Here is a 115,343-nt window from a genome sequence, read left to right on the forward strand (position 1 = left end):
GAAACGAACGAAAGAGCCAAAGAAATTGCGGCAGCTTTTAAAGATGCGCCAAACTGTTTATACTTAGGACGCGGTTATAATTTCCCTGTGGCTTTAGAAGGCGCATTGAAATTAAAAGAGATATCTTATATTCATGCTGAAGGATATCCAGCGGCAGAAATGAAACACGGTCCGATTGCGCTAATTGACGAGCAAATGCCTGTTATCGTTATCGCTCCAAAACAAGGACATTATGATAAAATTGTAAGTAACATTCAGGAAATCAAATCGAGAAGCGGAAAAATTATCGCTGTAGTTACCAAAGGTGATACCCAAGTTCGTGAATTAGCAGATTATGTTATAGAAATTCCGGAAACTTCTGATGCATTGTCTCCATTAATTACCACAATTCCTTTACAGCTTTTATCTTATCATATTGCTGTAATGAGAGGCTGCAATGTTGATCAGCCCCGCAATCTTGCAAAGTCAGTTACGGTAGAGTAATTTTCATATAGACACTAAAATTAAAGCGAGATTTTCATCTCGCTTTTTTATTATCACATTTTTTTCTTCTTGATGCAATTTTTAAGATTAATTCAGTTTTTTTCTTAAAATTATTATGTATGCATACTATTTTTCATTCTTAGCATTTCTTTCTTGATTTTAATTTAATAAAAACACATATTGAATACCTAAAATAAAGCATATATTTATGATAAATATTAATTTTTTTTAACGTTTTTTTATTAATATTAAAATTATTTGTATTTTGGCTATACGAACTAACAAAAAAACTACCAATGAGAGCATATTTACTAATTATGTTGTTTATCAGTGGATTATCTTTTTCACAAAGTACCATTACCGGAACTGTTACAGACAACAACAAACAATCAATTCCCGGAGCCAATATTAATGTCGTTGGAAGTTCAACCGGAGTCTCAACAGACTTTGATGGGACATTTAAATTAAACACGCCATCAAAACCTCCTTTTACTATTAAAATATCTGCTGTAGGTTTCGAAACAAAAACCGTTAATATTACATCATCAAATCAAAATGTAAAGATAGTTTTGAATGAGGAAGAAACTAAACTTGACGAAATAGTTGTTTCAGCCTCCCGAACTCCAGAACGCATCTTAGAATCTCCAGTAACTATTGAAAGAATGGGTATTCAGGATATTAAAAAAACCGCCTCTCCTTCTTTTTATGATGGTCTTGAAAATCTAAAAGAGGTCCAGATGAATACAAGTAGTATGACTTTTAAATCCGTTAATACAAGGGGATTTGCTACAGTAGCCAATACACGTTTCCTACAGTTGGTTGACGGAATGGACAACTCATCACCACTTCTAAATTTCGTTTTAGGCAATATGATTGGGGTATCTGAGATTGACGTCCAAAGCGTCGAACTTTTGCCTGGCGCTTCATCTGCACTATATGGTGCAAATGCTTTTAACGGAATTTTGTTTATGAATAGTAAAAGTCCATTTACCAATCAGGGAGTTTCTGCTTATTTTAAATACGGAACGACATCTCAGGAGGCGGCTGGAACAAATAGCTACTATGATTTGGGAATACGATTTGCACACGCTTTTAATAAATATTTTGCCGCCAAAGCAAATTTCACCTATATGGAAGCCACAGATTGGTATGCAACAGATTATAATGACAAAACAATAGCAGGCATAGACAGAACAAACCCAAATTATGACGGTATAAACGTTTATGGAGATGAAGCCACCACAAATATTAAAGGGGTAGGGCAAAAATTAGCAGCATTGGGCATAATACCTGCCGGAGCAGTTAATCTTTTGCCCAACAGCAATGTGAGCAGAACAGGATACAATGAAACAGACCTTACAAACAATAAAGCCGGAAACACTAAAATCGATTTTTCTTTTCACGGGAGACCTTTTGGGGACGAAAGATTAGAAATTATCTGGCAAAGTAAATTTGGTTTCGGAAATGCAGTATATCAAGGAGCCAATAGATATTATTTAAATGATTTTTTTATGCAGCAGCATAAATTAGAATTTAAAGGAAAGAATTTCTTCCTAAGAGGATATATGACTACAGAAGATGGCGGACACTCTTATGACATGGTTTTTACCGGAATCAATGTAAACAGAAAATGGAAAGATGATAATACCTGGTTTGGACAGTATGCAGGTGCATACATACAGGGAACTTTAGGAGGCATGACTCCACAACAAGCTCACGCAGCTGCAAGAGCAACTGCTGATACCGGACGTTTTTTACCCGGAACTCCGGAATTCCAAAATGCTTTCAAGCAGGTAATAGCTGATGAAAGTGTGCTTACAGGATCTAAATTAGTAGACAACTCCAAAATTTATCATTCAGATGCAAATTATAATTTCAAAGATATTATAAAATTTGCCGAAATTCAGGTAGGCGGATCTTACAGATTATACGAATTAAATTCTCATGGAAGAATCTACACTGATGCAAACGGACCAATCAGTTATAACGAATATGGCATTTACAGCCAATTAACAAAAAGATTCCTTGATGACAGATTAAAGTTTACAGGATCTATTCGTTATGATAAATCTAAAAACTTTGAAGGAAATTACTCCCCAAGATTATCTTTTGTCTATTCAGGAGGAGAAAAGAAAAATCACAATTTTAGAGCTTCTTTTCAAACAGGTTTCAGAAACCCTACAACGCAGGATCAATACATAGGATTTAATATTGGTAGAGCAGTATTAATAGGCTCCGCTCCGGATAACCTGACTAGGTTTAGCGAAACATTTACACTGAGCGCAGAAGGCCAAAGCTATAACGGCAGCCCAACCAAAATTATGACAGGAGAAAACGCATATAATAACTCCTATCTTGCAAGTTCAGTTGAAGCCTTTAGCGCATTAGCAGGAACTAATCCTGTTGCCGCTGCAGCTTTGCTAAAGAAAACAAGAGCAAATTATGTTAAACCTGAACAGGTAAAAGCTTTTGAATTAGGATACCGCTCTGTTTTTGAAGATATTTCAATAGATCTTAACGGATATTATAACATTTACAACGATTTTATCGGAAATCTGAATGTTGTTTCTACTTATTACGGAACTGCACAGGACAATCCAAACTTACCAGTTACACCTCCGATTACTGATCCAGGAGCACAATCGATACGAGCACTTCAAAACGGGGAGTTCAGAGCTTATCAGATATATACAAATTCAGATGTAGAAATTCATTCGCTTGGATTTGGAGTAGGGCTTTCAAAAAAGATAATAGCTGATTTTGAATTGGGATTAAATTATAACTATGCCCAATTTGATTTTGACCAATCAAAAGACCCAAGCTTCGAAGCTGGTTTCAATACTCCTAAACACAGATTTAAAGCTTCAATCGGAAATCAGAAATTATTTGAAAATTTTGGTTTTAATGTGAGTGCAAGATGGAATAGCGAATACGAGTGGCAATCCACTTTTGCTGACGGCACTATAGAGTCAGCAACTGTAATCGATGCACAAATAAATTATGCAATACCTAAATTAAAATCCACATTCAAATTAGGAGCTTCAAATATTGGAGGAAAGGAATATACACAAGTAATTGGTGCAGGATCAATAGGCCAGCAATATTTTGCTTCCTGGACTATTAATCCATAATTAAAATTTACAAAATCAACACATTACTTACTTGTTCAAAACTTTGACAGGCAATAATTTAAAATATTATAGATTATGATAAAAAATTTCAAATGGCTGCTATTGGTTTCTTTAGCTTTTGCAGCTTGTAACAGTGATGACGAAACCGTAAAGGAAAATAACTCAGTTGATGGTCTACCCTTAACTTCTGGTTCGGCAGATTTCTCAAAATATGTCGCTTTAGGAGATTCTTTTGCGGCAGGTTTTAGTGACAATGCTCTTTTCATCAAAGGTCAGGAAGGAGCATATCCGAATATTATAGCGCAACAATTTGCTTTAGTTGGAGGTGGAGAATTTAAGACGCCTTATGCAAATGATAATATAGGTGGACTGTTATTAGGCGGTAATATAATCACCGCACCACGTTTGTATTTTGACACTACTACCAGCACTCCTGTTTCTGTTACAGGCGCACCAACAACAGAAGTTACGGCACATTTGTCCGGAACATTCAACAATTTAGGAGTTCCTGGTGCTAAAAGCTTTCATCTGCTGGCGCCAGGTTATGGTAATGTGGCAGGAATCACTTCGGGAACAGCAAATCCTTATTTTGCTCGTTTTGCTTCAAGTGCAACCACTACAGTCCTAGCAGATGCGTTAAGTCAAAACCCCACTTTCTTCTCTTTATGGATTGGAGGAAATGATGAATTAGGATATGCAACTGCTGGTGGAGATCCAACGGTAAACCCTTTAACTCCTGCCGCAACTTTTGATACAGCGTATAAAGGCTTAGTCGCACAGCTTGTTGCCGGCGGTAGAAAAGGAGTTGTAGCTAATTTACCAATTATTACAACTCTACCTCATTTTCATGTTATTGCCTACAATCAACTTACACAGGCTAATTTAAGTTCCGGGGGAGTTAGCTTGGTTAATACTTTGAATACACAACTGTACGGACCACTACATAACGCTTTGGTCTTTTTAGGACAAGGAAGCAGAATTAATCTTTTGACTACAACAGGAAATAATCAATTATTAATTGTAGACGAAACTTTACCTGATCTTTCAGCAAATTTAAAGACAGTTTTAATGGGTGGAGGATTAGATGCTACTACTGCTACAGTAATGGGACAGATTTTTGGAAGAGCCAGACAGGCACTCCCTACAGATTTAATTTGCTTAGGCGCTTCTTCCAGAATTGGAAAAGTACCAACTGTAGCGGCTGACGGAATTGCTTCGCCTTCTCCATTATTATCACAACTGGGAGTTACTTTTCCTTTGCCAGACAGATATGTCTTACTTCCTACTGAAGTGGCAGAAATTGGAGTTGCTACGGCAGCTTACAATGCGACTATAAAGGCTGCTGCAGAAGCAAATGGTTTGGCGATTGTTGATGCAGAATCAATTATGGCTGATTTAAACAAACCTAATGGGATTTCAATGAATAACTTTACATTAAACGCAACATTTGTTACAGGTGGTATGTTTTCTCTAGACGGAATTCATCCTACTCCAAGAGGATATGCTTTTATTGCGAATAAGTTCATTGAAGCAATCAATATAAAATACGGTTCAAATTTAAAAGGTGTAGATATAGGCAACTACCAGGTTCTATTTCCAAAAATATTATAATAAAGCCAATTTTTTTTAGTAGAAAAAGCCACTCATTAATAATGCAGTGGTTTTTTTATTAATGCTTAATTTTATATTATTAGATATTCGAATCACCATTTTTAATAGTATAACAAAAAACTAAGTATTTTTATAAAAAAATTATTGATTTTATATTTTAAAAAATTATCTTTGCGCTCTGAAAAAAGAGGTATTTTCGATAAACCTAAATAGCTATTTAATAAACACATAAGTAATGTCAAAAGTAATAGGAAAAGTTGCTCAAATCATTGGACCAGTAGTTGACGTAGTTTTCAACGGTAAAGATGTTGAACTTCCAAAAATTTATGATTCGTTAGAAGTCACTAAAAAAGATGGAACATTATTAGTTCTAGAAGTACAATCTCACATTGGAGAAAACACTGTTCGTACAATCTCTATGGACTCTACAGACGGTTTGTCAAGAGGGTATGAAGTAGTTGGAACAGGAAATCCAATCCAAATGCCAATCGGTCCGGATGTATACGGAAGATTATTTAATGTTGTTGGAGATGCCATTGATGGTTTAGGTGAATTGCCTAAAACTGGAGAAAACGGTCTGCCTATTCACAGACAAGCTCCTAAATTTGAAGATTTATCAACTTCATCTGAAGTTTTATTTACAGGTATCAAAGTAATCGATTTGATCGAGCCTTATGCAAAAGGAGGTAAAATTGGATTGTTCGGTGGTGCTGGTGTTGGTAAAACAGTATTGATTCAGGAGTTGATCAACAATATCGCAAAAGGTCACGGTGGACTTTCAGTATTCGCTGGAGTAGGTGAAAGAACACGTGAAGGAAATGACTTGCTTCGTGAGATGTTAGAGTCAGGAATTATTAAATACGGTGATGATTTCATGCACTCTATGGAAAATGGAGGATGGGATTTATCTAAAGTAGATATGCCAGGAATGAGAGAGTCTAAAGCTACTTTCGTTTTCGGACAAATGAATGAGCCACCTGGAGCTCGTGCACGTGTGGCACTTTCAGGATTGTCTATCGCTGAATATTTCCGTGATGGAGCTGGATCAGACCAAGGAAAAGATGTATTATTCTTCGTTGATAATATCTTCCGTTTTACACAAGCAGGTTCTGAGGTATCAGCACTTTTAGGACGTATGCCTTCTGCAGTAGGTTACCAGCCAACATTAGCAACTGAGATGGGTGCTATGCAAGAGCGTATTACATCTACAAACAAAGGATCTATTACATCTGTACAGGCGGTTTACGTTCCTGCGGATGACTTAACTGACCCGGCGCCGGCTACAACTTTCGCGCACTTAGATGCAACAACTGTATTGTCTCGTAAAATTGCTGAGTTAGGTATTTATCCTGCGGTTGACCCGTTAGATTCTACTTCAAGAATTTTAACTCCACACATATTAGGTGATGAGCACTACAACTGTGCACAAAGAGTAAAAGAGATTCTTCAAAAATACAAACAATTACAAGATATCATCGCAATCTTAGGTATGGAGGAGTTGTCTGAAGAAGATAAACTTTCTGTATCAAGAGCTCGTCGTGTACAACGTTTCTTGTCTCAGCCATTCCACGTAGCAGAGCAATTTACAGGTATCCCAGGAGTATTAGTAGATATTAAAGATACTATCAAAGGATTTAACATGATTATCGATGGTGAGTTAGATCACCTTCCAGAAGCTGCTTTCAACTTGAAAGGTTCTATTCAAGATGCAATCGAAGCTGGAGAGAAAATGTTAGCTGAAGCATAATCAGGCAAAGCCTGATCAACATCAAAATAAAATTCCAAATTCCAAAATTGGGATTTGGAATTTTTTTATAATTTGAAATTTTTAAAAAACAGTTATGATTTTAGAAATAGTATCACCAGAAGCAAAATTATTTTCAGGAGAAGTAACATCTGTTACATTGCCTGGAGTTGACGGAAGCTTTCAAATATTGAATCATCACGCTCCTGTAGTTTCTATTCTAGAAAAAGGAACTATTAAAATTGTGGCTTCAAGCTTCAGTTTTTCTAAAGAAGTTGCGGGTAAATTCACGAAAGTAAATGACCAGACTTATACTTTGGAAATTAATTCGGGAACTATTGAGATGAAAGACAATAAAATTATTGTTTTAGCAGACTAAGACAATTTAAAATAATTTTAAAAAGCCAAACTTAATGTTTGGCTTTTTTTGTTGTCTTCTGTTTTTATTCTTTTATATATTCCATGATATCTCCTGGTTGGCATTCTAATATTTCGCAGATGGTTTCTAATGTTGAAATACGAATTGCTTTTGCTTTTCCTGTTTTTAATATAGAAAGATTAGCTGTTGTAATTCCAATTTTTTCTGCCAGTTCGTTTGAGCGCATTTTGCGTTTAGCGAGCATTACGTCTAAGTTGATGATAATTGGCATATTAAATAGTTAATTCGTTTTCTTCTTCTAGTGATCTTCCTCTTTCAATCAGTCTGGTTAGCAGCACCAAAATACTTCCTAAAAATAAGGCATAAAATTCTATATCTATAGTTGGATTAAATGTCACTCTGATATTTTGGAAATAAGTATTCTGCAAAGATGCTAAAACTTGTGGTTCGATCAATATATAATCAAATAAATTAGCGTCAAGGAAGCTGTAAATTATAGGGATTAACTGCGAGAACAGAAAAACATATCCTAATCCTTTAATGTAAGTTGAAAGAGGTTTTGAAAAATAAATTTCTTTAGCCAGTTCTCTTAAAATTAGCGCCAGAAAAATCATTTTTAGAATCAAAACAATACTGTTTAAATGTTCTCTTATTGCTAGCATGACGTTGGTAAAAGATTCGTTAGTCAATATTTTTAAATAAGCAGAATCTCCTTGAGGAGCATATCTTATGAATTTAAACCTTTTGGCTTGTTTGTGCAGATAATTTCCACTTCCATCAGCACCTACTGAAATACGATAATTGCTTTCAGAGCCAACATTGTAGACGTTTATAGCTTTTACTATTTTGTGATCCTTTAAATATGTGCTGTTGATTTGAGGATAAGAGTCCCCTGCATATACCCCAAAACCTCCTTGACTTTTTCTTATAGAATCAGGAATTTGCAAAGTGAGTGTGGCAGGTACATAATAGCCTTCGGAAGTTTTGCTTCCCATTGTATATGTTGAGTTACCGCTTTTTACCACATATTGCCCATCTTTTCCAAAAAATTTTCCAGAAACAGCTGTTAGAAAAAAAAGACTGTAAACAATAATACCAAATACTACAGCAAAGTAAAGGAACGATGCAAAATGCTTGACTGGATTCATAATAATTTATATTTTAATTTATTGCAAACTTATAATTAATTATCGAAAAACAATAATTAATTATTAAAAAACGATTTTTATCTTGTTTACATACAATATTAAAAAGAATTGATTCATAATGTTTATTGGCAATTTGGACTTTGCATCATTAGAATTTAATTGATTAAAAGTATTATTGTGTATCTTTATATTATTAGAATCTCTTTATAAAATATTGATCGTTTTATAAAAGCTCAGTAAGCTTTTATTCTTTCACTTTATCACAATGATAAAGTGAAATTATTTATGTCAAATTTTATAAAGAAAATATGAAAAATATAAAAAAAGTTGCCGTATTAGGCGGAGGCGGCAGAACTGGAAAATATCTTGTAAACCAGTTGTTAGAAAAAGGAATTAACGTAAAAGTTCTTTTAAGAAACCCGGAAACCTTTACAATTCAAAATTCAAAAGTCGAAATTATTGAGGGTGATGCCATCAACGAAAGCACTATAAGATCTTTACTTGAAGATTGTGGCGCCGTACTTAGTACAATTGGACAACGGCCAGGCGAACCCATGGTTGCAAGTAATGCAACTAAAAATATCCTCAAAAACATGAATGATTTTGATATTCAGCGATATGTCTTGCTGGCAGGTATTAATGTCGATACACCATTTGATAAAAAGGGAGAAAAAACGATAGCTGCGACTAACTGGATGAAAGCCAACTATCCTGAAATTCAGCAAGACCGTCAACTTACCTACGATTTATTAACTGAAAGTGATGTTAACTGGACATTGGTTCGTGTCCCGTTTATTGAATTTACTGATACCAGCTCCGAAATTATTGTAAATCTTGAAGACTGTCCGGGAGATAAAATCAGCTCTTTTGACATTGCTGGCTTTATGGTTCAGGAAATGATTGAGGAAAAATTCGTTAGAAAATCACCTTTTATAACGAATTTTTAAAAACCAGATTTGCAACAGCGGGTGATTAATCCCGCTGTTGTTTTAATCTAAGTTCAATTTCATAACTTTGCTTTTATGAAATTACCTGAAAATCTTATTCAAAAGCTTGAAACCCGAAAACAAAACAACGCGTTAAGACAATTACCGAGTTTTAATAACCGTGTTGATTTTTCTTCAAATGATTATATCGGATTTTCAAGGTCTGAAACCATTTTCAAACAGGCGCATCATTATTTGATTGAAAATGATATAATTCAGAATGGAGCTACAGGTTCGCGACTACTTTCCGGAAATCATTATCTATATCAAATTACAGAGACACATATAAAAGAATTTCATGAAGCAGAATCAGCTTTAATTTTCAATTCGGGCTATGATGCAAACGTTGGTTTTTTTAGCGCTGTACCGCAGCGAAATGATGTTATTTTATATGATGAATTAAGTCATGCTTCAATTCGCGATGGAATTTCGATGTCAAATGCTAAATCTTACAAATTCGGCCATAATGATTTTGAAGATTTAGAGCGGTTAATTTTAAAATTTCCTGAGACAAATATTTATATTGTTACTGAAACTGTTTTTTCAATGGATGGCGACTGTCCAAACCTGGAAGAATTAGTACAACTTACAGAAAAATACAATTGTTATCTGATAGTTGACGAAGCACACTCTCTTGGTGTTTTTGGAGATAAAGGAGAAGGCTTAATACAATCACTAAATTTGCACAACAGAATTTTTGCCCGAATAATGACTTTCGGAAAAGGGCTAGGATGTCATGGAGCAGTAGTTTTAGGAAATTCAGAACTTAAAGAATATTTAGTAAACTTCGCCAGAAGTTTCATTTATACAACAGGATTATCTCCTCATTCGGTTGCTACAATTTTAATCGCATACCAGCAATTAGAAATTGAAAAACACACGATTGAAAAATTACGGCAAAACATCATTTTCTTTAATCAACAGAAAAATCTTTTGGGCTTAAAACCGATGTTTGTCCGAAGCAAATCAGCAATTCAATCCGCTATTATTCCGGGCAATGAAAATGTGAAACACATAGCCCAACAGCTACAGGACAAAGGATTTGATGTTAAAGCTATTTTATCTCCAACTGTTCCGGAAGGCCAGGAAAGACTTCGTTTTTGTATTCACAGCTTTAATAGTGAAGAAGAAATCAGTGAAGTTTTAGAATTTATGAGAGATTTGATTTTTTAATTATTCCACAGAAATTAACCCAGGTTTTCATAAATAATCGCAAAAAAATTCGCTAATCTTTGTACACTCCCTGTTGTGTACCTCTGTGACATTATATTTTTTCCTCTCTAAGCTACTGGATTCTCTCAGTTTTAGAAAAAAGTTTAATTTTTTTTGTAACGTTTTAAATGTTTGGTCACTTACGAGCCGCAACCAAATAAATCAAAACTATTATGAAATCGCAATCTTCTTTCTCGAAACAAAATATTTACAAATGTATCTTAGCCGCATTAGCTGGATTTTTATTCGCTTTGCTATTCAAGATCTTAGTAAAACTTATTAGTGTCGCTTTTTTAGTTATTATGGGATGTTTGGCACTTGGAACTATAGCTTCGTGGCAACGGAACAATTACAACAAATAATCAAAAGAGTTTCAATCATCAAATCAATCAAAAATTATCATCAATCAATTATCAATTTTAAATCAATCAAAACATGAAAAATTTAATCAAATCAACAATAGCAGTAGTACTATTTATTTTTAGCGGAACAATACATGCGCAAAAAAAAGCTCCTAAATTAGAAAACTCATTATTATGGGAAGTTTCAGGAAATGGATTATCAAAACCTTCTTATTTATACGGAACAATTCATATGATTTGCTCCTCCGATTATTTTCTTTCAGATAAGACAAAAAAAGCATTCGAAGCTTCAGAGAAATTAGTTTTAGAAATTGATATGTCTAATCCTAAAGAAATGACTGATCTGCAGCAAATGGCAATGGGAAAAGAACCTCTTAGCAAAACTCTAAGTCCGGAGAATTTATCAAAATTAGATCATGTCTTAAAAAGCAATGGGATGACGGTTCAGCAGTTAGACAATTTTAAATTATTTACAATTATGAGTCTGATATCTATGAAATCTTTCGGATGTAACGATTTGAAATTTTATGAAATGAATTTTATAGAAACTGCAAAACAACGAAAACTTCCAATTATTGGACTTGAAACAGTAAATTCGCAAATGGAGGCATTCGCTAAAAGCTATACAGATACAGAAATGATTGATGCATTAAAAGAATCCAGTAGAGAAGAAACCGCTAAACTTGTATCTCAATACAAACAGGAAAATATAACGGCTATATATGATGCATTTGCTACGAATAAGTCTATGAGTAAAAAAACAAAAGAAATTATTCTTGACAACAGAAATGAAAACTGGATAAAACAACTACCTGGTTTAATGGAAAAAGAAAGTTTATTTATCGCAGTAGGATCAGCTCATTTAGCAGGAGAATCTGGAATTATCAATTTACTAAAAAAAGCAGGATATATCGTAAAACCAGTAATGAAATAGTACTATTTTGAAAGAGAAAGAACAAGAATTTTTAAAACGGATAGAAAGTCATAAAGGAATTCTCTACAAAGTCTCGAAGATGTATATGGATAATTATGATGATCAGCAGGACTTGTTTCAGGAGATTGTCTGCCAGCTATGGAAATCATATGATACTTTTCGGAATGAAAGCCAATTTTCGACCTGGATGTACAGAGTCGCGGTAAATACAGCAATTGTTTTTCTTAGAAAAGAAAAGCGAAAGGTAGATAAATACGAAATAGCTTCAGAAAATATTAAGGACGAAGAAGGAGATTCACACATCAAAGAAAGTCAGCTGGATCATTTTTATAAAGCAGTTCAAAAACTCGAAAAAATAGATAAAGCCATTATTTTTTATCAGCTGGAGGGATTCTCTCATAAAGAAATAGGTGAAAATCTTGGGATTTCTGAAGGGAATGCCAGGGTAAAATTAAACAGGGCAAAAGAAAAATTAAAAGAAATAATTAAAAATCAGGGATATGGATTTTAACGATATACAAAACGCATGGAATAACGAAAAGACAGAAAATGTCGTTCTTCCGGATAATTTAGAAAAAATACAATCAGCAAATACACCTTTGGATAAGATTCGGAAAAATCTTAAAAACGAACTTATAATGCAGTCAGTCGCTGTATTATTAATCGGATTCACACCTTCTTCTTATAATTTTCCAGAAAAGTGGATTATGCCGTTTTACTTGTTCTTCAGCATATTTGTTGCAGTCTGTGTATACTATCTGGTAAAATTGTATGTTTTTTACAAAAGACTAAACAAGATCACTTTAAAAACAAAAGACAGTCTATATGAAACCTATTTTGACATAAGGCTTAATATGGAATTGTACAAAACATTCGGGTTTGCGCTGACACCTTTTATTGTTTTGTTTTTAATTGGTTTTTTATACAATCATTTTTCAAAAACGCCTGGTTTTGAAATAAGCAATTTTAGTAATTCACAGATGATTAGTGTTTTTGTACCAGTTGTATTTTCAATCTTATTCATGGGATTGTCTTTAGAATGGTGGGTGCAGTACTTTTATGGAAAACATGCCAAAGAGATTAGAAAAGTAATCGACGAATTAAAAGAAGAATAAATAACAAGCCCATCGTAACTGATGGGCTTGTTATTTTTATTGGTATTTTTGTAGAGAATTTTACACAGAGATTCACAAAGAAAAAGCAAAGATTCACAAAATTTTTATTCTTTGCGCTACTTTGTGCATCCTTTGCGAATCTCTGCGAAACAACAAAACTCATGAAAATATTTATTACAGGAATTTCAACCGACGTAGGTAAAACAATAACTTCTGCCATTGTTGTAGAAGCTTTAGAAGCAGATTACTGGAAACCGGTACAGGCCGGAGATTTAGACAATTCTGATACTCATAAAGTAAAATCCCGAATTTCAAATTCTAAATCTCATTTTTATCCAAATGCTTATGAGTTAAACACACCGGCAAGTCCTCATCTGGCAGCTGAGATAGATAAAATTACAATTGATTTAGAACAAATTCAGGAACCAAAAACTGATAATCATCTGGTTATTGAAGGCGCTGGAGGAATTTTTGTTCCGCTGAACGAAAAAGACACAATCGCTGATTTGATTCAGCCTGATTATAAAATTATTGTAGTTTCAAGACATTATCTGGGGAGCATTAATCATACCTTATTGACTATTGAAGCAATTCAAAACAGAGGATTTCAGGTTCATGGAATTATCTTTAGTGGAAGCGAAAATAAATCGACTGAAAGTTTGATTCTGAATAAAACCGGAATTAAATACATTGGAAGAATTGATGAAGAACCTTACTTCGACCAAAATGTAATTAAAGAATATGCCGATTTGTTTCGGGAGAATCTTTTAAAAATGTAAAATGTATTTTGTAAAAAGTAAAATGCATCTATCCCACATCTGACAAAAAACATTTCACAATATGACTTTACAGGAAAAAGACAGCCAATATCTCTGGCATCCTTATACACAGCACAAAACTTCTCAAACCCCTATTGCTATTTCAAGAGGCGAAGGTGCCTTACTTTGGGACGAAAACAATAAAGAATACATAGATGCTATTGCATCATGGTGGGTAAATCCGTTTGGGCACAGTAACAAATTTATTGCTGATGCGATTTACAAACAGCTCACAACTTTAGAACATGTTCTATTTGGTGGTTTTACACACGAACCTGCCATAAAAGTTGCGGAAAAATTAATGGGAATTTTGCCGAAGAACCAGCAGAAAATTTTCTTTTCAGACAATGGTTCCACCGCAGTTGAAGTTGCCATTAAAGTAGCTTTGCAGTATTTCTACAATAAAGGCGAAAAACGAACTACCATAATTGCTTTTGAAAATGCTTTTCACGGCGATACTTTTGCGGCGATGGCAGCAAGCGGGATTTCGTTTTATACTCAGGCTTTTCAGGGAATGTTTATCGATGTTGTCCGGATTCCGGTTCCGATTAAAGGACAGGAAAAAATTAGTTTTGATGCTTTGAAAGAGGTAATTCAGAATCATGATTGCGCAGGATTTATTTTTGAGCCTTTGGTTCAGGGTGCTGCCGGAATGGTGATGTACGAGCCGGAATCTTTGGCAAAACTGATTGCCATTTGCAAAGAAAATAAAATCCTAACCATTGCCGATGAAGTCATGACCGGTTTTGGTAAAACCGGAAAAACCTTCGCAATGGATTATGTTGATGAAGATCCGGACATGATTTGTTTGTCTAAAGCTTTAACAGGAGGAACAATTCCGATGGCGATTACGACTTTTACTCAGAACGTTTTCGATGCCTTTTATGATGATGACATTAATAAAGCTTTGTTTCACGGACATACATTTACCGCAAATCCAACAGGTTGTGCTGCGGCTTTAGCCAGTATCGATTTATTGCAGACAGATGAAATACAGGCTAATATTAAAAGAATCAACAAAAATCATTTAAACTTTCAAAGGAAAATTGAAAACCATCCAAAAGTAATTACAGCCAGAACATTAGGCGTTATTTTTGCTGTTGAAATAAAATCAGATACAGAGGAAAGCTATTATGGCTCCATGCGTACCAAATTGTATAATTTCTTTATTGACAAAGGAGTTATTTTACGTCCTGTTGGAAACATAGTTTATATATTACCTCCTTACATCATGACTAACGAACAGCTTCAAAAGGTATATACTACAATTGAAGAAGCTATTGAAATGGTGTAGCTTTTGACCATATAAGTTATATAAGAAAATATAAGCAGCCAGCTTAAATGAACTTATATAACTTATATGGTTTAATTTATTTAAAACCCTGCGAACTTTGCCAAAACTTTTGCGAACTTTGCGGTTAAATAAAAAAAATTGAATACTAAAATCTCCATAACAGCATTTTCGTCTATTTCTCCATTAGGAAATAATCCTGATGAAGTCTGGAAAAAATACCTTAACAATCAGCATTGCTTTTCTTCTCAGTTTTTGGATCAACAAGAAACTTCTGTAGCTGAGCTTGAAGCTGATTCGAAACAAATTATAGATGAAGTCCGTGAGTCAGATTCTAAGTATAAATTTTTAGATGATTCTGTTTTGTTTGCCGTAGCAGCTTCGCGAAAAGCTGTTGAGCTGGCAGGCTGGAATAAAAATGATGTATTTGGAATCAACATAGGTTCTTCCCGCGGTGCAACTGATTTGTTTGAAAAGCATTACAAAGAGTACATCGATACCGGAAAAGCACAGACTCTCGCCTCTCCAACAACTACTCTGGGAAATATTTCTTCCTGGATCGCACACGATTTGCAAAGCGTTGGTCCGGAAATTTCACATTCCATTACCTGTTCAACAGCGCTTCATGCTATTTTAAATGGTGCTGCATGGCTAAAATCAGGCATGGCAGATAAGTTTTTAGTTGGCGGAAGCGAAGCCCCCTTAACCGATTTTACGATTGCCCAGATGCGGGCTTTAAAAATATATTCGCGTATTAATCAAACAGACGAAGCATGGCCTAACCTGGCTTTTGATTTTGAAAAAACACAAAACACCATGATTTTGGGTGAAGCAGCGGGAGTCTGCTGTCTGGAAGCTGGCGAAGCAGCAAATGCAATAGCGTACATAACAGGTGTTGGATATGCAACTGAAATTCTGGAACATAATATTTCGATTTCTGCAGAAGCCGATTGTTTCCAAAAATCAATGAAAATGGCCTTAAAAGGAGAAAATTTAGAAGACATAGATGTAATTGTCATGCATGCACCCGGAACCATAAAAGGTGATTTGACAGAACTTCGTGCCATCGAAAAAGTATTTGGCAAAAATATGCCCTTACTGACGACTAATAAATGGAAAATAGGCCACACTTTTGGGGCATCAGGAATTTTAAGTTTAGAACTGGCTCTTTTGATGATCCTGCATGATACGTTTATCAATGTTCCGTTTGCAAAAGCCCAAAATCAGACCAAATCAATTAAAAAAGTGCTCATAAATGCTGTCGGTTTTGGCGGAAATGCCGTGAGTATCTTGATTGAAAAAGCATAATTTATATATTAACGAAAAAGGCTCAGAGTTTTAAAAACTCTGAGCCTTTTGAATATCATAAAATTCAGCTTAGTTGATGCTGTTCAGCATGTCGGCGATTTCATCTAATCTTGGTGTTAAGATGATTTCGATTCTACGGTTTTTAGCTTTTCCCTCAGGAGTTGCGTTGCTTGCCAAAGGAGAAAATTCGCTACGACCGGCAGCTGTTAGTTTTTGTTTGTTAATTTTAGCATTTTCACTCAAAATAGCTACAATTGCAGTCGCTCTTTTGGTAGATAAATCCCAATTGTTTGCGATTGGTCCTGAACCTGCATACGGATCATCATCAGTATGCCCTTCAATCAATACAGAAAGATCCGGATTGTCGCCCAATACTTTTCCTAACTCTACAACTGCTTTTCTACCTTCTGAACCAACAGCCCAGCTTCCGGAATTGAAAAGTAATTTGTTTTCCATAGAAACATATACTTTTCCATTTTTCTGTTCTACTGTAAGCCCTTTTCCTTCAAAACCATTTAAAGCTTTAGACAATGTTTCCTTTAGCTTTCTCATTGCCTCTTCTTTTGCTGCAATCATCGCTTCAAGTTCATTGAGACGGCTTGCGGTTTTATCTAAACGTGCCTGCTCTTCAGCTAATTTTTTTGATTTTGCTTCTAATTCAGCCAGCAAATCGCGGTTTTTATTCATGTTTTTTTCTAACGCATCGTTGCTGTTTTTCTCTAATGCGTTATATGAATCCTGTAAAACTTTGAATTTGTTTTGTGCCGCGGCAAGATCAGCTTTTTGTTTGGCTAAATCATCTTTTGCACTTGCTAAATCCTTCGTTAATTTATCACGGTCTAATTCTAACTGACTTTTTGCTTTTTTTAATTCGCTGTTTTCATCAGCAATAGAACGGTTTTCTTTTTTTAAGTCTGAATATTTTGTTTCAAGGTCATTGTAGATTTTTTTGGAAACACAAGACGTTGAAAGTGCCAGAACAAGCAATCCAAGTGAGGCTTTTTTAATCATTTTTATGGTATTTATAATTAGGTTATTATTCTTTAAATGTGCTTTTTACCGTGAGGTCCTAGCCCTGATTGAAACGAAAATCCTTTGTGGTTTTTCTTTAAAACCACAAAGATTGCAGTGGAAAGCAGGAATTAGCTCCTTAAACTTTGCTAACGAATCATCGAACTGAGAACCCGCCTTTGTGTAACAATAACAATACCAGAATTACTCGATTTCGACTAAAACCGGACAATGATCTGAATGTATGGCATCCGGAAGAATAACAGCACGCCTCAATCTGTGTTCTAAAGGCTGGCTTACCAGATTGTAATCGATACGCCAGCCTTTGTTATTTCCTCTGGCTCCTGCGCGGTAACTCCACCACGTATAATGATGCGGATCTTTGTTGAAATGGCGGAAACTGTCGATAAAACCGGATTTCATAAATGCATCAAGCCAGGCGCGTTCCTGAGGCAAAAATCCTGAAACGGTTTTGTTTCGAACCGGATCGTGAATATCAATCGCTTCGTGACAGATGTTATAATCTCCACAAATAATAATGTTCGGAATGGTTAATTTTAATTCATTTATATACGTTTGAAAATCATCCATAAACATAAATTTATGATCTAATCTTTCGATGTTGGTTCCTGATGGCAGATACAGGCTCATTACAGACACATCATCAAAATCGGCACGCAGATTACGGCCTTCAAAATCCATGTGTTGAATTCCGGTTCCGTAAACAACCTGATTGGGTTCTATTTTAGATAAAATGGCTACACCGCTATATCCTTTTTTAGTTGCAGGATAATAATATTGATACGGATAGCCTGCAGCTGTAATCTCTTCTGTTGGAATTTGCTCTTGCGTAGCCTTAATTTCCTGAAGACAAATTACATCAGGATTGGCCTGCTGAAGCCAGTTGATAAAGCCTTTTGAAATAGCAGCGCGTATTCCGTTTACGTTATAAGAAATAATTTTCATTGGATTTTTTTAGAATTTCAAAAGTAATAAAAATGCTGAAAGTTTACATAACAAACGCTAAAAGTAGAGTTTTTTGTTATCTTTGTTCGCTGTTCTAATAAATTAAAAAAGTACATGGGTTTAGTTACCGCGAAAGAAGTTGCAAAGGCAATAAATGTTGACAAGTACGGAGTTTTCGGTACTTTTTCAGGCTGGATTCTCATGAAGGTTCTTAAAATATCCACCCTCAATAAAATTTACGATCACAATAAACATTTAGAAGATGTTGCTTTTTTAAACGGAGTACTGGATGAATTACAAATCAAATTCGAAATTCCTGAAGAAGATTTAAAGCGTCTGCCTAAAGATGGTGCTTATATTACGATTTCAAATCATCCGCTTGGAGGAATTGATGGCATTTTACTTTTGAAACTGATGCTTGAAAGAGAGCCTAATTTCAAAATTATCGCCAACTTCTTATTACACAGAATTATCCCGATGAAAAAATACATTATGCCGGTTAATCCTTTTGAAAATCATAAGGACGCAAAATCGAGTGTAATAGGCATTAAAGAAACTTTACGTCATTTAAGCGACGGAAAACCTTTGGGAATTTTCCCTGCCGGGGAAGTTTCGACGTACAAAGACGGAAAACTGGTAGTGGACAAACCATGGGAAGAAGGTGCTATCAAACTGATCAGAAAAGCAAAAGTTCCGGTTGTACCGATTTATTTTCATGCTAAGAACAGTAAATTATTCTATTGGCTTTCTAAAATTGATGATACTTTACGTACAGCAAAATTACCATCAGAACTTCTTACACAAAAAGACCGTGTAATAAAGGTTCGTATTGGAAAACCAATTTCGGTAAATGAACAAAATGAAATCGAATCGTTCGAAGAATACTCTGAGTTTTTAAGAAAGAAAACTTATATGCTGGCTAATCCTTTCGAAAAAGAGCATAAATTACTGGATACATCTAATTTAAAAATTACGAAAGCGCCCAAAAAGATTGTTACTGCCGCCAATGAAGCAAAAATGATTGATGAAGTTCAGGCTTTAAGAAACAGTGACTGTCGTTTATTGCAAAGTAAAAACTATGAGGTCTTTTTTGCCACAGCGAAATCAATTCCTAATATTTTACATGAAATTGGACGTTTACGTGAAATTACTTTCCGTGAGGTTGGCGAAGGAACGAATGAGTCAATAGATCTAGACCAGTTTGACCAGTATTACCATCACATGTTTTTATGGGATGAGGATACTAAAAAAATTGCCGGCGCTTACCGAATGGGCTTAGGTTCTGAAATTTATCCAAAATATGGGCTTGAAGGTTTTTATCTTAATGACCTTTTTAGATTTGAACCTGAACTGCACGACATGATGCATAATTCCATAGAAATGGGTCGTGCTTTTATCATCAAAGATTATCAGCAAAAACCGATGCCTTTATTTTTATTGTGGAAAGGAATTATTCATACGACCTTACGTTACCCTGAACACAAATATTTGCTGGGTGGAGTAAGCATCAGTAATCAGTTCTCAGACTTCTCAAAATCGTTAATGATTGAGTTCATGAAGTCGAACTATTACGATCCGTATATCGCACAGTATATCCATCCAAAAAAGGCTTACAAAGTAAAACTTAAAGATGCTGATAAAGATTTTATTTTTGATGAAGCTGAATCAGATTTAAATAAATTCGATAAAATCATTGACGAACTTGAACCTGGAAATTTACGCTTGCCTGTTTTAATTAAAAAATACATCAAACAAAATGCACGTGTAGTAGCGTTTAATGTGGACCCTCTGTTCAATAACGCTGTAGACGGCTTAATGTACATCAGGATTGCAGATATTCCTGAAAGTACAATGAAACCAGTTATCGAAGAGTTTCAGATCGAACTGGAACGTAAATTATCTGAGAAAGAAGATATTAGTTAAGAAAAACCTATAAAAAAGAAAACCCATTTCGCTTGAAATGGGTTTTTTTATGTTTTAGAACCAGCCTTTTTTACCAACCTGATAGGTCTGATAAAAGTCTTCGTCTGTTTTAGTCAGGTAGATAATTCCTTCCACGAAGCCAATTAAGCTTCCCATTCCGCAAGTAACTAAAGTTACCACTAATTGGATTATTCCTTCCTGAGTGTAACCTAAAACGAATTTATGCACACCAAATCCTCCTAATACGATACCAAGTACTCCTGCTAGAACTTTTTTGTTTTCTTCTCTACGAACTGGAGGATTATTCCAGTCTTCAGTTGGTCTTGTGGTTTCCATTTTATATATATTTAATTATTGTAATTCAACTTTGCCAATTTCTTCAATTTCTTCAATTTCATTTTTTGGATCTGGTCCATATTGATTTGGGCCATGATTACCTTCTGTACAAAATAAAACTAATATCCAGATTGGGCCAACTAAAGGAATAAAAGAAACCAAATAAAACCAACCACTTTTACCAACATCATGTAATCTTCTGGCAATAACACCCAAACTAGGTAAAAGAATTGCCAAAGTATAAATAATAAATAGGCCGTATCCAACTGCAATACCAGTAAAGCCATCTCCAAAAGCACCTCCTATAGCGCCTCCAATAATCATCAATATTATAGAAATTATTCCATTAGCAAGTGCAAAATACCAATACTCACTCCTTCTGGCGCGTCCTTTAAAGTTTGCATAGTTTTCAAAAACCACTTTTTTGTACCATTCAATCATAATTAATAAAATTTAATTAGTTTCCTACTCTTTTAGGATTTTCGGCTTACTCCTTTTTAAAATTTTGTTAAAATTAACGACAATATTAAAAAAAAATAAATTCAAAAGCTAATTGTGTGAATTAATTTTCAGAAAAAACCTGTTATTAAAATCTAAAGAAATATCGATAATTATTTTGAGTACAAAGCCTTTATTTTATCTACAATTACCTGAGCCAGACGTTCATGGCTTTCAAATGTCCAGCCCGCAATATGAGGGGTAAGGATTACTTTTTTACCATCCAGCAAGTACTGAAAAGCTTCGGGGGTATTTTTTTCCTGAAAAAGTGTTTCGAAAGAGAGTTTCTCATATTCCAAAACATCCAGACCTGCACCTAAAACTTTTCCGGATTTCATAGCTTCAACCAAATCAGCTGTGACGATGTTTTTCCCACGTGAAGTATTTATAATCCAAAATGGCTTTGCAAATGCATTTATAAAATTCAGGTCAATCATTTTGTCTGTATCAGGCGTCCAAGGGATATGCAGGCTTAAGACATCAGTTTTTTGCTGTAATTCCTGTAATGAAACTTGTTTAGCATTTTCATCACCCATATTTTTAGCAATGTCATAGCACAAGACTTCAACATCAAACCCTCTTAATTTTTTAGCAAAGGCTTTTCCCATGTTTCCGTATCCGATAATCCCAACTGTTTTCCCGTCAAGTTCATGTCCGCGGTTGCTTTCCCGGTTCCAAGCCCCTGATCGGATTTCGCTATCGGCCTGATTTAGCTTATTAAAAAGGGATAAAATCATTCCTAAAGTATGTTCTGCAACAGCGTTGCAATTACCTTCCGGAGCGGCAATAAGATTGATATCTTTCTCTAATGCGTAATCACAGTCGATACTCTCAAGACCCGCACCAACTCTGGCAATAAACTGCAAATTGAAAGCTTTGTCAATAAACTGTTTGTCGATTTTAAAACGGCTTCTGATTACAATTCCGTTATAATCCTGAATTTTAGCTTCGATTTCTTCTTTTGAAGATTTAAAGTCGGCATGGTTTTCAAAACCTGCTTCTTCTAATTGCTGCCAAAGAATGGGATGGTTGCTGTCGATATGTAGAATTTTTACACTCATTTTTTAAAAATTTAGATAAACAAAAATACAGTTTATTCTTTTATTTCGTAATCTGCACAGACCAAACAAAACACTATATCTTTTTATTGGTTTAGTTTTTTTTTTAACTTTGAAAAACAACATTTTCGAAACTTCAGAAACATTTTAATACACATAATTGCTAAAATGAAATTAACAAAGACCTTTAATGCCTTTTTTGAAAACGAAAAATCAAGTGGACTGTTGTTGTTATTTGTGACTGTTCTTTCACTTACAATTGCTAATTTATCATTAACACAGAATTCATTGCTTTTTGGGAAAAAGATCTGGGTGGACATTCCATCACACACTGGATTAATGACGGATTAATGACAATATTTTTTTTACTGATTGGATTAGAACTGGAGCGAGAAATATACCATGGTGAATTATCCAGCATAAAAAAAATTTCAAAAATAGCCATTCAGATTGCATCACTGCTTTCAGGGATTTTTGGATTTATTTATTTGAAATACATTTTAGCACAAAAAAAGACTTAGTTATGAAATTAAAAAAAATACCCTTTCTGTTGTTTTCATTTTCAGTATTGCTAATTTTTGCGTGCGAAAACAAAAAAGAGATATCAATTCCGGTTAAAAACAACAATGATACTATTGCAACACTTCCAACAATTAAAAATGAGGAATCAATAGCCGGAATTTATCAAGGCGATGAATGTGCTATTTCTGTAGAAATAGCAAAAGTCAGGGATGGTTATTCTTATGTATTAAAAACGAATAACAGAAAATTAACAGGCAAGGCCACTTTCTCTACTAATGAATCAGGAGAAAAATATTTGGTTTTAGAAGGTATTGAATGGGATGAATACGAAGGGGATATCAGTCATCAAGATGAAACAGATACTATTTCGGATGCTAAAAAGACAAATAAAGAATTAGAAATACCAATCGGAATCGATTTTGCTTATAAAAAAGATACACTAACCATGCAGAATTATGGAAATGCTATGAATTACTACACCAAACTTGGAGAATGTGATGCAAAATATATTGAATTGGTTAAAAAGTAAATTCCAAATCCCAACAGAAAATTGGAATTTGGAATTTCAGGAAATTTGATATTTTATTTTAAAAGCCCTTTAATCTGTTTCAAAGAAGTTTTGATTCCTTTGATCAAAGACGAACTGAAACCATTGTGTTCCATTTCATTAAGACCTACAATTGTACAGCCCTGAGGCGTAGTAACACGGTCGATTAATTGTTCCGGATGAACTTTTTCCTCTAATAACATTTTTGCGGCTCCTTTTGCAGTTTGTGCAGCAATGGCCAAAGCTGTCTGAGAATCAAATCCAATTTCGATTCCGGCCTGCATTGAAGCACGGATATATCTTAGGGCATAAGCTGTTCCACAGGCGCCTAAAACAGTCGCTGCGTCCATTAGTTTCTCATCAATTACGGGAGCAGTTCCTAAGTCGTGAAACAAATCTACAATTGGTAAAGCTTTTTCCTTATCTTTTTCAGGAAATGAAATACAAGTCGCTGATTCACCAAACTGAGCTGCTATATTCGGCATGATTCTCACTACCGAAAATTCATTATTCGTTTTTGACTGAAGCATTTCCAAAGACAAACCACTTACTGCAGATGCGATAGTTTTTCCTGAAATTACAGGTAAAATCTCTGCCAGAACAGTATCTACCTGATAGGGTTTTACAGTCAGGATAACCACATCGGCTTCCTGAATATTATGCTTATTATCAGATGAAACTGTAATTCCTAATTCTGTTAAATACTGAATACTCGCAGTATTTCTTCTGGTAACAGTAACCTGATTGTTTTTAGAAAATTTGGCAATCCCAACGGCAACAGAAACCCCAAGGTTTCCTCCTCCAATAATATGTACTTTCATGCTTATTTATTGCTGATTAATAGCGTGTTTTTTTAAGCCACAAATTACACAGATTTTTAAGATCTTAAATCACTGCAAGCTGTTAATTTGTTGGAAAAAATTAAAAACCCAGAATCAATTTGGCTACTCCAAAATAGAGCATAATTCCAAAGACATCGTTGGTTGTGGTAATAAATGGTCCTGTCGCGATAGCAGGATCTATTTTATTTTTATGCAAAAAAAGCGGTACAAGGGTTCCTAATGTTGCAGCAAATAATATTACCACGATCATAGAAATCGAAATGGCCAGTCCAACTAAATACTGTTGGTACATAATTGAATGATACCCCAGTAAAAGCAATGAAATAATACTTCCGGATATCATTGAAACTGAGATTTCTTTACTAAAATATCCTCTGCTAAAATCTTTCAAAGTACCATTTGCCAAACCCTGAACCACAATTGCTGATGCCTGAACACCAATATTTCCTGCCGTTGCAGAAAGTAAAGGAACAAAAATGATTAAAGTCGAATATTTTTGAAATGTCTGTTCATTTCCCTTCAAAACAAAAGAAGCCACGATTTCGATTACCATACCAATTAAAAGCCATGGCAAACGGGCTTTTGTCAATTCTAAAACACTGTCATTTGATTCAACGTCCTGGGTAATACCTGCTGCCAATTGATAATCTTTATCCGCTTCGTCTTTGATTACGTCTACGATATCATCAATTGTAATTCTTCCCACTAAACGTCCAAGCTCATCTACAACCGGAATAGCTTCCAAATCATATTTTTGCATGATACGGGCTACCTCAACATCTTCGGTATCTACGTTTACAAAATTCAGTTTTCGGATATACACATCTCCAATTTGGGTTTTGGTTGAAGAAGTCAGTAAATCTTTCAGGGACAATCTTCCTTTTAAGCGGTTTTCATCATCAACCACATAAATCGAATGTACCCTGGATACGTTTTCGGCCTGAATACGCATTTCCTTGACGCAGGTCAGCACGTTCCAGTTTTCATTTACTTTTACGAGCTCTTTACCCATCAGACCTCCCGCAGAATTTTCGTCATAACGCAACAAATCAACAATGTCTTTTGCGTGCTCGACGTCAATTAATTCCGAGATTACCTCAGCTTTAATTTCCTGTGAAAGTTCGGCAATAATATCTGCCGCATCATTCGTTTCCAGCTCATCAAGCTCTTCGGCGATTTCTTTTGGTGAAAGTCGGCTTAAGATATTCTCTCGCAGGTCATCTTCTAGTTCAAGAAGAATCTCGGCGGTTTTATCACTATCTAAAACCTTAAAAATATAGGTTGCATCGTCAAAATCCAGTTCATCCAGGATTTCTGCGATATCGGCATGGTGCAAATCGTTCAATAAAACTTCAAGTTCATTGTCGTTTTTATTTACAATATGCTCTTCTAATTGCTGGATTAACTCTTTGCTAACTTTGAACTCCATCGGCTTCTATTTTTTGAGTCAAAACAATAAACTCATCAACGCTAAGTTGCTCTGGTCGAAGATCAAAGATAGTATCTTCCCGCAAATTATCTGATAAATTTAATGTTTTCAAACTGTTACGTAATGTTTTTCGTCTTTGCTGGAAAGCTGTTTTCACTACAGTAAAGAACAACTTTTCACCACAAGGAAGGCTGTAATCTTCCTTTCGGGTCATTTTCATCACACCCGATTTCACCTTGGGCGGAGGAATAAAAACATTTTCGTCAACAGTAAACAAATACTCAGTATCATAGAAAGCCTGTGCTAAAACGGATAAGATTCCGTAAGCTTTTGAGCCTTTTTTCTCGCAGATTCGCTCTGCTACTTCCTTTTGAAACATGCCGGAAAACTCCGGAATCTGATCTCTGAACTCTAATGTTCTAAAAACAATCTGAGTAGAAATGTTATAAGGGAAATTACCAATAATAGCGAACTGCTTATTTTCGTAAACCTGGTTTATGTTGTATTTCAGAAAGTCTTCTGAAATGATTTTATCTTTTAATTTTGGATAGTTGGCGTCGAGATATGCAACAGATTCAGTATCAATCTCAATTACTTGTGTGGTTACATCCTTCTCAAGTAAATATTTAGTAAGCACACCCATCCCTGGTCCTATTTCTAAAACCTCATCATATCCTTTTAAGCTCAAAGTATCCGCAATTGCTTTTGCGATGCTTTCGTCTTTAAGGAAGTGCTGTCCTAAATGTTTTTTGGCTTTTACTTTTTCCATTTTCTTTCTTGTTTTGCCACGAGGGCGCAAAAGTATTCTTTTTGCAGCGAAGACTAAAGGCTTAAAGCTTTATTTTCAAACTTTCTGCTAATTAAGACTTAAAGTCGAAATCGTAATGTTCTGAAATAACCTGTAATTCTGTTCTGAAAGAAAGCATCTTATCCGCAAACAATTCTAAAGCTTCCCTGTCAAATTTTGGCTGATCCTCAAGATAGTATTTCTCTAAAGTATCCTTACTGTCTGTTGTGTATTGTACAGAATAAGTAACTCCGCCCATTTCTTCTTCAACCAGAACTTTTACAATTCTTGCTGAAGAAAATTTATTTGTAGCCAGAATTTCCGGAATATGTTTTTCCTGCATCCAATTTAACCATTGGTCATGAACACTTTCGTGTATATTGGTGGTAATGTTGTAAATAATCATTTTTTTAGATTGTTCGATTGTTAGACTTCTTAGATTTTTAGACTTGTAATGATCTAATCTTCTAATGATCCAAAAATCTATTTTATAAATTTTTGTCCCCTCTTAACTCACGGTATTTTTTCCTCGCATCAACAAAGTAAATACTGTCCTGATGATTAAAAATTACCTTCTCATACAAAGGTTTTGCCTTTTCTGTTTCTTTCAGTTCATCGTTGTAAATTTCTGCAGCAAAGAACAGTGCTTCGTCTACATAAATTCCATCGCTATGATGGTCAATCACTTGGTGGTATTGGCTTAAAGCCGAATTATAATCTTTCAGACTTTCATAGATTTTCCCTAAACGCAACATTGTTACAGCTTCGATTTCCTGGCCTTTAAACGATTTCAGAATGTTTTGAAACTGTACAATTGCTTCCTGTTTTTTATTCTGATAAAGTAGAAAATCACCCTTTGCAAATTGCTTCAAAGCAGTTTGTGTCGAATCGGCAACTGTGTTGTCATTGATCAGTAAAAAATATTCCAGGGCATCATTGGCGATTAATTGTGTATTGGCCGATTTCAATTCTTTAAATTGTTTTAAAGCCCACTCAAAATCAGTTTTAAAATAACTTGTTTTGGCTGCTTTTAAACTTGCTTCGTGCGACATGACATCATTTTTTAAATCCAGCTGAATTTGCGAATAGTAAATCAGTGCCTGATTAAACTTTTCTTCCAAAAGCAAAATATCTCCCAGTTCCATTTTCGCATCGGCTTTCTGATATTCATTTAAATTGAGTTCTAAAGCTTTTTTTATGACTGCCTTGCCTTCTTCAGTCTTTTTTAGATTGAAAGCCAGAAAATGCGCCTGAATTATTTGCAAAGATAAGGTAAAAGGACTTACGCCATAAGTTGTAAGCAAATGTTCTAACTCTGTAGTGATGGCTGGGTAATCTGTTTCAACTGCTTTATCAATTTTAATCTGCATCAGACTCGCATTCGTACGGATCAGCAAATCCTGATCTTTTGTATTCTGCAGAATAAAATTTAAAATTTCTGCCGCTGTTTCAGTATCATCTTCATTTAGTGCAAACTGACTTAAATTTACAATGCTCATTAAAGATTCCGGCTCACGTTTGTAAATCGCCTTTTCCTGAATAAAAGCTTTTCCGAATTCTTTTTGCTGCACATAAAACCAGCTCAGATAATGATTCCAGAATACATCCTGATCTTGTTGTGTTTTCAGGATTAAAGCTTTCCGCATCGCATCCTTAAAAGCAGTATTATCAGTTTCACCGTTCATGAAACGCGATAATTGTGTCTGAATCAGATTCGTATTCTGTGGATTTTTAAAAGATTCAGTCAACAAAAGATCAATCATCAGATCTGTTTTTCCCAGCTGACCGTACAACATTCCAATCTGAAAATTAAAATTGTAATTCGGCTGTACCTGCATTGCAGTTTGATAGGCTTTTAAAGCATACTCCAATAAAACTTTTTTCTCGAAAGAATTGCCGACTCCATAAACATCATTAGAATTCGTTTTGATTTTTTCAATCGCCTGGTCGTAGTAATTTTTGGCTTTTGATTCGTTTTTCTGCAATTGAAAATTATACCCCAATTCTACTAAAAAAACACCTTGTTTGTAACGATTATACCGCTCCTGAATCATTTTTTCAGCATTAGCAAATTGCTGCAATTGCTGATACGATTCAACTGTTCTTAAAAAATACTGTGTATTAGATGGTGAAGCATTTAAAAGCTGTTCATAACTGATTTTTGCTTTTTCGAAATCGCCTTTATCGTAATAATACTGAGCGAGCTGCTCATTTTGAGCAAAAGCAAAACCAGAACATAATAAAACGATATAAAAGAATATTTTATTCATATTTTTCAGCTTTAAAAATAAAGTTTAAATCGCAGTTTAGAAAACCGAAAATGTTATGAAAATTTGATATTTTCTTTTTCTTTTGATTTCCAGAATATCAGGACCAAACCAATCAAAATAAATGGAATACTTAAAATCTGGCCCATATTAATCAGCATATTTTTCTCGAAAGATTCTTGATTTTCTTTGAAAAACTCAATGATAAAACGAGCTGAGAATAATAAAGTTAAGAAACTTCCAAAGATTAATCCCTGTCTGCTCCTAATTTTTTCGACTTTGTACATATAAAACAAAATTCCAAAAATTAATAAATACGAAAATGCCTCATACAATTGTGTTGGATGCCTCGGAATCAAATCATCTCTTTGAAAAACTACGCCCCAGTTTCCATTAGTTGGTTTTCCATAGATTTCTGAGTTCATAAAATTGCCCATTCTAATAAAAGCGCCTGTTACAGGAACTGCAACTGCCATTTTATCTAAAAGTCCTAAAAATTGTACTTTGTATTTTCGACAGTATAAAATCATCGCCGTAATAACACCAATTGAACCTCCGTGACTTGCCAGGCCCTGATATCCCACAAATTGATAAACTCCCTTTATTTTTTGAATTGGTAAAAGAATTTCTATGGGATATTTGAAGAAATAATCAGGTTCATAAAAGAAGCAATGTCCCAGTCTTGCCCCTAAAACGGTTCCAACAATTACATAAATAAGTAAACTGTCAAGATTATCTAAGGAAAGATTTTCATTTTTATAGATATTTCTAACGATGTAAAACCCCAAAAGAAGTCCGCAGGCAAAAAGTGCTCCATAATATTTTAAAGGAAAACTATCTGTGATCCAAACAATAACCGGATCTACATTCCAATTTAATACTCCACTCATCCTACTCTGTTTTAGTGGTTCCTCAAAATTAAGAAACCTAACAGATTTTAGAACCTGTTAGGTTTTATCCTAAAATTAACTTTAAATTAATTTATAATATCAAATCCGCAGTATGGCCTTAAAACCTCAGGTATTACAATTCCTTCCGGTGTTTGGTAATTTTCTAAAATTCCGGCCAGTACTCTTGGCAAAGCCAATGAACTTCCGTTAAGTGTGTGAGCCAGCTGGTTTTTTCCGTCTTTGTCTTTGAAACGCAATTTCAGGCGGTTTGCCTGAAAGGTTTCGAAATTAGAAACAGAACTAATTTCTAACCAACGGTCCTGAGCCGTTGAAAACACTTCAAAATCATATGTCAATGCTGAAGTGAAACCCATATCGCCTCCACAAAGACGCAGAATTCTGTATGGTAATTTCAATTCCTGCAAAATGTTTTTTACGTGCTCAACCATTCCGTCAAGAGCTTCATAAGATTTATCAGGATGTTCAACACGTACGATCTCTACCTTATCAAATTGGTGTAAACGGTTTAATCCTCGTACGTGTGCTCCGTATGAACCTGCTTCACGACGGAAACATGGTGTATAAGCCGTGTGAAGAATTGGAAGATCACTTTCGTTTAAGATTACATCACGGAACAAATTCGTAACCGGAACCTCAGCAGTCGGAATCAAATATAAATCGTCAACAGTTGCATGGTACATCTGCCCTTCTTTATCCGGTAACTGTCCTGTTCCGTAACCAGAGGCTTCGTTTACTAAATGCGGCACCTGAACTTCGTTGTAACCTGCAGCCGTATTTTTATCTAAAAAATAATTGATCAGGGCACGCTGTAAACGGGCACCTTTTCCTTTGTAAACGGGAAAACCTGCTCCGGTAATTTTTACACCCAATTCAAAATCGATGATATCATATTTTTTTACCAGTTCCCAGTGTGGCTGTGCACCTTCATGTAAAACCGGAATATCTCCTTCTTCAAAAACATTCAAATTGTCATCCGGCGTTTTTCCTTCAGGAACGATATCAGCCGGAAGATTTGGCAAAGTGTATAATTTATTGGTCAGTTCAGCTGCTAAAGCTTCTGCTTTTTCGCCCAGTTCTTTGCTTTTTTCTTTTAATGAAACCGTTTTTTCTTTTAAGATTGCCGCTTTGGCTTTCTCACCGGCTTTCATTAACTCGCCTATGTCTTTGGACAATTTATTAGATTCAGATAAAGTGTTGTCTAATTCTACCTGAGCAGCACGACGGTTTTCGTCTAGTTGCACCACTTCTTCCACAACGCTTTTAGCATCGATATTTCGTTTTGCTAAAGCCCTGATTACTTTCTCCTGATTTTCTCTAATAAATGCGATTTGTAACATAGCTTGGTTTTTATAACTATTGTATTTTTTATAACGGAAGCAAATTTAAGGAAATGTTTCCTAAGATTACGACAAAGTTTTAGCGGAAAGAATGTATTTTAAAGGATGTTTCGCAAAGTTGCACGAAGGTCACGCAAAGATTCGCGAAGTTTTTTTGTTAAGGAACTAAAATTTAGAAATTCAAATCTTTAATCATAATCCAGAAATCTATATCGGTCATCTTTCTTAAACACATAAATCTGACCGTTATATTTTAGTCTTTCGGATTCTTTTTTTGTCTTGATAGTAGATTTTTCAGCGGTACCAGTATCCTCATCAGCCTCTACAGCGACTTCATATAAAAAGTTCTTTGAAACTATTAAATCCTGAAAACCGTTTGTTTCTTCATCAGAAACTATTAAACCTGTTTCTAAAGTTTCCAATTCAAAAGAGCCTCCGCCGTTTGAATCGCCTTGTGTTTTCCGGATAGGATATTCGTATAACAATTTTTTAATTTTATTGTTTACCAATACAAGAATCGTAAATTTTTGCTGGGAATATAAGTTTACACGGCCTCCTGAAGCTTCCTCAGTATAAAATGCAACTCCGGTTGTGTTTTCGTTTAACTGAATCAAATCTTTGAGAATATACGTTTTCGAAAACTGCATTGCTTCATTTTCATTATAGCTCAGATTAGAATCTGTTTCCTGAGCAATGATTTTTCCGTCTGCTTTATTGACAAAAAGGTATTTTCTTTCGAGATAATCTCCCAAATCATATTCTTCTGTTTCCTGACCGTTTTCCTCCGTATCAACCACATAAGTGATGACAAAAAAGGCTATCTCATCATTATAACTAACAGAAGTTGTTTCGCTGATTCGTAAATCAGAATATTTGATATTTAGATTGATGGCTGCTTTTTTTAAGAGGTTCAAATCCAGTTCTTCAGACAGCAATATGCTTTCATTGTCTTTAAAAACAAGCTTTTCGACTGGTTTTGGTTTTACATTTTCAGACTGCACATCTGCTGCCAGATTGGCCTTTTCATCAATGGCTTTGTTTTTATTTTTTTCGCAGAAACTTAAAAATAAAAAAGTGCCAATGAGAATTAAGCAGGTTTTGATTTTCATCGTTGTTGATTTTAGAATTAGGGCTTCCAAATATATAATTTTCTTACAACATCATTAAAAAATAAATTTGGCAAACATCTTTATTCAGCAACTACTTATTTTCAGTCAGCAAATTTTTCAATTCTTTGGCTTTCAAAAAAGTGGCAAGACGTCCGGACAACAAGAGCATTTCTCTTTCTTCCGGTGTTATTTTTAGTTTGGTTTCAACATGGGAAGCAAATTCATATAAGATCAGAATGTTGGCTGCCGTCAATTCGTTAAACTTGTTATGAGTAAGTGTGGCCAGGATTATTTCGCCGTCTTTGTCTCGTGTAAAACTGAGTTCACCGAATTGATTTATTAAATCCTGTTTGAACTTTTCATAAAATTTCAGCCAATTACTGTAATCATCATCAGCATTTTTTAGTTCAGCCATAATTTTTTGATATGATTCATCTTTTTTCATTTTCAGCAAATGGTCTCGGAGAGTGGTAAAACCAATTATTTCATAATTTGAAACAGGTATTTTATATCTCTCAAAAGCATTTTCAATATCCCTGTCAAAAGTCATATATCGGGTCTGAACCGTATATAAAGAAGTTGTTTCGAGCAATGAAATCAACTTGATTTTTTCGTCAGTTATGTAAGGCTCTTTTTTTCCCTGCCCCAGGCAATCAATAAATAGTGCTTTTTTGTTTTTATCATTTACCTTACTATCACTATGAAGGAGTTCCAGTAATGTTTTATACCCCGTATTATCTGAAGCACCTCCATCAATAATACACAAAATCTTATTCTGTCCTTTGATGCCGAATTTCGTTTTTGGAAGCACGCCCGGAAAAGCAGAACTCGCCGTTATTCCATAAGTAAGCGGAAACTCGTAACCATCGTTTACCTCATTTTCGTCTAAGCAAACCGTAGCTTTATTTGGAGCCAGGGACGAATTTATATTGAGTCCTCTTATAACATGAGGCATAAATGCAATCCGTTCTCCGTTATTATAGGCTGTTCCGTTGGCAACCATCATTGGTAAATAAGGGGCTTTGCTGCTTTCTTTCGGAACAAAAAAATCAGACAAAAGCATCTGGGTTTTGCATTTATCAGGATTGTCAGGATTTGTGCAGTCATATTGCAAAACCTCGAGATCCAGTTGCTGGCTCATGGATATTTTATCGCCTTTTTCGTTTTTGCTATTGTTGAGCAGGGATAAAATACTAGCCGATTTATTTACATAATCCTTGTAAGCACCGGCTTTGGAAAAATAAAATTCATTAAAAGACTGGTGCCCCTGATACAGTTTATTTTTCAGGATCGTTAAATAATAACCCGCCGAATAACAACCACCTGAAACCGTTGAGAAATAATCGATTTCGTTTAAAAAATTACGTTGAGAATTCTCTTCTTTAATTTCTTCTAATCCTAAAAGCACACCCATACTAAAAAATTGTGCCCTTGAACCTCCGCCGGAAATCGCAACTCCTAAAGCAATGTTGGGATTTTGAAACTTTTTATCACGTTCCTGAACCGATTTATACTCATTTAAAGAAACAGACGGAATCGAATTGTAATTAATCTCTGAAAAAAGACTGATTTTATTTTGAGAAAAACCTAACCGAAAGCTAAAAAACCATACAATCAGGAAAATCGTGGAATATGAGTATTTCATTTTGGCTTTTAATAACTAATTCACTGATAGCGAATTTACAAGAAAGTTGAATACAATAAAAATAACCCTAATCGAAATATACAATTAAGAACGCTTAATCTCATGTCCTGTAAATTCTTCCAGCACAGCAAACATATCGTCTACAGAAAGAACTTCAAAATCCGGATGGCTTTTTAAGAAATTTGCATTGAGTTCAGTTAGGTTTTCATCAAATTCGAAAAATGCATTGTTATTGAGCAAATCCCTTGTTGGATTAACCCCTTCAAACTTACCGTTCAAGAATTTACCGATTTTCACACTGCTCAGTAATTTAACCCTTTTTGCCTGTGCCTGAAATAATTCTAAATGTTTTTCGGCTCCAATAAGCGCAAGACCTTCTTCGATAAGTTCATTCAGTTCTTTATTCCAGCGGGAATCATATACAAATTTAGCAAAGTTCCCTTCCGTATATTTTGAAGTGTAATAATCCAGGTAATAACTTAGCAACGCATCTTCATGAATAAACTCGTCATCAACACCTTCTTCGCGCATTAAATTGATTACCGAAATATTAGAATTAATTATATCCTGCGGATTACCAGCGTTAATTGCCGTTTCTGAAACTATTATTCTGCCGAATTCTTCCATTTTAATTGTGTTTAAGGATTGTTTGCAAAGTTGGGTTAAAATAAAACTGGAGAGAAATATATTTTGGTCTATATGTTTTCCCCTTCATTACTCATTTCGTTATTCATTTTGGCAACCAGGGCTTTCAAACGTAAGGCTCGTTCTTTTTTCTCCTCCTGAAGTTTAGCTTTTTTGCGGTTTAGCAGTTTAGTATGCAGCGCCTTGTTTTTAGTGTTTTTTTCAGGTCCTTTAGCCATGATACAAATGTTTTTGCAAATTTCGCGTAAATAATGATACGATTGGTAATATATTTGGGCGTTTCCCTCCGGGCCGGGCTTTCGGCTTTATCTTTTGCATTGCTTCGCCTGCAAAAGGATACCGCCCTCTATCCCTAACGCAGTTTCGTTTTCATAAGCAAATATCATTTTGTGAGATTATTTTGAAACAAAAAAAAGAGTATTTTTAGCATAAATCAGAAAAAATATGACGGTAAAAGAATTTGAAAATCAATTAAAAGAATCTTTAATAAACTATTATGAGTTTACACGTAAAAATATTTTTAACAACAACATCAAATCTATAAATCAGCTAACTTACAATTCCCAAATTAGAATCGGAGAAACCAACGAGCACTTTATTGTTGAATTATTAGGAGCTAAAAACTTCTACCCTGAAATCGGAATTTCGTTAAGTACAAGAGCTGTTGAAACCGTAATTTCAATTAATCATTTTATTCTCGGGTCGAAAAAAAACTTTGATAATGATATGGCAGTTTTAGATTTTTCAGGAAGTTTTTGCAATATAACAGGAATACATCTTTCTTCCGCAAAGGATATTAAAGAGACGGAATCAAGAATTGGAATTAAAATAATTAAAGATGGAATTAGAAAAGAAAAATCAACTATCCCTCTGAAATTTGATAAAAACTCTAATAATTCAATAATGCAAGAAGTAGATCTGCTACGAACAGAATCTTCAAGAATTTATTACAGGTACATTAAAACATTAATAATAGTTGAAAAATCATATACATTAATAAATTTTAAAAACTGGTTAGAAAATAAAATCAAAGAGAAATGGGATTTAAATCATTTTATTGGCATTAACCATAATAGTAACCACAATACTCTATCAAAAAGTTTATTCAGTCTTTCTGAACAAAATATTTCTGAACGAATTATAGATAAATTTATAAGTGACCATGTTGAACAATTTGCAACATCAATGGGATATAAACGTGCATTACCACAAATAAAACTTAAATGGAAAGATAAAAATGATAAAGATCCTTCCGAAAGTATTCCAGATTATATTGTGGAATCAAAAGACGGTTATTACCATATTATAGATTTAAAAAAAGGTTTTTTAGGAAAGGATCTTGTGAAGGGTAAAATTGGAAGAAAGCGCTTCATAGATTATGTATGTGAACTAATTGCACAATTAAAAAACTACGAAAGATATTTTGACAAGCAAGCAAATAGAGATTATGCAAAATCTAAATACGGGATTGAAGTAAATAACAACATTAAATTGATTGGAATTGTCGGTAATTATTATGAATATAACGAAGAAGAAGTTGCTCAGGTATTGGATCAATACGATGAAAAAATATCAATTATAAGTTATTTTGATTTAGCTTCCTTGATTAACAATATGAAATAACAGAATTAAAAAAATATTATTAAAGCAAAAATATAACCACAAAACCCATGAAAAAAACGATACTAATATTAACCAGTTTATTGGTCTTAAACGCTTTTTCACAACAAAAAAGACTTTGGGCAAAATCAGTAATCAATCAAAAAGCACCTAAACTGACTGTTGAAAAATGGCTTTCGGACAAACCAGAAATAAAAGGAAAATTTGTACTAATCGATTTCTGGGCAACATGGTGCGGCCCGTGTAAAAGAGCCATTCCTGAATTAAACCGTTTTAAAACAGAATTTCAAAATGATTTGGTCGTTATTGGCATCAGTGACGAAACAAAAGAAATTGTAAACAGCCTTACCACTCCCAAAATTGAATATTTTAGTGCCATTGACACAGGACGAACTATGTATGATTCTCTGGAAATACAGGGTATTCCGCATTGTATTTTGATCGATCCGGACGGAATTGTCCGTTGGGAAGGTTATCCAATACTAACCGGTTTTGAATTAACTTCAGAAGTAATAACAGATATTATTACCCGATATAAAAAATGAAACCAACTTTCTTCGCAACTCCTGAGCAATTCCGATTTTGGCTCGAAAACCATCATCAAACTGAAACCGAATTGTTAGTTGGTTTTTATAAAGTGAATACTAAAAAACCATCCATGTCCTGGTCAGAATCTGTAGATCAGGCTCTTTGTTTTGGCTGGATCGACGGCATCCGGAAAACTATCGACGAAGAAAGTTATTCGATTCGGTTTACACCAAGAAAAAAATCGAGTATCTGGAGTGTTATCAATATTAAAAAAGTCGAACAGCTCACAAAAGCCGGATTAATGACCGAAGCAGGGAAAAAAGCTTTCGAATTAAAATCTGAAGAAAGATCCGGAATTTATTCACATGAAAGAGAAGCTTATATTCTCGACCCTGAATTAGAAAAACTGTTCAAAGCCAATAAACCTGCCTGGGATTTCTTTGAAAAACAAGCTCCATCTTACAAAAGAGTAGTCATTCATTTAATTATGAGTGCCAAACAGCAAAAAACCAGACTTTCGAGACTTGAAAAGGCGATAACGGCAAGTGCAGAGCGCAAACGAATTTTATAAAAAAAACTTAAAAAAACCTGTCGTCAGCAAACAAATAGTAACTTTATTCACTGTAAAAGTTTCATAAAAGATAACAATGGAAAAAAGAAAAGCCCTTGAATACTATGTTTTAGACGTATTCTCAAACGAAAGTTATAAAGGAAATCCTCTTTCTGTTGTTTTTACTGATGGAAATTTAGACCTTCAAACTTATAAGGATATTTCTAAAGAATTTGGTTATTCTGAAACTTCTTTCGTTTATTATTCAAAAGAGCAAAAAGCATTAAATGTTCGTTCGTTTACCCCAACCGGAATCGAAATAGATGGTGCAGGACATAATTTGCTTGGAGCAGTTTGTGGTGCTTTACTTAAAAGAATGTCAATATTTGAGGAACAATCAGAAAACAACCGATTTGTAATCATGAAACATTCCCGGATTCCGTTAACGGTACATTTCGATTCAGTTACCTATGATCCTGTTGTACAAATGCATCAAAAACCGGCTGTTGTCAAAGAAGAAATTCCTACTTATAAATTAGCTGTCGCACTTGGTTTAAAAATCGAAGATTTAGACAGCAACGATTTCGTACCGACGATTGTAAAAACAGAAGTCGCTCACATCATGGTTCCGATAAAAAACAGTCCGATTTTAAACAGCATTGTTCCGGACCACAAACTTTTAATCGAGATTTCGAAAGAATACCAATCCGAAGGATTTTATTGCTTTACTATTTCAAATCAAAATGAAGGCAACATTGCGGAAGCCAGATTCTTCAATCCCGTAATCGGAATTTATGAGGATCCCGCTACGGGAACTGCAGCCGGACCACTAATTGGTTTTTTGACTTCTAAAAAACAGGCAAAACTAAATACCGAATATAAAATTCTACAGGGTGTTAAGCTAAATCAGCCTTCCATAATTGAAGTAATGAATCGCGAAAATGATATTTTGGTGGGCGGTTCTTCGATTATTACGATGAAAGGGGAACTTTATATATAAAAAAAGCGACATTTAAAGATGTCGCTTTTTTTATGTCCATGAATAATTTCTTAATTCGTTTTCATCGGAGGCAAATCAAACGCTACAGAATCATGTTCGAAGTTGTTTCTGTGTCCGCCATCGCAAAATGGTTTATTATTTGATAATCCGCAACGGCAAAGACCAAGTGCTGATCTTCCCTGCAATCCGTAAAGAGTTCCTTCCGGATCCATAATTTCAAAATCACCTTCAATTTTGATTGATCCGTTTTTATTGATGATAAGTTTTGTCTTGCTCATAAAAATTATTTTTGTTGTTTTTTTGGATGACAAAGATTGCAAAATATTTCCTGAAGATTTTACTTCTAAGATCAGTTTAAACTGGTTCTATTTAAACTATACTTTCAATTTCGACTAAAACCAAGGTTACTGATAATCAAGCTAAAGTGTAGAAATGATATCCGATTTTGAATGCATAACACCACAGCTTTGAGACATTATTTTGTAGATTTGAGAAATCATTTATCTAAACTATCAAACCACTTATGAAAAAATACGCTATTCTAATTGCATTTGCCTTTCTTTTTAGCCTGACCTCTGCCACTACCGAAACAAACTCATTCGAAGAGGGCTGGATCAATTTACTGGACAACAACCTCAGCAAATGGGATATGTATCTAAGTTACAAACACAAGAACGGATATTCGGGAAAAGTCCCAACAGATGCTAATGGAAACGAAATACCGCCTATTGGCTACAATAAAAATATCAACAATATGTTTACCGTAATTCAGGAAAACAAAGAACCCGTCCTTAAAGTTTCTGGGGAATATTATGGTTGTGTTTTTACTAAAGAAAATTTCAAAAATTATCGACTGAAGCTGAAAGTTAAGTTTGGAAGTAAAAAATGGGAACCCAGAACCGAAAAACTCATGGATGCAGGTGTGCTTTATCATTCGCAGGGAAAAGCGGGCGTAGATTACTGGCGTGCCTGGATGTTATCGCAGGAATTCCAAATAATGGAAGGTCATTTTGGCGATTACTGGAACATCGCTAATTCTGCAATTGATATCAAAGCGTATCTTCCGGAAGGATCTATGAATGCTGTTGCCGATGAGGATCAGCCATTTCTTCCGTTTGGGACACATACTGAAAATACCGGGTTTTGCATGCGAAAAATGAGAACTGAAACCCCTAATAACGGCTGGACAGAAATAGAACTGGTTTGTTTTGAAGGAAAAAGTCTTCATATCATTAACGGCAAAGTAGTCATGGTTTTGCAAAATTCCCGTTATTTTGATGGTGAAAAATTTATGCCTTTAACGGAAGGAAAAATACAATTGCAAAGCGAAGCTTGTGAAGTTTACTATAAAAACATCAAAATTAAACCAATAAGCAAAATGCCTGCTGAGTTTGAAAATTACTTCAAATAGATTATTTCTTAGCCCCGATAGAAGTGAAAATCCTTTTGCTTTTTCCTTTAAAAAGCAAAAGATTGCAACGGATAGCGGGAAATAGCTTCAAATAATAATTCTATTGCTTATTTTTGCACTCAATAAAATAGAATCATGATACAGAATCCAAAAAGATATACTATTACAGCAGCATTGCCTTACACCAACGGACCAATCCATATTGGGCATTTGGCGGGGGTTTACGTGCCTGCTGATATTTATTCGAGATACCTTCGCCTGCAGGGAAAAGACGTTGCCTTTATTTGCGGAAGTGATGAACACGGCGTTGCCATTTCGATGAAAGCAAAAAAAGAAGGCGTTACGCCACAGGAAGTTATCGATAAATATGATGGAATTATCAGAAAATCGTTTGCTGATTTCGGGATTTCGTTTGATAATTATTCCAGGACTTCGGCTAAAATCCATCATGATACGGCTCAGGAATTCTTTAGAACTTTGTATGATAATGGTGATTTTATTGAAGAAGTAACTGAACAATTGTACGATGCAAAAGCAGATCAGTTTTTGGCAGATCGGTTTGTAGTAGGTACTTGTCCGAAATGTGACAATCCGGAAGCTTACGGTGATCAGTGCGAAAAATGCGGTTCGAGTTTGAATGCAACCGATCTGATTAATCCGAAATCAACAATAACGGGAGAAACTCCAATTTTGAAATCAACGAAACACTGGTTTTTACCATTGGACCGATATGATGCTTTTTTACGTGAATGGATTTTGGAAGGTCATAAAAATGACTGGAAAACGAACGTGTACGGACAGGTAAAATCATGGATTGATGCCGGATTAGAACCTCGCGCCGTAACGCGCGACCTTGATTGGGGAATTGATGTTCCGGTTGAAGGTGCCGAAGGCAAAAAATTATATGTTTGGTTTGATGCGCCTATAGGATATATTTCTTCTACAAAAGAATGGGCTGCCCGTGAAGGAAAAGACTGGGAACCGTATTGGAAAGACCAGGACACCAAACTGGTTCATTTTATCGGAAAAGACAATATCGTTTTTCACTGTATTATTTTTCCGGCAATGCTTAAAGCAGAAGGAAGCTATATTTTACCAGATAATGTTCCTGCAAATGAATTTTTGAATCTGGAAGGAAATAAGCTTTCTACTTCTAAAAACTGGGCGGTCTGGTTACATGAATATCTAGAAGAGTTTCCGGAAAAACAAGACGTTTTGCGTTATGCCTTAACATCAAACGCTCCTGAAACAAAAGATAACGATTTTACCTGGAAAGATTTTCAGGCGAGAAATAACAATGAATTAGTGGCCATTTTCGGAAACTTCATTAATCGTGTGGTAGTTTTAACCAACAAATATTACGATGGCGTTGTTCCGACCCCAAATGAATTATCTGAAGTTGATGAAAATACTTTGGCTGAATTAAAAGCCTATCCGGCTGTGATTTCAAGTTCGGTTGAGCGTTACAGATTTCGAGAAGCTTTAGGAGAATTGATGAATGTGGCCCGTTTAGGAAACAAATATCTTGCTGATGAGGAGCCATGGAAAGTAATGAAAGATAATCCGGAACGTGTAAAAACCCAAATGTATGTAGCCTTGCAGATTGCTGCTGCTCTGAGCGTTTTGGCCGAACCGTTTTTACCATTTACTGCTGCTAAACTTTCAGGAATTCTTAAATTGGGTGACCTGAAAGAACATTTCGAAGGTTTTAGTAAATTTTTGAAAGAGAATCATCCCGGTGCAACAGACGTTATTCTCGATAAGGTTTTAAACTGGAATGATATTTCAAAACATTCCGATTTATTGCCAGCGGGACACAAAATTGGTGAAGCAGAATTGCTTTTTGCTAAAATCGAAGACGAAGAAATACAAAAACAAATAGATAAATTGGAAGCAACAAAAACCGCTAATCTTGCCGAAAGCAAACAGCCTGAACCTCAAAAAGATTTGATTCAGTTTGAGGATTTCGCTAAAATGGATATCCGTATCGGAACTATTTTGGAAGCAGAAAAAATGCCAAAAGCCAATAAACTTTTAGTGTTAAAAGTAGATACAGGAATTGATGTTCGTACGATTGTGTCCGGAATTGCAGAGAGTTTTTCTCCGGAAGAAATCATCGGAAAACGTGTTTCTGTATTAGCAAACCTTGCTCCAAGAGCATTGCGTGGTGTTGAAAGTCAGGGAATGATCCTGATGACAACAAATGCCGAAGGAAAACTGGTATTTGTAAATCCGGATGCTGATGCACCAAACGGATCGACTGTAAACTAAAGTTTTATACATAAAATGAAATTGCGTGAATCAGTTAGACCTAATTGATTCACGCTTTTCATTTTAAGATCTTAACTTATAATATTTTAAAAAAATACAGTATTCGCAAATTAATAAAATAAAAAAAACAAATCATGAAAAAAACAATTTGTTTGAGCTTTTTACTTCTCATAAATATATCCGCTTTCGCACAGGAAATTATAAATTCGATACCTCTGGAATTGAAAAAAAGTAGTACTGTTTTTCAAATTGCTAATCCCAAAAAAAACGCAGTTACATTGTTTGTGAGAGACTCAGTAAAAATAAAAGCTATCTACCTGAATGAAAAGATGCAAATTACAGACAGCATCACGTCTAAAAGACCTAATATTAAAACGTACACTAATATAATTGGTTATAATAGCAGTAATGGCAATACAAGATTATTCTGGTCCTCTAATAATTATGAAACCATTTTTTCCCAAGTGTTTAATCCTACTAGTCGAGAAAGTCTGCTCAAAGAATGTAAACTGGTTTTAAAAAACGAAAAAGTTATACAAAAATTCAGTCAGGACGAAAACTTTTACATCCTGACAGTTGTAGAAGACAGTGATATCTTCAAACTCTATGTTTTTAACAGCGACGGCAATTACACCGAAAAAACGATTACCACAGAAGGGTTTCACTTTTTTACATTAGACTATAAAAAATCAGATTTATATACGGCTTTTTCCGAAAGTTTGCTGCCTTTTGAGGCGCCTTTCTCTTTACAAAATATTACTGTTGAAAATCAAACATCATTAATAGATGCTGCCAAAAAAAGAAAATGCTATTTGAACGATAAGCAACTTGTAATCACTATTGACACCAACATCGATTTTACCCAGGTGATTCTAATTGACTTACAAAGTTTTACTGCTACCGAAAAGATGATAAAAAAGCAACATTTAGTTGGCGATAGAAAATTTTTAAATTCAAATTCCTTTTATTTTGATAATAAATTATATCAGCTAAAAACCTCATCAGGCATCATTTATTTCACTATAAAAGATTTAGAGGATAACGTTTTAAAAGAATATTTTGCTAATTCAACGAAACCAATTGCCTTTAAAAATTCTGATTTTTTTGAGCAGGGCGGCAGTTTAAGAGGCAAAAGAACTTTGGCAAGCAGTCCGCTGTTTATTCTTAAAGCAAACAGTTTGTCTTTGGGTCTTTCCTGTTATAAGACTGGTGAAAATACATTTATTACTTTTGGAGGTGTATCGGAGTTAAAACAATCAGCCGATCAGACTACAATAAATGAATTTGGGCTCACTGAAGATATCGTATTCAGTACATCAATGGAAGATTTCACATCCAGTTCTAACAGAAGAGTAGTTAAAACCGAAGGATTGTTTGATACTGCAGGAAATCGTATTAAAGGAAAATTACAGCCATTAGCATCTCATAAAATCATTAGTTTTTTTGATAAAAACAATACTATTTCATCACAGATTTTATTCAAATTAGATGATTACTATCTGGGTTATTACGATAGTAAAACAAAAGAATACATCTTTAGAAAATTTGCAGATTAAATATAAATCAAACTCACCCAATTAGGATTAGAGCCATATATTCTTTATCAAAAAAAATATTCGCCAATTAAAATTATCACAACCAAATTTATGAAAAAAACTTTCTTACTTTTTTTAATCCTTACAACTATAAATGTTTTTGCACAGGAAGTTGTAAATTCAACCATTTTGGAACTTAAAAAAAATCGTGATGTTTTTCAAACGGTTAACCATGAAAAAAATACGGTTACCTTATTTATAAGCGACAAAGAAAAAGTAAAAGCCATTAATCTGAATGATAAGATGCAAATTGTTGACAGTATTTCTGCTGAGAGGCCCAATACTAAAACATATACCAATATGATTGGATACAATAGCAGTAATAATGGCACGAGATTATATTGGTCATCAAATAATCACGAGAACATACTTGAGCAACTATACGATTTTAATAATCGCAAAACCACACACAAAGAATACAAACTGATTTTAAAAAATGAAAAGGTTTTACAAAAGTTCAGTGAAAATGAAAACTTTTATATACTAACGGTTTTAAAAAACAGTAATATATTCAAACTCTATGTTTTCAACAATGAAGGTAATTTTACAGAGAAAATGATTCCTGCAGAAAGATTTCATTTTTTAGAATCAGACTATAAAAAATCAGACTTATCAGGTGTTTTTTCTGAAAATTTACCACCTTTCGATCCGCCTTTCTCTTTACAAAATATTACTGCCGAGAACCCAACATCATTAACAGATGCTGCCAAAAAAAGAAAATGCTATTTCAACAACAAACAAATTATAATAACTAATGATAGCAATATCGATTTTACTCAGGTCATTTTAATTGATTTAAAGGATTTTACTGCTACTGAAAAAATGGTAAAAAAACCATATTTAAATGGTGAACGAGCATTTTTAAATTCTAACTCTTTTTATTTTGACAATAAATTATATCAGATAAAAACCTCATCAGATACTTTTCATTTCACGATAAAAGATTTAGACGACAACATAATAAAAGAATATCTTGCCAATTCAACGAATCCGATTGAATTTAAGAATTCCGAAATTTATCAGGAAGGGGGCAGTTTTGGAGGAAAAAGGGTCTTAGAAAACAGTTCTCAGTTTATTAGAAAAACAAATAACCTAAGCTCTGCTCTAAGTTGTTATCATATTGGTCAAAATACCCTAATTACTTTTGGAGGCGTTTCGGCACTTCAGCAATCAACTGGTCAAATATTTGCAGGACAATTTGGTCTCGTTGGTGGAGTAATTGGTGCATTAGCTTTTAACCCTGCAATGGAAAGTTTTAATTCTTACACAAATAGAAAAGTCGTAAAAATTGAAGGATTGTTTGACACAGACGGAAATCATATTAAAGGTGAATTGCAGCCTTTGGCTTTTGACAAAATCAGAACTTTTTTTGATAAAAACAATGATGTATCATCACAGACTTTATTTAAAATGGATGCTTATTACCTCGGATACTATGACAATAAAACAAAAGAATACATCTTTAGAAAATTTGCAGATTAACCAAAAACTCCCGATTTAGCAACTCGGGAGTTTTTTTCTCATAAAACTTTCAAAATACTAATTTTGCATTTCGACTAATAAAAAACATGAAACTCACCAAACCAAGATTGGCCTTAATCTGCGGTATCCTCTGCATTTCTATTTTTCCGATACTGGTAAAACTGAAACTAACGCCCGGATTAATCTCTGCTTTTTACCGGATGTTTTTTGCGGTGACATTGCTTTTGCCGTATGTTCTTTTGAGCAAAAACTTTAAACTGCCAACATTAAAATTTACTCTTTTAGCAGGGTTTTGCGGAATTTTGTTCGCCTCAGATGTTGCAGTTTGGAATATTTCCATTCAGGATTCGAGTGCTACTCAGGCATCTTTATTAACAAATTTATCTCCGGTCTGGGTTGGTGTTGGTTCTTTTTTGTTCCTGAAATCAAAACCTGCGACCAACTTTTGGATTGGAACTGTAGTTTCTTTATTCGGAATGGTGACTTTGGTTGGCTTTGAATTTTTCGTGGAATTGAATTTCAACCAAGCTTTTCTGTTTGCTGTTTTATCCGGGATCTTATATTCAATTTATCTTCTGGTCAGCAAAAATGTACTTTCTGAGATTGATGTTTTAACTTTCATGACAATCAGTTTAATTGCTTCGAGTATTTATTTGGGAATTTTGTGTTATGTTTTAAATGAGCCCTTTACTGGGTTTTCAGATACCGGCTGGTTTGTGTTAGTATTACAGGCTGTAATCTGCCAGTTGTGTGCGTGGCTTTCGGTTAGTTATGCGACACAGCATATGCGTCCTACTAGAGTTTCGCTTAGTTTGCTAAGTCAGGCAGTAATTACTTCAATATTAGCTTGGTTGTTTTTGGAAGAACAAATAACTTTACAAATGGTTTTAGGTGGAATCATTTTACTTTTTGGAATCCGGATTACTTTTTTTGATAAAACAATATCTTTGAAAAGACTGTTTTCCAAAAATTAAAATTCTCAGATTTAGAAAATTAAGCAAATATTCAAAAAAAATTAATAATCTGTGGCAAAAAAATTAGCGAAATTGGTGTTATTCGTGGCAAAAAACCTGAAACCTTAAACTTGAAACAAAAAAATTTATGTTACATAGAAATAAAATCCCTGCTTTAAAAGTAATCGCATTTGATGCCGATGACACTTTGTTTGTTAACGAACCTTACTTCCAGGAAACAGAACATAAATTTTGCGCCCTGATGGAAGATTATCTTTCGCATCAGGGAATCTCGCAGGAGTTATTTAAAATTGAAATAGACAACTTGCCTCTGTACGGCTACGGAATCAAAGGGTATATTTTATCTATGATTGAAGCAGCAATGAAAATTTCTAACAATACCATTCCGGTTGAAGTCATTGAAAAAATCATCCAATACGGAAAAGAACTGCTGGAAAAACCAATCGAACTTTTAGACGGAATCGAAGAAACCCTTCAGGCTTTGCACGGAAAATATAAACTGGTCGTAGCTACAAAAGGCGATTTAAAAGACCAGCACAGCAAATTACACCGTTCAGGACTTGGGCATTATTTTCACCATATCGAAGTAATGTCAGACAAACAGGAAATTGATTATGAAAAATTGCTAGGGCGTTTAGATATTCAGGCGCATGAGTTTTTAATGATCGGAAACTCTTTAAAATCAGATGTATTACCGGTTTTAGGAATTGGCGGATATGCCGTTCACATTCCGTTTCATACCACTTGGGAACATGAAAAAATCAATCACAAGGTAGAACACGAACATTTTAGCTCATTCGAAAAAATAACAGAAGTTGTTCCTAATTTAGTATAATGAAAAACCTTTTAGATTTAGAAAACTGGAATAGAAAAGAGCATTTTGAACATTTCAGTAAAATGGAAGAACCCTTTTTTGGCGTTACTGTCGAAATTGATTGTACAAAAGCTTATCAAACCGCTAAAAACCTAAAAGCTTCTTTTTTTATCTTTTACCTGCATAAAACTCTGGTAGCGGTAAATTCGGTTGAAAATTTTAAATACCGAATTGCTGAAAATCAGATTTACATTCATGATCGTGTAGATGCATCGGCTACTATTGGCCGTAAAGATGGTACTTTTGGGTTTTCATTAATTGAATATAATCCTGATTTTAAGATTTTTGAAAAGAATGCTCATGCAGAAATTGATCGGATCCAAAATACCACCGGACTTTTTACAAGATCGTTTGATGATGATAATGTGATTCACTTTTCGGCAATTCCATGGTTAAATTTTACTTCGATTTCGCACGCACGAAGTTATTCTTATCCAGACAGCTGCCCTAAAATTTCTTTTGGAAAAATGATGACTTCATCAACCGAAAAAAAAACCATGGCAATGTCTGTACATGTTCACCACGGATTAATGGACGGCTTGCATGTAGGTCAGTTTGCTGATCTTTTTCAGGAAGTAATGAACAAATAGCAACAAACTGATAAACAAATATTTGGAATGATTTTTGACCGCAGAAACATATGAAAAAACTGTTACTCCTTCTATGTGTTTTTTATAACACTGTCATGCTAAGTCAGACAGTATTAAATTCTTTTGCCTTAAATTTAAACAGACCTTTAGAAAATGGTCAGGTCCTGAATACTGAAGATGTAAAAACCAATGATATTTATGTTTTTGCAGCCGATGATAAATTCATCAATATTTTAAAATACAATAAATCACTGTTTTTAAAGTACCAGTTTACAGATTCTATAAAACTGGCAGAAAACAGATCTTTAATAGGACATAGTATCAGCGATGACGGAAATCCGCTGCTTTACTGGGCAACCAATAATTTAAGAAACATCAGAATCATTAAATATTTTCCTGAAACCAAAACTTCAAGGGCTTTAAATTTTGATTTGCCTACAACTACTGAATACATTATAACCACTTTCCAAAAAAACAATATGTTTTATATACTGTGTAAGGAAACAAATCAACAGCGTCTGCTACTTTATGAGTTTAATAACGGAAAAGCTGAAGTGAAAATGTTCGATTTATCCGGAATACTGTTTCAGAATGATAAAGGACAAAATTTGGCTTTCAATACCGTTATCCGATATTATCCTATTGAAAAAATGGATCCTGATAGTTTTAATACTTTAGACAAAACAGTTCATAAAACCAAAATGTATATCTCAGAGGGTCATATCTTTTTGAGTTTTGATTACAGCCTGAAAAAAACCCAGGTTTTAGATCTTGACCTGACCACCACAAATATTACCGAGAAAAACTTTATTCAGCCCGTATCTGACAAGGAATCCAGATCCTCTAATTCTTTCATTTACGAAAACAAAATCCTTCAAATCAAAACTTCTAAAGAGGAATTTTTATTCAACATCAAAGATTTTGATTCAGAAAAAACGTTAAAAAGTATCTCTGTTTCAAAAAAAGATTCAATCCATTTTAAAAATTCGCCTTTCTTTCTACAGATAAACGATAAAAAGCCTCAACAAATAAAAACGACCGAGAAATTTTTAAAACAGCTTTCTACATTAAACGCAGGAATAACCGTTTTTAAAAACCACAAAAACACCTCCGTCTCTTTTGGTGGATTTGCAGAATATCAGATTTCAGGTTACGATTACATACAAGGCAACTTATTGGCAGATTTTTTTGATAATGGATATGGCGGTTATTCGGAGTACCAAAGTAAAATGGCCTATTTTGACGCGATGCTTAATCAGGATTTAGAATTTGTAAACAGCAAACAATCAGAACCTTTGGCTATTGATAATGTTTTTTATTATTTAAGTACCAATAAAAATATTTCGCTGCAAAATATTATTAAACTAAAAGAGTATTACATTTTAGGCTATTACGATATGGCTTCAAAACAATACATCATGCGTAAATTTACGGATGGGTTTTATTATGAAGAAAGAAATCCGATCATCAACAGGGCCTTTCTTTCAAAACCTTACCAGTTTGAGGATCTTAAATTTTCTAAGGATTAATCTGAATGTTCTTAGTTTTGGATCTCCCAAAAAATGGTTTTGAATTATTTTCATTAATTTTACAAAAAAGACACGTATTATGCTATCAAAAAATATTGAAACGGCTTTAAATAAGCAAATCCGAATAGAAGCAGAATCTTCACAAACCTACCTCTCGATGGCTTGCTGGGCCGAAGTACACGGATTAGAAGGAATTGCCCAGTTTATGTATACCCAGTCTGATGAAGAACGTGCACACATGCTTAAACTGGTAAAATATGTTAACGAACGTGGCGGACACGCTCAGGTTACTGATCTAAAAGCACCCAGAATTTCCTATTCCACATTTAAAGAGATGTTTGAGGAACTTTACAATCACGAACTTTTTGTTTCACAATCGATCAATGAACTGGTACACATCACTTTTGAAGAGAAAGATTATGCTACACACAATTTCTTACAATGGTATGTTTCTGAACAAATTGAAGAAGAAGCTACAGCTAAATCTATTTTGGACAAAATCAACTTAATTGGTGAAGATAAGGGCGGACTTTACTTGTTTGATCGTGATATTCAGCAGTTAACTGTTACAAGCTCAATTGCTATTAATCCAAAATAAAAAAGTTAAAGTTTATTTAGAATGCATAAGAATAATATTTTCTGTTTATATTTGTCCTGTTTTTAATACAGAGGAAAATTGAGCAAGAAAGAAAAAGACAAGGACAAAAAAAAGGATAAAAAGAAAAAAAAGAATAAAGATATCCTTGATAAACTTAAGAAGATTGAAAACTGTAAATCTTCTTGCTGTGAGAAATATAAAAAAAGTGAAAAGAAACGCTGCTCACGCTGTCCTATGTTTGATTTATTAAAAAAGACTGCTTAGTAATACATATAAAACCCACCAAAGAAATCTGGTGGGTTTTTTAGTTTAAATTGCGGTTCCTTTCTGATTTTAAAGACACTAAAATTTATATGAAAAACCAAATCATAATTCCACAATCTGCTCTTGATTTTTTACAGCTGCTCAAAGAAAACAATAACAAACCCTGGTTTGAAGCACATAAACAGGAATATCTAACCGAATTAAGCCATATTGAAGCTTTTGCAGATGCTTTGTTACAGGAACTTTCTAAAACGGATATCCTGGAAACCAAATCTGGTAAAAAAAGTGTGTATCGAATTTACCGTGATATACGTTTTTCTAAAGACAAAACGCCTTTTAAAACTTTTTGGGGAGGCAGCTATACACGGGCAACTGCGGTCAGACGAGGCGGTTATTATTTTCATCTTGAAAAAGGAAACAGCTTTTTTGCGGGTGGGTTTTGGGGACCGAATGCAGCAGATCTAAAGAGGATTAGAACTGAATTTGCCCAGGATCCGGAAACGTTTCGGAAAATTTTAAATTCAAAATCTTTCATCAGTAATTTTGGGACTTTACAAGGAGAGCAACTCAAGACAAAACCAGCAGGCTTTGGTGTAGATCATCCGGCAATTGACCTCCTCCGTTTCAAACAATTTTTGGTAATCAAACGTTTCACGGATGAAGAAGTCTTGAACGCGCTTTTCTTAGAACAGGCTTTAGACACATTCAAAAACATGAGACCTTTTTTTGATTATATGAGCGAAGTACTGACAACTGATATAAATGGCGCTTCGATATTATAAAATTTGTTTCAAAATAAAACCCGACAGGTTTTTTAAAGCCTGTCGGGTTTAACCAACAATTGAAATCTTATTTGCTGAGCAGTAAGATTTCGTTTACCACAATTTCTGTAACGTAACGTTTCTCTCCGTTTTTATCGTCATAGCTTCTGTGTGTCAGTTTTCCTTCAACGGCGACTTCTTTTCCTTTTACTACATATTTTTCGATAATTTCGGCCGTTTTGCCCCAGGCAGTAACACGATGCCATTCGGTTTGCTCCACTTTTTCACCTTTATCATTAGTGTATTTCTCATTGGTAGCAATACTTAAATGCGCTAATTTTCTTCCGCTGTCTAATGTTTTGATTTCAGGGTCATTACCTACGTTACCGATTAATTGTACTTTGTTTTTCATGGCGTATACTATTTTTTAAAGGTTTATATAAATTGAATCGTTCGTCAAATTCAACGATGCAAAGATGTGGCGAGTCTCAAAAATTAGTCGGTTATGAACTATTTACTTTCGGTTGTAACTGTTTGTAACCGTTTGTAAATGGAAATTAATTAGTATATTTGAGTTAGTGGCTAGACCTCCGTAGAATAAGCAAATATGAAGAAAATTAAAACAATAGTATTAATGGGTATATTTTCAACACTTTTTAGTTGTAATCAATCAAATAAAGAAACTAACCTAAAAGATATAGTTGTAGTTTATGATGATGAAGATAGTTTTAAAGATATTGATTTATCAATTATAAGTGAAGAAAAAACAAAGGACAAAAATATCTATATAGCAAAAGGGCTCTATAAAGGAAAAACCGTCGGATTAAAATTTGAAATTAATACGAAGTTACCAAAAGGCTTAACAGAAAATGGACTTGATAAAAACGGCTTTATTAAAAATGCTTTGCAAATAAAATCAATCGGAAATGAAAGTGATGAGTTTTTAAAAGCAATTTCAGAAACTTATGGATTCCCAGATTATAAAAACTTTAAAAATTCTATTTCAGTTCCAACTCTCTTTTCATTGAATAAAGAAAATGTTGATTTAAACAAAAATGGAGAATATCGTTTTAAACTTTTTTTTGAAGAAGATAGTGCTGAAAATTATTGCGAAATTTTCTTTAATATTAGCACTGACAAAAAGATTATTGGATTACACGAAAAAGACGAAGAATATAGAAAATCATTAATTAAAGTATTTACCAATTAATGCCCAGCCACTAACCGCTAGTAAGCAATAGTCGGAAATTAGGCTGAATTTAATGATAGTTTTGTATTTGTAAAATAGTGATTAACCGAAATATTACGCTTACTTAACCCCGACCATCGCCTACTAGCCAAACGTTGTTCGTAATATTCTGAAAAACAATTTAAAATAAATAACAAGAAGAAGAAGTGACCAAAATTCCTACACCAACAATAATTTTATCTTCCATATTAATACTTTTACTTTTAACATCTTGTGAACGTTTTCAATAGGCAGCAATTATAAATGATTCCAATAAAAATTTAACAATAAGAATAAAATATAATTCTGACCCAAGAATTGAAATTGTAAAACTAGAGCCTAATGAACAATATGAAATAAGAAGTGGAAATATTCGTAAAAAGCCAATTTTTGAAGGAATAGAAGAAATAGAAATTTTAAAAAATGACACTTTGCTATTAAAGACAAAAAGTATGTTTTTAGATGAATTATTTTCAACAGCTCAAGATAAAGGAATTTATGAATTAAGAATTCAATAAAACCTCGCAAAACAATTTCAATAACAGATTTAGACTAATTATCGAGTAGCTTTTGTATTAGGGATGATTAAGCAAATCGAAAAATAGTAATCAATTTATTATAGATTCTCTAAGTGTTAAAACTTCAACAAAATTGTTAACCCAAATTCATGAAAAATATAATTCAAATTATTTTATTATTATTTTCCAGTTCACTACTTGCCTGTGTTTGTGATGACAATCCAATAACAGAAAAATATATAGAATCTGATTTTGTTGCTAAAATTAAAATCACAAAGAATTATGAGAATGAAGATTCGGAAGAACTTTATAAAACAGAATTTATAATTACGGAGCTTTTTAAAGGCGAAAATTTAAAAGCAATTTATGTTGCAGGGAGAAGCGATGGAGATATGGGAAGTTCCTGTTCTATATTTATTCCCGAAAATACTGAATTAATTGTTTATGCCCGAAAAAATAAGGATGGAAAATATATAATAGGAATGTGTTCAGGATTATTGTATCTCAATAAAACCAATCTTAAAAATCAAAAAAGAGAATTAGAAATATTAAAAACTTTTAAGTCAAAAAAAATAATTTTTACCGATAAGATAAATTACCGTGAAAAAAATTATAGCGAAAATAAAGATATTGGCACCGATTTAAAGCAATTTAGAGGTATTGAAACTAATAAAGAATATGGAATTTATGAAATTACTTTCGATACAAATTTGACAATTAAAGATGTTTCGGAAATTAGTGGTTTTGGAAATCAAATGGATCAAAAATTAATTGAAATTATTAAAAAAAGCAGTTGGACGAGTAATGATAACGGAATAAAAGATAAAGTTCCCGAAAATAGTAAGCTGATAATTGGAATATATTTTTATGCAAAAGAAAAAAATAGTTTGAGTTTTTTAAGTACATTTTATTTCTAAAAATAACTGGGTTTCTATAGCTGAAAGTTGTTCTTTCACGAATAAAATCTTATCTTGAGAAGACAACTCAATTCACTTTATCGCGACACTAGCGTTCAAACAAAATCACAAAAAATGCAGACAAAAATCAACAAAGTAGAATTACGAAATTTAAAATTTGAAGATTATAAAGAACTCAAAAACTCTATGGTCGAATCTTATCCGGATATGGCCAATTCGTATTGGAGAGCAAATGATATTGAAAGATTGCTTTCTATATTTCCAGAAGGTCAACTGGTAATTTTGGTAGATGGCAAAGTGGTTGGCTCTGCATTATCCCTTATTGTTGATGAAAAATTAGTAGACAAAAGGCACAATTACAGGCAGATTGTTGGAGATTACACCTTTTCTACCCATAATCCGGATGGGGAAATTTTATATGGAATTGATGTTTTTATTCATCCTAATTTCCGAGGATTACGATTGGGCAGACGTTTGTACGATGCAAGAAAAGAATTGTGCGAACAGCTGAATCTGAAAGCTATTGTTTTTGCCGGAAGGATTCCGAATTATGCGCAGCATTCTAAAAAAATGACACCAAAAAATTACATCGACAAAGTAAAACACAAAGAATTACACGATCCAGTGCTTTCATTTCAGTTGAGTAATGATTTTCACGTTTTGCGGATTATCAAAAATTATCTGGAAGGAGACGAAGAATCCAAAGAATTTGCGGTGCTTTTAGAATGGAACAATGTCTATTATGATGAAAGTCCAAAGCTGATCAATCTCGAAAAAAGTGTAATTCGTCTGGGTCTTGTACAATGGCAAATGCGTCAACTGAATAATCTGGAAGAATTTTTCGAACAGTCTGAATTTTTTATTGATGTCGTTTCTGGATATGGGAGCGATTTTGCGCTTTTTCCGGAACTTTTTATTGCGCCTCTGATGGCCGATTACAATCATTTATCAGAAGCAGAAGCCATTCGGGAACTTGCCCGCTATTCTGACCCGATCAGAAAGCGTTTTCAGGAATTGGCTATTTCATACAACATCAATATCATTACCGGTAGTATGCCTTACTTAGAAAATGGTAATTTATATAATGTTGGTTTTTTGTGCAAAAGGGATGGGATTTCTGAAATGTATACCAAAATTCACATTACTCCAAACGAAGTCGTACATTGGGGCATGAAAGGAGGATCCCAATTTAAAACTTTTGATACCGATTGCGGAAAAATAGGAATCCTGATTTGTTACGATGTTGAATTCCCGGAACTTCCAAGATTACTCGCAGATGAAGGCATGAATATTCTTTTTGTTCCTTTTTTGACCGATACACAAAATGGTTACACCCGTGTCAAACATTGTTCGCAGGCACGTGCGATAGAAAATGAATGTTATGTGGCCATTGCAGGCTGTGTTGGGAATCTTCCGAAAGTAAATAATATGGATATTCAATATGCGCAGGCGGCAGTATTTACACCCTCTGATTTTGCTTTTCCGAGCAACGGCATCAAAGCCGAAGCCACTCCAAACACAGAAATGACATTGATTGTAGATGTGGATTTGAATTTACTAAAAGAATTGCATGAGCATGGAAGTGTACATATACTGAAAGACAGGAGGACAGATTTATATGAAATAAAGAAACTGAATCCTTGAAAAAATACGCTTAAATATACACGGAAACTTGTCATTCCGTAGGAATCTCTATGCGAAAAGATTTAGCAATGTTGAGATTCCTACGGAATGACAAACGTACGGGTTATTTGTTATTAAATAAAAAACCATACCCCAATAATTAGCCCTGATAGAGTCGGTATCCTCGTAACGGAGTGAAGAGATATAGGCGAAAGCAGGAATCCATGACAACAGATACAAAACATTAATTCGCTCAAAATAAAACAAATCAAGTTGCCCTATTTTCAACTTAAAAACTAAATAATGAAAACATGCCTCGAATGCGCTGAGAAAATTGTAGGCCGGGAAGACAAAAAATTCTGCTCAGACAGCTGCCGTAATGCCTACAATAATAAAATAAACAAGGACAGCACAAATTTTATGCGGAATGTAAACAACAAGCTGCGTAAAAATTACCGAATTTTGTCTGAATTAAACACAGAAGGAAAATCTAAGACAACCAGGGAAAAAATGCTCAATAAAGGTTTTGATTTTGATTTCTTTACCAATATCTTGCAGACCAAAACAGGTAACACCTACTATTTTCTATACGATCAGGGATATCGGTCTTTGGACAATGATTATTTTATGCTCGTAAAAAAAGAAATTTAATACCACAATATGAAAAAAAATCCTACTTCAATTCTGGCTTTCTTAGGAGTCTTAGGAATTCTGGCCATCATTTATGCCTCAATGATGCCGCAGTATATCTCTAAAGATGAAGAAGCGCTTGCTGAATTCTCAACTGAACGAGCACTAAATCAGGTTCAGATTATAGCCCAAAAGCCCCATTTTGTTGGCTCAACCAATCATGAACTAGTTGCCAATTACCTTAAACTCGAACTAAACAGAATTGGTCTCGAAACCTCGGTTCAGGAAGGTTTTACCCTGAATGACAAAGGTCTTTTGGTAAAATCTAAAAATATTCTGGCCCGTATAAAAGGAACTGATAGTTCAAAAGCCCTATTGTTGCTTTCGCATTATGACAGCGCACCGCATTCTTTTTCTAAAGGAGCAAGTGATGATGCCTCGGGAGTTGCCACAATACTTGAAGGTGTTCGAGCCTTTTTATATGCCAACGAAAAACATAAAAACGACATCATAATCCTTTTTTCTGATGCTGAAGAATTAGGTTTAAATGGCGCCTCCCTATTTGTCAATAAACACCCATGGGCAAAAGATGTTGGACTTGTCTTAAATTTTGAAGCAAGAGGCTCTTCTGGCCCAAGCTACATGCTGATGGAAACCAACAAAGGAAACGAAGGACTTGTAAAAGAATTTTCGAATGCCAAAACAAAATATCCTGTTTCAAACTCCCTGATGTACAGCATATACAAAATGCTTCCAAATGACACCGATTTAACCGTTTTTAGGGAACAGGGAAACATTCAGGGTTTCAATTTTGCTTTCATCGATGGCCATTACAATTACCACACGCAGCAAGACGATATTCAGCATTTAAACAAAACTACATTAACACATCAGGGATCATATTTGATGCCGCTTTTAAAATACTTTTCTAATATTGATTTAAACTCTACTCACTCCACAGAAGACAATGTCTATTTTAATGTTCCGTTCGGATTCTTTATAAATTATCCTTTTTCATGGGTTTTCCCAATGAGCGTTATTGCTTTAGGACTGCTTGTTTTTTTTATTTTCGTTGGAAAAGTAAAACATCTCATTTCTTTCAGGGAAATTTTTAAAGGATTTGTTCCTTTGTTAGGCTCCATAATAATTGCAGGTTTGGTAACCTTTTTGGGATGGAAAATCATTCTGCAGATTTATCCGCAGTATTCTGATTTACTAAACGGCTTTACCTACAATGGGCACGCGTACATTGGAGCATTCGTAACACTTAGCATTGCGATTTGTTTTGCTTTTTACCATCATTTTTCTGAAGAAAAAATTACGATGAATCATTTCGTAGCTCCGTTATTGTTATGGATTATCATCAATATTGTTTTAGCCAATCAATTAACGGGAGCAGGCTTCCTGATTATCCCGGTGTATTTTGGAGTTCTTTTATTGGGAATTTTTGTCTTCACGCATCATTACAGCGTTGGGTTGAATTTATTATTCAGTATTCCGGCTCTGGCAATCGTAGCACCGTTTATTGTGATGTTTCCAATTGGTTTAGGTTTAAAAATCCTTTACGGAAGTGCCGTACTAACTGTTTTACTTTTCGGATTGCTGCTTCCTGTATTTGGATCTTTTGTAAGAAAGGGAATCTGGACCATGCTTTTCTTTATCCTGTCGATCAGCTTTTTTGTATATGCGGGTGTAAATTCAGATTATGAACCTGGAAAAGCAAAATCAAACAGTTTATTATACGTTTATAATGCCGACACAAATTCTGCGGTATGGACTACTTATGATACTAACCTCGACGACTGGACTAAATCATATCTTGGGAATATGAATCAAAAAGCAGTTGGTTTGAACGGTCTTCCAATAGCCAGTAAATACAACACCCCTTTTACTTACAGTGCTGTTGCTCCTAAAATAGAAGTTCCAAAGCCAACTATTTCCTTTGTAAGAGACAGTTTAATAGGAAGCAAAAGATATCTTAAAATAAAAATTACACCAAACCGTAAAGTCAACCGTTACGATATTTATGCCAATCCAAAAATGTCTTTTTATAATTTTAAAGCCAATGGCGTTTCGGCTTCCGGACAAAAAGGAAATCTTTTGGAGAGAAAGGACAGCAAAATTTTATGCTACTATGTCGTAGGAAACGAACCTCTTGTAATGGAATTCATCATCAATAAATCATCTGTTTTTGATATGGATATGATTGAAAGCTCTTTCGATTTAATGACCAATCCGTTGTTCAATATCAAACCAAGAAGCAACTGGATGATGCCAACACCTTTTGTTCTGAATGATGCTATTTTGGTTCAGCAGAAAATAAAACGATATTCACCGCCGGTAAAACCTATAGAAACTGCTCCTGTAACTGACAGTACAACCGTTAAAATAGATAGTCTGACACCTGTAATGAAAATTAAGAAAGAAGTCATCAATCAATAGTGATTTCTAAAAAGAAAAGGCAGACTTATCAAAAACAGTCTGCCTTTTTATATTTAACAGGCACATTCAATCTTAAGTCCGCCTTTCACTCCTTCTGAGCCTTCAGTTGCATATCCGTCGAGCTTCCACCACTCCAGTCCGCCAATTAATTCTTTCACTTTAAACCCGAGTCTCACCATATTTAAAGCTCCTTTTGTCGAAGCATTGCAGCCAATTCCGTCGCAATAGGTCACGTATAAAACATCTTTATCCAAATGCTGTGTGGTTTCTAAATTCATATCCCGATGAGGAATATTAATTGCGTTCGGAATATGTTCTTTCTCATATCCAAAAGTTCTTCGGGCATCGATTACAACTATTTTCTCACCATTGTTCAGGGCTTCAAATAAATCTGAGGGATCCATTTCAAAGGCCAGCTTATTTTCGTAATGCTTAATTTGTGCTTCCATTATTTTAGTATATTAAAGTTTTTGTTTTTCAAAATTAGAATGGTTTACATTCTTATAAAAACGAAAAGAATTCATGCAGAACATTACTTTTTTTCATACAAAATCCAATCTAAAATTTTGTTTCTTTGTTTATAAATCAATGGGAAATGGAAATACGCCACTTAAAACTGATAAAAGCAATTGTTGAAGAAGGAAGCATTACCAAAGCTATCGACAAACTTCATTTGACACAATCGGCATTGAGTCATCAGCTGAAGGAAGCAGAATATCAATTGGGAACTGCCATTTTTCTTCGAACCAATAAAAAACTGGTTTTGACCAAAGCCGGCGAAAAAATCTACGATCTCGCCAACGAAATCCTGAACAAACTCACAGAAACCGAAAACCAAATCAAACAGATGGTTTATGGTGAACATGGCGAAATCAGGATCAGTACAGAGTGCTTTTCAAGTTATCACTGGCTTCCATCGGTTTTGAAGCAGTTTCATCTTTTGTATCCGAATGTGGAGCTGAAAATAGTGATTGAAGCAACTCATATTCCGTTGCAGAAACTTTTGGACAACACCATTGATATCGCCATTATAAGTGATCCGATTAAAGACAGCAATATAAAATACACCGAACTTTTTCAGGATGAAGTGATGATGGTCGTTTCTGAAAATCATACCTGGGCAGATAAAAAGTACGTTGTTGCAGAAGATTTCATCAATGAACATCTGATTATTCATTCGCTGCCGATGGAAACCGTTACCATTCATCAGTTTCTTTTGGCTCCAGCCAAAGTGACTCCGAAGAAAATAACCCCAATGCCTTTAACAGAAGCGTCTTTGGAAATGGTAAAAGCCGATATGGGGGTGATGTCAATGGCAAAATGGGCCGTTCAGCCTCACTTGAAATCCAGTCCGATCAAAGCAATTAAAGTTGGGAAAAATGGCTTAAAGAGAAAACACTTTATCGCCACAAGAGCGAATGAACATTATCCGGACTATTTCAATCATTTTATCAGCTTTCTACAAACCGAAATCAACCTCCAATGGAATATTCAATAAGAAACTGTGAAATAAACGATCTGCCAAAATTAGTTGTTCTCTGTCAAAAACATGCAGAATTCGAGAAAGCCGATTATGATCCTGAAGGAAAAGAAGAAGGCTTGAAAAAAGAACTTTTTAATGAAAATCCTAAATTGTTTTGCTTAGTTGTTGCTGCAAAACAAACAATCGTTGGTTATGTATCCTATACTTTTGATTTTTCAACCTGGGATGCTTCGACATTTCTGTACATGGATTGCCTGTTTCTCGAAGAAGAAGTCCGAAGTTTCGGAATTGGCGAAATTTTAATCGAACAATTAAAAGAAATCGCAATCAAAAATAAATGTGTAAATATTCAGTGGCAAACACCGGAATTCAACACAAGAGCCATTAAATTTTACAATCGAATGGGCGCAAAAGGAAAAGATAAAGTGAGATTTACTTTAACTTTGTGAAAAATTTAATTTCGCAAAGACGCAAAGTTTTTTCACAATCTTTGCCACTTTGCGAGATTATTAATTAAATCTCAAAAAATGACAAAAATAAGCATATTAGGCTGTGGATGGCTCGGACTTCCTCTGGCAAAAAGACTAATCGAAAAAGGAAATTCAGTAAACGGATCCACAACTTCAGAAAACAAACTTCCGATTTTAAAGGATGCGGGAATAAATCCGTTTTTAGTTACGCTTGAAAGCGAAAGTGTTTCTGAAAACATCAATGCTTTTTTAGCGGAAAGCGAAGTCCTGATTATTGATATTCCACCAAAACTGAGAGCGGTCAATCCGGATTCTGAAAAGAAAGTTTTTGTCGAAAAAATCAAAAACCTGATTCCGTTTGTAGAGAAATCATCAGTCAAAAAAGTGCTTTTTATAAGTTCAACTTCGGTTTATGGAGATGAAAATGATTTGATAACAGAAGAAACAACTCCAAATCCCGAAACTGAAAGTGGCAAACAATTGCTTTTGGCAGAGGAAATGCTGCAGAAAAATCAAAATTTTAAAACCACTATTCTGCGTTTTGGCGGATTAATTGGTAAAGATCGTCATCCTGTTACTTCGTTATCAGGAAAAGAAAACTTAGCAAATGCAGATGCTCCCGTAAACCTGATTCATCAAAACGATTGCATCAACATCATCGAAGAAATTATAAACCAATCAAAATGGAATGAAGTCTTTAATGCATCAGCACCTTTTCATCCAACCAGAAAGGATTATTACACAGAAAAAGCAAAAGAACAAAACCTAATTTTGCCAAATTTCAGCGCTGAAAAATCGAATAGTAGAAAGGTTATTTCAAGCAAGAAAATTGAAACCGTTTTGGATTATCAATTTAAACTGGAAAATTATTGAACCGTATAAGTTATATAAGTTCATATAAAGCAAATTTGCATAAAGCTTAACTGAACTTATATAACTTATATGGTTAAAAAAACATTTACGAACTTTGTGTTTAAACTAAATTCATGGAAACAGTTTATATCAATTCGCCTCTCGGTATCACCAAAATTATTGGTGATACAAATGGTATTTCAGTAATTTCTGTTTCTGATGTTGGTACAAATGAAATCTCAGAGACAATTCCCGAAGTTTTAAAAGATGCTGTTTCACAGTTAGACGAATATTTCAAAGGAAAAAGAACTGATTTCAATTTAAAACTAAACCCAAAAGGAACCGAATTTCAACAGAAAGTCTGGAAAGCTTTACTCGAGATTCCATACGGAAAAACAGTAAGCTACATGGATCAGACTAAAAAACTCGGAGATATAAAAGCGATTCGGGCTGTAGCATCTGCAAATGGCAAAAATCCGCTTTGGATTGTCGTTCCATGTCATCGGGTTATTGGCACTAACGGCTCCCTTACGGGTTACGCCGGAGAAATATGGCGCAAAAAATGGCTTTTGGAACATGAAAGCCCGACTGCACAGCAAAGTTTGTTTTAGTTTGCCACGAATTTCACTAATTTGCACGAATTAAAAAAATCCTAAATTAAAATTCACCGATAATTTATTGTATTACAATTCTTATATTATAATCAAATTAGTGTACATTTATTTTAAAAAAGAATTAGCGTAAATTCGTGAAATTCGCGGCAAAAAACATTATGATTGAAAAAATAAACCTCAACAACATTTTATTTCTTGATATAGAAACTGTTCCTGAAGAAGAAAACTTCAATTCGCTCGATCCGGAAATGCAGTCCCTTTGGGATTTAAAAACGCAATACCAACGAAAAGAAGAATTTACCCCTGAAGAATTTTACGATCGTGCCGGAATCTGGGCAGAGTTTGGAAAGATTATTTGTATTTCGGTTGGATATTTTACAATCAAAGGAGATATTCGGAATTTCAGGGTAACTTCTTTTTTTGGAGAAGAAAAAAAAATCCTGAAAGACTTTAATAATCTGCTGAACAATCATTTCAATCAGCCACAGCATCTTTTATGCGGACACAATGCTAAAGAATTTGATATACCATTTCTCGCACGCCGAATGATTATCAACCAGATTGCAATTCCGGACAAACTGAATTTATTCGGTAAAAAACCATGGGAAATTCCGCATCTGGATACTTTAGAATTATGGAAGTTTGGTGATTACAAACACTTTACTTCTTTAAAATTACTAACCAAAATTCTTGGTGTTCCTTCTCCAAAAGGCGATATCGACGGAAGTCAGGTAGCACATGTCTATTATGTAGAAAAAGACATTGACCGGATTGTAACCTATTGTGAAAAAGATACGATTGCTGTCGCACAGATTTTCCTTCGTTTACGGCGTGAAGATTTATTGATTGAGGAAGAAATTATTCATGTATAGTTTATTTTGAGTTACTAAGGTTTTGAAACGCAAAATTTAAATGAACTTACATAACTTACATGGTTAAAAAAAACGTTTCAAATGACACACTACGAAATTTCAAATCTTAGGCTTGCTTCCCAAAAATTGCACAAAACCAATGCTTGTTCGCCAGAGGAAATTGTCAGGCATCTTGGTGCCATGCAGGCTCAGGATTATGCAATGGCTAAATGGGCGATTTGTTCCCGATGTGATGCTACTGAAAAAGAAATCGATGAAGCCATTAATTCCGGAAAAATAATCCGTACCCATATTTTACGTCCAACCTGGCATTTGGTTGCTGCCGAAGATATTTACTGGATGCTTGATCTTTCCGGACCACAGGTCAAACGCATTATTCTTGCCGAAACGAAAAAATATGGCTGTGACGAAAAAGAATTTGGCAAGATCAACTCAGAAATAGAAAAAATACTGGCCGGAAACAATCATTTAACCCGGGAAGAAATCATAAATGAATTGAATGTCAAAAAGTTTTCAGGCGATTATAAATTAAGTCCTGTTCTGATCATGATGTATGCAGAATTAGATGGTTTAGTCTGCAATGGCAAAATGAAAGGCAAAAAAATGACGTATGCCTTACTGGAAGAAAGGGCTCCTAAACCAAAAAGCAAATTAACCAAAGAAGAAGCTTTAGCTAAACTTGCAAAACGTTATTTTAAAAGCCGTGGTCCGGCAACAGTCGCCGATTTTTCACACTGGTCCGGTTTTTCTGCAACAATTTGCAAATCCACTATTAATGCAATTTCATTGCAATTGAACAGCATCACTATTGATAATCAGCAATTTTGGTTCGGAAAAGATCACCCTAATCCAGATAATTTCCCCGAAAGCGTACATTTTCTCGCAGCCTTCGATGAGTATTTAATCTCGTATAAAAACCGCGAATCTTCCATTTTATTAGAGCATCAACCAAAAGCTTTTACCAAAAACGGCATTTTTAAACCTACAATTGTAGAAAACGGAAAAGTAATCGGAACCTGGAAAAGAACCATCAAAAAAGATCACGTCAAAATTGAAACCGACTTTTTTAATCAAACCGAAATGAGCAAAAAGCAACTACTTTTTGAAGGATTAAAATCTTTTGAAAATTATCTGGAAACGAAAATTTTTATTGAACAAAATTCATAATGATTGAAGTAACTTACTTGTTTTAACTGCGAAACTACTTTTGTAATGCTCTTTTATAATGAATACAATTGTTAAGATTTAACTCTTTCAGAATGGTTTGTTATATTTGAATTAAAATAGTAAAGCTTTTAATTATATTATATCCTAACGAACTACTTACAAAAATAAATACTAAATGAAAAAATCAATAATTGCATTTTTATTCCTCTTTACTAATATCTACACTATGACCGCTCAGGAAGATCCTTATTTATGGCTGGAAGAAGTTGACGGAAAAAAAGCATTGGATTTTGTTGAAAAAGAAAACAAAGCCACGTTAGACGTTCTTACTAATCAAAGTGAATATCAGGATATCTACACTAAAAGTCTTGCTGTTTTAAACGATACAGATAAGATCGCTTACCCAGGAGTTTTTGGGGATTATATTTATAATTTTTGGCAAGATAGCGAGCATGTTAGAGGGATTTGGCGCAGAACAACAAAGAAAAGCTACTATACTAAAAATCCTGTATGGGAAACGCTTTTAGACATTGATGCTTTGAGCAAACAAGATAATATTAAATGGGTTTATAAGGGTGCGCAAGGTTTGTATCCAAAGTATGACCGCTTCTTAGTAAGCCTTTCTAATGGAGGTGGTGATGCTGTTGAGGTTAAAGAATTCGATGCAGTTACCAAGAAATTTATTCCAAATGGATTTTCACTTCCAGAATCTAAAAATAGTGTCAGTTACTTTGATGCAAATACTTTAATTGTCGGAACCGATTTTGGCGAAGGAAGCATGACCTCTTCTGGTTATCCAAGAGTTGTTAAATTATGGAAAAGAGGAACCAAATTATCTGAAGCAAAAACAATATTTGAAGGAGATGTTGCCGATGTTTCGGATAATGGATACTTAATTCGGGATGGTGAAAAGAGTTATCTTTTTATTGGAAAAGGAGAAACATTTTACACCTCAAAATCTTTTGTAATGGTTAACGATAAATTGGTAAAACTGGATATTCCTGATGATGCTAATTTTAGCGCAATATTAAATAATCAGGCAATAATCAATTTAAAATCAGACTGGACAGTTAATGGTAAGACCTTCAGGCAAGGTTCTGCTATCAGCCTCAATTTTACTTCATTATTAAAAGGAGAAAAAGACTTGCAGCTTATTTATGAACCGGATGCTTACAGTAGCATTTCGGAAATTTCAAGTACCAAAAACTTTTTGTTACTGAACATTTTAAACAATGTAAAAAGTGAGCTTTATTCTTATTCTTACACAGATGGTACATGGAAAAGAGCCAAAACCAATGCTCCTGAATATGGAACAATCGAAATCGTGGCAACTGATGAATTTAGTGATGACTACTATTTTAATTATCAAAACTTCCTCACTCCTACTTCTTTATTTAGTGCTAATGCAAAAAACAATACAGTTCAAAAGGTAAAATCCCTTTCTGCATATTTTGATGGTAGCAAGTATAAAGTGGAACAATTTAAAATGAAATCGAAAGATGGTGAAATGATTCCATATTTTGTGATTGCGGGAAAAAATATTAAATATGACGGAAATAATCCAACTCTACTAAACGCTTATGGTGGATTTGAAGTTTCAGAACAACCTTTTTATTCTGGCGTTATCGGTCAAGCCTGGTTAGACAAAGGAGGCGTTTTTGTATTAGCAAACATTCGGGGTGGTGGAGAATTTGGACCAAAATGGCATCAGGCAGGATTGAAAGAAAAAAGGCAAAACATTTACAATGATTTTCATGGAATTGCCGAAGATTTAATTGCAAAAAAAATTACATCCAGTAAACATTTAGGCATTATGGGAGGCAGTAATGGTGGATTACTTATGGGAGTTGCCTTTACCCAGCGTCCTGATTTATACAATGCAGTTGTATGTCAGGTTCCGTTGTTAGATATGAAACGTTATAACAAATTACTAGCCGGAGCAAGCTGGATGGGTGAATATGGAGACCCTGACACTAGTGATTGGGATTTTATTAAAAAGTATTCACCTTATCAAAACGTAAATAAAGACACAAAATATCCCGAAGTATTTTTTATGACTTCTACCAGAGATGATCGTGTTCATCCTGGTCATGCGAGAAAAATGGCTGCTAAAATGATTGATATGGGTAATAAAATTTACTATTACGAAAATACTGAAGGCGGACATGGCGGCTCTTCAACCAACGAGCAAAGAGCTAAATTTTATGCTTTATATTATTCTTATTTATGGAAAAAATTAAAAGTATAATCCATATTAACGAATAGAAAACATTTACCGCAGATTGTCAGATTATTTAATTTAAAATCTACTAATCTGCGGTTTATTATTTTCTTTTAAAATAATTACATTTACAAAAAAATATAATTTATGGTATTAAGCAGATTTTGGTTGACGATTTTTATTTCTTCAATTGTCTTTATTGTGGTGAGTTTATTTACTGCGAATACTTATACGATTGATTCTGTTTTGAATGGAAAGAAAGATGATCCCATTTTGGTTTCTGAAAAATACATTGAACAACTTCCTGCTTTCATCAAAGACAGTATTAAAACTGCTCCGGACCATACCATGATTGTAAATCGTGATACGCTAAATGCCGACACGACTTATGTTTACAAAAACAAAACTGTAAAAATCTACAGCGGTCTTCAAAAATCAGATGGTTTATTACCAACCTGTAAAAGCACATTGCTTGACTTAATTCTTCCATTGATTGCTTATCTGGCTTTCTTCTGCGGATTAATGGAACTCCTAATCGTTTCAGGAGCTTCAGGAAATTTAGCTAAGGTGCTGAGTCCGGTATTTGTAAAAGTATTTCCGAGTATTCCTAAAAATCACCCTTCGATATCGTATATGACCTTAAACTTTGCTGCAAATTTCTTAGGACTAGATTCCGCAGCAACACCATTCGGCCTCAAGGCCATGGAAAGTTTACAGGAAATAAACCCCGAAAAAGATAAAGCGAGTGATGCACAAATTATGTTTATGTGCCTTCACGCTTCGGGTTTAACTTTGATTGCGACTTCGATAATTGGGTATCGTGCTGCAGCCAACGCCAGCAATCCTGCTGATGTAATGCTGCCTTGTATTATTACATCATTTATCGGAACAATCGCTGCTTTCCTTATTGTAGGTGTGAAACAAAAAATCAATTTTAAAAGTGCTTCGCTGCTTATTGGCTTGATGACTTTAATTGCGGCTATTATTGGATTATTGATGTATGTGAACCATTTGGATTTAATCGGGAAAAACTATTTCACTTCTAACCTTTCTGGATTAATATTAATTGCAATAATCGCTTTCACTCTGATCTTTTCATTTATCCATGAAAAAAAATTCAAAGAAGCCGAAACGACTGTTTTTGACACTTTTGTAATAGGAGCTAATAACGGCGTTAAAACCGGAGTTACGATCTTTCCTTACGTTTTAGGGATGTTAGTTGCCATTTCGTTATTCAGAAATAGCGGTTTGTTCGAAATTATCAGTGATGCCATTGGATTTATCTTTTCGAATATGGGCGTGAGCAAAGAAATCACGAATGCCTTGCCTGTAGCCATGTTGCGCCCTTTCAGCTCTGCAGGATCACGTGGATTTTTAATTGATTCGATGAATACTTTTGGCGCCGATTCTTTAACTGCCAGATTGAGCAGTATTTTCCAGTGCAGTGCCGAAAGTACGTTTTATGTAATCGCGGTTTACTTTGGATCGGTAAATATCAAAAATACACGCTATGCTCTTGGTACAATGCTTTTGGTGGATTTGATTTGTGTCATTACGGCAATTTTTGTGGCAACTTGGTTTTTTTAAAATTTGACGATTTTAAATATGAAAATTAAATATCTTTTTATTTTTATCCTTTTAGCAAGCTGTCAAAAAGAACAGAAAAAAAATCTGATTTCAGATGTAAATCCTTCTGAAACAACAGAAATTCCTTCCATTTCAGATAAAAGAGAAACCGAAGAAAAAACATTACGAACAGATACCATTTTTCTTTCAAATGAAAAAAATGCCGAATTCACTCATATTCTGGCAAATTTGACAGAACTGAAAGCAGATAAAGACAGTATTTTAACCTCTAAATTCAGGCTTGATTTTTATAAGGATAAAACCAAAATCGCCTCTTCCAGAATCACAATTACCAATTACGAAAAAGGTGCTGAATGGGGCGGTTCATCCAGTTTAACAAATTTATCAGGAAAAAATTCTTCTTTTATACAAATCGGTTTTGGGTATCCTGCCTGCGGATATACACATGAAAATTATTTGTACTATCTGAAAAATCACGATTTACAGCTTGTTCATCAATGGCAGTCAATGTCAGACAGCGGTTGGGGAACGTGGACAGAATTTGTAAGCGAAGCATCAGGAAACGACCCTGAAAGTTTTTATTGCAAAACGGTTTCATTTGAACCCGGTGATGATGATAATGAAGATTCCGGAATTGTTAGTTATTCTGATTCTATTTCTTTTTCACTAAAAGGAACGCAATGGAAAAAGAAACTTCTTTCAGCAAAAGACAAACCTTATTTTGAAAAAAAGATGACCTTCAATGAGTTTCATAATCAACAATAAAGTTGCTAAACGTATATAATTCAAATTCTTTCTTAGGTAAATAATTTTTAACTTTGCCAAAAACCTAAGAAATGATTGATTTTATATACCAGGATCCTTATCCTATCTTAAAAGATGAGACACAATACCGCAAAATTTCTTCAGATTTTGTAAAAGTAGAACAATTTGGAGAACGTGAAGTTTTAACCGTTGATCCAAAAGGATTAGAATTATTAGCCGAAGAAGCCTTGACAGATGTTTCGTTTATGCTGAGAACAACACATTTGCAAAAATTAAAAAACATTCTGGATGATCCGGAAGCGACCGACAATGATCGTTTTGTGGCTTACAATTTACTTCAAAATGCTTCGGTTGCTGCAGAAGGACAATTACCAAGCTGTCAGGATACCGGAACTGCAATCGTGATGGCCAAAAAAGGTGAAAACATCTTTACCGGTGTTGACGATGCTGAATGGTTAAGTAAAGGAATTTTCAATACGTACCAAAAACGCAATTTAAGATATTCGCAGATTGTGCCAATTTCGATGTTTGAAGAAAAGAATTCAGGTTCGAATCTTCCGGCACAAATTGATATTTATGCTAAAAAAGGAACTTCATATGAATTTCTATTCATGGCAAAAGGAGGCGGATCTGCCAACAAAACCTATTTATACCAACAAACAAAATCATTATTAAACGATAAATCGCTGGATGCTTTCATTCGTGCAAAAATCAAAGATTTAGGAACTTCAGCCTGCCCTCCTTATCATTTGGCTTTGGTCATTGGCGGAACTTCTGCGGAAGCAAATCTGGCTACAGTTAAAAAAGCATCTGCAGGTTATTTCGACAATCTCCCTACTACAGGAAACATGTCAGGTCAGGCATTCCGTGATTTAGAATGGGAAGAACGTGTTCAGAAAATCTGTCAGGAGAGCGAAATCGGGGCTCAGTTTGGCGGAAAATATTTTACGCATGATGTTCGTGTCATCCGTTTGCCTCGTCACGCTGCTTCCTGTCCGGTTGGATTAGGGGTTTCGTGTTCTGCTGACCGAAACATCAAAGGAAAAATCACCAAAGACGGAATCTTCGTTGAACAATTAGAAGTAAATCCTAAACAATTTTTACCGGAAACCGCACCGCATCTGGAAGCTCCGGTTGAAATTGATTTAGATCAGCCAATGGCAGATATTTTAGCAAAATTATCCCAATATCCAATCAAAACCCGTTTGAAATTAAACGGAACTGTTATTGTAGCCCGTGATATTGCACATGCAAAAATTAAAGAATTATTGGATGCCGGAAAACCAATGCCGGAATACTTTAAAAATCACCCTGTGTACTACGCCGGACCTGCAAAAACTCCTGAAGGAATGGCTTCGGGAAGTTTTGGACCAACAACTGCAGGACGTATGGACGTTTATGTGGATGAATTCCAAAAACATGGCGGAAGTATGATCATGCTCGCAAAAGGAAACCGAACCAAACAAGTTACAGATGCCTGCAAAAAATATGGCGGATTCTATTTGGGTTCTATCGGAGGCCCTGCCGCTATTCTGGCTCAGGACAATATCCTGAAAGTTGAAGTCGTTGATTTTGAAGAATTAGGAATGGAAGCCGTTCGAAAAATTACCGTAAAAGATTTCCCTGCTTTTATCATTACAGATGATAAAGGGAATGACTTTTTTGAGAATTTGTAACTTTTGAAATAATTTAAAATACCGTAAATTCATCTTTTTAATTTTTGAATTTACGGTATTTTCATTTTTAGAACTATGAATCAATTACTTACTATATTTAATTCTGTCCTCCCTATTTCAGAAGAAGAACAAAACTTCATGAAACAGCACTTGTTTATTGAAACATTGAAAAAAGGAGAAAAATACTGTGAACAGGACAAAGTCTGTAGAAAAATTGGTTTTGTTCTCGAAGGTGTTTTAAGAGTCGTTAAAACAGATTCAGACGGAAATGAATTCATCCCCTACTTTACAAGCGAAGGTCATTTTGCAGTAGCAATGGAAAGTTTTACCGATAAAGTTCCTTCTGATGAATCGGTTGAAGCCTTAACAAACTGCTCTGTGGCGACTATAACCAGTGAGGCTTTTGGCTTATTTGAAAAAGAAGTCACTAATTTCTCAAAAATAGTGCATCAGCTAAAAGAGAAAGCATTTATCGAAAAATTCAAAATGAAAAGTGAAATGCTGGTCGATGATGCCGAAACCAAATACGCCAAACTCCTAATCAGACAACCTTCCATCATTCAGCGTGTTCCTCAAAAACAGATTGCATTATTTCTGGGCATAACGCCACATACGTTAAGCAGACTAAGGGCAAAAGTTTGATTTCTTGCCTTATGTCAACTTTTTTGTTTTTTCTTCACTCTACTTTTGCTCCTGTAAAACAGTAAAGAAATGAGCAAAGTAAAAAATAAGGTAACTGTTGTTACCGGAGCATCAAAAGGAATTGGTGCCGAAATTGCATTGGAAATGGCAAAGGAAGGCGCAAAAGTTGTTGTAAATTATTTATCTGATAAAAATGCTGCTGAAGCTTTATCGACAGCCATTATTGAAAATGGAGGTACATCCATAACCATTCGGGCAGACGTGACCAAAAGTAAAGATGTCCAAAGATTATTTGAAGAAACCCATAGAAATTTCGGAAAAGTGGATACCTTGATCAATAATGCAGGTATTTACAAATTTGAACCTTTGGAAATGGTTACCGAAGAAGAATTTCGCCGTCAGTTCGACAGTAATGTTCTGGGAACAATTTTACCAATTCAGGAAGCTTTGAAATACTTTAATGAAAATGGCGGGAGCATTGTTAATATCAGTTCGGTTGCCAGCATAAAAGCCACTCCCTTCACGGTATTATATTCTGCCACAAAAAGCGCTGTTGATTCAATTACCAGAACATTATCAAAAGAATTAAGCGGAAAAAAAATCAGGGTCAATTCCATTTTACCGGGTCCGACTGAAACGGATGGAAATCGTGTTTTAGGAACCGAAATGGAATCCTATATTGTGGCTAATACTCCATTGGGAAGAATTGGACAGCCAAAAGACATTTCAAAACTTTCTGTTTTTCTAGCTTCTGATGATGCTTCCTGGATTACAGGACAAAAAATAAGTGTTTCTGGGGGATTTGATTGATTTCAAATTTTTGACTTTCATTTATCTAAGAAATGATTTTTTTAGCATTACAAAAATTGGAATCTAAGGTTTTTAATAATAAAACCGCAATAATAGACTGCACCCAAAAGTTTAGACAAATTTATAATTAATTTTGATAATGATGAGCTCGATATTGTATCGGGCTCATTTTGTTTAAATTTGACTTGATTCTTTCTCTATTGTAATAGATAATATAATTTTCGATATCTTGTTTTAATTGACTTATAGAACTGTACTTTTTAAGGTAAAACAATTCGGATTTTAATATCCCGAAGAAGTTTTCTATAATCGCATTATCCAGACAATTCCCTTTTCTGGACATACTCTGTACGATTCCTTTTTTTTCAATAAATGCTGGTATTGTTTCATTTGGTATTGCCAGCCTTGATCAGAATGTAAGGTCAAATTAGTATTGTTTGGTATTTTCTTAAATGCTTTTTTTAACATCACGACCACTTGACTAAATACGGGTCGTTCCGCTAGCTCATAACTGATAATTTCTTGGTTGAATAAGTCTATAATAGGCGATAAATATAGTTTTTTTCCTGATACATTAAACTCGGTTATGTCGGTTGCCCATTTTTTATTTGGAGCTTCTGATTTAAAATTGCGTTCCAAAATATTAGGTGCGATTTTGCCCTGTTCCCCTTTATATGATTTATATTTCTTTATTCTAATAATGCTTTTTAGCCCTAATAGCTTCATCAATCTGAAAACTGTTTTATGATTGATAGTTATCCCTTTATTGTTCAATTCGTCGGTAATTCTTCTATAGCCATAACGACCTTTGTGCTTGTGATAAATGGATTTTATAAATTCTTTTATGATTTGATACTTATCCACAGATTTGTTTTGTTTTTCATAGTAGTAAAAACTGCTACGTGCCATATTAGTACGATTCAAAAGTAAATCTAAATCATATAAATGCCTTAATTCCATTATGGCTTGCGCTTTTTGGCTGCTTCTTCGGCTTGAATTAAGGCTTGTAGCTTTTTTAGCAAATCGTTCTCACAGCGCAGGGCTTCAATTTCCAAGAGAAGTTCTTCTTCCCTGGATAATGGCTTGTCTGATTTGCGTTTTTTACGTTTGAAATTGCTCATAGATTTGGGCCTGCCTTTGGGTTTTGGTTGTAATGCTTCAACTCCAAAGTTAGCAAAATCTTTTTGCCATTTTAACAGAATAGCTGCATCGGCAATATTAAACTTCACCGAGGTCTCGCGTAAGGAAAGTGATTCTTTTTTAATGGCTTTTAGAACCTTTAACTTAAAATCAACCGTATAATTATGATTCCTTCTAGGTAATAAGCCGTCTTTGCCGTATGCTTTATAAAAAGCTACCCATTTACGGATATTGGACTCGTCCAAACCCTTCAATCTTGAAACATACACGTTCGAATAATGTTTCTTTAAAACTAATTCTACACATTCTAACTTAAATGCATAATTGAATTTTACTTTTCTGTTCATAAAAAATGCCCCAAATAGTGTCTAACTTTTTGGGGCATGTTCATAAGTCGGTTTTATTATTAAAGTATAGTGTTATTGAAGTTATCAATAAAATGCTATCAGAGTGAAATAATTTAAAACTTATAGCTTAGTTATTTAGCATTTTTGATAGAATCAATTTATTCAAGTCAAACCAACGTTCATCATCACTGATAGGGATAATAACATTTTCGTTTTGATCATTACTAAATTTTTTTAAGACGATATCAATAGAATTATCAGTATAAAAGAACAATATAAAGTCAACAAAAACTAATAAATAAGCAGATTTACTCATCTGAAAAGCTGAATACATTCTCTTAAAATTATCGGTTTTATTTTCAGGCTTTATTATACATAAATCATAAGATGGGAATTCATTAATGATTTCAGCAGATTTCAATAAAATTTTCTGTTCAACTGATAAATTTTCATTTAAAAATTCCCTCAATTCTTATTCAATTTTATTAGGAAGTTTAAAATTTTCATTGGTTTGATGTTTCGAAATAGATAAACGCCAAATCAAGGAATAAATGAATAATTTGAAAAGTGTTGGGTTTAATTTTTTACAACAGATAAAATCTTGCACTCCTAGTTTTTGCAATAAAAAGTCTTCAGGAAAATTTTGATAATTACGAAGTTTATTGAAAAATCTAGCAAAGTAAGTTTCCAGGACTTCAAATCTTTTTTCACAAGTTGAGCATAATATGAAATCTTCTTTAGGAATAGAATATATTTTTCTAGACTTTCCATTTTTATAAATTTGTTCTGCGTGATTTCCTATATCTGAAATAAACAATTCTTTTCCTAAAAATTTTGAAACTATATGGGAATTTTTTTTATCCGCGCCCTTATTATTGCAAAGTCTACAATTCGTTAGCATAAATTTCAAAAATAAAAAAGTAACTTATATATTAATTCTAGAAACTTTAAATTGCCATCTCAGGAATTTCTCCTTCAATAATCAAATCAGCTTCGGTTGAAGCAATGATGTGTTCAACAGAAACACCTGGCGCTCGTTCTAAGAGCTTAAAACCTTTTTCTGTTACTTCGAGAACAGCAAGTTCCGTTACGACCTTTTTAACGCATCCTACGCCAGTTAATGGCAGAGTGCATTTTTTAAGGATTTTGGATTCTCCTGCTTTGTTCACGTGCATCATCGCAACAATGATATTTTCAGCGGAGGCCACCAAATCCATAGCACCTCCCATTCCTTTTACCATTTTACCCGGAATTTTCCAGTTGGCGATATCACCATTTTCTGAAACTTCCATCGCGCCCAAAATCGTCAAATCCACTTTCTGGCTTCGGATCATGCCAAAACTAAAAGCAGAGTCAAAAAAACTCGCACCCGGAAGCGTTGTAATAGTTTGTTTCCCAGCATTAATAATATCAGCATCTTCTTCTCCTGCAAATGGAAAAGGCCCCATTCCCAAAACTCCGTTTTCACTTTGAAACTCCACTGAAATATCATCTCTTACGTAATTCGCCACCAAAGTCGGAATCCCTATACCAAGATTAACAAAATAACGGTCTTTAACTTCTTTTGCAATTCGTTTTGCTATATCTTCTTTAGTAAGTCCCATATTTAAAATGTGTCAATTTGTAAATGTGCCAATTAGATAATTTCAAAACATGTAGTAAGGAATTATCTAATTAACAAATTATCTCATTATCTAATTCTTCTGTCTTACGGTGCGCTGTTCAATTCTCTTCTCAAATTTTTCTCCCTGAAAAATACGCTGTACCATTATGCCCGGTATATGAATTTGATTCGGATCTAAAGTACCAACCGGAACCAATTCTTCGACCTCAGCAATCGTAATTCTTGCAGCACCTGCCATGCAGGCATTGAAGTTTCTGGCTGTTCCTTTGAAAACCAGATTTCCAGCCTCATCCCCTTTCCATGCTTTTACAATGGCAAAATCGGCTTTAAAAGCTTCTTCCATAATATGCATTTTTCCGTTGAACTCACGTATTTCTTTTCCTTCAGCGACTTCGGTTCCGTAACCTGCGGGAGTAAAGAAAGCAGGAATTCCGGCCTGGGCTGCACGGCACTTTTCTGCCAAAGTTCCCTGTGGTGTGAGTTCAACCTCCAATTCGCCCGATAACATCTGACGCTCGAACTCTGCATTTTCGCCTACATAAGAGGAAATCATCTTTTTGATTTGTTTCTTCTGAAGAAGCAATCCTAAACCAAAATCGTCAACACCTGCATTATTGGAAATACAAGTTAAATCTGAAATCTGGGTTTTAATTAAGGCTGCAATGGTATTTTCGGGAATTCCGCAAAGACCAAATCCGCCAAACATAATGGTCATTCCGGATTGGATACCTGTTATAGCTTCCTGGACATTGTTTACTTTTTTTGTAATCATAACAAACTGTCTTTATTACTGAGTAGTTTTGATAAAAATAAGATTTTTAGATTGAATTATAACGATTTCGTAAAAATAAATCGACATCCATCAAAAAAAATATCCTTTTGTGTTTATCTAATTTAAGATATCAACAAAAGGATATTTTTATATTTAAAAAAAGCTAAAACTATAGTTCGAACTCATCTGTATTTTGTTCTGTCTGAGTGGAATCTTTTACCACAGCAGCAGGTCTGGTATAGCAATCTACTTTGATGGAAAGATTCGCCGGACGTTCAAATTCTGCTTTTGAAACCTGAAGTGCCGGATCAGCGTAACATTTTTTCATAAAGTAAGCCCAAACCGGCAATGCAGCTGTAGCTCCCTGACCATACGTTAAACTTTTGAAACGGGCTGAACGGTCCTCACAGCCTACCCACACTCCGGTAACCAGATTTGGAACCATTCCCATAAACCATCCATCAGACTGGTTTTGTGTTGTACCGGTTTTACCCGCAATAGGATTTGTAAACATATATGGATAACCTGTCCAGCGATTGTCTCCGTTACCTCCGCCCTGCGTACGCAAACGTGCACCCGAACCTGTTTCTGTAACTCCCTGAAGCAACTTAATTACAGCAAACGCTATATCTTTATTTAAAACGTCATGCGATTCTGGAATTGGTTCATAAATAACCTCCCCGCTTTTATTCTCAATACGGCTTAAAAACTGAGGTTTTACATACACACCCTGATTTGCGAATGTACTGTATGCGGCAACCATGTCTTCAACAGTAATATCAACAGCTCCTAATGCGATGGAAGGCTGAACCGGAATTTCAGTTTTAACACCTAATTTTCGTGTAAGTTCTACAACAGCTTCCGGACTTGTTCTGTCAATTAATTTTGCAGAAACGGTATTGATTGAAGCTGCTAAAGCTTGTTTTAAAGTAACCATTCCGCGATATCTGTAATCAGAGTTTCTTGGCTCCCAGTCTTCTGTTACATGATGACGCCCTTTACGAATCATAAACGGTCCGTCTAAAATGGAATCACAAGGGGACATATTCAATTGCTCAATAGCTGTCGCATAAACAAAAGGTTTGAAAGTAGATCCTACCTGTCTTGCTCCCTGCCCTACGTGATCATATTGGAAATATTTATAATTTATTCCTCCAACCCATGCTTTAATTGCACCTGTTTGCGGTTCCATCGCCATTAAGCCCGACTGCAAAAAGTGTTTGTAATAACGAATAGAATCCAATGGTGTCATGGTAGTATCGCGCTCTCCTTTCCAGGTAAAGACTCTCATTTTTGTTTTTACCTTGAAAGATGCAATAATATCATCTTCACTCTTATCCATTTCCTTCATTTGAGCCCAACGAACAGAATTCTTCATAGCCTGCATCATGATTCTGTCAGTTTCAGCTTTTGTAATATTTACGAAAGGAGCATTTTTATTGGTTTTCATTTCAATAAAAAACTGCTGTTGCAAATTTTTCATGTGTTCTGCAACCGCCTCTTCGGCATGGGCCTGCATTCTTGAATCGATAGTGGTGTAGATTTTTAAACCATCTTTATAAATATCATAATCAGATCCATCCGGTTTTTTGTTGTCTGCCATCCACTTTTTCATATAATCACGAAGATACTCCCTGAAATAAGTTGCCATACCCTCACGGTGGCTTTCTAATTTAAATTTCAAAGCTATTGGTAATGCCTTATATTTTTCTTTTTGAGCCTCCGTAATCATCTTGGCTTTCACCATTTGACCCAATACCACATCACGACGGTTTTTAACTCCTTCAGGATTTCGCAACGGATTGTAAAGAGATGAATTATTAAACATTCCAACTAAAATTGCTGATTCGTCTATAGTTAAGTCCTTAGGATCTTTAGAAAAATAGGTTTGAGCCGCTGAACTTACCCCAACTGCATAGTTTCCAAAATCATATACATTACAGTACATCGCCAAAATTTCATTTTTGGTATATTGTCTTTCCAGACGAATGGCAATAATCCATTCTTTTATTTTTTGCACTATTCTAAAGGGCAAAAAGGTAGACCCACCACGATGAAATAATTGTTTGGCTAATTGCTGCGTTAAAGTACTTGCCCCACCATTAGTTCCAAGAGAAAAAGCAGCACGCAAAGTTCCACGACCATCAATACCTGAATGTTCATAAAAACGGGCATCTTCCGTAGCCACCAATGCATCTACCAGATTTTTTGGTAAGTCTGAATATTTAAGCTGTGATCTGTTGGTTTTAAAATACTTTCCAATTACCACTCCGTCAGAAGAAATGATTTCAGTAGCAAGATTAGAATCCGGGTTTTCTAAATCTTCAAAAGAAGGCATCGAACCAAAAAGCCCCCATGACGCAAATAGAAAAAAGGCCAGAACACCTAATAATCCATAAGCAAAGATTCTCCAGAATTTTTTTTGATAGTATTTAATATCCTTTGTACTGTTTGTTTGATTGTTTTTTTTAGCAGCCATAACTATTTCTGATCTTTTTGTTCTATTCTAAAACCTACATCTGTAATACCTTCTAATTCCTGAACCCCCGGAATTTTTCCTGATTGTCTTACAGCTTGTTTGATGTGTACCTTGTATTTGCCCCTAAACTTAACATTTTCTCTTAAATAAAGTTTGCTTTCTTTAATATCCGAAAAACCATTTCCTAAAAGCGTTCCGTCAGGATTTGCCATTTGATATTCTAATGTATCGACTTTCGTAAATCCGTTTGGCATTTCGATAGCTACAATTAAAAACAAATTACTGAAAGGATAATTATTATTGTCGCGCACATTTACAAATAAATCGTATCGTTTTGTGGAGTCTAAAACCGGCAGATCGAAGGTTACAATACTGTCTTTGTGCCAGGCACTTCCAACGGATTTGTACTCATCAAATACTCTTTTTTTATCACATGAAAAAAGAAGTATAGCTGCCAAAAAAAGAATTCCGCTATTTTTTATTCTCATTTTTAGTAATAATTATAGGTTTTCTTGGTTCAGCTGGTTTATTTTCATTTGAATTGGGCTTATTCGGATTGTTTTTATTCGAATTATGCTTTTTCTTCTGATTTTGCTTATTTGGGTTGTTTGGTTTAATCAAATTGTTACCATTGTTCGCATTATTATTTCCGGCAGGTTTCGCGTTATTGGTATTTTTTTCCTGCTGTGGTTTCTGTGGAGCACCAACAGTAGCCGCCTCAGCATTTGGTTTACGTTTGCGGTTTGGCTTTTTCTTCTTTTTAGGCTGGTCAAAACGGGTTAAACTTTCCTGACCCATTGCATTATTGAAGTCTTTTTCAGGTTCTAAAGTTACTTCTATAGCGAAATCTTCCAAAGAAGAAACTTTGTTTTTTTGTTTGTTTTCGGCAATAATTTCCTTTACCTGATCTATTTTCAAAACATGCCAGTTTGCAAAATTATTAGTATAAGCAAACCACATTAATCCTTTAAAAATATCCTGTTTCTGGCAAACTGCATCCCCTTTTTCCGTAATCAGTTTAGTATCATAATCCGGAAAATCTTTTAATGCGTCCATGTAAGTATCTAGCTCATAGTTTAGACAGCATTTTAGTTTTCCGCATTGTCCTGCTAATTTTTGCGGATTCAATGATAACTGCTGGTAACGAGCCGCCGATGTATTGACACTTCTGAAATCTGTTAACCAGGTCGAACAGCAAAGTTCTCTTCCGCAAGAACCGATTCCGCCTAAACGGGCTGCTTCCTGACGAAAACCTACCTGTTTCATCTCAACTCTGGTACTAAATTCTTTAGCAAAATCTTTTATCAGCATTCTAAAATCGACACGGTCATTTGCAGTGTAATAAAATGTTGCTTTTGACCCGTCTCCCTGGAATTCAATATCCGAAATTTTCATTTCAAGTTTATGCTGAATTGCCAGTTCACGTGCACGAACTTTCATTGGTTCTTCACGATCACGTGCTACAGACCAGATATCGATATCTTTCTGAGATGCTTTTCTGTAAATTTTTGGTACTTCGTTACTATCCGGATTTACTCCCTTTTTCTTCATTTGAATTTTTACCAATTCGCCTGTCAAAGTCACAATTCCGATATCATGTCCCGGCGATGCAACAGTTGCTACAATATCACCAATACTTAAAGTTAATTTTTCTGTATTCCTAAAAAATTCTTTGCGCCCGTTTTTAAAACGAACCTCAACACAATCAAAAATTGCTTCTCCATTAGACGGACTCATGTTCGAAAGCCAGTCAAAAACCGTTAATTTATTGCAGCTGTCGGTGCCGCAAGTCCCATTATTTTTACAACCTTTTGGTGCGCCGCCATCTGAGGTTGAACAACTTGTACATGCCATAATTATATATGTAGTGTTGCAAAAGTGCAACTTAAGTTCATAAACGTTTGATCGGTAAAGATAGTATTTTTTTTAGTTTGCATTTTATGGATTAAAACTAAAGGGTTGTTAAATAAAATATCACACTTTATTTTTCTCCCTTATTTCATAATTCAGCTGTCAGGTCTGCTTCGGTTTATGATATTTTTGTTTAAAAATTGTATTCTGCAGGTTTTATAGGTTAAAATGTAATTTTTAATTTTTATCCTGAAATATATTTCTGAGTTTTATGTTTTATCTTACAGCATCGTTTGTGAAGTCCATAATTACAAACAAAACCTGAGTTCAAACTTAAACTTTAATTTTTTTAAAATATATTCAAATGCAAACACAAAACCAGATTGAAAATTTCCTTTTCCAGGGAAAATTTGACGAGGCCAGGGAATCTTTAAATAACGGAGAAAAATTTAATGAACAATATCTTAAAAACAATTTTTCTCAAATCGCAGCCAAAATAATTGAAGCCAAAGAAATTGATTTTATAGAAAAACTAATAAAAGCCCGCATTATCGAAACTGATATTTACGAGCTGGACAGTTTTGACAAATCTATTTTTGCCCCTTTGAGCCTTTATTTAAAAGATGACGAAGAATCAATCTCTTTTTTTAAAGAATTAATGTCGAAAATGGACAATCTGAATGACGAAATCAGCGATCAGACTTTGCTCGGATATTTCCTTGAAAAAGGTGTTTCTCCAAAAATCATTAAAGTTTTAATTGATGATTTGGGCGCAAATACCCAATATAAAAACAATGCCGGCGAAAATTTAATCTTCAAAACACTCAATACTTATGGGTTAGATGCTGAAAAAGTAAAAGAATACATCAAATTGCTTCTTGAAAGTGGAGTTGACATTAACGAAAAAAACATTATTGGCGCTACTCCGCTTATAGCAGCGGTTAAAAGAAATAAAAAAGAATTGATTCTATTCTTACTTGAAAATGGTGCGGATCCAAACGAAACAGACAACCTTAACAACACAGCATTTTATTACGCTGTTGCGGAGCAGTTTTCTTATGACATGTATGATGCTTTAGCCTCATTTTCTTCACCTGATTTTAATATTGTGAACAAAGACGGCCGGACATTATTGACTAATTTTATCAGTTCTGTTTCTGGTTCGGAAAGTGATATCAGGTTTTTAGAGAGATTGTTGTCTGATGGCGCTGATGTAAACTTTTGTGCACAATATTACGGGCAGCCCAAATCGGGAATTGATTTTATTGTCGAAAAGAAATCAGACATTCTGAAATCAGTTTTAGAAAATGTTACTTTGGATGTGAATGAACAAGACAATCAGGGCAATACCATTTTGCATAAAGTCTGCGGTTACAATGTTAACTATGATGCAGAAATGGCAAAAGAAACCTATCGAAAAGTAAAATTATTATTAGAACAGGGAGCCGATATTTCGATTACTAATGATAAAGATGAAACTGCCTTAATGCTTGCTTCAGGAGATAATCTGAAAATTAAAACGGTAGAACTTTTGATGAAACAATAAACTTAAAATTCTCATACATGTCAATGTCATTTATAATTGCCTGCGAAAACGGGAACAGAAAAATAGCCGAATTGCTTCTTCAGAATAAAGAAGTAGATGTAAAATATACGGATGAAAAAGGAAGAACCGCAATTCATTATGCCGCTCACAGAGGGTATCTGGATATTGTAAAAATCCTGACCGAAGACGGGGCCGATATTAATTACGAAGACCATCAGGGAGAAACACCTTTGTATTTTGCCTGTCTTCAAAAACAGAAACAAACGGCTTTATATCTTTTAGAAAATGGTGCAGAAATTACAAAAAACGACAAATACGGAAACAGCCTTTTGCATTTGGTCGTTCAGACAGCTCAAATTGAAATTGCAACAAAGTTGCTTGAAGCCGGTATTGACGTTAATTTACTGAACAACAACGGAGAAACTCCGCTATTACTGGCATCTGCAAAATTAAACCGTGAAATTATCCAATTGCTTTTAGACAAAGGAGCTGATATTAATGTAACAGATAAACAAGGAAATACGCCTTTGTTATATGCTTGTTACACCAAATCAATTCCAATGGTGACCTTACTTTTGGATAATGGTGCAGCTATTAATCACATGAATCATTCGGGAGAAAATGCGCTTTTAATTGCTTGTTATGAAACGAACCGAATGTTGGCGAAAGTATTAGTCGAAAGAGGCGCAGATGTTTTCACTTCAAACAATAATGGCTATTCACCGATTTGGTACGCGTGCGCGAATAACCAAAAAGAGATTGTGTCCTTGTTTTTAGAAAACGGAGTTGATGTTAATTACAGCAAACCTGTCGGTCAGGACACCTCTTCTATGAACGACTACCTGGATTGGATTGTTAGTGCGACTACTATTTCGAATGACTCTGGCTTTACACTAAACAGTTCTTATACATATGGCGGAGAAAGTTTGTTGCATGTTGCCACCAAAAAAGGCAATTTAAGTATGGTAAAATTATTGGTTGAAGCCGGGGCAAACATCAACATTCAGGACGAATCCGGAAATACGCCTTTGCATTACAGCGCAGCCAACGGAAAGAAAGATGTGGTAAAATATTTATTGGAAAACAAAGCCGATGCTACAATTGTAAACGTAAAAGAACAAAAAGCAATTGACTATTCGAACGTGAAAGGTTTCAATGAAATCACAGAACTGATTCTGAAATATGCGCCTTCGGGAACGGTTGTAACACCAATTCAGAAAGAAGAACCGCAAAAAACAAATTTAGGAAGTTCTATGGAAGACAAGAAAAAAGCATTACTGGATCTAAAAGAACTTTTAGATGCCGGAATTCTGACTTCAGAAGAATTTGAAAGTGAGAAAAGCAAAATTTTAAAAGGATAAATAATAATCAATATAAAAATGAAAAGAATCTTAAATACTGCCATCCTATTTTTAGTAGTAATCTCGGGAAGTCTAATTTCTACTTCCTGCAGCAATTTATCACCAGAAAAAACTTTTGATATTGCTGTTTTAAATTCCAATTTATTATCCCGATTTGGCGGTAAAGAAATCAGTAATAAGCTGGAATCTGAAGCTCAGGTTTATGATGAAAGCCAAAAAAAGATGATTCCTTCTTCTTATCAGGATGCTTTTAAATACGATATCTCAAATTTAGAAATTCAATTGAAAAAAATTAATGAAATAACAGAAGACGATGATAATAAAGATCTTCTTCAGGCTTCAAAAGATTTATTTTCTTATGTAATTGCTAAACAAAAGGGAGGTTATTTGCCAATTGCTAAAATGAAGGATGAAAAGAGTTCACCAGAACAAATTCAAAAAGCAATAGCTGATTTTGATGCCGCAACTCAAACTGAAGCTAATTCTAAATTTGCCAAACTAATGGTTGTTGGAAAAGCCTATGCCGAAAAGCACCATATTGATGCAAAATTTGGTATTTAATAATCAGTGGAAGATTTAATCCCATCATAAAAACAAAAATTCCCTGACATGAGTAAGAAATATTTCTTAGCTATAATAACAATACTCCTGCTTAATGTATTAAATAGCTGTAATAAAGATGCTAAAACGAATAAAAAATCACCTGAAGCAGAAGTTGTCGATTTAAAAGAGATTCCCGAAGTCGAAGAACCTGCTATCGAAATCAAAAAGAATCTTGCCGATTTTATACCTAAAAATCATGTGCCTTTTGACACCATTTACGGCGATCTGAATAAAGACGAATTAGAAGATTGTGTATTAATTATAAAAGGTACCGATAAAAGTAAAATTATTACACATGAATATCGGGGTAAATTAGATCAAAATCGCAGAGGAATTATTGTGCTTCTAAATAAAAAAAACGGCTACGAATTAGCGGTTAAAAATTATAATTGTTTTTCTTCAGAAAACGAAGATGGCGGTGTTTATTATGCCCCCGAACTCGACTTTCAAATCGATAAAAACAAACTATTTATTAACTACAGTCACGGCAGATACGGATATTGGTCTTATACATTTAGGCTTCAAAATAATGATTTAGAATTGATTGGTTACGATGGAAGCAGTAACCGCGGACCAATTGTTCTCACTGAGACCAGTATCAATTTCCTAACACGCAAAAAAATCGTAAACCAAAACATCAATGAAAATACTTATGATGACGATGAAATTTTTGAGAAAAAAGAAACTAAAATCAGTCGAACAAAACTGATTAAGTTGTCTGAAATTGAAGACTTTGATGAACTTGATTTTTCCAGCGAATAAGATGAAAATTCTATTCTGTAGCTATACAAAATAGGGTTTGCTTTTAAAGTATAGTATTACGTTTCCTTAACGGTAATAATTTTAACCGGACAAGCTTTTGCTGCCAGTTCAGATCTTTCTGCAATGGTATGATTTGGCGATTTTAAAGTAAAAAACCCTTTTGTATGCTGCGAATGGAGCAATACTGATTTACCATCCTTTTTTGACATTTGAAAATGGACCGGATCCATTTCTACACAATAATTACAGCCGATGCATTTGTCTCTTTGCAAAGTGATGATTACCATTACGCTTCAACAATTTTATAAAGTTTGTCCGATATTCTGATTCTGAATGGCAATTTAAAAGTACAATCGTCACCTTTTGTTGCTTTTTCTGCCGTAAAATCATTTACAAACATTTCGTCGATAATCATTTCCTGAGCTCCGGTACTTGGGCCAGTAACCAAAATTTTATCGCCCGCTTTAATATCGTAAGCTTCTATTTTGAATTGCCCAACTCCGGCTTTTGGAAAATAATGTGTTCCTTTTCCAATGTAAACTTTCTTTTGAGTTGCTGCTGAACCCGGAATATTGCTCCATTCTCCCAATTTCTGGCCCAGGTAATAGCCTGACCAGAAACCACGATTGTAAACTGTATTTAAAGCTTCCATCCAAACTGCGGTTTTCTCTTTCGAATAAGTACCTTCGTAATAGGCATCGATAGCTTCCCGATAGGTTTTAATAACTGTTGCCACGTATTCGGGTGCTCTTCCTCGTCCTTCAATTTTTAAAACCTGAATTCCGGAATCAATTACCTGATCCAGGAAATCCAAAGTACATAAATCTTTTGGTGACATCATGTATTCATTATCCAATTCTATTTCAAAACCTGTTTCCTGATCAATAACCGTGTATTTTTTTCGGCAGTTTTGCTTGCACGCACCACGATTCGCAGAGGAATTGTGCGAATGCAGGCTCAAATAACATTTTCCAGAAACTGCCATACATAAAGCACCGTGACCAAAGATTTCGATTTCTACCAAATTTCCGTTAGGCCCTTTGATTTGCTCTTTTTGAATTTGTTCTGTGATTTTCTTTACCTGACGCAAGCTCAATTCACGGCTTAAAACGATCGTATCTGCAAATAAACTATAGAATTTAATGGTTTCGATATTAGTTATATTTAATTGGGTTGAAATATGAACTTCCATTCCAATCGATCTTGCCATAGTAATTACAGCCTGATCTGATGCAATTACTGCCGTAATATTCGCATCTTTGGCTTTATTCAATAATGTTTTCACGACCGATAAATCATAATCGTAAATGATCGTGTTTAAAGTCAGATAGCTTCGAACGTTTTTGACCTTACAACGATTAGCGATTTCTTTTAAATCTTCAATAGTAAAATTAACCGTCGATCTTGCACGCATGTTGAGTTGTTCAACACCAAAATACACAGAATCACAGCCATTATCTAAGGCAGCCTGAAGCGACTCAAAATTTCCTGCAGGAGCCATGAGTTCGATTTTGTTGTTAATTGTCATTTTTGATTTTATTATTCAAATGATATGTTTTCCGAATATAGTCGTCTAACAAATGACAAAAATAATGTGGCTATAGATTAGATTCCTATGATTTATATCATAGTCTATTTTAAAATTTATTTGTAGTAAACTAACATAGCCCACGGTGAAACCGTGGGCTAATTTAAATCTCATGTTTATTTTAGAATTGACCAAAGAAAATGTTACCATGCACCTTAAAAAAGAAGAGCGAATAACTACTTTCTATTCCATTAATTATCGAAATGATTTTTTTTCAATCTCTTATTTCATTTCTTATTTGTTTATCAAAATCAGAAATTATCTTTTGGGTTTTATTGAATACTTCATATTCAGTAATTGCTTTTTTATCTGCTTGTATTTTAGAAATTTTACCCTTTCCTTCCAGAATTTTATAATCATTAAACGTTAGGAATTTGTTGACACTGGTTGCCAATTGTTCCATCGTAAAAGTATTTTCGCGTTCAATCAATCCTTCTATATAATCAAAATACCCTGTTACCGTACGTTCCAATTGCTTGATTTCTTTTTCCTCTAAATAATTTTTAGCAACAATCACATCCGATTTTAAAACTCTGCCGTTTGGACTGTTTTTCCAGCTAGTTAGTCCCATATTTTCGTTTTTAGCATCAGCCGTTTTAAAAATAATTTCAGCAGCCGTTTTTCCTGTAATGGCAAAATGAAATTTATTTTGAACTATGGCATAGAAGTTCTTTGATATTTCAGAATTACTGTCATAGTCGATACTGCATTCCGCAAAAATATCAGTCACTTGCTGTTAAATTCTTCTTTCACTCGCCCGGATTGAACGAACCCTTTGCAATAATTCTTTAAAATAATCTTTTCCAAAAATTGCCTGACCGTGTTTTAAACGATTGTCGTCTAAAACAAACCCTTTTATAATATATTCTTTTAAGGTTTGGGTTGCCCAAATTCTAAATTGGGTTGCTTTTGTAGAGTTTACTCGATAGCCAACTGAAATTATGGCGTCTAGGTTATAATATTTTGTTTCTTTTTTTTGAGTTTTGTCTTTAATTGCGCCATGTTGAGTGGTATGTTCCAAAATGGAACTAACCATTTTTTCTTCCAATTCTCCCGTCTCAAAAATATTACCTAAATGTTTTGTAATTGCTGGTCTTTGAACTCCAAACAAATCCGCTATTGCTTTTTGAGTCAACCAAACCGATTCATTTTGAAGCAATACATCAACACGAATTTCTCCGTTTGGCGCAGTGTATAATATAAAATTTTTAAAATCGTTCATAACATCGATAAGCATTTAAACAAATATAAGTATTGAAAGCTAAAAAAACCTATTCAGCTTAAAGCAAAATAGGTTTTTCAAAAGTAAGTTTAGAATAAAAATTTATCCTAAAATCTTATATATTTTGTCAGACAATCTAATTCTGAATGGAACTTCAAAGGTAACCTTATCACCCATTTTAGCAAGTAAAGTCTCTGCTCCATTTACAATTAATTTTTCTAAAACCAATTCCTGATCACCAGTTGTTGGTCCTGAAATTAAGATTTTGTCACCTGCATGCAGTTCGTTGTTTTCAACTGTAAATTGTCCTACCTGTGCTTTAACGTAATAATGCTCTGCTTTACCAAGCAATATTTTTTTGACTTTTACCTTCTGACGAATATCAGCGCTTTTTTGTGCAGTTGCTAAAGCAGTTTCTGGCAAGTCTCCGGAATGCTTGAATTTCAAATTTTCTGATTTTCCTTTTCTGAAAACTTTATTTCCTACCTGTTTTCCGGCTCTTAATCTTACCTGATCCACCAAAGGCATATTTACAACTTCAAGACACTCAGCAGAACAGCAGTTTTGCATAGCGGCTTTACATTCATCACACTGAATAAACAATAAATGGCAGCCATCGTTTTCACAATTGGTATGATTATCACAAGGTTTTCCGCATTGATGGCATTGCGAAATGATATCGTCTGTAATTCTTTCGCCTAAGCGATTATCAAATACAAAGTTTTTTCCGATGAATTTGCTTTCCAGCCCTTCTTCCTTTAGCTGTTTGGCGTAGTTGATGATTCCGCCTTCTAACTGATAAACATTTTTAAATCCCTGATGTTTGAAGTACGCACTTGCTTTTTCGCAGCGAATTCCCCCGGTACAATACATGACAAGGTTTTTATCGTCTTTATGGTCTTTAAGCTGTTCGTTGATTATTGGCAAACTCTCCCTGAAAGTTTCAACATCCGGAGTAATAGCACCTTTAAAATGTCCCACTTCACTTTCGTAATGGTTTCTAAAATCAACTACAATTGTGTTTGGATCATCAAGAATTTCGTTGAATTCCTTAGCTTTCAGATGAACACCTATGTTAGTTACATCAAAAGTATCGTCATTTAGACCGTCAGCAACAATTTTATCACGCACTTTGATGGTCAGTTTTAAAAACGAATGATCATCGTGTTCGACAGCTTCGTTCAGACGTATGCCCTTCATGAAATCGTAAACTTCCAAAGTCGCTCTAAAAGCTTCCAGATTTTCTTCCGGAATACTCATTTGAGCATTTATTCCTTCCGTAGCAACGTAAATTCGGCCTAAAGCATCGAGGGTATTCCAGGCTACAAATAAATCATCGCGAAATTTTTTGGGATCTTGAATTTTGGCATACGCATAGAAAGACAACGTTAGTCGTTGTTTACCGGCATCATCGATCATGATAGCCCTTTCTTCTGCGCTTAAGGTGTTGTACAGTTGCATGCTATAAACAGTTTAAGTTGAGAATATTTTTTGAAGCCGCAAAGTTAGGAAAAAAGCTTCTAAGTGGCAAAGCTTCTGAGGTTCTAAGTTTTTTCTCTTTTGTCCATAAAAAAAGCACCCGAAGGTGCTTTTCAAAATCTTTGTTGCTTTGTTACTTTGAACCTTTATCCCTAAAACCTTAGAGGCTTAGTATCTCAGTAACTTAGAAGCTTAAAAAAATTAGCAAAACTCGTTAAACGCATCTTGTAAATTTTCAGCAATCATTTCTGCAGGACGGCCTTCGATGTGGTGACGCTCTAACATGTGAACCAATTCTCCGTTTTTGAACAAAGCCATAGATGGCGATGATGGAGGAAAAGGAAACATATGCTGTCTTGCAGCATCAACAGCTTCTTTGTCAACACCAGCGAAAACGGTGATAAGGTGATCTGGTTTTTTAGCACCTTCTAAACTCATTTTTGCTCCCGGACGCGCATTTCTTGCAGCACAACCGCAAACAGAGTTTACAACAACTAGAGTGGTACCTTCAGCTTTGATAGCATTATCTACAGCTTCTGCACTATGTAAATCTTGAAAACCTGCAGAGGTCAATTCAGCCTGCATTGGTTTTACCATTTCTTCTGGATACATATTTTTATTTTTTAAATTTTACTTTTGAACTGCAAAGTTACAAAGTTTCGCCTCAACTACTTAATTTGAAGTATAAAGTTTTGTTATAGTTCGATTGATGAAGTCGAAAGTTTGAAAGTCATAAAATTAAAAGTCCAAATGTAAGGTGACAAAACCTGTTTTTCATTTTATTAAAGTACTAAATAAAGCTTTTATAAACGGCATTTTCGGACATTTTAAAATCACTTCCAAATCTTCAATCAGATTCGTTTCTTCATCTAAAAACCTAAAAATCAGAGCCGGATTTCCATTTTTGAATAAAGATGAAAAGATAGAACTTCCTGATTCATTATGGCGATACAGGATATCTAAAAGTAATAAATCGTAAAACCAGAATCTGCTTTTTTTATGAAACGCAGCCATTTTTGGGTTTTGATTTTGAAGAAACTCCACTAATTCCGAAGATTTTTTATCCGAATTTTTAAAAGTATAACCTGTACTTGCTTTGGTCCATCCGCCGGCAGTTCCGATATTGAGGACTCTTTTGGTGTTTCTTTTCCAAAAAGGATAACAGGTCATTGGAATACTTCCCTGCTCTTTTTCCTGAATTTTGTATTGGCTTATGCCGAGTTTTTTCAGGTAAATTTCAATTTCTTTTTCATATTCTTCTTTCGGAAGCAAATTTTCTGAAAACAATGTATATTCTACCAAAGCTTCGGTTTTAGAATTGGGTAAAACATACATAAAACGTGTATTTCCACTTTGTTCCACAGAAAAATCCATAAAAGTAGCTTCTTCAGGATTGAAAATTTCTGTTTCAGTTTTTACAAACCAGCCCACAAAATGCTGCTGTAAAACGGGATATTTTGTTTGCCTTTCGGCGAAAGCCTTCGTATAAATGCTGTTGAACAGGTAATCACAAGTATATCTGTTTTCCTCCGTACCGATAAAAACATGGTTTTCGAGTTCATTGATATCAGTAACTTTCTCGTTTAAAAAAGTAATATTATCTTGTTTGGAAAGTACTTCGAAAACGAAATTATAAAAATCCAATCCCCGAATTTGATTGTACTGATAGGGTTTTAACTCTAAATTTCGTCTAAAATATTCATTCGCAAACAATGCAGAATTCCATTTTTTGGAGATAACAGCATTCCATAGAGTTTCTTCTTCTTCCCAAAAACACCAGGTTCTGTCATTGGTTTTCTTAGAATTGTGGTCTAACAGCAAAATCGATTTATCACTAAATTTTCCGGACAAAACCATTTTATAAACGGTCATCAGAGCTGCAAGACCTGTTCCTGTAAAAATATAATTGAAATGTTTGATTTGAGGAGAATTCATTCTCAAAAATAAGCAATTTTATTCTTTCAATTTTTCTAAAAGCTGTTTAAAATCTTTTGAGCTGAGGTAATTATTGTATTGAAAAAGGATTTCGTTTTTATCATTCAAAACACATAAAACCGGATATACAATCTGGTTGTTCATAGTTCCTAACTGCAGAGCCAGTTCATGAACTCCGACATTATTGCCAGTTGGCTGAAATTTAAAGATGTGATTATTAAACTTTATATCCCTTTTTCCCTCAGCATTCAAGTCAACAAAGTAAAAATCTGAATTCAGTTTTTGAATAATTTCCTGATTTTTGAAAGTTGTATTTTTCATGCGTTGGCAAAACTGACACCAATCTGTATGGATAAAAACGATGATTTTTCGCTTTTGAATCTGCTGTAAACTATCTATTGCTTCAAAAGAGTGACTTTTCAACTGGCAAAATCCAGCTGAAGTTATTCCAAAGAAAAGAATGAATAGAAATAGCTTTTTCATATTGTTGTTATTTTTTTGCCACAGATTTCACAGATTAGAAGGATTTTAAAATAAATACCTCCCTTTATTATTGAATTAGTTTGTCATTCCGTAGGAATCTCTACACAAAGATTATTAGTATCTTGAGATTCCTACGGAATGACAAGATTGTGTAAAAAAATTACCTAAACGTATATCGCAATCCCCAAAATCCTCTAATAGTCTGGTTTTGTCCGTAAACATAAGTTGTATCAAATGTCAAACCGTACGGATTATCTGCTGTTACCAATACTTTTCCGTCTGAATCATATTGCACATTTTTATCAAATGGATCATTTGTTCTCGAAATCAAAAACGGATTCTTTTGCTTTGGTGTAAAATTCAAAAGATTCTTGATTCCGCCGTATATTTCAAAATTCTTCCATCCTGAAAAAGTGAACTGAATATTCTGAATGCTGTACCAAGGCGATTTCGGACTTCTTGGATCATTTTCACTCAACAAAGGCAATTTCATTGGACTGTATAAATTTCCTGTATAGTCTAAGGACAGATTCCACGGCTGGATTTTATACGAAACACTCCAGGTTCCTGTAAATTTCTCTGTTAAAAAAGGCGTTTCAGAGATTCCGTTTTCTACATTTTTGTTATCCAAAAGCGTTGCTCCAACAATAAACTTTAATCCCGATGGAAAATTAAGATCGATATTGGTACTTATTCCCTGGCTCAATGCATAACCATCGATATTGTCGTAAATGATTTTGTTTGGATCACTTTCGTAGTCTGAAATAATTTTATTGCTGAATCTGGTATAAAAAGCAGTTGTTTCGATCCCCATAAAAGTTCCGTTGTCAAAATTAATTTTCTGAATATAGTTGAAATTTACATTTACAGATTGCTCCGGATTCAGATTATTCGCAATCACAACATCCCGTGAACCCGTTAATGCTGCATGATCTTCAGTAAATAAATTTACAACCCTAAAACCTGTTCCGGCATTTAACCTGAAAATTGTATTCTCATTGGCTTTAAATCGATAGGCTATCCTTGGTGTCAAAATTGAACCATGGATAGAATTATAATCGTAACGCATGCCAAGCAAAACCTGACTTTTTGGAGAAAACGTAATTTCATCCTGAACAAAAACTCCGGGAAGCCAGGTGTTTTCAGCTTCTTTTGTTGCAGGAGTATTATCGTCGTAATAAGTGTAACGGCCTGCAATTCCAGCAAGTAAATCGTTACGTCCTAATTTTTTATCCCACGTTAATTGCAAAAAACCAATTTTCTGGTTCGCGATATACGATGTTGTTCCGTAACGGCTGTCCTGATAATGTACGTTTCCTGAGAACGAAAGCATTAGTTTTTCTTCAAACGGCAATTCATAACTTCCTATCAATTCTCCGCGCTTCGTATAAATACTTTCACCGTAAATTTCGTCACCTCCGCGGAATTTCTTCTCCCAGCGAGCATCCCCACCCCAGCGATCTTCATACATTCCGCGTGCTGCGATGGTAAATAACCTATTATTATTTCGCTGAAAACTCCATTTATTAAAAACCGAAATCCGTTCTGAAAGCGTTACATCGGTAAAATTATCATGGTCTTTATCAATAATCTGATCGTAATTGAAGTAATTCACTCCTAAAATTGAAATGGCTTTTTCTCCGGCATTGAACTTCATTCCTAAATCGAGATTGCTTTCGAAATAAGAAGTCGTAAAATAATCCGCAGAAAAAACCGGGGCATTTGTTGGGTTTTTGGTTATAATATTAATTAGTCCGCCAACAGCTTCACTTCCATACAGAGAAGATGCCGGACCTTTTACGATTTCAATTCGTTCTACCAGCGAATTTGGAATTCCGGATAATCCATACACTGTCGAAAGACTGCTGACAATTGGCATTCCGTCAATCAAAACTAAAGTGTATGGCCCTTCTAAACCATTGATGTGAATATCGCCTGTGTTACAAACTCCGCAGTTGAGCTGTGGCCGGACCCCGTTAATGTTTTGAAGCGCATCATAGATACTTGGCGTTGGATTTTTCTTGAAGAAAGCTGGCGAATAAACCTCAACGGGTACAGCACTTTCCAATCGTTTTACAGGTTTTAAAGTTCCGGACACTACTACTTCGTTCAATTCATTTTTGTCTTCCTTTAATTCAAAATTCAAAATCAAATCCTGTTCATCCACAATCGAAATTTTTTGGGTTTGTGGTTTGAATCCAGTCGAGGTTACTTGTATTTTGTAAGTTCCTTTCGGAATATTTAGAAGCTGATAAAATCCTAAGGAATCGGTTTGGGTTTTAAATGCTGTATTCAGTAAATGAATGTTGATTTCCAGGTCATTATAAGATTTAGATTCTACTTTCCCGGAAATATTTTGAGAAAAAACACTTTTAGCTGAAATTATTAATATTGTCAAAAATAAATATTTCATTATCGTAAAATTAAATTTAGACAAATCTAAAAATTAAATTTGGCAAATAATTATGCTGAAATATAATTTTTAAAACATTTCAATTTCAATCCGTTAAAAAAGAGTATTAAAAATCCTCGTCGATAAGTTCTTTGTTGATGGCTGCTCCTGCAACAGATCCGGAAGAAACCGCCAAAGCCACAGAACGCATTTGAGTAGTAGCATCACCACTGGCGTAAATGCCTGGAACAGTTGTCTTATGTACAAAATCGACTTTTATAAATCCTTGTTCGCTGATTACACAACCTAAAATTTGAGGTAAAGGACAATGCTGTTCAAAGGCTGGTCTGGAATAAACTGCTTTTACAGGAATCTTTTCTCCGTTCTTGAAAACAATATTCGAAATATAGGCTGAAGTATGTTCGAAAGAAACTATTTCTTCTTCCAAAATCGAAATACCATGATTTTTAAGAATTTGTGTTTGCTCAGAATTCAATTGAGATTTACCGTTCGTACATAACTGAAGATTTTTTGTCCAGTTCGAAATCAGTTTTGCATATTCAAAACCCATCTCGCCATTGGCAACAATAGCTGTCTTTTCATTTTTGACTTCATAACCATGACAATACGGACAATGTAAAACTGAGATGCCCCAACATTCTTCGAAACCTTTTATCTTTGGAAACAAATCTTTAACTCCTGTAGCGAATAATAACTTTTTTGAAGTAAATAGTTCTCCTGATTCTGTTTTGATTTCGAAACCATTTTGTTTCTTAACAGCTTCAATGGCAAGTCCTTCATAAAAATGAACTGTCTTGTAAGAGCCAACTTGTAATCTGGCTTTCGCCGAAATTGCAGCCGGAGTTTCGCCATCATGCGTGATAAAATTATGAGAATGCGGCGTTTGTCTGTTACAAGGCAAACCACTATCAATAACCAAAACCTGACGCAAAGAACGCCCTAAACTCATTGCTGCTGACAATCCGCTGTAACTACCTCCAATGATAACCACTTCGAAATTTTTCTGATTCATAATACTAATTTTTAATGATGTTGTTTTTTGTGTAATTTGTAATTCAATAAATGCCCAATAATAATTCCGATGCCTCCGAAGTAAATTAAGTCGATATGAATTTCAAATAGCATCTCGCCTAAAATACTAATCCAAATCAAACTCATCGAAACAAGTAAAATCACAGACACTAAAACCGATGATTTTTTTATAATTTTGAAAATAGCAAAAGCACCAATTGAAGCAAATACTAAATCAATTACAGGATCATGATTTAGCCCCAAAGGCAGAATTGTTAACAGCGGAAATAGCAAACAATGTATTAAACAAATGGTTGCTGTTGACGCTCCTAAAATATCGTAAAAAGGTGTTGTAATTTTCTTCATTTCATGTACATTTGTTTAAATGCAACAATGTTGCAAATATATTCATAAAATCAATTCGCAACAATGTTGCGATAATATTTTTTTATTTCTAAAAATGAAAACAACACGCAATACCACAGCAAAGACGGCGGTTTTAGAGATTTTTGGTAAATCAAAAACAGCGCTTTCACATACAGAAATTTACAAACAGATTGAAGAAGTTTGTGATCGTGTCACTGTTTACAGGATATTAGATCGTCTCGTAAATGATGATATTGTACATAAAATAGTTGACCTTGATGGTACCGTAAAATATGCAAAATGTCATCATCAGGCACAGCGTGTACATATACATAACCATGCACATTTTAGCTGTGAAAAATGCCTTGAAATCACCTGCCTTGAAAATGTGAAACCAAGTTATATTATGCCTCACAATTATAAAGTCAATGATATAAATTTTACCTTATCAGGTTTATGCCCCAATTGTTTAAATTCTAACATTTAATATTTAGACTAGTCTAAAAATATTGTTTCTCTAATGAAATTTTCTATATATTTGGGAAATCAATATTTTACGAATGGCAAAATCATTAGAAGAGGTTCATGAATCGGTTGCAACCGAAAATAAAAAAACAGGATTTAGAAAAATTCTTGCCTTTTTAGGTCCGGCCTATTTAGTAAGTGTGGGCTATATGGATCCAGGAAACTGGGCAACGGATCTGGCTGGTGGAAGCCAGTTTGGATATACTCTTGTATGGGTTTTGCTCATGAGCAATTTAATGGCCTTACTCCTGCAGAGCTTAAGTGCCCGTCTTGGAATCGTGACACAGCGAGATCTCGCACAGGCATCAAGAGAAACGTATTCAAAACCGATTAACTACATTTTATATTTTCTGGCTGAAATTGCTATTGCCGCCTGCGATTTGGCTGAAGTTCTCGGAATGGCAATCGGAATTAATTTGCTTTTCGGCATTCCTCTTTTAGAAGCTGTTTTGATTACTGTTTTAGACACGTTTATATTGCTTTTCCTGATTAATAAAGGAATTAAAAAGATGGAAGCCTTCATTATAGCTTTAGTAGCGATTATTGGATTTTCATTTATTTTCGAAATGATTTTTGCAGAGCCTGAAATGCATAAGGTTTTAGAAGGATTAATTCCTTCTATCCCAAATTCAGCAGCTTTATATATCGCCATTGGAATTATAGGTGCAACGGTTATGCCACACAATCTTTATCTCCACTCTTCTTTGGTACAAACACGAAAATTCGACAGAACTCCGGTCGGAATCAAGCAAGCTTTAAAATATAACTTTATTGATTCAACAATTGCCTTAAATCTAGCCTTCTTTGTAAATGCGGCAATTTTAATTCTCGCCGCAGCCACTTTTCACAAAAACGGAATGTACGAAGTTGCAGAGATTCAGGATGCGCATCAATTTCTGGAACCGCTTTTAGGAACTAAATGGGCGCCGGCTCTGTTTGCTATTGCGCTCATTGCTGCCGGACAAAGTTCTACAATAACAGGTACGCTGGCCGGACAAATTGTAATGGAAGGATATCTTCATTTCAGGATACAGCCCTGGGTTCGTCGAATTATTACGCGTTTGATTGCGATCATTCCGGCTGTTATCGTTATTTTAATTTATGGTGAAAGCGTAACAGGAAAACTATTGATCTTAAGCCAAGTGATTTTGAGTCTTCAGTTGGGATTTGCCATCATTCCGTTAATTCATTTTGTGAGCGATAAATCCAAAATGAATGGTTTTCATATCTCTAAACTTACACAGGTGGTTTCCTGGATTATTGCTTTAATAATTGTGTCACTTAATGCTAAATTAGTATACGATGAAATTACTTCCTGGCTTGAAACTTCAGACAATCCAATTGTTTTATGGCTTACTGTGGTGCCATTAGCAGTGGGGCTATTAGCATTGTTGCTTTACATTGTCTTTAAACCTTTCATTGCGAAAGTAAAATCAAAAACATTAAACCATTCGCCTCACAATCTTCAGCTTCAATTTACACCCAGGGAAAGTCAAAGCATTAAAAATATTGCTGTTTCTGTAGATTTTTCGAATGCTGATAGCGTTGCCCTGAATAAAGCTTTTGAATTAGGAGGACTACAGGCACAATATACACTTATACATGTTGTTGAAACGGTTGGTGCTTTGATGTATGGCGTCCATATACATGACCATGAAACTACGATTGACGAAAAATTATTATTAGAATATAAAGAAATGCTTTCTGATAAAGGATTTAAGATCGAAACTGTATTAGGTTTTGGAAAACCAAACTCCGTAATACCGAAAATCATAAATGAAGGCAATTTTGATATACTGGTTATGGGAACCCACGGCCACACTGGTTTAAAAGATGTTTTATTTGGTACAACAGTAGACAAACTGAGACATAAAATTTCAATACCTTTGTTGATTGTTAAATGAAGCTTCTGAGATACTAAGCTCCTAAGATTCTAAGGCTTTTTTTAAGCCTCAAAAGAAAAACTTAGAATCTTAGAATCTTAGAATCTTAGAATCTTAAAATATAAATGACCTTTTCAGAAGAAAACTACCTTAAAGCGATATATCACCTGACTGCTTCCCTGGAAACAGAAGTGAGTACAAATGCTATTGCCGAAATAATGGAAACTAAAGCTTCCTCTGTTACGGATATGCTGAAAAAGCTGTCTGAAAAAGATTTGGTAAATTATAAAAAATATCAGGGAGTATCATTAACCGAAAATGGAAAACTGGCGGCCAAAATGATTGTGAGAAAACATCGCCTATGGGAAGTCTTTTTAGTAGAAAAATTAAATTTCAGCTGGGATGAAGTTCACGAAATTGCAGAACAACTCGAACACATTAAGTCAGAACAATTGATTAACCGTCTGGATGATTTTCTCGGAAATCCAACGGAAGACCCTCATGGAGATCCGATTCCGGATGCCAATGGACGAATTATTAAAATTGAAAAACAATTGCTTTCTGAATTGTCCGAAAATCAAATTGGTATTTGCGTAGGCGTAAAAGACACTTCTTCAGAATTCCTGAAATATCTGGACAAACAGGAAATTGCCTTAGGTTCTAAAATTGAATTCTTATCGAAAGAATCTTTTGATTTGTCTGTGAAAATTAAAATTGACAACAGAGAATTGTCTATTTCGAACAAAATAGCTTCTAACTTATTTGTCAAACTGGTTTAGAAAGAAGTTATTCCGCAGAGAAGCACGGAGAAATCCGCAGAGATTCACAAAAATTTTTATTTGTCAGATGATTGTTTAAAATTTTTCCATAAAAAATGAATCAAACCAATGGGTATCTATGTCAAAAATTTCATGAATGTTTGGATAAAAGCTCAATAGGAACAAATGTATTAAGCAACGGATTTTAATCCGTTGATAAAGACGTTAAAAAGGAGATGAATTCCGTAGGAACGGCACATATTATTTCACTATTCCCTTCTCAATCATTTCCAGCATTACCGGCGAGGCGTTTTTAAATGTTGGCGGCTGTTCGATAATACTTCCGGCGTTCTTTTTGTTTACTTTGAACGTTACATCATGCTCTGTTGTGAAAAGCAACGCGGTTAAAAACGGCTTTTTGATGTACGATCCTAAGACTAGTAAAGCTTCATCTAATGTATGAATGCTTTCAACTTCTTCTGTTTTGTAACGGGTAGTTAATAAAATCGAAAATGTATCATCTTCATTCAGCACCAATCTGAAATAAATGTTTTTGATTTCGGTATCACCCATCGTTTTGGCCAAAGTTAATTTTGCGAAAGTGCCGTCCTGGATACTTTCTTTAACCCGTTCACAAAAAAGGGCAAATATTGGTTCGTATGACATTTTTTAAGGTGCTAAGGTTATGAGTCGCTAAGATTCTAAGTTTTTTATTTAAATACTGAATTTTTAAAACCTTTGCGAATCTCTGCGAATTCTTCGTGTATCTCTGTGGTATAATTTTATTTTCCTGTAAACTCCGCTTTTCTTTTCTTTAAAAAGGCAGTAGTTCCTTCTTTAAAATCCTGAGTTCCGAAACACTCTCCAAAAGATTTTATTTCGGTATCAAAACCATTCTTACCATCTTCAAAATTAGCATTGATGGCTTTTATCGCTTTTCCAATAGCAAAAGGAGCATTTTTAATGATTTTATGGGCGATTACACTTGTAAACGTTAATAATTCTGTCAGAGGCACTACATGGTTCACTAAACCGTATTGTTTTGCTTCTTCTGCAGAAATCATTGCTGCGGTCATAATCATTTCCATCGCACGTCCTTTCCCTATTAATTGAGGCAGGCGCTGTGTTCCTCCGTAACCCGGAATTAATCCTAGAGATACTTCCGGCAAACCCATTTTGGCATTAACCGAAGCTACCCTGAAATGACAGGCCATAGCCAACTCTAATCCGCCTCCTAATGCAAACCCATTCACAGCAGCAATCACAGGTTTCCTTAAATTTTCGATGTAATCAAAAAGTGACTCCTGTCCTTCCGCAGCTAATTGTGCACCTTCAACAACAGTATAATTGGCAAATTCAGAAATGTCAGCTCCGGCTACAAAAGCTTTTTCGCCGCTTCCTGTCAAAATGATAACCCGAACATCTTCATCTTTATTTAATAATTTAATAGCCTCGCTAAGATCAGTTATAGTTGCCTTGTTTAAAGCATTGAGCTTTTCAGGTCTGTTAATCGTTACTGTAGCAATTTTTTCTTCAATAGAAATTAAAATATTTTTGTAGTTCATGACCGCTTTTTTAAGAGTTGGTGATAGGCAGGGAAACTGTAAATGTAGTACCTTTTCCGTAAGCTGACTCAAAGGTAATTGTTCCTTTGTAATTTTCGATGATGTTTTTTATAATTCCGAGACCAAGTCCCATTCCGCTGGTTTTGGTCGTAAACTTAGGTTCAAATATTCGGCCAATATCCAGCTTTTGAATTCCGATTCCGTTGTCTTTAACCGCAATTTCTACATTGTCGTCACGGCGTTTTACAGAAACAATTATTGATTTGTGAAATTGACTTTCGGGAATCGCCTGAGTCGCATTTTTTACCAGATTGGTAATCACACGGATCAATTGGGTACGATCCATTTTGGAAATGATTTCTTCCTCTTCTTTTTCGAAAGAAATATAATCTTCGTTGAAAATATCCAGTGCCAGTTCGACAACCTCAACTACATTTAATGTTTCATTTTGCTGAGCCGGCATCGAAGCAAAGTTTGAAAATGCGGAAGCCACAGATGTCATCGTATCAATCTGCTGAATCAAGGTTTCAGAATAATCGTTCATCTTCTGCTTAACATCAGGATCATTCGGATCAAACTTCCGCTGAAAACTCTGCACCGTTAAACGCATTGGCGTAAGCGGATTTTTAATTTCGTGCGCAACCTGTTTTGCCATTTCGCGCCAGGCTTCTTCACGCTCACTTTGCGCTAATTTAATCGCACTGGTTTCGAGTTTATCGACCATTCCGTTATAGGCTTTGATCAGGAAGTTGACTTCTTTACTATTCGCTTCTAAAACAATTTTTTCGTTTTTCTGATCCAGATTGGTCTCTTCCAAACGATCTGAAATAGTTTTCAGTGATTTTGTAATATAAGTCGAAAGGAAATACGCTAACGCGAAAGCAACCAACAACATAAACGAATATACCTGACTTAACCGGATTAGGAAAGTATTCAATTCGTTGTCGTAATAACCGTCGTCCTCTAAATAAGGAAGATTTAAAATTCCAAGAGGTTTGAATTTTTCATCTTTTATTAAACTGTAAGAAGATCTGTTTTTAACGCCATTAATCGTTTTAATATCAACAAAACGCTTTTCTATAGAAGAACGAACCAATTTTAAAATAAAATCAGGAATTGGAGGCGCAACCTTATCAACAGCAAAAGACTCTTTGGATGATTTTAATAATTTTCCGTTAAGGCTGTAAATATTAATTTCGATTTTATGAATCTGGGCCAATTCATGGATTTTGTCTTTAAAAATCAAATCCAGATTTCCTGTTTTTAAAGGATACGTTGTTGTTGCCAGAACATAGTTAATGTGTTCTTTTACAGCATTTTCTTTTCGTTCTAAACGTTCCTGATGGTATTCTTTGGCTTCGTTTTTAAACTGAATAATTGAAATCGAAGCTAATAAAAAAGATGCCACAATAATCAATACAATCATCGACAGGAAAATCCTGATACGAAGGGAGAGCATTGACATTTTGAAGTTTAGCATGTTTTTTTGTTTTTTGTTTGTTTCAGGTTTCAAGTTTCAGGTTAGGTTGCGATTGGAAACTTGAAACTTGAAACCTGAAACTAAAAAAACTATTTCTTCTCTCTAATTCTCTTATAAAAGCGGAATCCAAGCATAAGCAACATGGAGAATAAAATAATTCCGATTACACCGAAAATCCAGTTGAAAGCACTTTTTAAAACTACTAAAAAAACAACGGCAAACAAAATAATCGTTGCACCTTCATTAAACAAACGCATAGAGTTTCCTGAATATTTCACCTCATCTCTTTGCAATTGCCTGAAAATTTGATGACACTTTAAATGATATAGATACAATAGAAAGACGAAACCTAATTTGATGTGCATCCAGGGCATTTTGAGCCACGCATTTCCTAAATCTGTGAAAAACAGCATCCAAAAAGCAAAAATACTCGCCAAAACCGCTGATGGCCATGTAATAATGTACCAAAGGCGATAACTCATTATTTTAAATTGCGCCTGTAGAATTTCTTTTTCGGGAGATGGCTTATCATTTGCTTCTATTTGATATACAAATAAACGCACAATATTAAACAATCCTACAAACCAGGTTAGTACGAAGATAATGTGTAGTGATTTTAGATAATTGTAGTATTCCATTGTTATTGGTTTCAGGTTTCAGGTTTCAGGTTTTTCTCAAAGCTGGCTAAACTTGGAACATGAAACCTGAAACAAATATTATTTTGCCCAATCGTTAATCCAGTTTGAAACCGTTTGGCACCACTCATCGTCGTCATTTAGACACGGAACTGCCAAAAACTCTTCTCCTCCGTTTGCTTCAAAATCTTCTTTGGCGCGCATGGCGATTTCTTCCAGAGTTTCTAAACAATCTGAAACGAATGCTGGTGTTACAACCGCTAATTTCTTGATTCCTTTTGCAGGCATATTGTCAATTTCAACATCCGTATAAGGCTCTAACCATTTATCACCCGCTAAACGGGATTGGAAAGTCAGACTGTATTTATCTTCTGGAAGACCTAATAGTTTTACAACCTGTTTTGTCGTTTCATAACATTGGTGACGGTAACAGAATTCATGTGCCGGAGATGGCGTGTTGCAGCAGGAACCATCGATTTTGCAATGTGATTTAGTTACATCGGTTTTTCGGATATGACGTTCTGGAATTCCATGATACGAAAATAATAAATGATCGTATTCAAATCCAACTAAGTGTTTCTGGATTGAATCTGCTAAGTTTTGGATGTAATCCGGTTTGTTGTAAAATGCCGGAACATCGGTAAATTTCATGTGAGGGAATTTCTTCTTGCGAATTTCTTCTGCTTTAACCAAAATTGTCAAAGTCGAAGCCATTGCATATTGCGGGTACAATGGAAAAAGCATTACATCTGTAACCCCTTTATCGCTTAATTCCTGAAGTCCTTTTTCGATGGTCATGCTTCCGTAACGCATTGCAAGCGAAACCGGAACATTCACTAAAGGCTGTACTTTCTTTTGCATTCTTTCTGAAAGAACTACTAACGGAGAACCTTCTTCCCACCAGATTTTCGCGTAAGCATGTGCCGATTCTTCCGGTCTTTTTCTTAAAATAATGCCTCGAACCAATAATGCTCTTAATAAATACGGAACATCGATTACGTATTTATCCATTAAAAATTCATCTAAATACGGTTTTACATCTTTTGGTGTTGGACTTTCCGGAGAACCTAAGTTTACTAATAATACGCCTTTCATTATTGTCTTTGCTTTAAGCTTTTGTTTGTTTTTAAAATTTCGTCAAAAGTAGTCCTTGCTGCTTTTGTGAAATATGATAATTGTTACTTTTTAATTATGCTATTATTTTTAAAATTGATTTTAAATAATTTGTGAATATTCCTCTCGCAGATTCGGCAGATTCTAATTTGTGCTAATTAGTGAAATTAGTGTTTAAACATTAGCATTAATCGACATCAAATATTTTTTTGGTGTTGTTCCGAATTTCTTTTTAAATGCCGCTATAAAATGACTTCCGGTGCTGTAGCCTATTTTCAGTCCTACTTCGTTTACATTATAGGATCCGCTGTCTAATAGTTTTCTGGCGAAATCCATTTTGTAATCGAACAAAAAACCGTAAACCGTATCACCGTAAATTTGTTTGAAGCCCATTTTCAGCTTTTTCAGATTCAGGCCAATCTCATCTGCGAGTTCCTGCAAGCCTGGCGGTTCTGCCATATTAGCAATTACGATTTCTTTTGCCTTTCGGATTTTTAGAACATTATCTTCATCAATCAAAAACGGGCATTGTTCTGCATTTGGGTCTTCGGTCCTGTTGAAATATAAACTCAATAATTCGTATCCTTTTCCTTTATAATAGAGGTTTTTAATAGAAGGGTGAAGATTATAATGAAAAAGCTGACTCAGTACAATCGCCATTGAAGGACTGATATTTCCTTCGTTATAATACTTCTTATCTTTATTATCAGGACTTAAAAATGTAATATAATCCGCTTCCGCAGAAAATAAAGCATGAAATTTCTTGATAGACACAATTACTGAAATCACCCAGGAATTTTGAGCTAATTCTAAATTAAGCGGCAATTCTTTCTGCGGGTTATATAAAAGCAACGATTTTTCTTCTTTAAGTTCTAAAGTATAATTGCCCTGATTGAACAAAAATTTCGCATTTCCTTTTAGCCCAAAATGAAACTGTATGAGACCGCTCCCTACTTCACGCTGCGCAAAAAAAGGTTCTGAGCCGTCGTTTTGAAAACGGATAAGCGTAAAATCGTCTTCAATTTTAATTTCCTCCTCCATTGATTTCTTTATTCAGGTTACTATTCCCGTTTTTAATAAAACGAATAATTGGACATTCAAAATTAAATCTTTTTGATGGTTTATCCGATTACCTGCACTTAAATTTATAAAATCTTTATTGTTTCATTATTTAAATGCAACTTGAAATCACTTATCTTTTTTGATGAAGTTACCATACTAAAAAATCACTCCAATTTACTGGTTTTAAGCCTAAAATCTGTTTTCTGACTCCAAAATAAATCTGGCATTTTAAGAATAGTGATAATGTTTTAGTTATTCATAACAATTCTAAATTAATGTTTTCCTTATATAAATTAAAACCACACTCAAAAAGCCTCCGTATATAATTTTCAAAATCTAACCATTTTAAAAATTACAGATATGAAAACAAACAAAACAATCAAAAAGATCCTTAGGATAGGATTGGTGATTACCATACTATTCTTCTGTATTTTGCTTTTTCACATTATTACTGCCAAACCCGCAGTTTATGAAAGCCCAAATTTACAGGTAAGCCGTATTGATTTTAAGGAAAACATCGATTCTGTCCAGGCCAGACAAATATGCTTTGATTTAAGATCTATTAAGGGACTTACCTCTGATTCGATTATAGTGAAAAGAAATGTGGTCGTGTATTTCCACAACAATAAAATCACGAATTCTGAAAAAGTTTATAATGAATTAATGAGCAAAAGACCTTATGATGCCAAACGTTATATTCTTCCGGCAAATTTAGCCAACAAAGAAGTTTGTCCTGTAAATCAAAACAGTATGAGCTATAAATTATCTCAAAAAATAAATCAGTTTTTTAATTAACCCTTTAAATATTTTATTATGAAAAATTTTTCGAAAATTACACTTAGTGTATTGATAATTGCATCGGCAACTTTGACTTCCTGCAGTAATGATGATGATTCTGCACCTGTAAAAGCATCTATCTATAGTCGTCTGGGCGGAACTACAATGGTGGCAGATCCCGATAACTCAGGACAAATGATTGAACAGGGACGTTTAAGTTTCCGCAAAGTGGTAAACTCCACTATAGGATTAATTGTAGCTGACGTTCAGTCAAATGCTTCTGGGAATTTACAGGCACATTTTGCTCCGTTATTAGCAGAAACAGGAAATACTCAGGCTACCAACATTGCTAAATTATCAGATAACTTAACTGATTTCTTCTCTTATAATACAGGAGGAACAAATGCAGTAAATACGTATTCAGGCTTAAACATGGTTGCTGCACATGATCCGGCAGTCAATAAACGTATGGGAACAAAAGCCAGTAATGCAGATTATACAAAATTCGAAGGATATGTTGGTGCTGCAGCTAATGCAAACGGTGTTGCTTCTAATACAGAACTTTACACTGATATTGTAGCTGTATTAGAATCTTTAAGAACGCCAATCGTTCAAAAATAATTGATTTTTCTTAAAACCCTGCCTGTTGAAGGTAGGGTTTTATTTCATGAAACTGTTTTTATATTTAAATTTCTACCGCAATGAAATTGAATAAGATATAAAACAGAAAAATGAATCCGAACTCATAGCGATATTTTTTCGCAAGCTATTTAAAACAAAAGCCAGATTGTTATTTAGAATAAATATACATAACAAGTTGTCGAATCCTTGATATCATTATAAGTGGCAATAAATCCTATTTAAAACAGCCAAAATGAATCAATTTATTCCATAGCGATATAAAAAGTACCTCTAGCGTTGTTTTTATAAATTACTTAGTAATAATTTTGTTGCACTTTTTAACGAAAGTATAATATGGAAAATTTTAATATGTCCAGAACTACCACTTTTTACGCTTTAGGTTTAAGTTATAAAAAAGCAGATGCTACAATTAGAGGAAAATTTAGTTTAGATGCTAAAGCACAATCTGATTTACTTGCTCAGGCAAAAACCGAAGGAATAGAATCATTAATCGTCACTTCTACCTGCAACAGAACTGAAATTTATGGTTTTGCCAATCATCCGTACGAACTAATCAAATTACTTTGCGACAACAGTAATGGATCTGTTGAGGAATTTCGAGAGGTTGCCTATATCTACAAAAATCAGGAAGCCGTAAACCATATGTTTCGCGTAGGAACAGGTTTAGACAGTCAGATTTTGGGTGATTTTGAAATCATCAGCCAAATTAAAATCGCTTTCAACCTTAGTAAATCCGAGGGTTTAATTAATACTTTTATTGACCGTCTTGTTAATAGCGTTATTCAGGCAAGCAAAAAGGTCAAAACAGATACTGAAATTTCTTCTGGTGCAACATCGGTTTCGTTTGCATCGGTTCAATATATTATTAAAAACGTAGAAGATATTGGAAACAAAAATATTCTGCTATTCGGAACTGGAAAAATAGGACGAAATACCTGCGAAAATTTAGTAAAACATACTAAAAATGGTCACATTACGCTTATCAACAGAACGAAAAACAAAGCTGAAATCCTTGCCGGCAAACTAAATGTAATTGTAAAAGATTACGCTAACCTGCAGGAAGAACTACAACAAGCCGATGTTTTGGTTGTAGCAACAGGAGCAAAAAATCCAACTATTGACAAGACATTACTAAATTTAAAAAAACCGTTATTGATTCTGGATTTATCTATCCCAAGAAATGTAAATCCTGATGTGGAACAAATACCGGGTGTAACTTTAATACATCTTGATTATCTGTCACAAATGACAGATGATACCCTTGAAAGAAGAAAACAGCATATTCCGGCTGCAGAAGCTATAATTGAGGATATGAAATTAGAGTTCAATATCTGGATGAACGGCCGCAAATATGCTCCTACCATTCATGCGCTAAAAGCAAAACTAAACGATATGGTTGCCGGAGAACTGGCCTTTCATAAAAAGAAAATGCTAAATTTTGATGAAGAACAGGCTGAATTAATCAGTTCCCGAATTATACAAAAAATCACCAGTCAGTTTGCCAGTCACTTAAAAGACGAAAACACATCAATTGACGAAAGTATTGAGTTTATTGAAAAAGTATTTCAGATTGGACAGCTTGCACCAAAAATTATTCCTTCCCCAATTGAAGAAAAATACAAAATCAACCTCTCATAATAGTTAAACAGAATGTTCCTTACTTTTAAGGATCCAAAAAAATATGGCTCAAAAAGTTATCAGAATAGGAACCCGCGATAGTGAGCTCGCACTTTGGCAGGCCCACACAGTCGAAAAAAAATTAAATGATTTAGGCTTTAAGACTGAAATTGTTGCCGTAAAATCCCAGGGAGATATTATTCTCGACAAACCTCTTTACGAACTCGGCATCACGGGAATCTTTACTAAAACTTTAGACATTGCCATGATTAATGGCGATATTGATATTGCGGTGCATTCGATGAAGGATGTTCCAACAGCTTTACCAAAAGGTATTGTTCAGGCTGCAGTTTTACCAAGAGCGAATGTTTTAGACATTTTAGTCCATAAAGGAGATCCTGATTTTACAAATCCAAGTACTATCGCAACCGGAAGTCTGCGCCGTCAGGCACAATGGTTTAATAAATATCCAAATCATACTGTAGTTGATTTACGCGGCAACGTAAATACGCGTATGCAGAAATTACAGGATAACAACTGGGACGGAGCTGTTTTTGCAGCAGCAGGTTTAGAACGGATCAATCTAAAACCAGAAAACTACATCAACTTAGATTGGATGATTCCCGCGCCGGCACAAGGAGCAATGCTGGTTGTGGCAATGGAAAATGACAATTATACTTTAGATGCACTTTCGCAGTTAAATGATATCGAAACAGAAATTTGCACTCATATCGAACGCCAATTTTTAAGAACGCTTGAAGGTGGATGTACAGCACCGATTGGAGCTTTGGTTACCTATAACGAAGACGAAGACACTTTACATTTTCAAGGAGTTTTACTTTCTATTGACGGAAAACAGAAACTGGAAATAAACAAAACAGTTGATATTTCAGAATGGAAAAAACTAGGTTTCAATTCGGCTCAGGAGATTTTGAATAATGGCGGAACGGAATTGATGCAGCAAATCAAAGAATCCCTGAAAAAATAATGGCAAATCCAGTTCAGATATTATCTACTAAAATATTATCGCCTCTTCATAAGCAGGAATTGATGAAATATGGTATTGAAGTAATCGAAGCTGATTTCATCAAAACCGAAAACAAACCTTTCGAATTAAAAGACCTCAACGAAAGTCTGATTTTTACCAGTCAAAATGCCGTTCACAGCATTTTGTCTCATCCAAAATCAGAACAGCTGAAAAAGAAAAACGTGTATTGCGTTGGACTTAAGACCAAAACCTTATTGACCGATAACGGGTTCAATGTTGTTGCGTATACAGGTTATGCTGCGGATTTAGCCGAAATCATTACTTTGATTTATGGAAGTGAAAGCTATACTTTTTTCAGCGGAAATCTTAGAAGAGATACTTTGCCTGAAGCTTTAAAAGAAAACGGAATTAAATTCAATGAAATTCAGGTTTACGACACAACATTACAGCCTCAGAAAATAAAAGGAAATCCCGAAGCGATTTTGTTTTTTAGCCCGTCCGGTGTTAAAAGTTATCTGAAAGACAATAAAATTCAAAAACAAATCTGTTTCTGCATTGGTGATACCACCGCAGATGCTTTAGCTAAAATCACCAAAAACATTATCATCGCAGATCAGCCTACAATTGAGGACGTGATTGAAGATGTAATTCACGAATATAAATAACAAACCTAACAGGTTTCAATAAACCCGTTAGGTTTAAACATAAAAACTCATGTTAAAAAACGACCTATTTTTAAAAGCTTTAAAAGGAGAAACAGTACAGCGTCCACCAGTATGGATGATGCGTCAGGCAGGAAGATATTTACCTGAATTCAGAGCCCTGCGTGATAAATATGATTTCTTTACGCGATGTGAAACTCCGGAATTGGCTGCAGAAATTACAGTTCAGCCTATTCGCAGAATTGCTCCGGATGCAGCTATTCTTTTTTCAGATATTTTGGTTGTTCCAAGAGCAATGGGAATTCACGTGGAATTAAAAGACAATTTAGGTCCGATTATTCCGGATCCGATTCGCACCATGGAACAGGTAAATCAGGTTTTTGTTCCGGATGTAAACGAAACTTTAGGTTATGTTTTTGACGCTGTGAAATTGACTAAAGAAATGCTGAACGATGAGGTTCCGTTAATTGGTTTTGCAGGTTCGCCATGGACCATTTTTTGCTATGCGGTTGAAGGAAAAGGTTCTAAAAGTTTTGATACTGCAAAAGGATTCTGTTTTTCAAACCCAATTGCAGCTCACACTTTATTACAAAAAATCACAGATACTACTATTTTATACTTAAAAGAAAAAGTAAAATCGGGGGTAAATGCCGTTCAGATTTTTGATTCATGGGGCGGAATGCTTTCTCCGGTTGATTATCAGGAATTCTCATGGAAATACATCAACCAAATCGTTGACGCTCTGGCTGAGGTTACTCCGGTAATTGTTTTCGGAAAAGGATGTTGGTTTGCATTGAATGAAATGGGTAAAAGTAAAGCTTCTGCACTTGGAGTTGACTGGACGTGTTCTGCAAGAAATGCACGTTATTTATCTGGTGGAAATGTTACTTTACAAGGAAATTTCGATCCTTCAAGATTACTTTCGCCAATTCCGACTATCAAGAAAATGGTTCACGAAATGATCGACGAATTCGGAAAAGACAAATATATTGTAAATTTAGGTCACGGAATTTTACCAAATATCCCCGTAGATCATGCTAAGGCATTTATTGATGCAGTTAAGGAATATGGACAATAATATAGTTGAAAGTTTACGGTTGATAGTTGGTGGAAATAACTATCAACCATAAACCAACAACCATAAACTCATAAAAATGCTCAACAAAGGCCTAAGAGACGAAGAAAAAATCAGGATTGATAACGTTCTCAAAACGTTACGAACTCTTGTTTTTGTACCTCAGCCTTTAAGAAACACTCAAAAAGAAAATATTGAAAATCAACTAAAAGACTTTGGTTTAAACATTGAAACTTTAGTACAACATTCTAATGAAGATCTTATAGATTTATTAGTGCGTTGTCATTTGGATTTTGATCATTTAGAACAGTTTGCCGATTTTCTTTTAGAATTATCTAAAACCGAAGAATATAACTTTCAGGAAAAAGCTTTGGCACTTTATCAATATATTCAACTGAAAAGCAACGTTTTTTCTTTTGGAATAAATACTAAGATTGCTTCGGCGAAAGCCAAAAAACAATAAAAATGAAAGACAAATTTTATGCCTACATACAAAATTTACAAGACCAGATCTGTGCAGGATTAGAAGCTGTTGACGGAACAACAAAATTCCGTGAAGACCTTTGGAAACGTCCAGAAGGTGGCGGCGGAAGAACACGTGTTATAGAAAATGGAGCCGTTTTCGAAAAAGGTGGCGTAAACATTTCGGCTGTTCATGGAAAACTTCCTGAAACCATGCAGAAGATGTTTGGCGTTGGTGAAGCTGATTTCTTTGCCTGTGGATTAAGTTTGGTGATTCATCCAAAAAGTCCAATGGTTCCGACAGTTCATGCCAACTGGCGCTATTTTGAAATGTACGATGAGTCTGGAAATGTAATCCAGCAATGGTTTGGAGGCGGACAGGATTTAACGCCATATTATTTGTTTGAAGAAGATGCGAAACACTTTCATCAAACCTGCAAAACAGCCTGTGACAAACACAATCCGGAGTTTTATCCAAAATATAAAAAACAGTGTGATTCGTATTTTTGGAATGCGCACAGAAACGAAGCCCGAGGACTTGGCGGTTTATTCTTTGATTACTGCAAAGCAAATGATTCAATGTCAATGGAAAACTGGTACAATTTTGTAACCGAAGTCGGAAACAGTTTCCTTGAAGCTTATGTTCCAATTGTAGAAAGAAGAAAAAACCTTCCTTATACTCAGGAACAAAGAACGTGGCAGGAAATTCGCCGTGGACGCTATGTAGAGTTTAATCTGGTTCATGACAAAGGCACTTTATTCGGTTTAAAAACCAATGGAAGAATAGAAAGTATCCTCATGAGTTTGCCTCCACACGTGCAATGGGTTTACGATCACCATCCGGAAGCTGGAAGCGAAGAAGAAAAACTGATAAAAGTACTCGAAAATCCTGTAGACTGGATTTAACTTTAGAAGAAAATATAAAAAAAGCCCTAAAACATCAATTTTAGGGCTTTTTCTCTTTTTAGATTATTTAGTACTTAATTCTTCAATCATATCCAAAGTCTGCAAAATGATGTTTTTATCTCCGTTGGATGAATTTAGTTTTAACTCAAATTTCAGCTTGTTATCTAGCAGTTTTTTACCGGAATACAACGTAACATCTGTAAACTGCTGTGCTAGTCTGTTCAGGCTTTTTATATCAGAGGGTTTTGCTTCGCCTGAATTAGAATAGGCTGTTACTAATTTATCCATGCTCACTTGGGCAGCAAAATAGTTTTGTTTCAGCTCTTTTTTAACTTCTTTTGAAAACGAATTGTCTTTCGGAAAAATATGATCAATGCTGTTTCCAATAATCACCACATCTTTCTCTTTAAAAATGAACAAATTACCAAACTCCTGAGTTCCTTTTATTTCATAGTAATTTCCTTTTTGAGTCAATCCTTTTTTACGAACGCCTAATTGAATTAGTTTATCCCCAAAAGTCGGGTGTGTTGAAGTAAAAATTACTGAAAATAACGGCACAGTTTTTTTAACCGTTTTTACCACTTCTTTAGACTCAAAATTCTCATCGTACTCATACGTTTTTGTGGTAACTTCTCTTTCTGCCATATCATAAAGAAACATGCTTAAATCTCCGTCGAAAAGCGTTGCTGTAGCTTTTTCATCAATAATGGTCGAAATAAGATCGGTAGCCACGCCAATATCTTCTTTTAGAATATAAGGATTGTTAAAAACCTCAGCAGTCAAAGTCGGAAAACTATTCAGCATTTCCTTCGTATTAAAATGATACGTCAGATAACCGAGTGGCTTTTGGGCAGGAAAATAATTAAAAATGTTTTTATTGGCTTTCCTGTTGCTAATTTTGCTTACTAAATCGGCAATTGGTTTGGAGTATTCGACAATTTCTTCAATTCGTGCATTATCATTATCAAAATAAAAATCGACATTGATACCTTTTACAAAATTTCCCCAGTTTTTCTGACTCGGAAAAAATTTATTATACGTTGTAAATTGTGCCAAAGCCATATACGCCGAATTAAAACCACTCAATGCTGCCCCATAATCAACCCAGCATGAAATGTCGGCGGTTTCATGCACTTTATCTGAAGTCGGGACAGTAAAACCATTTTCAAAAAGCAATTTTATGAATCTGTTTTGACTGATGGCCTGAATGCTGTCAAAAGCAGTCTGTTCTTTTTGGTAATTGCCATAATAATTATCTGAGTAATCTGTATAAGTTGTGTCTATAGAAGATTCAACCGGTACATCAATAACAATATCTGTAGCTTCTACCGCTACTGAATCTACAACAGGTGGAGGTGGTATAGTATAATCATTATAAGAATATTTTTTAGTCAATCCAAAAATGACCAAATGGCTGTCATTCCAGGCCATAGTCGTTTTTTTATCGCTGGAATTATATACAGAATACTGCCCAAAATCTTCAATTAAAGGTTTTGCAACAGAATCACTTTCCTGATCTTTCTTAACTAAGAAATTTTTAATATCGTTTCTGTTTTTAATTGGAATTGTAATTTGATAATACGGAATGCTATCCGAATAATTCCCATGGGCGGTTATTTTCTGATCTAATTTTATAAGGTCTGCATATTGATTGACATCCAGCTTCATTTTGCCATTTTTCAATAGTGAATGATTTAAGACCTCAGCAACACTTACTTTTTTAGAAAGCTGACTTCCGTTAAACTGAATAAAATAATCCTGCTTTTTCGAAAGAGTCTGACTCTGGGTTAAACCATACGTGAATAAAATGAATAAGATAAAAAACTGTTTCATGTGTAAGTATAATGATTATTGAGTTAATTGAATTGTATTGTTCATGAGTGATGATTTTTTAAGGACACTGTACATGCTTTGTTTTAAAAAAACCGTTTTCTTGTTTTTAGACATTTTGCTGTTCGCATTGGATGCCGATAGGATATCACGGTCGAAAGTGTAAATAGATATAATGCTGGCTTTTTCCAGATCTTCCTTTTTCTTTTCGTCTTTAATGAGTTTTTCAGGAATAGGATAGGAAGCCATTCTTTCAAAACTCTTCGAATCTGCTGTAAAATGGATTTGATTCTTTTGCTTGTTCAAAGTATTTATAACTTCGTTCAGTGCTTTCGTATTTTTATAATCTAATTTGATGATAAAAACATATTTGTCAAAATCGGTTTTGGTTGAAACATTTGAAATCCCTTCAATTTTTGATACTTTAGTTTTAAATTCATCCAGTTTCTGACTGATCTCCTGTTCATTTGGGATTTTCACGCCATCCACTTCTTCCAGCCAGATAGCTGATTTAGTTTTTAACCATGATTGGGAAAAGTCAACCATCAGTGTGTATTCGCCACTTTGATCGTCGTGGTGCTTAATTCTTTCTGTTATTTCAAAACAGCTTGTTAAAAGCAGGCAGCAGCATAATGCAAATATTTTCTTCATGTGGGAAATTTAAATTTGAAACACATTCCATAAGAAGATTCTTAATTGAAATTTTTATGAGCGGTACGAATTTAGATAATATTAACGAATTCTCATTCATCCTGAACTCTTTATTTGGACGTTTTTTATTTAACTTTGCGACACTTATTTTAATTTCATTTTTAAAATGGATATGAACTGTTTATAGACAAATATTCCGTTTTAGATTTTATAAAAAACACTCTATGTTCCCATTACAAAGAAACCGCCGTTTAAGAACCAATGAATCTATTCGCTCTTTAGTTCGTGAAACTAGTTTAAGTCCACAGGATTTTATGCTTCCGATGTTTGTTGCCGAAGGAAAAGATGTAAAAGTTGCAATTCCGTCGATGCCCGGAATTTACCGCCATTCATTGGATAACACTATTAAAGAAGTAAAAGAAGCCTGGAATCTGGGAATCAAAGCAGTTAATATTTATGTAAAAGTAAGTGAAAACCTTAAAGACAATAAAGGTGTTGAAGCCTGGAACAAAGACGGTTTAATGCAACAGACTATTCGTGCCATTAAAGATGCAGTTCCTGAAATGATTGTGATGCCGGATGTAGCTTTAGATCCTTATTCAATTTATGGTCATGACGGTATCATAGAAAACGGCCAATTGATTAATGATGCAACGGTTGATGCTTTGACAAGAATGAGTTTGAGCCATGCCGAAGCCGGAGCCGATTTTGTAGCACCAAGCGACATGATGGACGGAAGGGTTTTGGCTATCAGGAAAGCCCTTGAAGAAAATGGACATCACAATGTTGGGATTATGAGTTACAGTGCTAAATATGCTTCTGCATTTTACGGACCATTCCGTGATGCGTTGGATTCTGCACCAGTAGATTCTCAAAATATCCCAAAAGACAAGAAGACTTATCAGATGGATTATGCTAACCGAATTGAGGGAATTCGTGAAGCATTATTAGATGTTGAAGAAGGTGCAGATATTGTAATGGTAAAACCTGGAATGGCATATTTGGACATCGTTCGTGAGGTAAAAAATGCTGTTCATGTACCGGTTGCAGTTTATCAGGTATCTGGTGAGTACGCTATGGTAAAGGCCGCAGCTGACAAAGGGTGGCTGGATCATGACAAAATTATGATAGAGCAACTTTATTGCATTAAGCGTGCAGGAGCTAGTATTATCTCTACTTATTTTGCAAAAGAAGCTGCTTTAATTTTAAACAAATAAAAATGAAAAAACTATTATTTCTAGCCGCATTTTTAGCTTTTGCATCATGTAAAAAAGAGAGTCAGGAACCGTTTGGAAAATCAACAGAAAACAAAACAGAAGCTTATTCTGAAGGCGAATCGGCAGAAATCAAAACTCCTGAAAATTTAGGTAAAGAGATTTTTGAAGGAAAAGGAAATTGCACCTCCTGCCATCAGCCAGACCAAAAAGTAATTGGTCCAAGTATCAAGGAAATCGCCAAAATCTACAAAGACAAAAAAGGCGACATTGTTACTTTTTTGAAAGGAAACGGAGAACCTATTGTCGATCCGGATCAGTTTGCTGTCATGAAAACCAATTTTCCGGTAACGCAGGCTATGTCTGATGAAGAATTAAAAGCTATCGAAACCTACATTTATAGTCACTTGAAATAGATATAAAACAAAAACGGCACTAAATCTTTAGCGCCGTTTTTCATTCTATTTGTTTTCTTACCAGATTTTAACTCTTTTTTCTGGCTCAACATACATTTTATCTCCTTTTTTGATATCGAAAGCATCATAAAAAGCATCAACGTTTTGAATTGGAACAACAGCTCTGTACATTCCCGGAGAATGTGGATCCGTTTTTACCTGACTTTTGAGGGCTTCGTCTCTTGATTTTGTTCTCCATACCGTTGCCCATGAAATAAAGAAACGCTGTTCTGGTGTAAAACCATCAATTAATCCAGGATTTCCATTGGCTTTCAAATACAATTGTAAACCGTCGTAAGCAGCATTGATTCCACCTAAATCCCCAATATTTTCACCTAAAGTAAATTTTCCATCAACATGAATTCCTGGCAGAGGTTCTAATGCACTGTATTGATCTGCCAGTGCACCGCCAAGCGCAGTAAATTGTTTTAAATCATCTGCAGTCCACCAGTCAACAAGATTACCATCTGCATTGAAACGGGCACCTGAATCATCAAAACCATGTGAGATTTCATGACCTATTACAGCACCTATTCCACCATAATTTACAGCTTCATCAGCCTGATAATTATAAAATGGCGGCTGTAGAATAGCGGCAGGAAATACAATTTCGTTATATGATGGATTAAAATAAGCATTTACAGTCTGAGGAGACATTCCCCACTCTGACTTATCAACCGGTTTACCTAATTTATCTAAGTTTTCAGCATAAGCCCATTTCGCCAAATTTTTCATGTTGTCAAAATAAGTTCCGCCTTCAGAAACGTTTTTAAGTTCTAGTTTTGAATAGTCTTTCCATTTATCAGGATATCCAATTTTAATAGTCAGCTTTTTAAGCTTTTCAATTGCTTTTGCTTTTGTAGCTTCAGACATCCATGGCAGTGCATTGATTCTGTTTTCATAAGCAAGCATCACATTCGCAATCATGTTTTTAGCTTTTTCTTTCGCTTCAGCAGGGAACAATTTCTCCACGTACAGTTTACCTAAAGCTTCTCCGGTTGCACCATTGATTACCTGCAAAGCTACTTCCTCACGTGGTCGCTGTTTTAAAGCACCTGTTAACGTTTTTCCGTAGAAATCAAAATTGGCACTTTCTATTTCTGTACTCAATGTTGAAGCTGCTCTGTTTAATGCAGACCATT

At 34.7% G+C, this 115,343-nt stretch carries 115 protein-coding genes and 1 pseudogene (2 of these 116 running past the window's edge); 66 read left to right on the forward strand and 50 right to left on the reverse strand.

What is annotated here, in order from left to right:
• The 5 genes from glmS to OZP09_RS11785 all read left to right on the forward strand — a co-directional run.
• Nucleotides 1-483: the end of a glutamine--fructose-6-phosphate transaminase (isomerizing) gene (glmS, locus tag OZP09_RS11765; protein WP_281309437.1), read on the forward strand. Its footprint begins 1,365 nt before the window's first position; 483 of the gene's 1,848 nt are visible here — the last part of the coding sequence; the start codon falls outside the window, past its left edge; the stop codon is at nucleotides 481-483.
• A 296-nt stretch (nucleotides 484-779) separates the two neighbouring features.
• Nucleotides 780-3,614: a TonB-dependent receptor domain-containing protein gene (locus tag OZP09_RS11770; RefSeq protein WP_281309438.1), complete on the forward strand. Its 2,835-nt coding sequence runs from the start codon at nucleotides 780-782 to the stop codon at nucleotides 3,612-3,614.
• Nucleotides 3,615-3,689: 75 nt separating this feature from the next.
• Nucleotides 3,690-5,225, forward strand: a complete 1,536-nt coding sequence (locus OZP09_RS11775; RefSeq protein ID WP_281309439.1) for an SGNH/GDSL hydrolase family protein — start codon at nucleotides 3,690-3,692, stop codon at nucleotides 5,223-5,225.
• A gap of 235 nt (nucleotides 5,226-5,460) precedes the next feature.
• Nucleotides 5,461-6,972: a F0F1 ATP synthase subunit beta gene (gene atpD / locus OZP09_RS11780; protein ID WP_163396342.1), complete on the forward strand. Its 1,512-nt coding sequence runs from the start codon at nucleotides 5,461-5,463 to the stop codon at nucleotides 6,970-6,972.
• Nucleotides 6,973-7,066: 94 nt separating this feature from the next.
• The gene (locus tag OZP09_RS11785) at nucleotides 7,067-7,348 is read left to right on the forward strand and encodes a F0F1 ATP synthase subunit delta/epsilon (protein ID WP_269233889.1); all 282 of its coding nucleotides are present in this window, start codon (nucleotides 7,067-7,069) and stop codon (nucleotides 7,346-7,348) included.
• Between the two features lie 64 nt (nucleotides 7,349-7,412).
• Here OZP09_RS11785 and OZP09_RS11790 read toward each other — a convergent pair whose 3' ends face one another.
• Both OZP09_RS11790 and OZP09_RS11795 read right to left on the reverse strand, forming a co-directional pair.
• Nucleotides 7,413-7,619, reverse strand: coding sequence for a helix-turn-helix domain-containing protein (locus OZP09_RS11790; RefSeq protein ID WP_269233890.1), 207 nt, complete (start codon nucleotides 7,617-7,619; stop codon nucleotides 7,413-7,415).
• Nucleotide 7,620: 1 nt separating this feature from the next.
• Entirely contained in the window at nucleotides 7,621-8,496 is an 876-nt protein-coding gene (locus tag OZP09_RS11795) for a hypothetical protein (protein ID WP_281309440.1), read from the reverse strand.
• A 308-nt stretch (nucleotides 8,497-8,804) separates the two neighbouring features.
• Here OZP09_RS11795 and OZP09_RS11800 point away from each other — a divergent pair, with 308 nt between their 5' ends.
• The 8 genes from OZP09_RS11800 (at nucleotide 8,805) to OZP09_RS11835 (ending at nucleotide 16,522) form a co-directional block, all read left to right on the forward strand.
• A complete protein-coding gene (locus tag OZP09_RS11800; RefSeq protein WP_269233892.1) occupies nucleotides 8,805-9,443 on the forward strand; it encodes an NAD(P)-dependent oxidoreductase in 639 nt (212 codons plus the stop codon).
• Nucleotides 9,444-9,518: 75 nt separating this feature from the next.
• On the forward strand, nucleotides 9,519-10,655 hold the full coding sequence (locus tag OZP09_RS11805) for an aminotransferase class I/II-fold pyridoxal phosphate-dependent enzyme (protein ID WP_269233893.1): 1,137 nt from the start codon (nucleotides 9,519-9,521) through the stop codon (nucleotides 10,653-10,655).
• A gap of 474 nt (nucleotides 10,656-11,129) precedes the next feature.
• A complete protein-coding gene (locus tag OZP09_RS11810) occupies nucleotides 11,130-11,990 on the forward strand; it encodes a TraB/GumN family protein (protein WP_281309441.1) in 861 nt (286 codons plus the stop codon).
• A gap of 7 nt (nucleotides 11,991-11,997) precedes the next feature.
• Nucleotides 11,998-12,501, forward strand: a complete 504-nt coding sequence (locus OZP09_RS11815) for an RNA polymerase sigma factor (protein ID WP_223682061.1) — start codon at nucleotides 11,998-12,000, stop codon at nucleotides 12,499-12,501.
• Nucleotides 12,491-13,105, forward strand: coding sequence for a hypothetical protein (locus OZP09_RS11820; protein ID WP_269233895.1), 615 nt, complete (start codon nucleotides 12,491-12,493; stop codon nucleotides 13,103-13,105). The genes OZP09_RS11815 and OZP09_RS11820 overlap by 11 nt, the downstream gene beginning before the upstream one ends.
• A 161-nt stretch (nucleotides 13,106-13,266) precedes the next feature.
• The gene (bioD, locus tag OZP09_RS11825) at nucleotides 13,267-13,884 is read left to right on the forward strand and encodes a dethiobiotin synthase (protein ID WP_269233897.1); all 618 of its coding nucleotides are present in this window, start codon (nucleotides 13,267-13,269) and stop codon (nucleotides 13,882-13,884) included.
• Between the two features lie 61 nt (nucleotides 13,885-13,945).
• The gene (bioA, locus tag OZP09_RS11830) at nucleotides 13,946-15,217 is read left to right on the forward strand and encodes an adenosylmethionine--8-amino-7-oxononanoate transaminase (protein WP_269233898.1); all 1,272 of its coding nucleotides are present in this window, start codon (nucleotides 13,946-13,948) and stop codon (nucleotides 15,215-15,217) included.
• Nucleotides 15,218-15,355: 138 nt separating this feature from the next.
• Nucleotides 15,356-16,522 (forward strand): beta-ketoacyl synthase N-terminal-like domain-containing protein, encoded by a 1,167-nt coding sequence (locus OZP09_RS11835; RefSeq protein WP_281309442.1) that lies wholly within the window; start codon nucleotides 15,356-15,358, stop codon nucleotides 16,520-16,522.
• 69 nt (nucleotides 16,523-16,591) lie between these two features.
• On the opposite strand, the gene OZP09_RS11840 is transcribed toward OZP09_RS11835, so the two are convergent.
• Both OZP09_RS11840 and OZP09_RS11845 read right to left on the reverse strand, forming a co-directional pair.
• Nucleotides 16,592-17,533, reverse strand: coding sequence for an OmpA family protein (locus OZP09_RS11840; RefSeq protein WP_223682777.1), 942 nt, complete (start codon nucleotides 17,531-17,533; stop codon nucleotides 16,592-16,594).
• 204 nt (nucleotides 17,534-17,737) lie between these two features.
• Nucleotides 17,738-18,499 carry an exodeoxyribonuclease III gene (locus tag OZP09_RS11845; RefSeq protein WP_269233899.1) on the reverse strand — a complete coding sequence of 254 codons (762 nt, stop codon included), beginning with the start codon at nucleotides 18,497-18,499 and terminating at the stop codon, nucleotides 17,738-17,740.
• Nucleotides 18,500-18,613: 114 nt separating this feature from the next.
• Here OZP09_RS11845 and OZP09_RS11850 point away from each other — a divergent pair, with 114 nt between their 5' ends.
• Nucleotides 18,614-20,422: a lysophospholipid acyltransferase family protein gene (locus tag OZP09_RS11850; RefSeq protein ID WP_269233900.1), complete on the forward strand. Its 1,809-nt coding sequence runs from the start codon at nucleotides 18,614-18,616 to the stop codon at nucleotides 20,420-20,422.
• Nucleotides 20,423-20,476: 54 nt separating this feature from the next.
• Here OZP09_RS11850 and OZP09_RS11855 read toward each other — a convergent pair whose 3' ends face one another.
• The 3 genes from OZP09_RS11855 to OZP09_RS11865 all read right to left on the reverse strand — a co-directional run bounded on the left by OZP09_RS11855 (nucleotide 20,477) and on the right by OZP09_RS11865 (nucleotide 22,317).
• Nucleotides 20,477-20,758 carry a TM2 domain-containing protein gene (locus OZP09_RS11855; protein WP_269233901.1) on the reverse strand — a complete coding sequence of 94 codons (282 nt, stop codon included), beginning with the start codon at nucleotides 20,756-20,758 and terminating at the stop codon, nucleotides 20,477-20,479.
• Between the two features lie 15 nt (nucleotides 20,759-20,773).
• The gene (locus OZP09_RS11860) at nucleotides 20,774-21,199 is read right to left on the reverse strand and encodes a DUF805 domain-containing protein (RefSeq protein ID WP_269233903.1); all 426 of its coding nucleotides are present in this window, start codon (nucleotides 21,197-21,199) and stop codon (nucleotides 20,774-20,776) included.
• A gap of 170 nt (nucleotides 21,200-21,369) precedes the next feature.
• Complete coding sequence (locus OZP09_RS11865) at nucleotides 21,370-22,317, reverse strand: 2-hydroxyacid dehydrogenase (protein ID WP_281309443.1); 948 nt, start codon at nucleotides 22,315-22,317, stop codon at nucleotides 21,370-21,372.
• Between the two features lie 165 nt (nucleotides 22,318-22,482).
• Here OZP09_RS11865 and OZP09_RS11870 point away from each other — a divergent pair, with 165 nt between their 5' ends.
• Genes OZP09_RS11870 through OZP09_RS11875 form a run of 3 tightly spaced genes read left to right on the forward strand, consistent with a single transcriptional unit; the run spans nucleotide 22,483 to nucleotide 23,365 of the window.
• The gene (locus tag OZP09_RS11870; protein ID WP_432419432.1) at nucleotides 22,483-22,665 is read left to right on the forward strand and encodes a hypothetical protein; all 183 of its coding nucleotides are present in this window, start codon (nucleotides 22,483-22,485) and stop codon (nucleotides 22,663-22,665) included.
• Complete coding sequence (locus OZP09_RS22660) at nucleotides 22,665-22,835, forward strand: Na+/H+ antiporter NhaA (RefSeq protein WP_432419433.1); 171 nt, start codon at nucleotides 22,665-22,667, stop codon at nucleotides 22,833-22,835. The genes OZP09_RS11870 and OZP09_RS22660 overlap by 1 nt, the downstream gene beginning before the upstream one ends.
• Nucleotides 22,836-22,837: 2 nt before the next feature.
• Nucleotides 22,838-23,365 (forward strand): hypothetical protein, encoded by a 528-nt coding sequence (locus OZP09_RS11875; protein WP_269233904.1) that lies wholly within the window; start codon nucleotides 22,838-22,840, stop codon nucleotides 23,363-23,365.
• A 53-nt stretch (nucleotides 23,366-23,418) separates the two neighbouring features.
• Here the strand turns inward: OZP09_RS11875 and proC are convergent, their stop codons facing one another.
• The 11 genes from proC to OZP09_RS11930 all read right to left on the reverse strand — a co-directional run bounded on the left by proC (nucleotide 23,419) and on the right by OZP09_RS11930 (nucleotide 34,573).
• The gene (gene proC / locus OZP09_RS11880; protein ID WP_269233905.1) at nucleotides 23,419-24,204 is read right to left on the reverse strand and encodes a pyrroline-5-carboxylate reductase; all 786 of its coding nucleotides are present in this window, start codon (nucleotides 24,202-24,204) and stop codon (nucleotides 23,419-23,421) included.
• Nucleotides 24,205-24,304: 100 nt separating this feature from the next.
• On the reverse strand, nucleotides 24,305-25,654 hold the full coding sequence (gene mgtE / locus OZP09_RS11885; protein WP_163396326.1) for a magnesium transporter: 1,350 nt from the start codon (nucleotides 25,652-25,654) through the stop codon (nucleotides 24,305-24,307).
• Entirely contained in the window at nucleotides 25,638-26,423 is a 786-nt protein-coding gene (rsmA, locus tag OZP09_RS11890; RefSeq protein ID WP_269233908.1) for a 16S rRNA (adenine(1518)-N(6)/adenine(1519)-N(6))-dimethyltransferase RsmA, read from the reverse strand. The genes mgtE and rsmA overlap by 17 nt, the downstream gene beginning before the upstream one ends.
• A gap of 91 nt (nucleotides 26,424-26,514) precedes the next feature.
• Nucleotides 26,515-26,847 carry a DUF4286 family protein gene (locus tag OZP09_RS11895; RefSeq protein ID WP_269233909.1) on the reverse strand — a complete coding sequence of 111 codons (333 nt, stop codon included), beginning with the start codon at nucleotides 26,845-26,847 and terminating at the stop codon, nucleotides 26,515-26,517.
• 82 nt (nucleotides 26,848-26,929) lie between these two features.
• Entirely contained in the window at nucleotides 26,930-28,711 is a 1,782-nt protein-coding gene (locus tag OZP09_RS11900; RefSeq protein ID WP_269233910.1) for a tetratricopeptide repeat protein, read from the reverse strand.
• Between the two features lie 53 nt (nucleotides 28,712-28,764).
• Nucleotides 28,765-29,598 (reverse strand): prolipoprotein diacylglyceryl transferase, encoded by an 834-nt coding sequence (gene lgt / locus OZP09_RS11905; protein ID WP_269233911.1) that lies wholly within the window; start codon nucleotides 29,596-29,598, stop codon nucleotides 28,765-28,767.
• A gap of 86 nt (nucleotides 29,599-29,684) precedes the next feature.
• A complete protein-coding gene (gene serS, locus OZP09_RS11910) occupies nucleotides 29,685-30,956 on the reverse strand; it encodes a serine--tRNA ligase (protein WP_269233912.1) in 1,272 nt (423 codons plus the stop codon).
• Between the two features lie 188 nt (nucleotides 30,957-31,144).
• Nucleotides 31,145-32,065: a hypothetical protein gene (locus OZP09_RS11915; protein WP_269233914.1), complete on the reverse strand. Its 921-nt coding sequence runs from the start codon at nucleotides 32,063-32,065 to the stop codon at nucleotides 31,145-31,147.
• 91 nt (nucleotides 32,066-32,156) lie between these two features.
• Nucleotides 32,157-33,710: a patatin-like phospholipase domain-containing protein gene (locus OZP09_RS11920; RefSeq protein WP_269233915.1), complete on the reverse strand. Its 1,554-nt coding sequence runs from the start codon at nucleotides 33,708-33,710 to the stop codon at nucleotides 32,157-32,159.
• Between the two features lie 84 nt (nucleotides 33,711-33,794).
• Entirely contained in the window at nucleotides 33,795-34,337 is a 543-nt protein-coding gene (locus tag OZP09_RS11925) for a DMP19 family protein (protein ID WP_269233916.1), read from the reverse strand.
• A gap of 68 nt (nucleotides 34,338-34,405) precedes the next feature.
• Nucleotides 34,406-34,573, reverse strand: a complete 168-nt coding sequence (locus tag OZP09_RS11930; protein WP_269233917.1) for a hypothetical protein — start codon at nucleotides 34,571-34,573, stop codon at nucleotides 34,406-34,408.
• Between the two features lie 226 nt (nucleotides 34,574-34,799).
• Here OZP09_RS11930 and OZP09_RS11935 point away from each other — a divergent pair, with 226 nt between their 5' ends.
• From OZP09_RS11935 to OZP09_RS11950, 4 genes are all read left to right on the forward strand, one after another.
• Nucleotides 34,800-35,978: a hypothetical protein gene (locus OZP09_RS11935; RefSeq protein ID WP_281309444.1), complete on the forward strand. Its 1,179-nt coding sequence runs from the start codon at nucleotides 34,800-34,802 to the stop codon at nucleotides 35,976-35,978.
• Nucleotides 35,979-36,025: 47 nt separating this feature from the next.
• Entirely contained in the window at nucleotides 36,026-36,520 is a 495-nt protein-coding gene (locus OZP09_RS11940) for a TlpA family protein disulfide reductase (protein ID WP_269233920.1), read from the forward strand.
• Complete coding sequence (locus OZP09_RS11945; protein WP_269233921.1) at nucleotides 36,517-37,074, forward strand: YdeI/OmpD-associated family protein; 558 nt, start codon at nucleotides 36,517-36,519, stop codon at nucleotides 37,072-37,074. The genes OZP09_RS11940 and OZP09_RS11945 overlap by 4 nt, the downstream gene beginning before the upstream one ends.
• 76 nt (nucleotides 37,075-37,150) lie before the next feature.
• The gene (locus OZP09_RS11950) at nucleotides 37,151-38,053 is read left to right on the forward strand and encodes a PhzF family phenazine biosynthesis protein (protein ID WP_269233922.1); all 903 of its coding nucleotides are present in this window, start codon (nucleotides 37,151-37,153) and stop codon (nucleotides 38,051-38,053) included.
• A gap of 50 nt (nucleotides 38,054-38,103) precedes the next feature.
• On the opposite strand, the gene OZP09_RS11955 is transcribed toward OZP09_RS11950, so the two are convergent.
• Complete coding sequence (locus OZP09_RS11955; RefSeq protein WP_073485872.1) at nucleotides 38,104-38,331, reverse strand: CDGSH iron-sulfur domain-containing protein; 228 nt, start codon at nucleotides 38,329-38,331, stop codon at nucleotides 38,104-38,106.
• Between the two features lie 245 nt (nucleotides 38,332-38,576).
• Here OZP09_RS11955 and OZP09_RS11960 point away from each other — a divergent pair, with 245 nt between their 5' ends.
• From OZP09_RS11960 to OZP09_RS12010, 11 genes are all read left to right on the forward strand, one after another.
• On the forward strand, nucleotides 38,577-39,464 hold the full coding sequence (locus OZP09_RS11960) for a 3-keto-disaccharide hydrolase (protein ID WP_269233923.1): 888 nt from the start codon (nucleotides 38,577-38,579) through the stop codon (nucleotides 39,462-39,464).
• 135 nt (nucleotides 39,465-39,599) lie between these two features.
• On the forward strand, nucleotides 39,600-41,735 hold the full coding sequence (gene metG / locus OZP09_RS11965; protein ID WP_269233924.1) for a methionine--tRNA ligase: 2,136 nt from the start codon (nucleotides 39,600-39,602) through the stop codon (nucleotides 41,733-41,735).
• Nucleotides 41,736-41,869: 134 nt separating this feature from the next.
• Nucleotides 41,870-43,291, forward strand: coding sequence for a hypothetical protein (locus tag OZP09_RS11970; RefSeq protein ID WP_281309445.1), 1,422 nt, complete (start codon nucleotides 41,870-41,872; stop codon nucleotides 43,289-43,291).
• A 90-nt stretch (nucleotides 43,292-43,381) separates the two neighbouring features.
• Nucleotides 43,382-44,812 carry a hypothetical protein gene (locus OZP09_RS11975; protein ID WP_269233927.1) on the forward strand — a complete coding sequence of 477 codons (1,431 nt, stop codon included), beginning with the start codon at nucleotides 43,382-43,384 and terminating at the stop codon, nucleotides 44,810-44,812.
• Nucleotides 44,813-44,898: 86 nt separating this feature from the next.
• A complete protein-coding gene (locus OZP09_RS11980) occupies nucleotides 44,899-45,786 on the forward strand; it encodes a DMT family transporter (RefSeq protein WP_281309446.1) in 888 nt (295 codons plus the stop codon).
• A 127-nt stretch (nucleotides 45,787-45,913) separates the two neighbouring features.
• Entirely contained in the window at nucleotides 45,914-46,621 is a 708-nt protein-coding gene (locus OZP09_RS11985) for an HAD family hydrolase (protein ID WP_269233929.1), read from the forward strand.
• Entirely contained in the window at nucleotides 46,621-47,250 is a 630-nt protein-coding gene (locus tag OZP09_RS11990; protein ID WP_281309447.1) for a chloramphenicol acetyltransferase, read from the forward strand. The genes OZP09_RS11985 and OZP09_RS11990 overlap by 1 nt, the downstream gene beginning before the upstream one ends.
• Before the next feature lie 95 nt (nucleotides 47,251-47,345).
• A complete protein-coding gene (locus OZP09_RS11995) occupies nucleotides 47,346-48,779 on the forward strand; it encodes a hypothetical protein (protein WP_281309448.1) in 1,434 nt (477 codons plus the stop codon).
• A gap of 79 nt (nucleotides 48,780-48,858) precedes the next feature.
• On the forward strand, nucleotides 48,859-49,377 hold the full coding sequence (locus OZP09_RS12000; protein WP_269233932.1) for a ferritin: 519 nt from the start codon (nucleotides 48,859-48,861) through the stop codon (nucleotides 49,375-49,377).
• Nucleotides 49,378-49,455: 78 nt separating this feature from the next.
• A complete protein-coding gene (locus OZP09_RS12005) occupies nucleotides 49,456-49,641 on the forward strand; it encodes a hypothetical protein (RefSeq protein ID WP_281309449.1) in 186 nt (61 codons plus the stop codon).
• 89 nt (nucleotides 49,642-49,730) lie between these two features.
• The gene (locus OZP09_RS12010) at nucleotides 49,731-50,423 is read left to right on the forward strand and encodes a DUF2461 domain-containing protein (protein WP_269233933.1); all 693 of its coding nucleotides are present in this window, start codon (nucleotides 49,731-49,733) and stop codon (nucleotides 50,421-50,423) included.
• Nucleotides 50,424-50,490: 67 nt separating this feature from the next.
• Here the strand turns inward: OZP09_RS12010 and OZP09_RS12015 are convergent, their stop codons facing one another.
• Nucleotides 50,491-50,814 (reverse strand): single-stranded DNA-binding protein, encoded by a 324-nt coding sequence (locus tag OZP09_RS12015; RefSeq protein ID WP_269233935.1) that lies wholly within the window; start codon nucleotides 50,812-50,814, stop codon nucleotides 50,491-50,493.
• Nucleotides 50,815-51,009: 195 nt separating this feature from the next.
• Here OZP09_RS12015 and OZP09_RS12020 point away from each other — a divergent pair, with 195 nt between their 5' ends.
• The 5 genes from OZP09_RS12020 to OZP09_RS12040 all read left to right on the forward strand — a co-directional run bounded on the left by OZP09_RS12020 (nucleotide 51,010) and on the right by OZP09_RS12040 (nucleotide 57,760).
• Nucleotides 51,010-51,612, forward strand: a complete 603-nt coding sequence (locus tag OZP09_RS12020; protein WP_281309450.1) for a hypothetical protein — start codon at nucleotides 51,010-51,012, stop codon at nucleotides 51,610-51,612.
• Between the two features lie 685 nt (nucleotides 51,613-52,297).
• Complete coding sequence (locus tag OZP09_RS12025; protein WP_281309451.1) at nucleotides 52,298-53,065, forward strand: hypothetical protein; 768 nt, start codon at nucleotides 52,298-52,300, stop codon at nucleotides 53,063-53,065.
• A 114-nt stretch (nucleotides 53,066-53,179) separates the two neighbouring features.
• A complete protein-coding gene (locus tag OZP09_RS12030; protein WP_281309452.1) occupies nucleotides 53,180-54,709 on the forward strand; it encodes a bifunctional GNAT family N-acetyltransferase/carbon-nitrogen hydrolase family protein in 1,530 nt (509 codons plus the stop codon).
• A gap of 282 nt (nucleotides 54,710-54,991) precedes the next feature.
• Nucleotides 54,992-55,339 carry a hypothetical protein gene (locus OZP09_RS12035; RefSeq protein ID WP_281309453.1) on the forward strand — a complete coding sequence of 116 codons (348 nt, stop codon included), beginning with the start codon at nucleotides 54,992-54,994 and terminating at the stop codon, nucleotides 55,337-55,339.
• A gap of 9 nt (nucleotides 55,340-55,348) precedes the next feature.
• Nucleotides 55,349-57,760 carry a M28 family peptidase gene (locus tag OZP09_RS12040; protein ID WP_269233942.1) on the forward strand — a complete coding sequence of 804 codons (2,412 nt, stop codon included), beginning with the start codon at nucleotides 55,349-55,351 and terminating at the stop codon, nucleotides 57,758-57,760.
• Between the two features lie 53 nt (nucleotides 57,761-57,813).
• Here OZP09_RS12040 and OZP09_RS12045 read toward each other — a convergent pair whose 3' ends face one another.
• Nucleotides 57,814-58,209: a rhodanese-like domain-containing protein gene (locus OZP09_RS12045; protein ID WP_269233943.1), complete on the reverse strand. Its 396-nt coding sequence runs from the start codon at nucleotides 58,207-58,209 to the stop codon at nucleotides 57,814-57,816.
• Nucleotides 58,210-58,355: 146 nt separating this feature from the next.
• Here OZP09_RS12045 and OZP09_RS12050 point away from each other — a divergent pair, with 146 nt between their 5' ends.
• From OZP09_RS12050 to OZP09_RS12105, 12 genes are all read left to right on the forward strand, one after another.
• Nucleotides 58,356-59,258, forward strand: coding sequence for a LysR family transcriptional regulator (locus tag OZP09_RS12050; RefSeq protein ID WP_269233944.1), 903 nt, complete (start codon nucleotides 58,356-58,358; stop codon nucleotides 59,256-59,258).
• Nucleotides 59,243-59,692, forward strand: coding sequence for a GNAT family N-acetyltransferase (locus OZP09_RS12055; protein ID WP_269233945.1), 450 nt, complete (start codon nucleotides 59,243-59,245; stop codon nucleotides 59,690-59,692). Before OZP09_RS12050 ends, OZP09_RS12055 begins: the two co-directional genes overlap by 16 nt.
• A 78-nt stretch (nucleotides 59,693-59,770) precedes the next feature.
• Nucleotides 59,771-60,586, forward strand: a complete 816-nt coding sequence (locus OZP09_RS12060) for an NAD-dependent epimerase/dehydratase family protein (protein WP_269233946.1) — start codon at nucleotides 59,771-59,773, stop codon at nucleotides 60,584-60,586.
• A 113-nt stretch (nucleotides 60,587-60,699) separates the two neighbouring features.
• Entirely contained in the window at nucleotides 60,700-61,176 is a 477-nt protein-coding gene (locus OZP09_RS12065; protein ID WP_269233947.1) for a methylated-DNA--[protein]-cysteine S-methyltransferase, read from the forward strand.
• A 161-nt stretch (nucleotides 61,177-61,337) separates the two neighbouring features.
• Nucleotides 61,338-62,051 (forward strand): 3'-5' exonuclease, encoded by a 714-nt coding sequence (locus OZP09_RS12070; protein ID WP_281309454.1) that lies wholly within the window; start codon nucleotides 61,338-61,340, stop codon nucleotides 62,049-62,051.
• A gap of 81 nt (nucleotides 62,052-62,132) precedes the next feature.
• The gene (locus OZP09_RS12075; protein WP_269233948.1) at nucleotides 62,133-63,218 is read left to right on the forward strand and encodes a winged helix DNA-binding domain-containing protein; all 1,086 of its coding nucleotides are present in this window, start codon (nucleotides 62,133-62,135) and stop codon (nucleotides 63,216-63,218) included.
• A 175-nt stretch (nucleotides 63,219-63,393) separates the two neighbouring features.
• Nucleotides 63,394-65,466 carry a prolyl oligopeptidase family serine peptidase gene (locus tag OZP09_RS12080; protein WP_281309455.1) on the forward strand — a complete coding sequence of 691 codons (2,073 nt, stop codon included), beginning with the start codon at nucleotides 63,394-63,396 and terminating at the stop codon, nucleotides 65,464-65,466.
• A 120-nt stretch (nucleotides 65,467-65,586) separates the two neighbouring features.
• Complete coding sequence (locus OZP09_RS12085; protein WP_281309456.1) at nucleotides 65,587-67,026, forward strand: nucleoside recognition domain-containing protein; 1,440 nt, start codon at nucleotides 65,587-65,589, stop codon at nucleotides 67,024-67,026.
• Between the two features lie 18 nt (nucleotides 67,027-67,044).
• Nucleotides 67,045-67,791 (forward strand): hypothetical protein, encoded by a 747-nt coding sequence (locus tag OZP09_RS12090; RefSeq protein ID WP_281309457.1) that lies wholly within the window; start codon nucleotides 67,045-67,047, stop codon nucleotides 67,789-67,791.
• 71 nt (nucleotides 67,792-67,862) lie between these two features.
• Nucleotides 67,863-69,467: a fumarate hydratase gene (locus OZP09_RS12095; RefSeq protein WP_269233953.1), complete on the forward strand. Its 1,605-nt coding sequence runs from the start codon at nucleotides 67,863-67,865 to the stop codon at nucleotides 69,465-69,467.
• Between the two features lie 75 nt (nucleotides 69,468-69,542).
• Nucleotides 69,543-70,109 (forward strand): Crp/Fnr family transcriptional regulator, encoded by a 567-nt coding sequence (locus OZP09_RS12100; protein ID WP_269233954.1) that lies wholly within the window; start codon nucleotides 69,543-69,545, stop codon nucleotides 70,107-70,109.
• Between the two features lie 69 nt (nucleotides 70,110-70,178).
• Complete coding sequence (locus OZP09_RS12105; RefSeq protein WP_281309458.1) at nucleotides 70,179-70,919, forward strand: SDR family NAD(P)-dependent oxidoreductase; 741 nt, start codon at nucleotides 70,179-70,181, stop codon at nucleotides 70,917-70,919.
• Between the two features lie 127 nt (nucleotides 70,920-71,046).
• On the opposite strand, the gene OZP09_RS22665 is transcribed toward OZP09_RS12105, so the two are convergent.
• The 10 genes from OZP09_RS22665 to OZP09_RS12150 all read right to left on the reverse strand — a co-directional run bounded on the left by OZP09_RS22665 (nucleotide 71,047) and on the right by OZP09_RS12150 (nucleotide 79,135).
• On the reverse strand, nucleotides 71,047-71,262 hold the full coding sequence (locus tag OZP09_RS22665) for an IS3 family transposase (RefSeq protein WP_432419431.1): 216 nt from the start codon (nucleotides 71,260-71,262) through the stop codon (nucleotides 71,047-71,049).
• The gene (locus OZP09_RS12110) at nucleotides 71,223-71,879 is read right to left on the reverse strand and encodes an IS3 family transposase (protein ID WP_281309427.1); all 657 of its coding nucleotides are present in this window, start codon (nucleotides 71,877-71,879) and stop codon (nucleotides 71,223-71,225) included. Before OZP09_RS12110 ends, OZP09_RS22665 begins: the two co-directional genes overlap by 40 nt.
• Nucleotides 71,879-72,406 carry a helix-turn-helix domain-containing protein gene (locus tag OZP09_RS12115; RefSeq protein ID WP_269235004.1) on the reverse strand — a complete coding sequence of 176 codons (528 nt, stop codon included), beginning with the start codon at nucleotides 72,404-72,406 and terminating at the stop codon, nucleotides 71,879-71,881. Before OZP09_RS12115 ends, OZP09_RS12110 begins: the two co-directional genes overlap by 1 nt.
• 127 nt (nucleotides 72,407-72,533) lie before the next feature.
• Nucleotides 72,534-72,875: a hypothetical protein gene (locus tag OZP09_RS12120; RefSeq protein WP_269233957.1), complete on the reverse strand. Its 342-nt coding sequence runs from the start codon at nucleotides 72,873-72,875 to the stop codon at nucleotides 72,534-72,536.
• A 3-nt stretch (nucleotides 72,876-72,878) separates the two neighbouring features.
• Nucleotides 72,879-73,307 (reverse strand): hypothetical protein, encoded by a 429-nt coding sequence (locus tag OZP09_RS12125; protein ID WP_269233958.1) that lies wholly within the window; start codon nucleotides 73,305-73,307, stop codon nucleotides 72,879-72,881.
• 46 nt (nucleotides 73,308-73,353) lie between these two features.
• Complete coding sequence (locus OZP09_RS12130; protein ID WP_269233959.1) at nucleotides 73,354-74,010, reverse strand: CoA transferase subunit B; 657 nt, start codon at nucleotides 74,008-74,010, stop codon at nucleotides 73,354-73,356.
• 90 nt (nucleotides 74,011-74,100) lie between these two features.
• Entirely contained in the window at nucleotides 74,101-74,802 is a 702-nt protein-coding gene (locus tag OZP09_RS12135) for a CoA transferase subunit A (RefSeq protein WP_269233960.1), read from the reverse strand.
• Between the two features lie 169 nt (nucleotides 74,803-74,971).
• Entirely contained in the window at nucleotides 74,972-77,281 is a 2,310-nt protein-coding gene (locus OZP09_RS12140; RefSeq protein ID WP_281309459.1) for a penicillin-binding protein 1A, read from the reverse strand.
• 2 nt (nucleotides 77,282-77,283) lie between these two features.
• The gene (locus OZP09_RS12145) at nucleotides 77,284-77,769 is read right to left on the reverse strand and encodes a gliding motility lipoprotein GldH (RefSeq protein ID WP_223682724.1); all 486 of its coding nucleotides are present in this window, start codon (nucleotides 77,767-77,769) and stop codon (nucleotides 77,284-77,286) included.
• The gene (locus tag OZP09_RS12150; RefSeq protein WP_269233962.1) at nucleotides 77,753-79,135 is read right to left on the reverse strand and encodes a PSP1 domain-containing protein; all 1,383 of its coding nucleotides are present in this window, start codon (nucleotides 79,133-79,135) and stop codon (nucleotides 77,753-77,755) included. Before OZP09_RS12150 ends, OZP09_RS12145 begins: the two co-directional genes overlap by 17 nt.
• Nucleotides 79,136-79,496: 361 nt before the next feature.
• Here OZP09_RS12150 and OZP09_RS12155 point away from each other — a divergent pair, with 361 nt between their 5' ends.
• From OZP09_RS12155 to OZP09_RS12170, 4 genes are read left to right on the forward strand one after another with little or no spacing between them, the layout of a single operon-like run.
• Nucleotides 79,497-80,678: an ankyrin repeat domain-containing protein gene (locus tag OZP09_RS12155; protein ID WP_269233963.1), complete on the forward strand. Its 1,182-nt coding sequence runs from the start codon at nucleotides 79,497-79,499 to the stop codon at nucleotides 80,676-80,678.
• 23 nt (nucleotides 80,679-80,701) lie between these two features.
• Nucleotides 80,702-82,039: an ankyrin repeat domain-containing protein gene (locus OZP09_RS12160; protein ID WP_281309460.1), complete on the forward strand. Its 1,338-nt coding sequence runs from the start codon at nucleotides 80,702-80,704 to the stop codon at nucleotides 82,037-82,039.
• A gap of 18 nt (nucleotides 82,040-82,057) precedes the next feature.
• Entirely contained in the window at nucleotides 82,058-82,600 is a 543-nt protein-coding gene (locus OZP09_RS12165; protein ID WP_269233966.1) for a hypothetical protein, read from the forward strand.
• A 48-nt stretch (nucleotides 82,601-82,648) separates the two neighbouring features.
• Entirely contained in the window at nucleotides 82,649-83,404 is a 756-nt protein-coding gene (locus tag OZP09_RS12170) for a hypothetical protein (RefSeq protein ID WP_269233967.1), read from the forward strand.
• 56 nt (nucleotides 83,405-83,460) lie between these two features.
• Here OZP09_RS12170 and OZP09_RS12175 read toward each other — a convergent pair whose 3' ends face one another.
• From OZP09_RS12175 to OZP09_RS12220, 10 genes and pseudogenes are all read right to left on the reverse strand, one after another.
• Nucleotides 83,461-83,691: a ferredoxin gene (locus OZP09_RS12175; protein ID WP_269233968.1), complete on the reverse strand. Its 231-nt coding sequence runs from the start codon at nucleotides 83,689-83,691 to the stop codon at nucleotides 83,461-83,463.
• Nucleotides 83,691-84,932, reverse strand: coding sequence for a peptidase U32 family protein (locus OZP09_RS12180; protein WP_269233969.1), 1,242 nt, complete (start codon nucleotides 84,930-84,932; stop codon nucleotides 83,691-83,693). The genes OZP09_RS12175 and OZP09_RS12180 overlap by 1 nt, the downstream gene beginning before the upstream one ends.
• 274 nt (nucleotides 84,933-85,206) lie before the next feature.
• Nucleotides 85,207-86,214, reverse strand: a pseudogene (locus tag OZP09_RS12185) (virulence RhuM family protein).
• A 102-nt stretch (nucleotides 86,215-86,316) separates the two neighbouring features.
• Nucleotides 86,317-87,675, reverse strand: coding sequence for an oxygen-dependent tRNA uridine(34) hydroxylase TrhO (gene trhO / locus OZP09_RS12190; RefSeq protein WP_281309461.1), 1,359 nt, complete (start codon nucleotides 87,673-87,675; stop codon nucleotides 86,317-86,319).
• Nucleotides 87,676-87,894: 219 nt separating this feature from the next.
• Nucleotides 87,895-88,305, reverse strand: a complete 411-nt coding sequence (locus tag OZP09_RS12195; RefSeq protein WP_269233972.1) for a BrxA/BrxB family bacilliredoxin — start codon at nucleotides 88,303-88,305, stop codon at nucleotides 87,895-87,897.
• A gap of 162 nt (nucleotides 88,306-88,467) precedes the next feature.
• Nucleotides 88,468-89,628 carry a lycopene cyclase family protein gene (locus OZP09_RS12200; protein ID WP_269237872.1) on the reverse strand — a complete coding sequence of 387 codons (1,161 nt, stop codon included), beginning with the start codon at nucleotides 89,626-89,628 and terminating at the stop codon, nucleotides 88,468-88,470.
• A gap of 18 nt (nucleotides 89,629-89,646) precedes the next feature.
• Nucleotides 89,647-90,111: a thioredoxin family protein gene (locus tag OZP09_RS12205; protein WP_269233974.1), complete on the reverse strand. Its 465-nt coding sequence runs from the start codon at nucleotides 90,109-90,111 to the stop codon at nucleotides 89,647-89,649.
• A gap of 160 nt (nucleotides 90,112-90,271) precedes the next feature.
• Complete coding sequence (locus OZP09_RS12210) at nucleotides 90,272-92,524, reverse strand: TonB-dependent receptor (RefSeq protein WP_281309462.1); 2,253 nt, start codon at nucleotides 92,522-92,524, stop codon at nucleotides 90,272-90,274.
• 106 nt (nucleotides 92,525-92,630) lie between these two features.
• Nucleotides 92,631-93,536, reverse strand: coding sequence for an NAD(P)/FAD-dependent oxidoreductase (locus OZP09_RS12215; RefSeq protein ID WP_269233976.1), 906 nt, complete (start codon nucleotides 93,534-93,536; stop codon nucleotides 92,631-92,633).
• An 11-nt stretch (nucleotides 93,537-93,547) separates the two neighbouring features.
• The gene (locus OZP09_RS12220; protein WP_269233977.1) at nucleotides 93,548-93,901 is read right to left on the reverse strand and encodes a MerC family mercury resistance protein; all 354 of its coding nucleotides are present in this window, start codon (nucleotides 93,899-93,901) and stop codon (nucleotides 93,548-93,550) included.
• 94 nt (nucleotides 93,902-93,995) lie between these two features.
• Between OZP09_RS12220 and OZP09_RS12225 the strand changes: the two genes are divergently transcribed.
• The 3 genes from OZP09_RS12225 (at nucleotide 93,996) to OZP09_RS12235 (ending at nucleotide 97,088) form a co-directional block, all read left to right on the forward strand.
• Complete coding sequence (locus OZP09_RS12225) at nucleotides 93,996-94,388, forward strand: Fur family transcriptional regulator (protein ID WP_269233978.1); 393 nt, start codon at nucleotides 93,996-93,998, stop codon at nucleotides 94,386-94,388.
• A 73-nt stretch (nucleotides 94,389-94,461) separates the two neighbouring features.
• Entirely contained in the window at nucleotides 94,462-96,330 is a 1,869-nt protein-coding gene (locus OZP09_RS12230) for an Nramp family divalent metal transporter (protein WP_269233980.1), read from the forward strand.
• Between the two features lie 104 nt (nucleotides 96,331-96,434).
• Nucleotides 96,435-97,088, forward strand: a complete 654-nt coding sequence (locus OZP09_RS12235) for a metal-dependent transcriptional regulator (RefSeq protein WP_269233981.1) — start codon at nucleotides 96,435-96,437, stop codon at nucleotides 97,086-97,088.
• Nucleotides 97,089-97,328: 240 nt separating this feature from the next.
• Here the strand turns inward: OZP09_RS12235 and OZP09_RS12240 are convergent, their stop codons facing one another.
• The 6 genes from OZP09_RS12240 to OZP09_RS12265 all read right to left on the reverse strand — a co-directional run bounded on the left by OZP09_RS12240 (nucleotide 97,329) and on the right by OZP09_RS12265 (nucleotide 102,901).
• Nucleotides 97,329-97,733 (reverse strand): hypothetical protein, encoded by a 405-nt coding sequence (locus tag OZP09_RS12240; protein ID WP_269233982.1) that lies wholly within the window; start codon nucleotides 97,731-97,733, stop codon nucleotides 97,329-97,331.
• 116 nt (nucleotides 97,734-97,849) lie between these two features.
• A complete protein-coding gene (locus OZP09_RS12245) occupies nucleotides 97,850-98,632 on the reverse strand; it encodes an enoyl-CoA hydratase/isomerase family protein (protein ID WP_269233983.1) in 783 nt (260 codons plus the stop codon).
• A 10-nt stretch (nucleotides 98,633-98,642) separates the two neighbouring features.
• Complete coding sequence (locus OZP09_RS12250; protein ID WP_269237873.1) at nucleotides 98,643-100,058, reverse strand: sensor histidine kinase; 1,416 nt, start codon at nucleotides 100,056-100,058, stop codon at nucleotides 98,643-98,645.
• A gap of 143 nt (nucleotides 100,059-100,201) precedes the next feature.
• On the reverse strand, nucleotides 100,202-100,750 hold the full coding sequence (locus tag OZP09_RS12255) for a CopD family protein (RefSeq protein WP_269233985.1): 549 nt from the start codon (nucleotides 100,748-100,750) through the stop codon (nucleotides 100,202-100,204).
• A gap of 78 nt (nucleotides 100,751-100,828) precedes the next feature.
• Nucleotides 100,829-101,842: a ferrochelatase gene (hemH, locus tag OZP09_RS12260; protein WP_269233986.1), complete on the reverse strand. Its 1,014-nt coding sequence runs from the start codon at nucleotides 101,840-101,842 to the stop codon at nucleotides 100,829-100,831.
• Between the two features lie 192 nt (nucleotides 101,843-102,034).
• The gene (locus OZP09_RS12265) at nucleotides 102,035-102,901 is read right to left on the reverse strand and encodes an AraC family transcriptional regulator (protein WP_269233987.1); all 867 of its coding nucleotides are present in this window, start codon (nucleotides 102,899-102,901) and stop codon (nucleotides 102,035-102,037) included.
• A 381-nt stretch (nucleotides 102,902-103,282) separates the two neighbouring features.
• Between OZP09_RS12265 and OZP09_RS12270 the strand changes: the two genes are divergently transcribed.
• From OZP09_RS12270 to hemF, 8 genes are all read left to right on the forward strand, one after another.
• Entirely contained in the window at nucleotides 103,283-103,717 is a 435-nt protein-coding gene (locus OZP09_RS12270; protein WP_269233988.1) for a hypothetical protein, read from the forward strand.
• Nucleotides 103,718-103,735: 18 nt separating this feature from the next.
• A complete protein-coding gene (locus OZP09_RS12275; RefSeq protein ID WP_269233989.1) occupies nucleotides 103,736-104,320 on the forward strand; it encodes a globin family protein in 585 nt (194 codons plus the stop codon).
• A 354-nt stretch (nucleotides 104,321-104,674) separates the two neighbouring features.
• Nucleotides 104,675-105,979 carry a glutamyl-tRNA reductase gene (hemA, locus tag OZP09_RS12280; protein WP_269233990.1) on the forward strand — a complete coding sequence of 435 codons (1,305 nt, stop codon included), beginning with the start codon at nucleotides 104,675-104,677 and terminating at the stop codon, nucleotides 105,977-105,979.
• A 43-nt stretch (nucleotides 105,980-106,022) separates the two neighbouring features.
• Nucleotides 106,023-106,946, forward strand: a complete 924-nt coding sequence (gene hemC, locus OZP09_RS12285; protein ID WP_269233991.1) for a hydroxymethylbilane synthase — start codon at nucleotides 106,023-106,025, stop codon at nucleotides 106,944-106,946.
• On the forward strand, nucleotides 106,946-107,611 hold the full coding sequence (locus OZP09_RS12290) for a uroporphyrinogen-III synthase (protein ID WP_269233993.1): 666 nt from the start codon (nucleotides 106,946-106,948) through the stop codon (nucleotides 107,609-107,611). Before hemC ends, OZP09_RS12290 begins: the two co-directional genes overlap by 1 nt.
• Before the next feature lie 49 nt (nucleotides 107,612-107,660).
• Nucleotides 107,661-108,686 carry a uroporphyrinogen decarboxylase gene (hemE, locus tag OZP09_RS12295; RefSeq protein ID WP_269233994.1) on the forward strand — a complete coding sequence of 342 codons (1,026 nt, stop codon included), beginning with the start codon at nucleotides 107,661-107,663 and terminating at the stop codon, nucleotides 108,684-108,686.
• Between the two features lie 76 nt (nucleotides 108,687-108,762).
• Nucleotides 108,763-109,146, forward strand: a complete 384-nt coding sequence (locus tag OZP09_RS12300; protein ID WP_269233995.1) for a hypothetical protein — start codon at nucleotides 108,763-108,765, stop codon at nucleotides 109,144-109,146.
• Between the two features lie 2 nt (nucleotides 109,147-109,148).
• Nucleotides 109,149-110,051 carry an oxygen-dependent coproporphyrinogen oxidase gene (gene hemF, locus OZP09_RS12305; RefSeq protein ID WP_269233996.1) on the forward strand — a complete coding sequence of 301 codons (903 nt, stop codon included), beginning with the start codon at nucleotides 109,149-109,151 and terminating at the stop codon, nucleotides 110,049-110,051.
• A gap of 63 nt (nucleotides 110,052-110,114) precedes the next feature.
• On the opposite strand, the gene OZP09_RS12310 is transcribed toward hemF, so the two are convergent.
• Together OZP09_RS12310 and OZP09_RS12315 are read right to left on the reverse strand one after the other, a co-directional pair.
• A complete protein-coding gene (locus OZP09_RS12310) occupies nucleotides 110,115-111,884 on the reverse strand; it encodes a hypothetical protein (protein ID WP_269233997.1) in 1,770 nt (589 codons plus the stop codon).
• 15 nt (nucleotides 111,885-111,899) lie between these two features.
• Entirely contained in the window at nucleotides 111,900-112,532 is a 633-nt protein-coding gene (locus tag OZP09_RS12315) for a hypothetical protein (protein WP_269233999.1), read from the reverse strand.
• Nucleotides 112,533-112,756: 224 nt separating this feature from the next.
• On the opposite strand from OZP09_RS12315, the gene hemB reads away from it, so the two are divergent.
• A complete protein-coding gene (gene hemB, locus OZP09_RS12320; protein WP_269234000.1) occupies nucleotides 112,757-113,749 on the forward strand; it encodes a porphobilinogen synthase in 993 nt (330 codons plus the stop codon).
• Nucleotides 113,750-113,751: 2 nt separating this feature from the next.
• Nucleotides 113,752-114,162: a c-type cytochrome gene (locus OZP09_RS12325; RefSeq protein ID WP_269234002.1), complete on the forward strand. Its 411-nt coding sequence runs from the start codon at nucleotides 113,752-113,754 to the stop codon at nucleotides 114,160-114,162.
• A gap of 57 nt (nucleotides 114,163-114,219) precedes the next feature.
• Here the strand turns inward: OZP09_RS12325 and OZP09_RS12330 are convergent, their stop codons facing one another.
• Nucleotides 114,220-115,343, reverse strand: the 3' portion of a protein-coding gene (locus OZP09_RS12330; RefSeq protein WP_281309463.1) for a M13 family metallopeptidase. The gene runs 937 nt beyond the window's last position; only the last 1,124 of its 2,061 coding nucleotides appear in the window; its start codon lies off the right edge, out of view; it ends in the stop codon at nucleotides 114,220-114,222.

The sequence above is a fragment of the Flavobacterium flavigenum genome, from assembly GCF_027111255.2.
In the GTDB taxonomy this organism is placed as follows: Bacteria; Bacteroidota; Bacteroidia; order Flavobacteriales; family Flavobacteriaceae; genus Flavobacterium; species Flavobacterium flavigenum.

Bases quoted from the DNA above. Each gene is read 5' to 3' on its own strand.
- OZP09_RS11770 (WP_281309438.1), top strand. From the start codon at position 780: ATGAGAGCATATTTACTAATTATGTTGTTTATCAGTGGATTATCTTTT.
- OZP09_RS11775 (WP_281309439.1), top strand. From the start codon at position 3,690: ATGATAAAAAATTTCAAATGGCTGCTATTGGTTTCTTTAGCTTTTGCA.
- atpD (WP_163396342.1), top strand. From the start codon at position 5,461: ATGTCAAAAGTAATAGGAAAAGTTGCTCAAATCATTGGACCAGTAGTT.
- OZP09_RS11785 (WP_269233889.1), top strand. From the start codon at position 7,067: ATGATTTTAGAAATAGTATCACCAGAAGCAAAATTATTTTCAGGAGAA.
- OZP09_RS11790 (WP_269233890.1), bottom strand. From the start codon at position 7,619: ATGCCAATTATCATCAACTTAGACGTAATGCTCGCTAAACGCAAAATG.
- OZP09_RS11795 (WP_281309440.1), bottom strand. From the start codon at position 8,496: ATGAATCCAGTCAAGCATTTTGCATCGTTCCTTTACTTTGCTGTAGTA.
- OZP09_RS11800 (WP_269233892.1), top strand. From the start codon at position 8,805: ATGAAAAATATAAAAAAAGTTGCCGTATTAGGCGGAGGCGGCAGAACT.
- OZP09_RS11805 (WP_269233893.1), top strand. From the start codon at position 9,519: ATGAAATTACCTGAAAATCTTATTCAAAAGCTTGAAACCCGAAAACAA.
- OZP09_RS11810 (WP_281309441.1), top strand. From the start codon at position 11,130: ATGAAAAATTTAATCAAATCAACAATAGCAGTAGTACTATTTATTTTT.
- OZP09_RS11820 (WP_269233895.1), top strand. From the start codon at position 12,491: ATGGATTTTAACGATATACAAAACGCATGGAATAACGAAAAGACAGAA.
- bioD (WP_269233897.1), top strand. From the start codon at position 13,267: ATGAAAATATTTATTACAGGAATTTCAACCGACGTAGGTAAAACAATA.
- bioA (WP_269233898.1), top strand. From the start codon at position 13,946: ATGACTTTACAGGAAAAAGACAGCCAATATCTCTGGCATCCTTATACA.
- OZP09_RS11840 (WP_223682777.1), bottom strand. From the start codon at position 17,533: ATGATTAAAAAAGCCTCACTTGGATTGCTTGTTCTGGCACTTTCAACG.
- OZP09_RS11845 (WP_269233899.1), bottom strand. From the start codon at position 18,499: ATGAAAATTATTTCTTATAACGTAAACGGAATACGCGCTGCTATTTCA.
- OZP09_RS11850 (WP_269233900.1), top strand. From the start codon at position 18,614: ATGGGTTTAGTTACCGCGAAAGAAGTTGCAAAGGCAATAAATGTTGAC.
- OZP09_RS11855 (WP_269233901.1), bottom strand. From the start codon at position 20,758: ATGGAAACCACAAGACCAACTGAAGACTGGAATAATCCTCCAGTTCGT.
- OZP09_RS11860 (WP_269233903.1), bottom strand. From the start codon at position 21,199: ATGATTGAATGGTACAAAAAAGTGGTTTTTGAAAACTATGCAAACTTT.
- OZP09_RS11865 (WP_281309443.1), bottom strand. From the start codon at position 22,317: ATGAGTGTAAAAATTCTACATATCGACAGCAACCATCCCATTCTTTGG.
- OZP09_RS11870 (WP_432419432.1), top strand. From the start codon at position 22,483: ATGAAATTAACAAAGACCTTTAATGCCTTTTTTGAAAACGAAAAATCA.
- OZP09_RS22660 (WP_432419433.1), top strand. From the start codon at position 22,665: ATGACAATATTTTTTTTACTGATTGGATTAGAACTGGAGCGAGAAATA.
- OZP09_RS11875 (WP_269233904.1), top strand. From the start codon at position 22,838: ATGAAATTAAAAAAAATACCCTTTCTGTTGTTTTCATTTTCAGTATTG.
- proC (WP_269233905.1), bottom strand. From the start codon at position 24,204: ATGAAAGTACATATTATTGGAGGAGGAAACCTTGGGGTTTCTGTTGCC.
- mgtE (WP_163396326.1), bottom strand. From the start codon at position 25,654: ATGGAGTTCAAAGTTAGCAAAGAGTTAATCCAGCAATTAGAAGAGCAT.
- rsmA (WP_269233908.1), bottom strand. From the start codon at position 26,423: ATGGAAAAAGTAAAAGCCAAAAAACATTTAGGACAGCACTTCCTTAAA.
- OZP09_RS11895 (WP_269233909.1), bottom strand. From the start codon at position 26,847: ATGATTATTTACAACATTACCACCAATATACACGAAAGTGTTCATGAC.
- OZP09_RS11900 (WP_269233910.1), bottom strand. From the start codon at position 28,711: ATGAATAAAATATTCTTTTATATCGTTTTATTATGTTCTGGTTTTGCT.
- lgt (WP_269233911.1), bottom strand. From the start codon at position 29,598: ATGAGTGGAGTATTAAATTGGAATGTAGATCCGGTTATTGTTTGGATC.
- serS (WP_269233912.1), bottom strand. From the start codon at position 30,956: ATGTTACAAATCGCATTTATTAGAGAAAATCAGGAGAAAGTAATCAGG.
- OZP09_RS11915 (WP_269233914.1), bottom strand. From the start codon at position 32,065: ATGAAAATCAAAACCTGCTTAATTCTCATTGGCACTTTTTTATTTTTA.
- OZP09_RS11920 (WP_269233915.1), bottom strand. From the start codon at position 33,710: ATGAAATACTCATATTCCACGATTTTCCTGATTGTATGGTTTTTTAGC.
- OZP09_RS11925 (WP_269233916.1), bottom strand. From the start codon at position 34,337: ATGGAAGAATTCGGCAGAATAATAGTTTCAGAAACGGCAATTAACGCT.
- OZP09_RS11930 (WP_269233917.1), bottom strand. From the start codon at position 34,573: ATGGCTAAAGGACCTGAAAAAAACACTAAAAACAAGGCGCTGCATACT.
- OZP09_RS11935 (WP_281309444.1), top strand. From the start codon at position 34,800: ATGACGGTAAAAGAATTTGAAAATCAATTAAAAGAATCTTTAATAAAC.
- OZP09_RS11940 (WP_269233920.1), top strand. From the start codon at position 36,026: ATGAAAAAAACGATACTAATATTAACCAGTTTATTGGTCTTAAACGCT.
- OZP09_RS11945 (WP_269233921.1), top strand. From the start codon at position 36,517: ATGAAACCAACTTTCTTCGCAACTCCTGAGCAATTCCGATTTTGGCTC.
- OZP09_RS11950 (WP_269233922.1), top strand. From the start codon at position 37,151: ATGGAAAAAAGAAAAGCCCTTGAATACTATGTTTTAGACGTATTCTCA.
- OZP09_RS11955 (WP_073485872.1), bottom strand. From the start codon at position 38,331: ATGAGCAAGACAAAACTTATCATCAATAAAAACGGATCAATCAAAATT.
- OZP09_RS11960 (WP_269233923.1), top strand. From the start codon at position 38,577: ATGAAAAAATACGCTATTCTAATTGCATTTGCCTTTCTTTTTAGCCTG.
- metG (WP_269233924.1), top strand. From the start codon at position 39,600: ATGATACAGAATCCAAAAAGATATACTATTACAGCAGCATTGCCTTAC.
- OZP09_RS11970 (WP_281309445.1), top strand. From the start codon at position 41,870: ATGAAAAAAACAATTTGTTTGAGCTTTTTACTTCTCATAAATATATCC.
- OZP09_RS11975 (WP_269233927.1), top strand. From the start codon at position 43,382: ATGAAAAAAACTTTCTTACTTTTTTTAATCCTTACAACTATAAATGTT.
- OZP09_RS11980 (WP_281309446.1), top strand. From the start codon at position 44,899: ATGAAACTCACCAAACCAAGATTGGCCTTAATCTGCGGTATCCTCTGC.
- OZP09_RS11985 (WP_269233929.1), top strand. From the start codon at position 45,914: ATGTTACATAGAAATAAAATCCCTGCTTTAAAAGTAATCGCATTTGAT.
- OZP09_RS11990 (WP_281309447.1), top strand. From the start codon at position 46,621: ATGAAAAACCTTTTAGATTTAGAAAACTGGAATAGAAAAGAGCATTTT.
- OZP09_RS11995 (WP_281309448.1), top strand. From the start codon at position 47,346: ATGCTAAGTCAGACAGTATTAAATTCTTTTGCCTTAAATTTAAACAGA.
- OZP09_RS12000 (WP_269233932.1), top strand. From the start codon at position 48,859: ATGCTATCAAAAAATATTGAAACGGCTTTAAATAAGCAAATCCGAATA.
- OZP09_RS12010 (WP_269233933.1), top strand. From the start codon at position 49,731: ATGAAAAACCAAATCATAATTCCACAATCTGCTCTTGATTTTTTACAG.
- OZP09_RS12015 (WP_269233935.1), bottom strand. From the start codon at position 50,814: ATGAAAAACAAAGTACAATTAATCGGTAACGTAGGTAATGACCCTGAA.
- OZP09_RS12020 (WP_281309450.1), top strand. From the start codon at position 51,010: ATGAAGAAAATTAAAACAATAGTATTAATGGGTATATTTTCAACACTT.
- OZP09_RS12025 (WP_281309451.1), top strand. From the start codon at position 52,298: ATGAAAAATATAATTCAAATTATTTTATTATTATTTTCCAGTTCACTA.
- OZP09_RS12030 (WP_281309452.1), top strand. From the start codon at position 53,180: ATGCAGACAAAAATCAACAAAGTAGAATTACGAAATTTAAAATTTGAA.
- OZP09_RS12035 (WP_281309453.1), top strand. From the start codon at position 54,992: ATGAAAACATGCCTCGAATGCGCTGAGAAAATTGTAGGCCGGGAAGAC.
- OZP09_RS12040 (WP_269233942.1), top strand. From the start codon at position 55,349: ATGAAAAAAAATCCTACTTCAATTCTGGCTTTCTTAGGAGTCTTAGGA.
- OZP09_RS12045 (WP_269233943.1), bottom strand. From the start codon at position 58,209: ATGGAAGCACAAATTAAGCATTACGAAAATAAGCTGGCCTTTGAAATG.
- OZP09_RS12050 (WP_269233944.1), top strand. From the start codon at position 58,356: ATGGAAATACGCCACTTAAAACTGATAAAAGCAATTGTTGAAGAAGGA.
- OZP09_RS12055 (WP_269233945.1), top strand. From the start codon at position 59,243: ATGGAATATTCAATAAGAAACTGTGAAATAAACGATCTGCCAAAATTA.
- OZP09_RS12060 (WP_269233946.1), top strand. From the start codon at position 59,771: ATGACAAAAATAAGCATATTAGGCTGTGGATGGCTCGGACTTCCTCTG.
- OZP09_RS12065 (WP_269233947.1), top strand. From the start codon at position 60,700: ATGGAAACAGTTTATATCAATTCGCCTCTCGGTATCACCAAAATTATT.
- OZP09_RS12070 (WP_281309454.1), top strand. From the start codon at position 61,338: ATGATTGAAAAAATAAACCTCAACAACATTTTATTTCTTGATATAGAA.
- OZP09_RS12075 (WP_269233948.1), top strand. From the start codon at position 62,133: ATGACACACTACGAAATTTCAAATCTTAGGCTTGCTTCCCAAAAATTG.
- OZP09_RS12080 (WP_281309455.1), top strand. From the start codon at position 63,394: ATGAAAAAATCAATAATTGCATTTTTATTCCTCTTTACTAATATCTAC.
- OZP09_RS12085 (WP_281309456.1), top strand. From the start codon at position 65,587: ATGGTATTAAGCAGATTTTGGTTGACGATTTTTATTTCTTCAATTGTC.
- OZP09_RS12090 (WP_281309457.1), top strand. From the start codon at position 67,045: ATGAAAATTAAATATCTTTTTATTTTTATCCTTTTAGCAAGCTGTCAA.
- OZP09_RS12095 (WP_269233953.1), top strand. From the start codon at position 67,863: ATGATTGATTTTATATACCAGGATCCTTATCCTATCTTAAAAGATGAG.
- OZP09_RS12100 (WP_269233954.1), top strand. From the start codon at position 69,543: ATGAATCAATTACTTACTATATTTAATTCTGTCCTCCCTATTTCAGAA.
- OZP09_RS12105 (WP_281309458.1), top strand. From the start codon at position 70,179: ATGAGCAAAGTAAAAAATAAGGTAACTGTTGTTACCGGAGCATCAAAA.
- OZP09_RS22665 (WP_432419431.1), bottom strand. From the start codon at position 71,262: ATGTCCAGAAAAGGGAATTGTCTGGATAATGCGATTATAGAAAACTTC.
- OZP09_RS12110 (WP_281309427.1), bottom strand. From the start codon at position 71,879: ATGGAATTAAGGCATTTATATGATTTAGATTTACTTTTGAATCGTACT.
- OZP09_RS12115 (WP_269235004.1), bottom strand. From the start codon at position 72,406: ATGAACAGAAAAGTAAAATTCAATTATGCATTTAAGTTAGAATGTGTA.
- OZP09_RS12125 (WP_269233958.1), bottom strand. From the start codon at position 73,307: ATGCTAACGAATTGTAGACTTTGCAATAATAAGGGCGCGGATAAAAAA.
- OZP09_RS12130 (WP_269233959.1), bottom strand. From the start codon at position 74,010: ATGGGACTTACTAAAGAAGATATAGCAAAACGAATTGCAAAAGAAGTT.
- OZP09_RS12135 (WP_269233960.1), bottom strand. From the start codon at position 74,802: ATGATTACAAAAAAAGTAAACAATGTCCAGGAAGCTATAACAGGTATC.
- OZP09_RS12140 (WP_281309459.1), bottom strand. From the start codon at position 77,281: ATGGCTGCTAAAAAAAACAATCAAACAAACAGTACAAAGGATATTAAA.
- OZP09_RS12145 (WP_223682724.1), bottom strand. From the start codon at position 77,769: ATGAGAATAAAAAATAGCGGAATTCTTTTTTTGGCAGCTATACTTCTT.
- OZP09_RS12150 (WP_269233962.1), bottom strand. From the start codon at position 79,135: ATGGCATGTACAAGTTGTTCAACCTCAGATGGCGGCGCACCAAAAGGT.
- OZP09_RS12155 (WP_269233963.1), top strand. From the start codon at position 79,497: ATGCAAACACAAAACCAGATTGAAAATTTCCTTTTCCAGGGAAAATTT.
- OZP09_RS12160 (WP_281309460.1), top strand. From the start codon at position 80,702: ATGTCATTTATAATTGCCTGCGAAAACGGGAACAGAAAAATAGCCGAA.
- OZP09_RS12165 (WP_269233966.1), top strand. From the start codon at position 82,058: ATGAAAAGAATCTTAAATACTGCCATCCTATTTTTAGTAGTAATCTCG.
- OZP09_RS12170 (WP_269233967.1), top strand. From the start codon at position 82,649: ATGAGTAAGAAATATTTCTTAGCTATAATAACAATACTCCTGCTTAAT.
- OZP09_RS12175 (WP_269233968.1), bottom strand. From the start codon at position 83,691: ATGGTAATCATCACTTTGCAAAGAGACAAATGCATCGGCTGTAATTAT.
- OZP09_RS12180 (WP_269233969.1), bottom strand. From the start codon at position 84,932: ATGACAATTAACAACAAAATCGAACTCATGGCTCCTGCAGGAAATTTT.
- trhO (WP_281309461.1), bottom strand. From the start codon at position 87,675: ATGCAACTGTACAACACCTTAAGCGCAGAAGAAAGGGCTATCATGATC.
- OZP09_RS12195 (WP_269233972.1), bottom strand. From the start codon at position 88,305: ATGTATCCAGAAGAAATGGTAAAACCAATGCAGGCTGAATTGACCTCT.
- OZP09_RS12200 (WP_269237872.1), bottom strand. From the start codon at position 89,628: ATGAATTCTCCTCAAATCAAACATTTCAATTATATTTTTACAGGAACA.
- OZP09_RS12205 (WP_269233974.1), bottom strand. From the start codon at position 90,111: ATGAAAAAGCTATTTCTATTCATTCTTTTCTTTGGAATAACTTCAGCT.
- OZP09_RS12210 (WP_281309462.1), bottom strand. From the start codon at position 92,524: ATGAAATATTTATTTTTGACAATATTAATAATTTCAGCTAAAAGTGTT.
- OZP09_RS12215 (WP_269233976.1), bottom strand. From the start codon at position 93,536: ATGAATCAGAAAAATTTCGAAGTGGTTATCATTGGAGGTAGTTACAGC.
- OZP09_RS12220 (WP_269233977.1), bottom strand. From the start codon at position 93,901: ATGAAGAAAATTACAACACCTTTTTACGATATTTTAGGAGCGTCAACA.
- OZP09_RS12225 (WP_269233978.1), top strand. From the start codon at position 93,996: ATGAAAACAACACGCAATACCACAGCAAAGACGGCGGTTTTAGAGATT.
- OZP09_RS12230 (WP_269233980.1), top strand. From the start codon at position 94,462: ATGGCAAAATCATTAGAAGAGGTTCATGAATCGGTTGCAACCGAAAAT.
- OZP09_RS12235 (WP_269233981.1), top strand. From the start codon at position 96,435: ATGACCTTTTCAGAAGAAAACTACCTTAAAGCGATATATCACCTGACT.
- OZP09_RS12240 (WP_269233982.1), bottom strand. From the start codon at position 97,733: ATGTCATACGAACCAATATTTGCCCTTTTTTGTGAACGGGTTAAAGAA.
- OZP09_RS12245 (WP_269233983.1), bottom strand. From the start codon at position 98,632: ATGAACTACAAAAATATTTTAATTTCTATTGAAGAAAAAATTGCTACA.
- OZP09_RS12250 (WP_269237873.1), bottom strand. From the start codon at position 100,058: ATGATTGTATTGATTATTGTGGCATCTTTTTTATTAGCTTCGATTTCA.
- OZP09_RS12255 (WP_269233985.1), bottom strand. From the start codon at position 100,750: ATGGAATACTACAATTATCTAAAATCACTACACATTATCTTCGTACTA.
- hemH (WP_269233986.1), bottom strand. From the start codon at position 101,842: ATGAAAGGCGTATTATTAGTAAACTTAGGTTCTCCGGAAAGTCCAACA.
- OZP09_RS12265 (WP_269233987.1), bottom strand. From the start codon at position 102,901: ATGGAGGAGGAAATTAAAATTGAAGACGATTTTACGCTTATCCGTTTT.
- OZP09_RS12270 (WP_269233988.1), top strand. From the start codon at position 103,283: ATGAAAACAAACAAAACAATCAAAAAGATCCTTAGGATAGGATTGGTG.
- OZP09_RS12275 (WP_269233989.1), top strand. From the start codon at position 103,736: ATGAAAAATTTTTCGAAAATTACACTTAGTGTATTGATAATTGCATCG.
- hemA (WP_269233990.1), top strand. From the start codon at position 104,675: ATGGAAAATTTTAATATGTCCAGAACTACCACTTTTTACGCTTTAGGT.
- hemC (WP_269233991.1), top strand. From the start codon at position 106,023: ATGGCTCAAAAAGTTATCAGAATAGGAACCCGCGATAGTGAGCTCGCA.
- OZP09_RS12290 (WP_269233993.1), top strand. From the start codon at position 106,946: ATGGCAAATCCAGTTCAGATATTATCTACTAAAATATTATCGCCTCTT.
- hemE (WP_269233994.1), top strand. From the start codon at position 107,661: ATGTTAAAAAACGACCTATTTTTAAAAGCTTTAAAAGGAGAAACAGTA.
- OZP09_RS12300 (WP_269233995.1), top strand. From the start codon at position 108,763: ATGCTCAACAAAGGCCTAAGAGACGAAGAAAAAATCAGGATTGATAAC.
- hemF (WP_269233996.1), top strand. From the start codon at position 109,149: ATGAAAGACAAATTTTATGCCTACATACAAAATTTACAAGACCAGATC.
- OZP09_RS12310 (WP_269233997.1), bottom strand. From the start codon at position 111,884: ATGAAACAGTTTTTTATCTTATTCATTTTATTCACGTATGGTTTAACC.
- OZP09_RS12315 (WP_269233999.1), bottom strand. From the start codon at position 112,532: ATGAAGAAAATATTTGCATTATGCTGCTGCCTGCTTTTAACAAGCTGT.
- hemB (WP_269234000.1), top strand. From the start codon at position 112,757: ATGTTCCCATTACAAAGAAACCGCCGTTTAAGAACCAATGAATCTATT.
- OZP09_RS12325 (WP_269234002.1), top strand. From the start codon at position 113,752: ATGAAAAAACTATTATTTCTAGCCGCATTTTTAGCTTTTGCATCATGT.